Source organism: Clostridium sp. Marseille-P2415, assembly GCF_900155545.1.
Lineage (GTDB): Bacteria > Bacillota > Clostridia > Lachnospirales > Lachnospiraceae > Lacrimispora.
Genome location: NZ_LT732526.1, coordinates 1,127,016 through 1,242,358, shown reverse-complemented (window position 1 = coordinate 1,242,358; position 115,343 = coordinate 1,127,016). Strand labels below are relative to the sequence as shown.

Annotated in this window: 90 protein-coding genes, 5 tRNA genes and 5 pseudogenes (1 of these 100 only partly in view); 86 read left to right on the top strand and 14 right to left on the bottom strand. The window is 44.5% G+C overall.

The genetic code is table 11. From position 1 onward, the window contains the following. The 3 genes in view from BQ9856_RS10710 to BQ9856_RS10700 are tightly spaced (at most 57 nt apart) and all read left to right on the top strand, a layout consistent with a single transcriptional unit that may run on beyond the window. A protein-coding gene (locus BQ9856_RS10710) for an ABC transporter substrate-binding protein (protein WP_077611022.1) crosses the window boundary here: on the top strand, positions 1-467 show its 3' end. Its footprint begins 940 nt before the window's first position; the window shows 467 of its 1,407 coding nt (coding positions 941-1,407); its start codon lies beyond the left edge, outside the window; its stop codon occupies positions 465-467. 57 nt (positions 468-524) lie between these two features. Beyond that, on the top strand, positions 525-1,460 hold the full coding sequence (locus tag BQ9856_RS10705; RefSeq protein WP_077611021.1) for a carbohydrate ABC transporter permease: 936 nt from the start codon (positions 525-527) through the stop codon (positions 1,458-1,460). Then, positions 1,460-2,299, top strand: coding sequence for a carbohydrate ABC transporter permease (locus BQ9856_RS10700; RefSeq protein ID WP_077611020.1), 840 nt, complete (start codon positions 1,460-1,462; stop codon positions 2,297-2,299). Before BQ9856_RS10705 ends, BQ9856_RS10700 begins: the two co-directional genes overlap by 1 nt. A 70-nt stretch (positions 2,300-2,369) precedes the next feature. Here BQ9856_RS10700 and BQ9856_RS10695 read toward each other — a convergent pair whose 3' ends face one another. Next, on the bottom strand, positions 2,370-3,440 hold the full coding sequence (locus BQ9856_RS10695) for a hypothetical protein (protein WP_077611019.1): 1,071 nt from the start codon (positions 3,438-3,440) through the stop codon (positions 2,370-2,372). 120 nt (positions 3,441-3,560) lie between these two features. Beyond that, on the bottom strand, positions 3,561-4,142 hold the full coding sequence (locus BQ9856_RS10690; RefSeq protein ID WP_077611018.1) for a TetR/AcrR family transcriptional regulator: 582 nt from the start codon (positions 4,140-4,142) through the stop codon (positions 3,561-3,563). Between the two features lie 241 nt (positions 4,143-4,383). Here BQ9856_RS10690 and BQ9856_RS10685 point away from each other — a divergent pair, with 241 nt between their 5' ends. The 38 genes and pseudogenes from BQ9856_RS10685 to BQ9856_RS25720 all read left to right on the top strand — a co-directional run. After that, positions 4,384-6,567 (top strand): efflux RND transporter permease subunit, encoded by a 2,184-nt coding sequence (locus BQ9856_RS10685; RefSeq protein ID WP_077611017.1) that lies wholly within the window; start codon positions 4,384-4,386, stop codon positions 6,565-6,567. Continuing rightward, on the top strand, positions 6,554-8,791 hold the full coding sequence (locus tag BQ9856_RS10680; protein ID WP_077613340.1) for a hypothetical protein: 2,238 nt from the start codon (positions 6,554-6,556) through the stop codon (positions 8,789-8,791). The genes BQ9856_RS10685 and BQ9856_RS10680 overlap by 14 nt, the downstream gene beginning before the upstream one ends. A 113-nt stretch (positions 8,792-8,904) precedes the next feature. Next, positions 8,905-9,924: a UDP-glucose 4-epimerase GalE gene (gene galE, locus BQ9856_RS10675; protein WP_077611016.1), complete on the top strand. Its 1,020-nt coding sequence runs from the start codon at positions 8,905-8,907 to the stop codon at positions 9,922-9,924. Between the two features lie 217 nt (positions 9,925-10,141). Next, positions 10,142-11,470 (top strand): putative DNA modification/repair radical SAM protein, encoded by a 1,329-nt coding sequence (locus tag BQ9856_RS10670; protein WP_077611015.1) that lies wholly within the window; start codon positions 10,142-10,144, stop codon positions 11,468-11,470. Then, entirely contained in the window at positions 11,467-12,243 is a 777-nt protein-coding gene (locus BQ9856_RS10665; protein ID WP_077611014.1) for a TIGR03915 family putative DNA repair protein, read from the top strand. The genes BQ9856_RS10670 and BQ9856_RS10665 overlap by 4 nt, the downstream gene beginning before the upstream one ends. Before the next feature lie 199 nt (positions 12,244-12,442). Beyond that, positions 12,443-13,990 carry a YifB family Mg chelatase-like AAA ATPase gene (locus BQ9856_RS10660; protein WP_077611013.1) on the top strand — a complete coding sequence of 516 codons (1,548 nt, stop codon included), beginning with the start codon at positions 12,443-12,445 and terminating at the stop codon, positions 13,988-13,990. Further along, positions 13,977-15,077, top strand: coding sequence for a DNA-processing protein DprA (dprA, locus tag BQ9856_RS10655; RefSeq protein WP_077611012.1), 1,101 nt, complete (start codon positions 13,977-13,979; stop codon positions 15,075-15,077). The genes BQ9856_RS10660 and dprA overlap by 14 nt, the downstream gene beginning before the upstream one ends. 14 nt (positions 15,078-15,091) lie before the next feature. Beyond that, the gene (topA, locus tag BQ9856_RS10650; protein ID WP_077611011.1) at positions 15,092-17,161 is read left to right on the top strand and encodes a type I DNA topoisomerase; all 2,070 of its coding nucleotides are present in this window, start codon (positions 15,092-15,094) and stop codon (positions 17,159-17,161) included. A 133-nt stretch (positions 17,162-17,294) separates the two neighbouring features. Next, a complete protein-coding gene (codY, locus tag BQ9856_RS10645; RefSeq protein ID WP_077611010.1) occupies positions 17,295-18,110 on the top strand; it encodes a GTP-sensing pleiotropic transcriptional regulator CodY in 816 nt (271 codons plus the stop codon). A 245-nt stretch (positions 18,111-18,355) separates the two neighbouring features. Beyond that, complete coding sequence (gene rpsB, locus BQ9856_RS10640; protein WP_159441980.1) at positions 18,356-19,096, top strand: 30S ribosomal protein S2; 741 nt, start codon at positions 18,356-18,358, stop codon at positions 19,094-19,096. A gap of 150 nt (positions 19,097-19,246) precedes the next feature. After that, positions 19,247-20,170 carry a translation elongation factor Ts gene (gene tsf, locus BQ9856_RS10635; RefSeq protein WP_077611008.1) on the top strand — a complete coding sequence of 308 codons (924 nt, stop codon included), beginning with the start codon at positions 19,247-19,249 and terminating at the stop codon, positions 20,168-20,170. A gap of 132 nt (positions 20,171-20,302) precedes the next feature. Next, positions 20,303-21,220, top strand: coding sequence for an ABC transporter permease (locus BQ9856_RS10630; protein WP_077613339.1), 918 nt, complete (start codon positions 20,303-20,305; stop codon positions 21,218-21,220). A gap of 17 nt (positions 21,221-21,237) precedes the next feature. Continuing rightward, positions 21,238-22,278 carry an ABC transporter permease gene (locus BQ9856_RS10625; protein WP_077611007.1) on the top strand — a complete coding sequence of 347 codons (1,041 nt, stop codon included), beginning with the start codon at positions 21,238-21,240 and terminating at the stop codon, positions 22,276-22,278. Positions 22,279-22,293: 15 nt separating this feature from the next. Further along, positions 22,294-23,367 carry an ABC transporter ATP-binding protein gene (locus BQ9856_RS10620; RefSeq protein ID WP_077611006.1) on the top strand — a complete coding sequence of 358 codons (1,074 nt, stop codon included), beginning with the start codon at positions 22,294-22,296 and terminating at the stop codon, positions 23,365-23,367. Continuing rightward, positions 23,364-24,344, top strand: a complete 981-nt coding sequence (locus BQ9856_RS10615) for an ABC transporter ATP-binding protein (protein ID WP_077611005.1) — start codon at positions 23,364-23,366, stop codon at positions 24,342-24,344. The genes BQ9856_RS10620 and BQ9856_RS10615 overlap by 4 nt, the downstream gene beginning before the upstream one ends. 112 nt (positions 24,345-24,456) lie before the next feature. Then, entirely contained in the window at positions 24,457-26,154 is a 1,698-nt protein-coding gene (locus BQ9856_RS10610) for a peptide ABC transporter substrate-binding protein (RefSeq protein ID WP_077611004.1), read from the top strand. Positions 26,155-26,491: 337 nt separating this feature from the next. After that, positions 26,492-28,195, top strand: coding sequence for a peptide ABC transporter substrate-binding protein (locus tag BQ9856_RS10605; RefSeq protein WP_077611003.1), 1,704 nt, complete (start codon positions 26,492-26,494; stop codon positions 28,193-28,195). A 146-nt stretch (positions 28,196-28,341) separates the two neighbouring features. After that, complete coding sequence (gene pyrH, locus BQ9856_RS10600) at positions 28,342-29,043, top strand: UMP kinase (protein ID WP_077611002.1); 702 nt, start codon at positions 28,342-28,344, stop codon at positions 29,041-29,043. A gap of 15 nt (positions 29,044-29,058) precedes the next feature. Beyond that, the gene (gene frr / locus BQ9856_RS10595; RefSeq protein WP_077611001.1) at positions 29,059-29,613 is read left to right on the top strand and encodes a ribosome recycling factor; all 555 of its coding nucleotides are present in this window, start codon (positions 29,059-29,061) and stop codon (positions 29,611-29,613) included. A gap of 65 nt (positions 29,614-29,678) precedes the next feature. After that, positions 29,679-30,401, top strand: coding sequence for an isoprenyl transferase (locus BQ9856_RS10590; RefSeq protein WP_077611000.1), 723 nt, complete (start codon positions 29,679-29,681; stop codon positions 30,399-30,401). Between the two features lie 19 nt (positions 30,402-30,420). After that, on the top strand, positions 30,421-31,221 hold the full coding sequence (locus BQ9856_RS10585) for a phosphatidate cytidylyltransferase (protein ID WP_077610999.1): 801 nt from the start codon (positions 30,421-30,423) through the stop codon (positions 31,219-31,221). A gap of 51 nt (positions 31,222-31,272) precedes the next feature. Beyond that, positions 31,273-32,415 (top strand): 1-deoxy-D-xylulose-5-phosphate reductoisomerase, encoded by a 1,143-nt coding sequence (locus tag BQ9856_RS10580; RefSeq protein ID WP_077613336.1) that lies wholly within the window; start codon positions 31,273-31,275, stop codon positions 32,413-32,415. 1 nt (position 32,416) lies between these two features. Beyond that, positions 32,417-32,764, top strand: a complete 348-nt coding sequence (locus BQ9856_RS10575) for a site-2 protease family protein (RefSeq protein WP_139348681.1) — start codon at positions 32,417-32,419, stop codon at positions 32,762-32,764. Then, positions 32,752-32,820: a hypothetical protein gene (locus BQ9856_RS25725; RefSeq protein ID WP_077613337.1), complete on the top strand. Its 69-nt coding sequence runs from the start codon at positions 32,752-32,754 to the stop codon at positions 32,818-32,820. Before BQ9856_RS10575 ends, BQ9856_RS25725 begins: the two co-directional genes overlap by 13 nt. 19 nt (positions 32,821-32,839) lie before the next feature. Next, positions 32,840-33,640 carry a phosphatidate cytidylyltransferase gene (locus tag BQ9856_RS10565; RefSeq protein ID WP_077610999.1) on the top strand — a complete coding sequence of 267 codons (801 nt, stop codon included), beginning with the start codon at positions 32,840-32,842 and terminating at the stop codon, positions 33,638-33,640. 51 nt (positions 33,641-33,691) lie between these two features. After that, a complete protein-coding gene (locus tag BQ9856_RS10560) occupies positions 33,692-34,834 on the top strand; it encodes a 1-deoxy-D-xylulose-5-phosphate reductoisomerase (RefSeq protein ID WP_077613336.1) in 1,143 nt (380 codons plus the stop codon). A 1-nt stretch (position 34,835) separates the two neighbouring features. After that, positions 34,836-35,894: an RIP metalloprotease RseP gene (gene rseP, locus BQ9856_RS10555; RefSeq protein ID WP_077610998.1), complete on the top strand. Its 1,059-nt coding sequence runs from the start codon at positions 34,836-34,838 to the stop codon at positions 35,892-35,894. A gap of 75 nt (positions 35,895-35,969) precedes the next feature. After that, positions 35,970-37,034, top strand: coding sequence for a flavodoxin-dependent (E)-4-hydroxy-3-methylbut-2-enyl-diphosphate synthase (ispG, locus tag BQ9856_RS10550; RefSeq protein WP_077610997.1), 1,065 nt, complete (start codon positions 35,970-35,972; stop codon positions 37,032-37,034). Positions 37,035-37,045: 11 nt separating this feature from the next. Continuing rightward, positions 37,046-41,605 (top strand): PolC-type DNA polymerase III, encoded by a 4,560-nt coding sequence (locus tag BQ9856_RS10545; RefSeq protein ID WP_077610996.1) that lies wholly within the window; start codon positions 37,046-37,048, stop codon positions 41,603-41,605. A 157-nt stretch (positions 41,606-41,762) separates the two neighbouring features. Beyond that, positions 41,763-41,836 (top strand) — tRNA-Pro (locus BQ9856_RS10540). A 28-nt stretch (positions 41,837-41,864) separates the two neighbouring features. After that, a tRNA-Glu gene (locus tag BQ9856_RS10535) sits at positions 41,865-41,936 on the top strand. Positions 41,937-42,053: 117 nt separating this feature from the next. Continuing rightward, complete coding sequence (locus BQ9856_RS10530; RefSeq protein WP_077610995.1) at positions 42,054-42,599, top strand: flavodoxin domain-containing protein; 546 nt, start codon at positions 42,054-42,056, stop codon at positions 42,597-42,599. A 37-nt stretch (positions 42,600-42,636) separates the two neighbouring features. Further along, positions 42,637-43,530, top strand: a complete 894-nt coding sequence (locus tag BQ9856_RS10525; RefSeq protein ID WP_077610994.1) for a GGDEF domain-containing protein — start codon at positions 42,637-42,639, stop codon at positions 43,528-43,530. Beyond that, positions 43,514-43,732 (top strand): hypothetical protein, encoded by a 219-nt coding sequence (locus BQ9856_RS10520; RefSeq protein ID WP_077610993.1) that lies wholly within the window; start codon positions 43,514-43,516, stop codon positions 43,730-43,732. The genes BQ9856_RS10525 and BQ9856_RS10520 overlap by 17 nt, the downstream gene beginning before the upstream one ends. Before the next feature lie 159 nt (positions 43,733-43,891). Further along, complete coding sequence (locus BQ9856_RS10515; protein WP_077610992.1) at positions 43,892-44,272, top strand: VOC family protein; 381 nt, start codon at positions 43,892-43,894, stop codon at positions 44,270-44,272. A 157-nt stretch (positions 44,273-44,429) separates the two neighbouring features. Further along, positions 44,430-44,759 (top strand): MarR family winged helix-turn-helix transcriptional regulator, encoded by a 330-nt coding sequence (locus tag BQ9856_RS10510; RefSeq protein WP_077610991.1) that lies wholly within the window; start codon positions 44,430-44,432, stop codon positions 44,757-44,759. Positions 44,760-45,121: 362 nt separating this feature from the next. Next, the gene (locus BQ9856_RS10505) at positions 45,122-45,730 is read left to right on the top strand and encodes a peptidoglycan recognition protein family protein (protein ID WP_077610990.1); all 609 of its coding nucleotides are present in this window, start codon (positions 45,122-45,124) and stop codon (positions 45,728-45,730) included. Between the two features lie 36 nt (positions 45,731-45,766). Further along, positions 45,767-45,958: pseudogene (locus BQ9856_RS25720) on the top strand (hypothetical protein); the annotation flags it as partial. Positions 45,959-46,076: 118 nt separating this feature from the next. Here BQ9856_RS25720 and BQ9856_RS10495 read toward each other — a convergent pair. After that, positions 46,077-46,149: transfer RNA gene (locus BQ9856_RS10495), tRNA-Thr, on the bottom strand. Between the two features lie 281 nt (positions 46,150-46,430). On the opposite strand from BQ9856_RS10495, the gene BQ9856_RS10490 reads away from it, so the two are divergent. After that, on the top strand, positions 46,431-46,712 hold the full coding sequence (locus tag BQ9856_RS10490; protein WP_077610989.1) for an acylphosphatase: 282 nt from the start codon (positions 46,431-46,433) through the stop codon (positions 46,710-46,712). 64 nt (positions 46,713-46,776) lie between these two features. Here the strand turns inward: BQ9856_RS10490 and BQ9856_RS10485 are convergent. After that, positions 46,777-46,847 (bottom strand) — tRNA-Gly (locus BQ9856_RS10485). A 156-nt stretch (positions 46,848-47,003) separates the two neighbouring features. Between BQ9856_RS10485 and BQ9856_RS10480 the strand changes: the two genes are divergently transcribed. From BQ9856_RS10480 to BQ9856_RS10460, 5 genes are all read left to right on the top strand, one after another. Next, positions 47,004-48,923, top strand: coding sequence for a DNA gyrase/topoisomerase IV subunit B (locus tag BQ9856_RS10480; RefSeq protein WP_077610988.1), 1,920 nt, complete (start codon positions 47,004-47,006; stop codon positions 48,921-48,923). Positions 48,924-48,934: 11 nt separating this feature from the next. After that, a complete protein-coding gene (locus BQ9856_RS10475) occupies positions 48,935-51,169 on the top strand; it encodes a DNA gyrase/topoisomerase IV subunit A (RefSeq protein ID WP_077610987.1) in 2,235 nt (744 codons plus the stop codon). A gap of 160 nt (positions 51,170-51,329) precedes the next feature. Next, the gene (gene asd / locus BQ9856_RS10470) at positions 51,330-52,418 is read left to right on the top strand and encodes an aspartate-semialdehyde dehydrogenase (protein ID WP_077610986.1); all 1,089 of its coding nucleotides are present in this window, start codon (positions 51,330-51,332) and stop codon (positions 52,416-52,418) included. Positions 52,419-52,488: 70 nt separating this feature from the next. Continuing rightward, positions 52,489-53,550, top strand: coding sequence for an aldose epimerase family protein (locus BQ9856_RS10465; RefSeq protein WP_077610985.1), 1,062 nt, complete (start codon positions 52,489-52,491; stop codon positions 53,548-53,550). Positions 53,551-53,626: 76 nt separating this feature from the next. Further along, a complete protein-coding gene (locus BQ9856_RS10460) occupies positions 53,627-54,508 on the top strand; it encodes a DMT family transporter (protein ID WP_077610984.1) in 882 nt (293 codons plus the stop codon). Between the two features lie 6 nt (positions 54,509-54,514). Here the strand turns inward: BQ9856_RS10460 and BQ9856_RS10455 are convergent, their stop codons facing one another. Then, positions 54,515-55,024, bottom strand: coding sequence for a YbaK/EbsC family protein (locus BQ9856_RS10455; RefSeq protein ID WP_077610983.1), 510 nt, complete (start codon positions 55,022-55,024; stop codon positions 54,515-54,517). A 196-nt stretch (positions 55,025-55,220) separates the two neighbouring features. Between BQ9856_RS10455 and BQ9856_RS10450 the strand changes: the two genes are divergently transcribed. Then, positions 55,221-57,371 (top strand): DNA topoisomerase, encoded by a 2,151-nt coding sequence (locus BQ9856_RS10450; RefSeq protein ID WP_077610982.1) that lies wholly within the window; start codon positions 55,221-55,223, stop codon positions 57,369-57,371. Between the two features lie 12 nt (positions 57,372-57,383). After that, entirely contained in the window at positions 57,384-58,067 is a 684-nt protein-coding gene (locus tag BQ9856_RS10445) for a UDP-N-acetylglucosamine pyrophosphorylase (RefSeq protein ID WP_077610981.1), read from the top strand. A 158-nt stretch (positions 58,068-58,225) separates the two neighbouring features. Here the strand turns inward: BQ9856_RS10445 and upp are convergent, their stop codons facing one another. The 3 genes from upp to BQ9856_RS10430 all read right to left on the bottom strand — a co-directional run bounded on the left by upp (position 58,226) and on the right by BQ9856_RS10430 (position 61,306). Further along, complete coding sequence (gene upp / locus BQ9856_RS10440; protein ID WP_077613334.1) at positions 58,226-58,855, bottom strand: uracil phosphoribosyltransferase; 630 nt, start codon at positions 58,853-58,855, stop codon at positions 58,226-58,228. A 31-nt stretch (positions 58,856-58,886) separates the two neighbouring features. Beyond that, positions 58,887-60,212 carry a uracil-xanthine permease family protein gene (locus tag BQ9856_RS10435; RefSeq protein WP_077610980.1) on the bottom strand — a complete coding sequence of 442 codons (1,326 nt, stop codon included), beginning with the start codon at positions 60,210-60,212 and terminating at the stop codon, positions 58,887-58,889. A 71-nt stretch (positions 60,213-60,283) separates the two neighbouring features. Then, complete coding sequence (locus BQ9856_RS10430) at positions 60,284-61,306, bottom strand: DUF4163 domain-containing protein (RefSeq protein WP_235839185.1); 1,023 nt, start codon at positions 61,304-61,306, stop codon at positions 60,284-60,286. A gap of 277 nt (positions 61,307-61,583) precedes the next feature. Between BQ9856_RS10430 and BQ9856_RS10425 the strand changes: the two genes are divergently transcribed. The 13 genes from BQ9856_RS10425 to BQ9856_RS10365 all read left to right on the top strand — a co-directional run bounded on the left by BQ9856_RS10425 (position 61,584) and on the right by BQ9856_RS10365 (position 74,768). After that, entirely contained in the window at positions 61,584-62,327 is a 744-nt protein-coding gene (locus BQ9856_RS10425) for a LytR/AlgR family response regulator transcription factor (protein ID WP_077610979.1), read from the top strand. 8 nt (positions 62,328-62,335) lie between these two features. Next, the gene (locus BQ9856_RS10420) at positions 62,336-63,640 is read left to right on the top strand and encodes a sensor histidine kinase (RefSeq protein WP_077610978.1); all 1,305 of its coding nucleotides are present in this window, start codon (positions 62,336-62,338) and stop codon (positions 63,638-63,640) included. A 181-nt stretch (positions 63,641-63,821) separates the two neighbouring features. Next, on the top strand, positions 63,822-63,968 hold the full coding sequence (locus tag BQ9856_RS10415) for a cyclic lactone autoinducer peptide (protein ID WP_077610977.1): 147 nt from the start codon (positions 63,822-63,824) through the stop codon (positions 63,966-63,968). 197 nt (positions 63,969-64,165) lie between these two features. Then, positions 64,166-65,350, top strand: a complete 1,185-nt coding sequence (locus BQ9856_RS10410; RefSeq protein WP_077613332.1) for an acetyl-CoA C-acetyltransferase — start codon at positions 64,166-64,168, stop codon at positions 65,348-65,350. 36 nt (positions 65,351-65,386) lie between these two features. Next, positions 65,387-66,127, top strand: coding sequence for an acetoacetate decarboxylase (locus BQ9856_RS10405; RefSeq protein WP_077610976.1), 741 nt, complete (start codon positions 65,387-65,389; stop codon positions 66,125-66,127). Between the two features lie 19 nt (positions 66,128-66,146). Then, positions 66,147-66,803, top strand: coding sequence for a CoA transferase subunit A (locus BQ9856_RS10400; protein WP_077610975.1), 657 nt, complete (start codon positions 66,147-66,149; stop codon positions 66,801-66,803). A gap of 3 nt (positions 66,804-66,806) precedes the next feature. Then, positions 66,807-67,463: a 3-oxoacid CoA-transferase subunit B gene (locus tag BQ9856_RS10395; RefSeq protein WP_077610974.1), complete on the top strand. Its 657-nt coding sequence runs from the start codon at positions 66,807-66,809 to the stop codon at positions 67,461-67,463. 179 nt (positions 67,464-67,642) lie between these two features. Next, positions 67,643-68,239, top strand: coding sequence for an accessory gene regulator ArgB-like protein (locus tag BQ9856_RS10390; protein ID WP_077610973.1), 597 nt, complete (start codon positions 67,643-67,645; stop codon positions 68,237-68,239). A 515-nt stretch (positions 68,240-68,754) separates the two neighbouring features. After that, positions 68,755-69,444, top strand: coding sequence for an ABC transporter permease subunit (locus BQ9856_RS10385; protein WP_442855520.1), 690 nt, complete (start codon positions 68,755-68,757; stop codon positions 69,442-69,444). 13 nt (positions 69,445-69,457) lie between these two features. Continuing rightward, on the top strand, positions 69,458-70,378 hold the full coding sequence (locus BQ9856_RS10380) for a carbohydrate ABC transporter permease (RefSeq protein WP_077610971.1): 921 nt from the start codon (positions 69,458-69,460) through the stop codon (positions 70,376-70,378). A 17-nt stretch (positions 70,379-70,395) separates the two neighbouring features. After that, positions 70,396-72,171 (top strand): ABC transporter substrate-binding protein, encoded by a 1,776-nt coding sequence (locus tag BQ9856_RS10375; RefSeq protein ID WP_077610970.1) that lies wholly within the window; start codon positions 70,396-70,398, stop codon positions 72,169-72,171. Positions 72,172-72,177: 6 nt separating this feature from the next. Beyond that, positions 72,178-73,659 carry an alpha-L-fucosidase gene (locus BQ9856_RS10370; RefSeq protein WP_077610969.1) on the top strand — a complete coding sequence of 494 codons (1,482 nt, stop codon included), beginning with the start codon at positions 72,178-72,180 and terminating at the stop codon, positions 73,657-73,659. Positions 73,660-73,682: 23 nt separating this feature from the next. Further along, positions 73,683-74,768: an alpha/beta hydrolase gene (locus tag BQ9856_RS10365; RefSeq protein ID WP_077610968.1), complete on the top strand. Its 1,086-nt coding sequence runs from the start codon at positions 73,683-73,685 to the stop codon at positions 74,766-74,768. On the opposite strand, the gene BQ9856_RS10360 is transcribed toward BQ9856_RS10365, so the two are convergent. From BQ9856_RS10360 to BQ9856_RS10350, 3 genes are all read right to left on the bottom strand, one after another. Then, positions 74,744-76,303 carry a response regulator gene (locus tag BQ9856_RS10360; protein WP_077610967.1) on the bottom strand — a complete coding sequence of 520 codons (1,560 nt, stop codon included), beginning with the start codon at positions 76,301-76,303 and terminating at the stop codon, positions 74,744-74,746. The two genes, BQ9856_RS10365 and BQ9856_RS10360, sit on opposite strands and share 25 nt — an antisense overlap. Next, on the bottom strand, positions 76,300-78,129 hold the full coding sequence (locus BQ9856_RS10355) for a sensor histidine kinase (protein WP_207663102.1): 1,830 nt from the start codon (positions 78,127-78,129) through the stop codon (positions 76,300-76,302). The genes BQ9856_RS10360 and BQ9856_RS10355 overlap by 4 nt, the downstream gene beginning before the upstream one ends. 255 nt (positions 78,130-78,384) lie before the next feature. Continuing rightward, positions 78,385-78,467 (bottom strand) — tRNA-Leu (locus tag BQ9856_RS10350). Positions 78,468-78,600: 133 nt separating this feature from the next. Here BQ9856_RS10350 and BQ9856_RS10345 point away from each other — a divergent pair. The 10 genes from BQ9856_RS10345 (at position 78,601) to BQ9856_RS10300 (ending at position 87,466) form a co-directional block, all read left to right on the top strand. Beyond that, complete coding sequence (locus BQ9856_RS10345) at positions 78,601-78,948, top strand: anti-sigma factor family protein (protein ID WP_077610965.1); 348 nt, start codon at positions 78,601-78,603, stop codon at positions 78,946-78,948. A gap of 11 nt (positions 78,949-78,959) precedes the next feature. Next, complete coding sequence (gene polA, locus BQ9856_RS10340; protein ID WP_077613331.1) at positions 78,960-81,512, top strand: DNA polymerase I; 2,553 nt, start codon at positions 78,960-78,962, stop codon at positions 81,510-81,512. 15 nt (positions 81,513-81,527) lie between these two features. Further along, entirely contained in the window at positions 81,528-82,109 is a 582-nt protein-coding gene (gene coaE / locus BQ9856_RS10335) for a dephospho-CoA kinase (RefSeq protein ID WP_077610964.1), read from the top strand. A gap of 8 nt (positions 82,110-82,117) precedes the next feature. Next, positions 82,118-82,915: an MBL fold metallo-hydrolase gene (locus BQ9856_RS10330; protein WP_077610963.1), complete on the top strand. Its 798-nt coding sequence runs from the start codon at positions 82,118-82,120 to the stop codon at positions 82,913-82,915. Between the two features lie 15 nt (positions 82,916-82,930). Next, positions 82,931-83,203 (top strand): ACT domain-containing protein, encoded by a 273-nt coding sequence (locus tag BQ9856_RS10325; RefSeq protein WP_077610962.1) that lies wholly within the window; start codon positions 82,931-82,933, stop codon positions 83,201-83,203. A gap of 39 nt (positions 83,204-83,242) precedes the next feature. Beyond that, entirely contained in the window at positions 83,243-84,607 is a 1,365-nt protein-coding gene (locus BQ9856_RS10320; protein WP_077610961.1) for a PFL family protein, read from the top strand. Positions 84,608-84,650: 43 nt separating this feature from the next. Continuing rightward, positions 84,651-85,292, top strand: coding sequence for a histidine phosphatase family protein (locus tag BQ9856_RS10315; RefSeq protein ID WP_077610960.1), 642 nt, complete (start codon positions 84,651-84,653; stop codon positions 85,290-85,292). Further along, a complete protein-coding gene (locus tag BQ9856_RS10310; RefSeq protein ID WP_442855519.1) occupies positions 85,279-86,499 on the top strand; it encodes a class I SAM-dependent methyltransferase in 1,221 nt (406 codons plus the stop codon). Before BQ9856_RS10315 ends, BQ9856_RS10310 begins: the two co-directional genes overlap by 14 nt. A gap of 78 nt (positions 86,500-86,577) precedes the next feature. After that, positions 86,578-86,922, top strand: a complete 345-nt coding sequence (locus BQ9856_RS10305; protein WP_077610959.1) for a phenylpyruvate tautomerase MIF-related protein — start codon at positions 86,578-86,580, stop codon at positions 86,920-86,922. 37 nt (positions 86,923-86,959) lie between these two features. After that, positions 86,960-87,466 carry an NUDIX hydrolase gene (locus BQ9856_RS10300; RefSeq protein ID WP_077610958.1) on the top strand — a complete coding sequence of 169 codons (507 nt, stop codon included), beginning with the start codon at positions 86,960-86,962 and terminating at the stop codon, positions 87,464-87,466. Here BQ9856_RS10300 and BQ9856_RS10295 read toward each other — a convergent pair. Continuing rightward, positions 87,461-88,723, bottom strand: a complete 1,263-nt coding sequence (locus BQ9856_RS10295; RefSeq protein ID WP_077610957.1) for a nucleotidyltransferase — start codon at positions 88,721-88,723, stop codon at positions 87,461-87,463. The genes BQ9856_RS10300 and BQ9856_RS10295 overlap by 6 nt on opposite strands. A 161-nt stretch (positions 88,724-88,884) precedes the next feature. Between BQ9856_RS10295 and BQ9856_RS10290 the strand changes: the two genes are divergently transcribed. The 4 genes from BQ9856_RS10290 (at position 88,885) to rpmF (ending at position 91,495) form a co-directional block, all read left to right on the top strand. After that, positions 88,885-89,454, top strand: coding sequence for a PduL/EutD family phosphate acyltransferase (locus BQ9856_RS10290; protein ID WP_077610956.1), 570 nt, complete (start codon positions 88,885-88,887; stop codon positions 89,452-89,454). Positions 89,455-89,475: 21 nt separating this feature from the next. Next, positions 89,476-90,669 (top strand): acetate/propionate family kinase, encoded by a 1,194-nt coding sequence (locus BQ9856_RS10285; RefSeq protein WP_077610955.1) that lies wholly within the window; start codon positions 89,476-89,478, stop codon positions 90,667-90,669. Positions 90,670-90,782: 113 nt separating this feature from the next. After that, a complete protein-coding gene (locus tag BQ9856_RS10280; protein WP_077610954.1) occupies positions 90,783-91,310 on the top strand; it encodes a YceD family protein in 528 nt (175 codons plus the stop codon). A 2-nt stretch (positions 91,311-91,312) separates the two neighbouring features. Further along, positions 91,313-91,495 carry a 50S ribosomal protein L32 gene (gene rpmF, locus BQ9856_RS10275; RefSeq protein WP_077610953.1) on the top strand — a complete coding sequence of 61 codons (183 nt, stop codon included), beginning with the start codon at positions 91,313-91,315 and terminating at the stop codon, positions 91,493-91,495. A gap of 337 nt (positions 91,496-91,832) precedes the next feature. On the opposite strand, the gene BQ9856_RS10270 is transcribed toward rpmF, so the two are convergent. Together BQ9856_RS10270 and BQ9856_RS10265 are read right to left on the bottom strand one after the other, a co-directional pair. Continuing rightward, the gene (locus BQ9856_RS10270) at positions 91,833-93,896 is read right to left on the bottom strand and encodes a glycosyl hydrolase (protein ID WP_077610952.1); all 2,064 of its coding nucleotides are present in this window, start codon (positions 93,894-93,896) and stop codon (positions 91,833-91,835) included. Between the two features lie 35 nt (positions 93,897-93,931). Continuing rightward, positions 93,932-97,312, bottom strand: a complete 3,381-nt coding sequence (locus BQ9856_RS10265) for a X2-like carbohydrate binding domain-containing protein (protein WP_077610951.1) — start codon at positions 97,310-97,312, stop codon at positions 93,932-93,934. Positions 97,313-97,873: 561 nt separating this feature from the next. Here BQ9856_RS10265 and BQ9856_RS10260 point away from each other — a divergent pair. The 10 genes and pseudogenes from BQ9856_RS10260 to BQ9856_RS10225 form a co-directional block, all read left to right on the top strand. Next, positions 97,874-99,274: pseudogene (locus BQ9856_RS10260) on the top strand (glycoside hydrolase family 5 protein); the annotation flags it as partial. Between the two features lie 51 nt (positions 99,275-99,325). Next, on the top strand, positions 99,326-102,529 hold the full coding sequence (locus tag BQ9856_RS10255) for a glycoside hydrolase family 9 protein (RefSeq protein WP_077610949.1): 3,204 nt from the start codon (positions 99,326-99,328) through the stop codon (positions 102,527-102,529). A 271-nt stretch (positions 102,530-102,800) separates the two neighbouring features. Continuing rightward, positions 102,801-104,465 (top strand): annotated as a pseudogene (locus BQ9856_RS10250) (glycoside hydrolase family 48 protein); the annotation flags it as partial. Continuing rightward, positions 104,440-105,150, top strand: coding sequence for a cellulose binding domain-containing protein (locus BQ9856_RS25565; RefSeq protein ID WP_077610948.1), 711 nt, complete (start codon positions 104,440-104,442; stop codon positions 105,148-105,150). The pseudogene BQ9856_RS10250 and the gene BQ9856_RS25565, both read left to right, overlap by 26 nt. Positions 105,151-105,421: 271 nt before the next feature. Next, positions 105,422-107,671: pseudogene (locus BQ9856_RS25560) on the top strand (glycoside hydrolase family 48 protein); the annotation flags it as partial. Positions 107,672-107,674: 3 nt separating this feature from the next. Further along, positions 107,675-108,442: a cellulose binding domain-containing protein gene (locus BQ9856_RS25715; RefSeq protein ID WP_442855583.1), complete on the top strand. Its 768-nt coding sequence runs from the start codon at positions 107,675-107,677 to the stop codon at positions 108,440-108,442. Between the two features lie 117 nt (positions 108,443-108,559). After that, positions 108,560-110,734: pseudogene (locus tag BQ9856_RS10235) on the top strand (glycoside hydrolase family 9 protein); the annotation flags it as partial. Next, positions 110,726-111,508: a cellulose binding domain-containing protein gene (locus tag BQ9856_RS25710; RefSeq protein WP_442855582.1), complete on the top strand. Its 783-nt coding sequence runs from the start codon at positions 110,726-110,728 to the stop codon at positions 111,506-111,508. The pseudogene BQ9856_RS10235 and the gene BQ9856_RS25710, both read left to right, overlap by 9 nt. 405 nt (positions 111,509-111,913) lie before the next feature. Then, on the top strand, positions 111,914-114,907 hold the full coding sequence (locus BQ9856_RS10230) for a glycoside hydrolase family 48 protein (RefSeq protein ID WP_077610946.1): 2,994 nt from the start codon (positions 111,914-111,916) through the stop codon (positions 114,905-114,907). A 117-nt stretch (positions 114,908-115,024) separates the two neighbouring features. After that, the coding region (locus tag BQ9856_RS10225; RefSeq protein WP_200801287.1) for a glycoside hydrolase family 9 protein at positions 115,025-115,343 on the top strand (319 nt) is incomplete at its 3' end.

The following is a 115,343-nucleotide window of genomic DNA, read 5'->3' as shown; positions in this document are numbered from 1 at the left end:
CGGATGGAGGAAAGCAGGAAGTTGGAAATGGCTGCTACGGCGACTGGGCAGCTACCACCGGACCGGAGTCCTATAACTGGGGAGGCACCTGGCTTTGTGCGGCCAATGGGACCGACAACCCGGATATCGTGGCAGATATCATGAAAACCATTTGCTGTGATGATGCTACCATGAAAAAGATCGTAGAAGAAAAGAATGATTTTGTAAACAACAAGGCCGTTATGGAAGAACTGGCAAAAAGCGATTATAAGTCTGACTTCCTCGGAGGACAGAACCCGTTCCAGATGTACTGTGATGCAGCTGAGAAAATTGATATGAGTAAAATTTCTCCTTATGACCAGGGTCTTAATGAAGAATTCCAGACTGCTATGCGTGATTATTTTAATGGAACCGTTGATAAAGATACGGCAATCAAGAATTTTTACACTGCAATTACCGAAAAATATCCGGAATTAAAAACAGAGTAGTTTTAAGAAGTGCAGTGCGGGATATTCCCGTCCTGCATAGAATCAGGAGGTTCTGCTATGGTAAAAGAAAAAAAGGCAAAGACCAGAAAAAAAGTCAGCTATTCGAAATGGGGATATATTTTTCTGATACCATTTTTTGCCACTTATTTTATATTCTCCTTTATCCCCCTGGTAAATACTTTTTATAACAGCCTGTTCGAAAATTACCGCTCCGGATTGACTCAGATCGGCCCCAATTTTGTAGGGCTGCAAAATTATGTATCCATTTTTCAGAGTGATCTGCTCAAATATATGGGCAATACCATGATTTTGTGGATCATCGGTTTTATACCGCAGATCATTATTTCTCTGATTCTGGCAGTCTGGTTTGCTGATTTCAGGTTACGGTTAAAAGGAAGCAGCTTCTTTAAGACTGTCATTTACCTGCCCAATGTCATCATGGCGGCATCTTTTGCCATGCTGTTTTTTGCTCTGTTTTCGGATGACGGGCCTATGAATAACCTTCTGATCAAAATGGGGATAGCGAATGGTCCTATCCGCTTTCTGGCCACAGTCTGGGGGACCAGGGGCTTAATCGGGCTGATGAATTTTATGATGTGGTTCGGAAATACTACGATTCTTTTGATGGCGGCAATTCTTGGAGTGGATGCTTCCCTGTTTGAAGCGGCCTCCATTGATGGAGCAACGTCTTTGCAGACTTTTACGAAGATAACCATGCCGACCATTAAGCCTATTTTTATTTATGTGCTGATAACTTCCTTAATTGGAGGGCTGCAGATGTTTGATGTGCCTCAGGTGCTGACCAATGCAAAAGGAAGCCCGGACAGAACCAGTACCACATTGATTATGTTCTTAAATAACCACCTGTACAGCAAAAATTATGGCATGGCAGGTGCGTTATCCGTAATACTGTTTATCATTACAGCCATACTCAGCCTGATCGTATTCTATGTGCTGACCGGTGCCGGTAAAAAGAAAGGGGGACTTAAGTAATGGGCAAGATGATGAACTTAAAAAAGGCTGTTGCTTATGTGGTATTGTCACTTTTGACGTTTTTGTGTCTCTTCTTCTTTTATTGTCTGATCATAAATGCCACCAGGTCTCATCCGGAAATTTCAAAGGGATTCTCTTTTATACCGGGCAGTTCCTTTGGCTCAAATTTATACAATGTACTACATAATAAAAATCTTCCGGTCATTTATGGAATTACCAACAGCATTCTGATCGCAGGCAGCTCCGCGGCGCTGGCAGTATATGTTTCAGCGCTGACGGCATACGCCATTCATGCGTATGAATTCCGGCTGCGTAAAGCTGTGTATCTGTTTATTATTCTGATTATGATGATACCGACTCAGGTGACGACTCTTGGCTTTTTAAGACTGATCAACACATTGGGGCTGATGGACAGTTTTGTTCCGCTTATCCTTCCATCCATGGCGGCACCGGTGGTGTTTTATTTCATGATTTCTTATTTTGAGAGCAATCTCCCTCTGGAAATTGTGGAATCTGCCAGAATTGACGGATCCAATGAATTTTATACCTTTAATTTCATTGTAATTCCCATCGTAAAGCCGGCACTGGCCGTACAGGGTATTTTCTCATTTGTAGCTTCCTGGAATAATTATTTTGTTCCATCACTGGTTTTGAAATCCAATACAAAAAAGACCCTGCCGATCTTGATTGCCCAGCTTCGAAGCGCGGATTTCCTGAAGTTTGATTTAGGTCAGGTCTACATGCTCATAATGATCGCCATCGTTCCGGTAGCTGTCATATATTTATGCCTGTCAAAATTCATTATTGGCGGTGTTACGGCTGGCAGCGTGAAAGGGTAAGAATAAGACTTAAAAAGAAAAAGACGGAGCCAGGCCACATGTGGCTGCTCCGTCTTTTTCTTTTCCGCAGTTATTTAAGCGGAGTGATTTCTCTTGTTGCTTCGTTATATTGAAAGGCAACGTTGCTGGTGTTGTAGTCAAATAAATAGGTGGCAACGTAACTCAGAGTGTCATCCGGCAGACGTTTGTAAGTTCTGACCGTATAGTAATCTTTTCCGTCAATTTTTGAAATTCCCGGGGCTGCAATGAATTCGTAAGAATCAGCAGCCTCCGGCAGGCCCAGCTTTTCCTGTCCCTGGGCACGGACGGTTTCTTCTGCCTTTTCAATTGTATTGGTTGCCTTTGGTACTTTTTCGTAATCTTCAATTTCCTTTTTCTGCTGGTTCCAGATATCTTTAAAATATGTGTTCCATGACTGCTTTTCCTTACAGGCAGTTACGGTATAGCTTCCTGTCTCGGATTCAAGGGTGATGGAGAGGTAAGAGTCGGAATCCTTTGACGGTCCGGCAAACTGGTAAAACTCAGTACTTTCTTCCTGCGATTCCTCAGCAGAAGACTCTGTTGTCTGCTTTTTACCGGTCACATCAATGAAGTTCTTTTCCTCCTCTAAGTAACTCCGGTAGCTTTTTAAATCAGCGGATACATCGTCAACGTTAAGATACTTATATGTTTCCCCCTGACCGTTTGACTCAGCCGTAGTTTCGCCGGATTCCTTTGCTGCCTGTGTCTGACTGCCTTGGCTGTCTTCTGATCCATGCTCTTCGCTTTCTGTACTTTCTGTCTGAGCGGTTTTCGGAACGGTCACTTTTTCAAAGTTACGTTCTCCCACAACTTCCGTTACAGAAGAAATCCCTTCCTCTTTTGAAAAGTAATAGGCCGGTGCTTCCGCCGCTTTTTCGTCGGTACGGACTTTTTTGGGTAAGGTAAGCAGAATAATGGCTGCAGCGGCTCCTACGATCACGACCATCAGGGCTGCTACCAGCAGTACAAGCGCCTTTTTGTTCTTGGAAAAGGGGTTTTTCCCCTTGACTTTTGGTGCTTTTATTGGTTTCGCTTTTTTCTGTTTGGTTTTTGCGGGTTTCCCCTTTTTGAGTTTTGTATCGGGGATTTTCGCTTTTTCTGTTTTTGTAAGTTTTGGCATAATGATCATCCTTATGTATTTATTGATGCAGGATCCAAATCAGCTGCTGCCCAACATCACTAACTATATATCGGTTGATTTTTGTCGAAAAATAAGAACTTGGAAAAAATCGTCTTAGTTTCATACGGAAAGAAGTTTTTTTGCGGTTCCCATGATCACCTTGTCAATGAATTCGGCCAATTCTTCTTTGGGCTGCTGCATGCCCGTATCAAGCCATTGCTTTAAGACACCTGTCAGACCATAGGTGATGAATTCCAGAAAATATTTCAGGGTAACTTCGCTTGCATCGGGACATTGTTCGTTAATAATTTCCGTACCGTTTATCAAAACAAGAGTATGAAAGCGGTTTACGAAATCATTGGATGCGCTGTTTTCAAAAAGGATTTTACATATCTTTTTATTCTCTTCGATATAATGAATGATGGGAATGACAACGGGGAGCAGAGAGTCCTTTTTGAAAGCATACCGGCAGTTATTGACCATGTCCTGGAAATCATTTAAGACTTCGGTTTCCATTTCCTGCAAAAGGCTGTAGGTATCTGCATAATGCAGATAAAAAGTGCCCCGGTTTAAATCAGCCAGTTCCGTTATGTCTTTCACAGAAATATTTTTGAAGTCTTTTTTCTCCATGAGTTCAAGAAGGCTTTCTTTTAACAATTTCCTGGTTTTTCGGATACGGCGATCCTGTTTTTGCATTTCCATATCATTCCTCCAAATGTGTTTATGCGTTTTCTTTCTGTTCTTGGGTGCTGAAATCCTTTTGAAAATGAACACTTTATTAAGAACTGTTGAGTATTATACTGAAAAAAATCCTGTGATTGTTAGTAGAACGATCAGGGAATATTGATTATTGAAAGTTATTTACACGAGTATTATAATGTACACATGTTGAAAAGTCAATATTGTATCTATTAGTGGAATAATGACGGATCATGGAGGAGATATGAAAAAGGATAGGAGTTTATTTAACAAAATCGTACATTTTATTGTGTTTAAGGGAAAATCGATTGAGACTGTTTTCTTTCTTGGGACCTTTATCTGTGCAGTCTGCTTTCCTTTTGTAAAGGTCAATTACGATTTAAGCGAGTATCTGCCGCAGTTTGCCCAGACCAAACAGGCTCTTGATGTGATGGAGGATGAGTTCGGATATCCTGGGATGGCCCGGATCATGATAAGGGATGTCAGCCTTCAGGAAGCAAAAAAAATAAGGGGCCAGATTTCCGATTTAAAAGGTGTGGACCTGGTGATAGGACCGGATCTGACTACAGATGTCTATATGGGTTCCTCCTTTATAAACCAGGGAATTACCGATATGATGTCTTTGGACGCATTTTCCATGGATGACTATTATCATGATGGCTATGCATTGCTGGATATTATTTTTGAGGGCGGCGACAACGATCCCATGACCCGGAAAGCGGTGGAGGGTATTTATGGCATTGTGGGAAAAGACAGAGGAGCTTTTGCAGGCAGTGCCGTATCCAGCAAGGAACGCGAAGAGTCCATTACAAAAGAAATTACCATGGCAATCGGTATGGCGCTGGTTATCATCTGGCTGATTCTAACCCTCACCACAACGTCCTGGATGGAACCTTTTTTGTTCATTTTTGTTATGGTTGTGGCGATCATTTTGAATATGGGGTCAAACCTGATGTTCGGTACAATTTCCTTTTTTACGTTTTCCACGGCTGCCATTTTGCAGCTGGCGGTATCCATGGATTATTCTATTTTCCTTTTACATACCTTTACAGCAATTAAAAATACGGGCATTGAAATTCATGAAGCTATGGAGCTTGCAGTGAAGGAATCCTGCAGTTCCATTCTTGCCAGCGGAGCCACGACCATTGTCGGATTTATTGTAATTGCCTTCATGCGTTTTACCATCGGCAAGGATGTGGGGTTCGTGCTGACAAAAGGGATCATCTGCAGTTTGGCCACAGTACTGTTCCTCATGCCCACCTTGATCCTGCATTTTAATGACAAGATCGAAAAAACCGCTCATAAACCGTTCATTCCCTCTTTCGACCGGTTTGCAAAATGGATGAACCGCATACGGAAGCCGGTTTTTGTTATTGCAATCTTTCTGGCTGTCCCATGCTACTTCGGGCAGAATATGAATGTTTTTTATTACGGTGATGATGCCATCGGAGCCGGACCGGGAACGAGGGTTTACGAGGATACCAGGGCCATTAACGACGAGTTCGGAAAATCCAACATGATTATAGGAATTGTTCCGAACGGTGACCTGGTGAAGGAACGGGAGCTGACGGATGCTCTGGAAGATCTGGATTTTATAAATTATGCCATATCCATGTCAGGTACGCTTCCCAGGGGGATACCGGAAAGCTTTCTTCCGGAAAAAGTCAGTGACCAGCTTCGCAGCGAGCGGTACGCCAGGCTATTAATTTCCATGAATACGGTGCAGGAGAGCCAGTATGCATTTGATTGCAGCCAGAGGCTGGAACGTACGGTGAGGGAATTTTATCCGGAAAATGCTTATGTGATCGGTATGACTCCCACGACCATCGATATCCGTGACATATTAACCGATGACTACAATAAGGTCTCAATGCTGTCCCTGGCAGGAGTCGCGCTGGTGGTATTTGCAACCTTTCAGTCCGTTTTGGTTCCGATTCTTGTCATCATTCCGATCGAGGTCGCAATTTATTTGAATATGACGCTTCCTTATGTAATGGGAGACAGCATGGTATACATCGGCTACATCATAGTTAGCTGTCTGCAGCTGGGAGCTACCATTGATTATTCCATTCTGATGACAAATAATTACCTGGGATTCCGGAAGAACATGAACAATACGGATTCCGCCGCGGCTGCCATATCCAAGAGCACACTTTCCATACTGACATCAGGAGGAATCCTGACGGTCGTTGGTTATCTTTTGTATTTTACGTCGTCCATACAGGCCATTTCCCAGGTGGGGCGCCTGGTGGGAAGAGGTGCGGTTCTCAGCATGGTGCTGGTACTCTCCCTTCTTCCGGCTCTGTTAAGCACCTTTGACAAACAGATCCAAAAGCAGCAGCTTCGGGCAGCGAAAAGGAAGGAAAAACGGCGTTTTAAATTTGCAGGAATTAAGAGGAAAGGAAATGATGATCATGAAGAAGAGTAAAAGAATCTTAAGCATGGGCATGGCGGCAATTTTCTCCCTTCAGTCCGTGCTGCCGGCTGTGGCATCGCCGGATATCCCTCAGTGCGATGAGACCCTTTATGTGACCATGGATCCCTATGGGGGGATAAAGGAAAGCAGCATTGTCAAGAATTACCGGCTGAATGGCAACAGTAAGGTAGTGGATTACGGTACCTATGATAAGGTCATAAACCTGACGGATCATTCCACCCCTCTCATAGGAGCGGATGGTTCCATCACCTTTACGCCGGAAGAGGCTGGAAGCCAGTTTTATTTTGAAGGGCAGACCGAGGTAGAAAAGGCACGGCTTCCCTGGGATATCAAAGTCGGATACCGCTTAAACGGGGTGGACAGAAAGGCTGAGGAACTGGCCGGAGAAAAGGGGCTTATAGAGGTCAATGTGGATCTGACTCCAAACAAGGGACTTTCGGATTACTACCGGAATAACATGACCCTGATGGCCAGCACAGTTGTGGATATGGATAAAAACTTAAGCCTGGAGGCAGAAGGAGCCCAGGTTCAGACGGTCGGCAATTTAAACACGGTGGTTTTCTTTGCTCTTCCCGGGGAAGAAGGCCATTATTCCATCCGTATCGGCACGGAGGATTTCAAGTTTTCCGGCTTGGTATTTGCGATGGTTCCGTTAACGGTGAGTCAGCTTGATAAGGTTGCGGATTTAAGGGATGCCAAGGAAACAGTTGAGGATTCGGCGGATTCCATCAGCGACAGCCTGGATGTGGTTTTGGACACCATGGGAAATATGCAGAAAAGCATCGACGATACAGCAAACGGTCTCAGAGGACTGGACCGTACCAGACAGATATTTGCCGATTCCAAGGGAAAGGTGTATCAGAATGCCGATGAGGCTCTGGCAGCGCTTGATGATTTATCCCAGACCTTAAAGCCATTTTATAATCACACACAGAATGCAAAGAACGCCTTAAATGATATCAGAGCCCAGACAAATCATATGGTGGCGATTCTTGATGATCTGTCACCGGATCTGGGCGATTTGCAGGACAATGTCAGGGATTTGAGAGATGAAGTGGAAGAACTGCGTAAAATGACGCGCGGCTCCCAGGCGGATTTGAAGTCGCAGGCATTTTTCGCACAGGTGAAAAAGATAGAAGTGCGTTTAAGCACCTTGACGGCCCAGCAGCAGAAGCTGGCAAAAGAGCTGGCGGAACTTGGGCAGGCCCTTCCCCAGCTGGCGGCATTGGCCGGCACTCTGGAGACATCGGCAGCGGGATTTGCGGATGAAGAGGACTTAGAGGAATTGATACAGGAACTAAAAGGTGAGGGACTGGCGGACGAGGATGAGATATCGTCCTACTTATTTAATGAAAAGGACTACTCTGTAACGGAAATTGAGGCTCTTACCGGCTATCTGGCCTCTTCCCTGGGAACCGGTCAGACTGCCACGCCGGGCGCAGCTTCCAAGGCCATGCTGGAGGCCGCGGGCCCTCTGGCCCAGCTTCTTCCGCAGATTGTTAACAGCGGTGCGGGCCTGACTGGAGACCTGGGAGATATGCTGGGAATGACAGAAATGCTTTTAACGGATATATACTCAGAAAAGGGCTACATAAACGGTGCTGTTGACGGAGCCCTGGGCGCAGCCAGTGCTGTGGGTAATATCTGTGATACTGCAGATGACTTAATAGGCTCTGTGGATGAGCTGAATGGCATTTTAAACCGCCACCATGATGATTTGATTGCCACTTTGAATGATGTGGGAAAGATGACGGACAGCGCCTCCAGAAGCGTGGATTCCATGAATGTATTCTTCCGTTCTCTGGAGAACCAGATGAAGACAGTAGGAGATTCCTTAAACGGCAGCACGGAAAAAACCTTAAACGGCCTGGCAGGTGCGTTGGACGAAGCAGGGAACGGCTTAAACCAGACGGATATATTGAGAAACGCCAAGGATACCATTAAGGGCACGATTGATGATAAATGGGATGAGTACACGATAGAAGATACCACCATCTTAAACGTTGATTTAGAAGCTTCCCCGGTATCCATGACATCGGAAAAGAATCCATCTCCCCGGAGCATCCAGATGATTCTGCGAACTGAGGAAATTAAGGATAAGGCGGAAGAGGCATCAGCCAAAGTGGATGAGGATTTCCATCCGGATGGAAATGTTTTTCACCGCATTGGAAATATTTTACGGAAAATATGTAAGTCCATTACCTCCATTTTTTAAAAAACAGGGGTTTCCGACTAAAAAAACTAATGTTTTTTTAAGAATTCTGCATTGTTATTTTCCTTATCTCTGCTTATAATAGTCTTAAGTCATCTTAGAAGGAGGATAATATAATGTCGATTTTGGTTACTGGAGGCGCCGGATATATTGGCAGCCATACCTGTGTGGAACTTTTAAATGCAGGTTATGATGTAGTGGTCGTTGATAATCTATGCAATTCCTGCAGGGAATCCATGGAAAGAGTGATGGAAATCACGGGGAAGAGGCTGACTTTTTATGAGGCAGATTTATTGGACCGGAATGTGATAGACCAGATTTTTGATGAGGAAATTATTGATGCGGTGATTCACTTTGCAGGCCTGAAAGCGGTCGGAGAGTCAGTCGGTAAGCCTTTGGAATATTATCATAACAATATTACGGGAACTCTGGTGCTTTGTGATGTAATGAGAGACCACGGGGTGAAGAGCATTGTATTCAGTTCTTCTGCCACAGTATACGGAGATCCGGCATTTATTCCGATTACGGAGGAGTGTCCCAAGGGTGAGATTACTAATCCTTACGGGCGGACCAAGGGGATGCTGGAACAGATTTTAACTGATTTACATACGGCTGATCCGGAGTGGAAGGTAATGCTATTGCGTTATTTCAATCCCATCGGAGCTCATAAATCCGGCCGTATCGGTGAGAATCCAAAGGGAATTCCCAATAATCTGCTGCCTTACATCACCCAGGTGGCAGTAGGAAAGCTGGAGTGTCTGGGCGTATTCGGCAGCGATTATGATACACCGGATGGCACCTGTGTACGTGATTATATCCATGTAGTGGATTTGGCAGACGGTCATGTAAAGGCTTTAAAGAAAATGGCTGATAATGAGGGCGGCGTCTGGATTTACAACCTCGGTACGGGTACCGGCTACAGCGTTTTAGATGTGATCCATGCGTTTGAAGAGGCCAATGGTTTGAAGATTCCTTATGTGATGAAGGATAGAAGGCCGGGGGATATTCCGCAGTGTTATGCGGATCCTTTAAAAGCGAAGCAGGAGCTTGGCTGGAAAGCAGAACGGAATTTAAAAGACATGTGCCATGATTCCTGGAATTGGCAGAAAAACAATCCGGAAGGATACGTGGAATAAAAAAATTAAGGCCTTAAAGCGGGCTTTAAGTTCCATATACAGAATGGAGTAACCAAAAAGGACGGCGGGTTCTATTGCTGCCGTCTTTTTCGGTTACTCTTTTTTGCTTTAAAGACAAGGGAGTGCGGGGACGAGACGAACATATATTCAAAAATGCTTGAAAAAGTGACTGAAATGTGCTACGATAGAGAAAAGAACGTATGTTCGAGGTGAGAAAATGTTGATTCAGGATGAATTAAGCGTTCAGAAGAAGCTTGAGATATTATCGGATGCTGCAAAATACGATGTTGCCTGTACCTCCAGCGGGGTAGACCGCAAAGGAAAGGCCGGAACTCTTGGGAATACGGCGGCGGCCGGGATCTGCCACAGCTTTTCTGCAGACGGCAGGTGCATTTCCCTGTTGAAGATATTATTTACCAACCAGTGTATCTATGACTGCAAATATTGCATTAACCGTTGTTCCAACGATGTGGTGAGAACCGCTTTTACGCCGGATGAGGTATGCCAGCTGACCATTCAGTTTTACCGCCGCAATTACATTGAAGGACTGTTTTTAAGCTCCGGAGTTCTTTACAGTGCCGATTTTACCATGGATTTAATATACCAGACTCTTAAAAAACTGCGGGAGGAATATCATTTTCACGGATATATTCACGTAAAGGCCATACCCGGTGCTGATCCGGTTTTGATAGAAAAAACCGGTTTTCTAACAGACCGTATGAGCATCAATCTGGAGCTTCCTACGGCAGAGGGCCTTAAGAAGCTGGCTCCGGGAAAGAGCAGGAGCAAGATCCTTATGCCAATGAAGCAGATACAGAAGGGAATTGCCGTGAATCGGTATGAGCTGATGGAATATCGGAAAGCTCCGGCTTTTGTGCCGGCGGGGCAGAGCACTCAGATGATTGTGGGTGCGACTCCGGAAAATGATTTCCAGATGATGATGGTGGCAGAAGCACTTTATCAGAATTATGACTTAAAAAGGGTCTTTTACTCTGCCTTTGTTCCGGTCAATCGGGACAGCAGCCTGCCATCCCTTCCCGGAGGCCCGCCTCTTTTGCGGGAACACAGGCTTTACCAGGCAGATTGGCTTATGCGTTTTTATGGATTTCAGGCGGGGGAACTGCTTTCCGAAGAACGTCCCAACTTTAATGTATTGCTGGACCCAAAGTGCGACTGGGCTTTACGCCATTTGGAATTATTTCCGGTGGAAGTGAATCGGGCGGATTACTACACCCTTTTGAGAGTTCCCGGAATGGGAGTGAAGTCCGCGAAGCGCATTATAGCGGCCAGAAGGAACGCCCCCCTGGATTTTGACGCTTTAAAAAAGATCGGTGTGGTACTGAAACGGGCCCTATATTTTATTACCTGTTCCGGCCGTATGATGTATCCGGTTAAGATTGAGGAAGATTATATTTCCAGCCATCTGATTGGTGATGAACAGAAAAAGATATGGGATATCGGGTCAACAGGAACTTTCCGGCAGCTTTCCCTGTTTGATGACATGAATTTACCCGCTTTATCAGGGCCGGGAGGAATGCAGAGATGACTGTCTATTTGTGTGAAAACAGCGTGGAAGGAATCCTTAGCGGCGTATATGCCGCATGGACAGGCAGAAAGGGCCATTCCAATGTAAAACTGAGACTTATGGGGGATGAAGATACCATGGAGTTATTCTGCCAATACATCGATGTTCCTGTTGATGCCCGGAATGCAGATAAGGTGGCAGAGGCAATCAGGAAGAAAATCTCGGAGGATGCCTATATCGCTGTTTATAAGGCGGCTTTGAGTAAAGAGGCGGACCGTGCGGATAAGATTTACCGTTTCCTGATTTATGGTTTCCATATAGGAGCAGGTGTTGTCAATATGCTTCAGGTACAAGAGGTATATGATATTTTTCAGATGTGCCGCCATATAGACAATGAGACCCATCTGCTTACCGGTTTTGTGCGTTTTGTGGAGATGGAGGGAGATCTTTTGGTGAGCAGGATCGGGCCAAAGAATGATGTGCTTGTTCTTCTGGCTCCACATTTTGCGGACCGGCTGTCAGGGGAAAATTGGGTTTTATATGATGAAAACAGGAAAAAAGCAGCTCTTCATCCGGCTTTGCGGCCGTGGTTTTTGGCGGATTTCATTTCGGAAGAATGGGAAGAACGGCTTAAGAAGGCATCGTTAGAGGACGAATATGAGGAGCTTTATAAGTGCTTCAGAAGAAGTATTTCCATAAAGGAACGGACAAATCCGGTCTGTCAGCGTAACCACATGCCACTCCGTTACCGGTCTTACATGCCGGAATTTTCTAATGGCTTAAAAGATAACTGATTCCCGGGTTATGGTGCGGTTAGGTAATCATTCACGATGATCAGCGGAAAAAAGTCAGTGGAGAGAAAAAACTTGCTTTTTTCCGCTTTATCAGTTATCCTAAAGTCAGGTTCCGGATTAGGAACATTCCAGATGCGTTTCTGCATTATTTTTCCAACGGCATTCATTCAGAAACTGAATATTGAAAGGAGAAGCAGCTTTGTACAGTAAAGTTCATAGTGTGGGTATTACAGGAGTGGAAGGGGTTCCGATCCTGGTTGAGGCGGATGTAAGTGATGGGCTCCCCGGTTTTTCCATGGTAGGTTATCTGTCTTCTGAGGTGAAAGAGGCTCAGGACCGGGTGAGGACAGCACTTAAAAACTCCGGTTTTCGACTCCCTGCAAGAAAGGTCACCATTAATTTGTCGCCTGCTGACATCCGTAAAGAAGGAACCGCCTTTGATCTGCCTATCGCTATCGCGATTCTGGCGGCTTCCGGTATGGTAGAACCCTCTGTTTTGCTAAATTGTGTCATTTCCGGGGAATTGGGCTTGGATGGGCAAATCAAGCCGGTACGGGGAGCGCTCTCGATTACTGCGGCTGCAAAAAAAGACGGAAAGCACAGATGTTTTCTTCCCGGAGAAAACGTTAGAGAGGGTTTGATAATAGAAGGAATGGAAATTATCGGGGTAGAAAGCTTGAAGGATTTAACGGATCAGCTTCATTCCCCCAAAAAACAAAAAACAGTCTGCAGCAGTCTGAACAGGTTCACGGGGCAGTCAGAGAACTATGACGTTGATTATTCAGAGGTTGGAGGACAGCTTTTCTTAAGACGGGCCACGGAGGTGGCTGTAGCCGGCATGCACAATATTCTCTACATCGGTCCTGCCGGAACTGGAAAGACCATGATCGCCAAACGAATCCCAACCATTATGCCTTCCCTATCCGTGGATGAGACCATCGGGATATCAAAGATTTACAGCGTATGCGGCCTGCTTTCCCAGGATACGCCCATGATGGCAAGACGGCCCTTCCGCAGTCCCCACCATACGATCAGCCCCCAGGCTTTAGCCGGCGGAGGAAGAATACCAAAACCAGGTGAAATCTCCCTGGCATCCGGAGGCGTTCTGTTTCTGGATGAATTACCCGAATTTCAAAAAAATACCTTAGAGATCCTGAGGCAGCCTCTTGAAGAGGGGAAAATAACCATATCCAGAATGTTTGGAGCGTATGAATTTCCCGCGGATTTCATGTTGGCGGCTGCTATGAATCCCTGTCCCTGCGGCTTTTATCCGGACCGGACCAGATGCAGATGTTCTGAGCAGCAGGTACGTAAATATTTAAGCAGGATTTCAAAGCCGCTGCTGGACCGGATTGATATTTGTGCGGAATCGGGAGCTATTACATATGAAGAATTGCAGGAGGGAAGAGGCGGAGAATCATCCGCTTCCATACGGAAACGGGTGGAAGCGGCAAGAAGGATTCAAAAGGAGCGGTTTGAGGGACGCGGAATTTATTTTAACAGCGCCATGAATAAGTCCCAGATCGAGCAATTCTGCATCCTGGGGAAAAGAGAAAGAGATTTTTTGAAAAAGATTTATGACAGGCTGGGACTTAGCGCAAGAGGTTATGAGAAGATACTTAAGGTATCCAGGACCATCGCGGATTTAGAGCAATCTGACAAGATTACAAAAAATCATCTGTCGGAAGCGGCAGGCTTGCGAAGCATGGAAGGAAAATATTGGGGAGGAATTTATGGACAATCATGAAGAACTGGAGTACTTGTACTGGCTCTGCCATGTTCCGGTCCTGGGAGCAGTGAAAATTAAGAAACTTTATGACCACATGGGCAGCTATAAAAGAATATATAATATAGAAGGAAAAGAATTAGCGCAGTCAGGATTTTTCAATCAGGCGGAAGCTTCTTTTTTTGATGAATACAAACAAAGGTTTCATACTTACAGAAAAGAACTGGAAGGCATGCAAAACAAAGGAATCCGCTTTGTTACGCCGCATGATGAGGAATATCCGAAGCGCCTTCTTGCAATTCATGGATTTCCCATGTGGATTTTTTTAAAGGGAAAGCTGCCTGAGGATGAAAGACCGGCAGCAGCCGTGATTGGAGCCAGGAACTGTACCAACTACGGAAAACAGATGGCTGCATATCTGGCCAGAGAACTTTCGGGAGCAGGAGTCCAGATCATCAGCGGACTGGCCTGCGGGATAGACGGAGCAGGACATCAGGGAGCACTGGAAGCCGGTGGCGACACTTATGGAGTATTAGGGTGCGGAATCAATATCTGTTATCCAAGGGAAAATTATGGATTATATGAACGGATGACCGGGCAGGGCGGGATACTCACGGAGTTTATGCCGGGGGAAGCCCCCAGGCCCTGCAATTTTCCAATGAGAAACCGGATTATCAGTGGGCTCTCCGATGTGATTCTGGTGATCGAAGCCCGGGAAAAAAGCGGATCCCTGATTACTGCAAATCTGGGGCTGGAACAGGGAAAAGAAATATTTGCCCTTCCCGGAAGGGTGACAGATCCCTTAAGTGCAGGCTGCAACCGGCTTATCAGCGATGGTGCCGGAGTTTTGCTGAGCCCGGATGCAGTGCTGGAATATTTCGAATTAAGGAACGGTAAAATATTAAGAGTTCATGAAAAAAGTGAGAACGGGCTTGCCAAAAAAGAAAAAATGGTGTATAGTTGCCTAGATTTGCAACCGAAGAATCTGGAAGAGATTATAGCTTTAAGCGGATTGTCTGTAAACGATTGTATGAGTGCCCTTCTGGAATTAGAGTTGAATGGCCGCATTGTACAGACATCCCATCAATATTATGGTAAGAAACTATAGGCGAGGAGTTTGGTATGGCGAACTGTTTAGTAATTGTGGAGTCACCGGCAAAGGTAAAGACGATTAAGAAGTTCCTTGGGGCGAATTATGAAGTGGATGCCTCCAACGGACATGTGAGGGATCTTCCTAAGAGTCAGATGGGAATTGATGTAGAGCATGATTTTGATCCCAAATATATAACGATCAGAGGAAAAGGTGATATACTGGCCAAGCTGAGGAAAGAAGTGAAAAAGGTCGATAAGGTCTACTTGGCAACTGACCCTGACCGTGAAGGAGAAGCAATTTCCTGGCATCTGATGAAAGCTTTGAAGCTGGATGAACTGAACGAAAAGCAGGTGTATCGCATCAGTTTTAATGAAATCACGAAGAACGCTGTGAAAGCCTCTTTAAAAACCCCAAGGGCGATCGATATGAATCTGGTGGATGCCCAACAGGCCAGAAGGGTTTTGGACCGTATGGTTGGTTATATGATAAGCCCTTTGCTTTGGGCAAAAGTAAAGAGAGGCTTGAGTGCCGGCCGTGTCCAGTCTGTGGCACTTCGGCTGATTTGTGACCGGGAAGAGGAAATCAATGCTTTTATTCCGGAAGAATACTGGAATCTGGAAGCGGTCCTGAAACAGCAGGGAGGCAAAAAACCTCTTACAGCGAAATTTTATGGAGACAAAAACAGCAGAATTGCCATTCATAACAAAGAGGAGCTGGACCGGATCCTGGAAGGTCTGGAAAATCAGGCCTATGTGGTGGACGAAGTCAAGAAGGGAGAGAGGATCAAGAAATCTCCGATCCCGTTTACGACCAGTACCCTTCAGCAGGAGGCTTCCAAGGTGCTTAACTTTTCCACCCAGAAGACCATGCGGCTGGCGCAGCAGCTTTACGAAGGTGTTGAGGTTACAGGACATGGGACCGTGGGTCTCATCACTTATCTGCGTACAGACTCCACCAGAGTTGCGGAAGAGGCGGATACTGCAGCCAGAGATTATATAGAAAAGCAGTACGGAAGCCAGTATGTAGCCCAGGGCGAGCAGACAAAGAAGAGCAATGTGAAAATTCAGGATGCCCACGAGGCAATCCGTCCTACGGATATTTCCCTCACGCCGGTTGTGGTAAAGGAGTCCCTGCAGCGCGATTTATTCCGGCTTTACCAGTTGATCTGGAAACGCTTTGCAGCCAGCAGAATGCAGCCAGCTGTTTACGAAACCACTTCCGTTAAGGTTGGGGCCGGAGATTATTCCTTTACACTTTCTGCTTCCAAATTGTCCTTTGATGGCTTTATGTCCGTTTATGTGCAGGAAGATGAAAAAGAAGAGGCAAATGTTTTGCTGGGAAATCTGGAAAAAGGAACTGTTCTTCAGCTGGATAAACTGGAGAACAGTCAGCATTTTACTCAGCCGCCGGCTCATTTTACAGAGGCTTCTCTGGTGAAAGCCATGGAAGAACAGGGCATTGGACGCCCAAGTACTTATGCGCCTACCATTACTACCATCATAGCCAGAAGGTATGTGGCAAAAGAAAGTAAAAATCTTTATGTGACGGAACTGGGCGAAGTCGTCAACAGCATGATGAAGCAAAGCTTTCCCAGTATTGTAGATATCACGTTCACTGCGAATCTGGAATACCTTCTTGATAAGGTGGGGGATGGATCGGTTCAGTGGAAAACTGTTGTGAAAAATTTCTATCCGGATTTAAAAGAAGCAGTGGATAAAGCGCTTGTGGAACTGGAAACCGTGACCATTGCAGATGAGGTGACGGATGAAATCTGTGAGGTATGCGGCCGTAACATGGTCATTAAGTATGGTCCTCACGGTAAATTCCTGGCATGTCCTGGATTTCCGGAATGTAAGAATACAAAACCTTATTTGGAAAAGGTTGGCGTTCCCTGTCCGAAATGCGGAAAAGAAGTTGTGATCAAAAAAACCAAAAAGGGCAGAGTTTATTATGGCTGCGAAGCGAATCCGGAGTGTGATTTTATGTCCTGGCAAAAGCCTTCCACACAAAAATGTCCTAAATGCGGATATTATATGGTTGAAAAGGGAAATAAATTACTGTGTTCGAATGAGCAGTGTGGTTACAGTACTGACAAATAGGAAAATAGAATAATTATTAAGAAAATCGAAAATCTTCAAAAAACTATTGTTATTTGAAAATAATAATGTTAGTATTTAATTATTAGAGGAGTATTTTGGATTTTCACATAAATTCTTAAGGAGGTTTTCGGCTATGAGCGTACAGTTGTTGGACAAAACTAGAAAAATTAACAAATTATTGCATAACAACAATTCGCATAAGGTTGTATTTAACGATATCTGTGAAGTGCTGACCGAGATCCTGAATTCGAATATTCTTGTGATCAGCAAGAAGGGGAAGGTGCTGGGCGTTGGCCTTACACCGGACATAGATGAGATTCAGGAGCTGATCGCGGACCAGGTCGGCGGTTATGTTGATAAAATGCTGAACGAGCGTTTGCTCAGCATTTTATCAACAAAAGAGAACGTCAATCTGGAAACGCTGGGTTTCACTGGGAACAATATCAGAAAATACCAGGCAATTATTACCCCGATCGACATTGCAGGAGAACGGCTCGGGACCCTGTTCATTTACAAATCGGATTCCCAGTACGATATCGACGATATCATTTTAAGCGAATACGGGACCACAGTAGTAGGACTTGAAATGATGCGTTCTGTCAATGAAGAGAATGCAGAGGAGACCAGAAAAGTGCAGATTGTAAAATCTGCCATCAGCACTCTGTCCTTTTCTGAACTGGAGGCCATCACCCACATTTTTGAGGAATTGGATGGCAATGAAGGTATTTTAGTGGCAAGCAAAATTGCCGACCGTGTAGGCATTACCCGTTCCGTTATCGTCAATGCACTTCGGAAATTTGAAAGTGCAGGAGTGATTGAATCCAGATCTTCCGGCATGAAAGGAACCTATATTAAGGTTTTAAATGATGTGGTTTTTGATGAATTGAAGACCATAAAGGCTGGAAATGGTAAGAATATTCAGGAACGCCGGGATATAAAAGATATGTAGATTCCGTATGGAACGCAGAGGAGCAGACAGGGAGAGACTGCTCCTTTTTTAGTGAAAATGCGGCAGGACGCTTTTGTTTTGGACAGAAAGATATAAAAAATTACTTGCATCGCACAGAAAGATATGCTATACTAGCTAAGCTTAATAAAAAAACACGTCTGCGGATTCCAGAGGAAGGTGCCGGATACCGGTCTCCCCGGAAGCATGAGAAGCGGATGGAAGAAAAACCAATTGGAGGAAGTAACATGAGCGTAATTTCAATGAAGCAGCTTTTGGAAGCTGGCGTGCACTTCGGTCACCAGACAAGAAGATGGAACCCTAAGATGGCTCCGTACATTTACACAGAGAGAAACGGCATCTACATCATCGACTTACAGAAGTCTGTTGTAAAGGTAGATGAGGCTTACAAGGCAGTTTCCGACATCGCTGCGGAAGGCGGCAAGATCCTTTTTGTAGGTACAAAAAAGCAGGCTCAGGATGCCATCAAGTCCGAAGCAGAGCGCTGCGGTATGTATTATGTTAATGAAAGATGGCTTGGAGGTATGCTTACAAACTTTAAGACCATCCAGTCCAGAGTCGCAAGATTAAAAGAGATCGAGACCATGTCTCAGGACGGAACATTTGATGTTCTTCCTAAAAAGGAAGTCATTGCTCTCAGAAAAGAATGGGAGAAGCTGGAGAAGAACTTAGGCGGAATCAAAGAGATGAAGAAGGTTCCGGATGCAATTTTTGTTGTAGATCCTAAGAAAGAAAGAATCTGCGTTCAGGAAGCTCACACACTGGGAATTCCGTTGATTGGTATCGCTGATACGAACTGTGATCCGGAAGAACTTGATTTTGTGATTCCAGGTAATGATGATGCGATAAGAGCCGTTAAGTTAATCGTATCCAAGATGGCAGACGCAGTAATCGAGGCAAACCAGGGCGAGGCAGTAGCTGAGGAAGCAGAAGCAGCTCAGGAAACAGAAGAGACTGTAGAAGCTTAATTATTCAGGCGATTGAATGCTTCGACCTGCTTTGAGGAGTGGGTTGAAGCATTTTTTTACGCGGGCAACGGGAAAAATGAGATTCCGGTATATAGGACAAGCTTTGAGTATGTCAATGACGAAATGAATCAATAGATGGAGGGAAAACGAATGGCAGCAGTTACAGCTGGAATGGTAAAAGAATTAAGAGAGATGACCGGTGCAGGTATGATGGACTGCAAGAAGGCTCTTGCAGAAACCGATGGTGATATGGACAAGGCAGTAGAGTTCTTAAGGGAGAAAGGACTTGCTGCAGCTTCTAAGAAGGCAGGAAGAATCGCAGCAGAGGGTATCGTTACTGCTGTTGTAAGTGCAGACGGAAAATCCGGAGCAATCGTAGAAGTAAACAGCGAGACAGATTTCGTTGCAAAGAACGCTCAGTTCCAGGGCTATGTTGCTGATGTTGCAGCTCAGGCACTTGCATCCGATGCGAAGGATATGGAGGCTTTCCTTGCAGAGCCATGGGCAAAGGAAAGTTCTTTAACGGTAGCTCAGGTATTATCCAGCCAGATCGCAGTGATCGGTGAGAACATGAACATCAGAAGATTTGAGAAAATCGTTACCGATGGTGTGGTGGTTGATTATATCCACGGCGGCGGAAGAATCGGTGTTTTAATTGAAGCCGGCGCTGAAGTTGTGAACGATGCTGTAAAAGAAGCGTTAAAGAATGTTGCCATGCAGATCGCTGCTTTAACACCAAAGTATGTAAAGAGAGATGAAATCCCGCAGGAATTCATTGATCATGAGATGGAAATCTTAAAGGTTCAGGCTAAGAATGAGAACCCGGACAAGCCGGACAACATTCTTGAGAAAATGATTGTCGGACGCTTAAACAAAGAGTTAAAAGAATTCTGTCTTGTGGATCAGGCTTATGTAAAAGATGGCGATTTAACGGTTGGCAAATATTTAGAGCAGGTTTCCAAAGAAGTTGGCGGTAAGGTAGATGTGAAGAAGTTTGTCCGCTTTGAGACTGGTGAAGGTCTTGAGAAGAAGGAAGAGAACTTTGCAGAAGAAGTTGCAAAACAGATGCAGTAATCTTGTAACAGGATTCTGAGGGGGGAATCCCATGGGTATCCATGGGATTTTTCTATTCAGACAGTGTCCGTTTACCATTGACAAATGTTTCCATATTGGACGGACACCACTAGACCAAAGGAGTTGATGAAAGTGGCTAAATATATTATAAAGCGTATCGCTATGGCGATTATAACCATCTTTGCTGTTGCAACGATTACTTTCTTTGTCATGAATATGGTGCCGGGCGGCCCCTTCATGTCGGAGAAGGCCGTCAGTCCACAGGCCCAGGCGGCCCTGAATGAAAAGTATGGACTGGATAAGCCGCTGGGCGAACAGTATTCAACCTATATGAAGGATTTGCTTCATGGAAATTTGGGATTAAGCGTAAAACAACGTGGCCGGACCGTAAACATGATCATTGCGGCCAAATTCCCGGTATCAGCCAAAATCGGCGGGATTGCGATTTTGATGGCTGTTATAGTAGGTGTTCCTTTGGGCAGTATTGCAGCGTTTAAGCGGGGAACCATTGTTGATAATATCATTATCATATTCAGTACATGCGGGATCGCGGTGCCGAGCTTTGTGGTATGCACGATTCTAATGTATGTTTTAAGTTTAAAGCTGGGACTTCTGCCTACTTATGGACTGGCATCCTGGAAAAATTATATCATGCCTGTGATTGCGCTGGCATTATATCCATCCTCCTATATTGCCCGTCTGATGCGTTCCTCCATGCTGGATGTTATGGGACAGGATTATATGAGAACTGCCCGTGCCAAGGGGCTTTCCCAGATGGTCAGCATCTTTAAGCATGCACTGCGCAATGCCATTCTTCCGGTTGTTACATATTTAGGACCGCTTTTGGCCTATACCGTAACAGGAAGCTTTATAGTTGAGAAGATATTTACAATTCCGGGGTTGGGCTCGGAGTTCATCGGTTCGATTACAGGACGTGATTATCCTCTTATTATGGGTACAACGATTTTCCTTGCTACTTTAATGGTTATCATGAATGTGGTGGTTGACGTAGCCTATAAATTCATCGACCCACGTATTAATCTGAAGTAAGAGAAAGGAGAAAGAGGATGCCAAAGAATAAATTATCATTGCAGCTTAATGTGGAAGACTTTCTCCCGGCAAGTGATGCAGAAAAAGAAAGCCTTACAGTCATGCGGAAGAGCGTCGGATTTTGGAAGGATGGGATCAGGCGTCTTAAGAAGAACAAGATTGCTATGGTCAGCCTTGTTGTAATCCTTGTTGTATTTGTCTTGTCATTTATTGTTCCTCAGTTTTATCCATACCGGTACGAGCAGCAGATCCGGGGAAGTGAAAACCTTGCTCCGATGCAGTATTCTGAAAAAGAATTGAAGGCCATAGAAGCAGGAGAGAGCGTATATCCTCATATTCTGGGAACGGATAATCTTGGCCGTGATTATGCGGTCCGCGTCATGATGGGAAGCCGTGTATCCCTGACAGTAGGTCTGGTAGCTTCCTGTATTATCCTGCTGATCGGATCGCTTTATGGTTCCATAGCAGGTTTCTTCGGCGGCTGGGTCGACATGATCATGATGCGCATTGTCGATATGATTTATACGGTACCGGATATCCTGATCATTGTTTTGCTGTCGGTCGCTTTTGACCAGCCTTTAAAGGCCCTGGCTCAAAGGCCTGGCTTTCAGTGGATCCAGGTTATCGGTGTGAACCTGATCAGTATTTTTGTTGTGTTCGCTCTGCTTTACTGGGTAGGTATGGCGCGTATTGTTCGAAGCCAGATTTTAATTTTAAAGGAGCAGGAATATGTAACGGCAGCCAGAGCCCTTGGCGCTTCCAGCGGACATATTATTAAGAAGCACCTTCTCACCAATTGTATCGGTACTCTGATCGTTACGACTACGCTGCAGATTCCGTCCTCCATTTTTACAGAGAGCTTTTTAAGCTTCCTGGGCCTTGGCGTTGCTGCGCCCATGCCTTCTTTGGGAAGCCTTGCAAGCGCTGCCTTAAATGGTCTGCAGAGTTATCCCCACCGTTTGTTTGCCCCGGCTCTTGCGATTTCGGTCATTATTTTAAGCTTCAACCTGCTGGGGGATGGTCTTCGTGACGCATTTGACCCGAAACTGAAAGATTAAAGGAGGAGAGATTTGATGAGTGAATATTTGGTTAATATTGAGAATGAACGTCTTTCTTTCTTTACACCGGCAGGGGAAGTTAAGGCTTTGAATAACGTATCCCTTCATCTTCGGGAAGGTGAGGTTTTGGGTATCGTCGGTGAATCAGGATCCGGTAAGTCTGTTACTGCGTACAGCCTTATGGGCCTTACGGCTTATCCGGGCCGTTTGATCGGCGGTTCCCTTCAGTTTAACGGACATCAGGTTGAGCAGATGACGGAAAAGGATATGAGGAAGATCCGCGGTAACGAGATTTCTATTATATTTCAGGATCCAATGACAAGTCTGAATCCGGTTTATACCATAGGAAACCAGATTTGTGAAGTGATCATGCTTCATACGAACAAAAATAAACATCAGGCGAAGGAGAGAGCAAAAGAGCTTCTTACTCTGGTTGGAATCAATGAGCCGGAGAAACGTTTAAAACAGTATCCTCATGAACTGTCCGGAGGTATGCGTCAGCGTGTCATGATCGCCATTGCCCTCGCTTGTGAACCCAAGCTTCTGATTGCGGATGAGCCTACAACGGCTCTGGATGTTACCATTCAGGCACAGATTCTGGAACTGATGATGGATTTAAAAGAGAAGCTTGGCATGGCAATCATTATGATCACCCATGACCTGGGTGTTGTTGCCAACATGTGCGACCGCATTGCAGTTATGTATGCTGGAAAAGTTGTCGAATATGGCGATACGGATGATATTTTCTACAGTCCGAGTCATGAATATACCAAGGGTCTGATCCGAAGCATTCCAAAGCTTACGGAAAAAGAGCACAGCAAGCTGGTTCCGATTGAAGGAAGCCCTGTTGATATGCTGAATCCGCCTAAAGGCTGCCCTTTTGCGCCCAGATGCAGGGCCTGCATGAAGATTTGTCTGCGCGAAATGCCGCCATACACCGATATATCCGATATTCATTACAGTGCCTGCTGGCTGCTGCAGAAACAGGAATTTGAACGCAGCGCAGCGTCCGGCGTTCATGTGCAGGCAGCGGAAGCGGATTGCGAATGTCCGCTTGATAAAGGACAGGCACAGAAGGGAGATGCATGATGGAAAATAAAAATCTTGTAGAAGTGAAGAATTTACAGCAGTATTTCCCTGTTGCCGGTGGTAAGCTGTTTGAGAAAAAGGTTGTAAAGGCGGTTGATAACGTGTCTTTCGGAATCAGGAAGGGAGAGACTCTGGGCCTGGTAGGAGAATCCGGCTGCGGAAAGACGACCACAGGCCGTACTCTGCTCCGCCTTTATGAGCCTACTTCCGGAAAGATTTTCTTTGACGGAGAAGATATTACCAAAGCAAATATGCTTCCTTACCGCCAGAAAATGCAGATTGTATTTCAGGATCCGTATGCAAGCCTGGACCCAAGAATGACTGTAGGAGACATTGTGGGCGAGGCGATTGATATCCATCATCTGGCTTCCGGTAAAAAGGACCGTCAGGAAAGGATCATTTCCGTGCTGTCTACCGTGGGACTTAACTCAGAGCATGCGAACCGTTATCCTCATGAATTTTCCGGGGGACAGCGTCAGCGTGTAGGTATTGCTCGGGCTTTGGCTGTGAATCCGCAATTTATTGTTTGTGATGAGCCGGTATCCGCTCTGGATGTTTCCATTCAGGCACAGGTTGTCAATATGTTTGAACAGCTTCAGGAAGAACTGGGCCTTACCTATTTATTTATCGCCCATGATCTTTCGATTGTAAAGCATATTTCCAACCGGATCGGTGTTATGTACCTGGGGAAACTGGTAGAACTTGCGGACAGCTATGAACTGACCTTCCACAGCGTTCATCCGTACACGAAGAGTCTGATTTCCGCGATCCCGATTGCAGATCCGGAGACCAGCCGTAAATCGAAGAGAATTGTCCTGGAGGGAGATGTTCCGAGCCCGGTAAATCCGCCATCCGGTTGCCGTTTCCGTACACGCTGCCCCTATGCGGATGAGCTTTGCGCGGAGCAGGAACCGGAATGGAAAGAGGTGTCTTCCGGTCACTATGCGGCATGCCATCACCTGGACAAGGTGAACTAAATTACCATTGCTATTTCACTGCTTTTATGTTATGCTAAAAAATAAATTGGCGCAGTAGCTGTTTAAAGTGTTATTGTGTTGATAGAAAATAATTTTTATAGGAGGAATATATATGAAAAAAATGTCACTTGTATTGGCTGCTGTCATGGCGACCGGCATGATTCTTTCCGCTTGCGGCGGCAATAAATCAGCCAACCCGTCAGCAGGTGCCGGTGCGACTTCCGCTGCAGCAAACGGGGAAACAGCTGCTCCGGGGGAAGGAACTTCAAACGGGCTTGATCTTGCGGTTCGAATTGGTCCGGATACGGAGACAATTGATCCTGCTTTAAATACCGCAGTTGACGGTGCTAATATGGTTCTTCATGCGTATGAAACTTTGATGATTGTGGATTCAGAAAATAAAATCGCACCTGGTCAGGCAGAGTCTTATGACGTATCGGAGGACGGACTTACCTATACCTTCCACCTTCGTGACGGCTTAAAGTGGAGCGACGGATCCCCATTAACCGCTGATGATTTTGTATATTCATGGAAGAGGCTGGCAGATCCTAATACGGCTGCTCCTTATGCAGCGGACATGCTGGGCTATGTGAAGGGCTATGAAGAAGCTGCAGCCGGAAACTTAGATGCTCTTGGTGTTTCCGCTCCTGATGACAAGACCTTTGTAGTAGAGTTATCTGTTCCATGTGTATATTTTGCAAAGCTGATTACACATGCGACTATGGTTCCGGTACAGAAGGGTACGATTGAAGCAAATGGTGATCAGTGGACCTTGAAACCTGAGACTTATATTTCTAACGGTCCGTTAAAAATGGTAGAATGGGTACCGGGTTCTCACATTACATTTACAAAGAATGAAAACTACTGGAATGCGGATAAAGTGACTTTAAATACTTTGAAATTTGTTTTGATGGAAGATCCCAATGCAGCGTACAATGCATATCAGGCCGGTGAAGTTTCTATGATTAAAGAGCCGCCGACAGAAGAAATTCCAAATCTCAAGGGAAAAGAAGATTTCCATGTTGAGCCTATTATGAGCACTTACTATGTAGACTTCCAGAATGAGAAAGAACCGTTTAATAATCCGGATGTTCGGAAAGCATTAAGTCTTGCAATTGACCGTGATTATGTTGCCAATACTGTTATGCAGGGAACTTATTCACCGGCAACAAACTTTGTCGGACCTGGTATTTCTGATGCGGAAGAAGGATCCTCCTTCGAAGAAGTGACACGTAAGAACAACGGCGGTGACTTTTTTGATATAGCCAATCATGATGCTGATGTTGCAAAAGCAAAAGAACTTCTTGCAAAAGCCGGTTATCCGGATGGCCAGGGATTCCCAACCATCGAATACATGATTAATGATGCGGGCTATCACAAGCCGGTAGCTGAATATCTGCAGAGCTGCTGGAAAGAAACACTTGGAATTAACATGGACATTAAGATTGTTGAGTGGGCGACCTTCACACCTACCCGCCGTGCCGGAGATTATCAGCTTGCACGTGATGGCTGGGTATATGATTATGATGACCCTTCTAATATGCTGAATTTAATGATATCCACCAGCGGTAACAACAATGCTAAGTATAATAATCCTGAGCTGGACAAGCTGCTCAAAGAAGCAAACTCAACAGCTGATGTTGCTGATCATTATGCAAAACTGCATGAAGCAGAAAATATGATTCTTGAGGATGCTGCTATTGCTCCGCTTGCCTATTACAATGACTTCTGGTTACAGGATCCGAAGTTAAAGGGAACATGGCACTCTCCATATGGATACTGGTTCTTCCAGTACGCTACTATGGATTAATAAGGGAACAAGGAGATGCTGCAAAACGAACGTGAGTTCATTTACAGTATCTCCTTTTTTATACTCTGTAATATATTTTTTATAACGCCAATAATCCGGCTGGAATATCTCAAAAGATAATCTGGCTGGATTTTTCGTTTAAAAGAAGAGAAACATTACACCTGACATGAAAACGCGATGATTCATACTGCATACAGCATTCCCCTCATTTTAAATAATATCCATAAAAGGATAATATTTTGTTGTTAATTCTTTCATATTCTGATATATTAAAAGGTAGATTAGTAAAGTAACTGATTGAAGTTTTGTTGTATCTATGAAAAGAGGAGGAATATCTATGAAAAAGGTGTCACTTGTATTGACTGCTGTTATGGCTTCCGGTATGATTCTTTCCGCTTGTGGCAGTAACAATGCTACAGGTACTAAGGCAGCCGCTGATTCAACGGCCGATGCGGCAGTTAGCGGAGAAACTGCTGCACCGGCAAAAGGAACTTCTGCAGGACTGGATCTGGCCGTACAAATTGGCCCGGATCCGGAGACAATTGACCCGTCATTAAACAGCACTGCTGATGCCGGAAATATGATCATGGAAGCATTTGAAACATTGTTAATCGTTGATTCAGAAAATAAGATTGTAGGGGGCCAGGCTGAATCCTATGATGTATCTGAAGATGGCTGCACCTATACGTTTCATCTTCGTGAGGGTTTAAAATGGAGCGATGGGACACCGTTAACTGCTCATGATTTCGCCTATGCATGGAAGAGACTTGCTGATCCGGATACGGCTGCTCCCTATGCGGTAGATATGCTTGGCAATGTAAAGGGATATCAAGAGGCTTCAGAAGGAAACATTGATGCCCTTGGCGTTTCTGCACCGGATGATAAAACCTTTGTAGTTGAGTTATCGGCTCCATGCGTATATTTCCCTAAGCTGGCTACCCATACTTCCATGGTTCCTGTAAAAAAGGAAGTGATTGAAGCAAATGGCGAACAGTGGACTTTAAAGCCTGAAACCTATGTGAGCAATGGCCCTTTTAAGATGATTGAATGGGTACCGGGTTCTCATATTACATTTGCTAAAAATGAAAACTACTGGAATGCAGATAAGGTTACCGTCAATACTCTGAAGTTTGTTTTAATGGAAGATTCTAACGCAGCTTACAGTGCTTATCAGGCGGGTGAGATTTCCTTGTGTAAGGATGTTCCTACCGCAGAGATTCCAAGGCTGAGAGATCAAGAGGATTTCCATCTTGATCCAAAACAGGCTACCGCCTATATCAGTTTCCAACTAGAGAAGGAGCCGTTTAATAACCCGGATGTACGGAAAGCATTGAGCCTTGCAATTGACCGGGACTATGTTGCAGAAACTGTCATGGACGGAATTGCTTCTCCTGCAACCAACTTTGTCGGGCCTGGCATTTCTGATGCAAAAGATGGTTCATACTTTGAAGATGTGACACGTGTAAACAATGGCGGTGATTTCTTTGATGTTAAGAACCACGATGCTGATGTTGAAAAAGCAAAAGAACTTCTCGCAAAAGCAGGTTATCCGGATGGAAAAGGATTCCCAACCATCGAATATATGACCAATGAAGCCGGTTATAACAAACCTATTGCAGAGTATTTGCAGAGCTGCTGGAAGGAAACACTGGGGGTAAATTTGGATATTAAGATCGTAGAATGGTCCACCTTTTCAGCGACCCGCCGTGCCGGAGATTATCAGATCGCACGCAACAGTTGGGGATTTGACTACGATGATCCATCGAATCTGCTGAACCTTTTAAAATCTACCAGCGGTAACAACGATGGTAAATACAATAATCCGGAATATGACAAGTTGTTGGATGAGGCCAACCTGACAGCAGATATAAACGTACATTATGAAAAGCTGCATGAGGCGGAGAATATGCTTTTAGAGGATGCTGCAATGGCACCCCTTGTATATAGCAATGAATACTATTTGCAGGATACAAAGTTAAAGGGAATATGGTATAGCCCGCGGGGATACTGGTACTTCCAGTTTGCAACTATGGAACAGTAATAATAGAATATTTTATAAAAATACCCGGGAAATTATTATCCTGGGTATTTTTAACCCTGCAGTTGTCTGCAAACTTCCTCTTTCCAACCATCCAAAAGTATGCTATAATCGGTTAAGACAATACAAAAGTACAGGAGAGTAAGGTTATGAATCCAAGACGTGTATTATTAAAACTCAGCGGCGAGGCTCTTGCCGGTTCCAATAAGACAGGCTTTGAGGAAGCTACTGTTAAAGAGGTTGCACGGCAGGTTAAGATATCCGTTCAGGCAGGTGTTCAGTTGGGAATCGTCATTGGCGGAGGAAACTTCTGGAGAGGCAGGACCAGCAATGCAATTGACCGTCCCAAGGCGGATCAGATCGGCATGCTTGCCACTGTTATGAACTGCATCTATGTTTCGGAAATTTTCCGTAATGCGGGGATGGATACCAGGATACTGACTCCGTTCGAGTGCGGTTCCATGACAGAGCTTTTTTCCAAGGACAGGGCAAATCAATATTTTGCAGAAGGCAAGGTCGTTTTTTTTGCCGGAGGTACGGGTCATCCTTATTTTTCAACCGATACGGGAATTGCACTGCGTGCCATTGAGATGGATGCGGACTGTATTTTACTGGCAAAAGCCATTGACGGTGTGTATGACAGCGACCCGAAGATTAATCCGGATGCTGTAAAGTACGATAAGATTTCCATTCAGGAAGTGATCGACAAACAGCTTGGTGTCATTGATTTGACCGCTTCCATCATGTGTATGGAAAATAAGATGCCGCTTGCGGTATTCAGTTTGAATGAAAAAGATGGTATTGCCAATGCAATGCAGGGAAAAATAAACGGTACCATAGTGACCGCGTAAAATCAGGAGGACGATATGCAGGAGAGTTTACAGGTTTACGAAGACAAGATGAACAAGACATTAAAAACACTGGAGAACGAGTATATGACCATCCGCGCAGGACGTGCCAACCCGCATGTACTGGATAAAATCAGGGTGGATTATTATGGAACCCCGACTCCGATCCAGCAGGTGGGCAATGTTTCCATTCCAGAGGCCCGTATGATTGTGATCCAGCCATGGGAGAAAAGTCTGTTAAAGGCCATTGAAAAGGCGATTCTTGGCTCTGAACTGGGAATCAACCCGACAAATGACGGCAATGTGATCCGTCTCGTTTTCCCGGAACTTACCGAGGAGCGCAGAAAAGAGCTGGTAAAGGATGTTAAGAAAAAAGGAGAGGCTGCTAAGGTGGCCATCCGCAACATTCGCAGGGATGCCAATGACTCCTTCAAAAAACAGTTAAAGGCAGAGGAAATTTCTGAGGATGAGCAGGCAGAGGCTGAGGATAAGATTCAGAAATTAACAGACAAGATGATCGCTCAGGTAGAAAAAGCGATTGAAGAAAAGTCAAAGGATCTTCTTACTGTGTAAAAATCTTGAATAGGGGGCAGGCGTTTTGCCTGTCCTGTTTTGTGTTTTTAAAGGAGCCGTATTATATGGAAAAAAGTACTGAAAATCTGATAATCCCGGAGCATGTGGCCATTATACTGGATGGCAATGGAAGATGGGCAAAAAAACGAGGACTTCCCCGGAGCATGGGCCATAAAGAAGGCTGTGTGACCGTGGAAAAAACGGTGAAGGACGCGGCAGATCTTGGAATTAAGTATCTGACTGTTTATGGCTTTTCTACGGAAAACTGGAAGCGTACCATAGAAGAGGTGGGAGCATTAATGCAGTTGTTCCGCGTTTATTTGGTGAGACTTTTGAAGGTTGCCAATGCCAATAATGTGCGCGTGAAGATGATCGGGGAGCGGGAACGTTTTGACCAGGATATTATAGAAGGAATCAGTAAACTGGTGGAGCAGACAAAAAGCAATACCGGCATGACCTTTGTGATTGCAATAAATTACGGCAGCCGCGATGAAATTGTACGCGCCACGAGAAAGATCATGAAGGATGTGATAGACAAAAAGATTATACCGGAACATATGACGGAGGAAGTTTTTGCTTCTTATCTGGATACGGAAGGAATTCCGGATCCGGACCTTTTAATCCGCACCAGCGGAGAACTGCGCCTTTCCAACTATCTGTTATGGCAGCTGGCTTATACAGAACTCTATGTTACGGACTGCTATTGGCCTGATTTTAATATGGATGAATTGAAAAAGGCTATTGCGGCGTACAATAGCAGGGAACGAAGATTTGGGGGAGTGAAGTGATCCGGAGGGAGGAAGCGCGATGTTCACAACCAGACTTATAAGCGGAATCATTCTTATTTTGATTGCTCTTGTTACGGTGGGAAGCGGCGGAATCCTGCTTTTTGCCACAACCGTTTCCATATCCATGGTTGGTTTGTTTGAGTTGTACCGTGTGATGAAGATACAGAAAAAAGCGTTGGGGTTTATGGGGTATTTAACGGTTTTGGCATATTACGGCCTGCTGTGGTTCCGCGGAGAGCAGTTCATGCTGCTTTTGTCCATTGCATTTTTGATGATCCTCATGAGCATTTATGTATTCACCTTCCCGAAATACCGGATGGATGAGGTGACAGCAGCATTTTTTGGAGTATTCTATGTAGCGGTCATGCTGTCTTATCTGTATCAGGTCCGTTCCATGGCAGATGGAAAATATCTGGTATGGCTGGTGTTTTTAAGCTCCTGGGGCTGTGATACCTGCGCTTACTGTGTCGGGATGATAATTGGGAGACATAGGCTGGCTCCTGTGCTGAGCCCCAAAAAGTCCATAGAAGGAGCGATTGGCGGAGTGGCAGGAGCGGCCTTGCTTGGACTTCTCTATGGAACCGTTTTCGGTACGTCCATGACGGATATCCGTGATCCACAGACAGCCTGTGCATTAGCCTGTGCCATTGCGGCGGTGATTTCTCAGGTTGGAGATTTAGCTGCATCTGCCATTAAACGCGATCATCAGATAAAGGATTATGGGAAACTGATTCCGGGACATGGCGGAATTCTGGACCGGTTTGACAGCATGCTCTTTACGGCACCGGCCATTTATTTTGCGGTGACATTTTTGCGTTAAAGGATATCCATGTCTGGAATTTTGGAAAAGAAAAGGAGTTATCAGCATAAGATGAAGAAAATAGCAATCCTGGGTTCAACGGGATCCATCGGAACGCAGACCCTGGAGGTGGTTGAAACTCAGAAGGATATTGAGGTTACCGCCCTGGCGGCAGGCAGCAATATCCGCCTGCTGGAGGCACAGATCAGGCAGTTCCATCCTAAGGTGGCATGTGTGTGGAGGGAAGATAAGGCGAAAGAACTGGCGGTCTCTGTTCAGGATTTACCAGTACATATCGTATCCGGAATGGAAGGGCTTATTGAGGCAGCTACGGAAATCTCTGCAGAAATCGTGGTAACGGCTCTTGTAGGTATGATCGGGATACAGCCTACGATTGCAGCCATGGAAGCAGGGAAAGACATTGCCCTGGCAAATAAGGAAACTCTTGTCACGGCCGGACATATTATCATGCCTCTGGCAAAGGAAAGAGGAGTAAAGATTCTTCCTGTGGACAGTGAACATAGCGCCATTTTCCAATGCCTGAACGGGGAAAATAAAAATAAAATCCATAAAATACTTTTAACAGCCTCCGGCGGTCCTTTCCGCGGAAAAACAAGAAGCGAGCTGGAGTCTGTACAAGTGGAGGAAGCTTTGAACCATCCAAACTGGTCTATGGGGAAGAAAATAACCATTGATTCCTCCACCATGGTCAACAAGGGTCTCGAAGTTATGGAAGCGAAATGGCTCTTTGGCGTAGAGATGGATCAGGTTAAAGTGGTGGTTCAGCCAAAGAGCGTCATTCATTCCATGGTGGAATTTGAAGACGGTGCGGTGATGGCCCAACTGGGAACGCCGGATATGAAGCTTCCGATCCAGTATGCGCTGTATTATCCGGAACGAAGATTTCTTCCGGGAGAACGGCTTGACTTCTGGACCATTGGACATATTAACTTTGAGAAACCGGATATGGTTAATTTTCCGGGGCTTCTTCTGGCTTATCGTGCAGGAAAGACCGGAGGAACGCTTCCTACGGTTTTCAATGCTGCCAATGAGCGGGCAGTTGCCAAATTTTTAAACAGAGAAATTTCATATCTTGCCATTACAGATATGATAGAGGGGGCTATGAACGGGCATACTGTAAAGGAGAATCCGACGGTAGAGGAGATTCTTGAAGCAGAGGCTGCAGCTTACGAATATATAGAAAGCAGGTGGTAGATTGTCCAGTATTATCTTAGCAGTTCTGGTATTTGGACTGATTGTTTTAATTCATGAATTGGGACATTTTTTATTTGCAAAAATGAATGGGATTGCGGTGGTGGAGTTTTCCATCGGCATGGGGCCGAGGCTGTTTCGCTTTAAAAAGGGTGAAACAACCTATTCCATTAAGGTGCTGCCCTTAGGCGGTTCCTGTATGATGCTGGGAGAAGATGAAGAGAATCCGGATGAACGGGCGTTCCAGAATAAATCCATTCCGGCCCGAATGTCGGTGATAGCGGCAGGTCCCATATTTANGAACTCTATGTTACGGACTGCTATTGGCCTGATTTTAATATGGATGAATTGAAAAAGGCTATTGCGGCGTACAATAGCAGGGAACGAAGATTTGGGGGAGTGAAGTGATCCGGAGGGAGGAAGCGCGATGTTCACAACCAGACTTATAAGCGGAATCATTCTTATTTTGATTGCTCTTGTTACGGTGGGAAGCGGCGGAATCCTGCTTTTTGCCACAACCGTTTCCATATCCATGGTTGGTTTGTTTGAGTTGTACCGTGTGATGAAGATACAGAAAAAAGCGTTGGGGTTTATGGGGTATTTAACGGTTTTGGCATATTACGGCCTGCTGTGGTTCCGCGGAGAGCAGTTCATGCTGCTTTTGTCCATTGCATTTTTGATGATCCTCATGAGCATTTATGTATTCACCTTCCCGAAATACCGGATGGATGAGGTGACAGCAGCATTTTTTGGAGTATTCTATGTAGCGGTCATGCTGTCTTATCTGTATCAGGTCCGTTCCATGGCAGATGGAAAATATCTGGTATGGCTGGTGTTTTTAAGCTCCTGGGGCTGTGATACCTGCGCTTACTGTGTCGGGATGATAATTGGGAGACATAGGCTGGCTCCTGTGCTGAGCCCCAAAAAGTCCATAGAAGGAGCGATTGGCGGAGTGGCAGGAGCGGCCTTGCTTGGACTTCTCTATGGAACCGTTTTCGGTACGTCCATGACGGATATCCGTGATCCACAGACAGCCTGTGCATTAGCCTGTGCCATTGCGGCGGTGATTTCTCAGGTTGGAGATTTAGCTGCATCTGCCATTAAACGCGATCATCAGATAAAGGATTATGGGAAACTGATTCCGGGACATGGCGGAATTCTGGACCGGTTTGACAGCATGCTCTTTACGGCACCGGCCATTTATTTTGCGGTGACATTTTTGCGTTAAAGGATATCCATGTCTGGAATTTTGGAAAAGAAAAGGAGTTATCAGCATAAGATGAAGAAAATAGCAATCCTGGGTTCAACGGGATCCATCGGAACGCAGACCCTGGAGGTGGTTGAAACTCAGAAGGATATTGAGGTTACCGCCCTGGCGGCAGGCAGCAATATCCGCCTGCTGGAGGCACAGATCAGGCAGTTCCATCCTAAGGTGGCATGTGTGTGGAGGGAAGATAAGGCGAAAGAACTGGCGGTCTCTGTTCAGGATTTACCAGTACATATCGTATCCGGAATGGAAGGGCTTATTGAGGCAGCTACGGAAATCTCTGCAGAAATCGTGGTAACGGCTCTTGTAGGTATGATCGGGATACAGCCTACGATTGCAGCCATGGAAGCAGGGAAAGACATTGCCCTGGCAAATAAGGAAACTCTTGTCACGGCCGGACATATTATCATGCCTCTGGCAAAGGAAAGAGGAGTAAAGATTCTTCCTGTGGACAGTGAACATAGCGCCATTTTCCAATGCCTGAACGGGGAAAATAAAAATAAAATCCATAAAATACTTTTAACAGCCTCCGGCGGTCCTTTCCGCGGAAAAACAAGAAGCGAGCTGGAGTCTGTACAAGTGGAGGAAGCTTTGAACCATCCAAACTGGTCTATGGGGAAGAAAATAACCATTGATTCCTCCACCATGGTCAACAAGGGTCTCGAAGTTATGGAAGCGAAATGGCTCTTTGGCGTAGAGATGGATCAGGTTAAAGTGGTGGTTCAGCCAAAGAGCGTCATTCATTCCATGGTGGAATTTGAAGACGGTGCGGTGATGGCCCAACTGGGAACGCCGGATATGAAGCTTCCGATCCAGTATGCGCTGTATTATCCGGAACGAAGATTTCTTCCGGGAGAACGGCTTGACTTCTGGACCATTGGACATATTAACTTTGAGAAACCGGATATGGTTAATTTTCCGGGGCTTCTTCTGGCTTATCGTGCAGGAAAGACCGGAGGAACGCTTCCTACGGTTTTCAATGCTGCCAATGAGCGGGCAGTTGCCAAATTTTTAAACAGAGAAATTTCATATCTTGCCATTACAGATATGATAGAGGGGGCTATGAACGGGCATACTGTAAAGGAGAATCCGACGGTAGAGGAGATTCTTGAAGCAGAGGCTGCAGCTTACGAATATATAGAAAGCAGGTGGTAGATTGTCCAGTATTATCTTAGCAGTTCTGGTATTTGGACTGATTGTTTTAATTCATGAATTGGGACATTTTTTATTTGCAAAAATGAATGGGATTGCGGTGGTGGAGTTTTCCATCGGCATGGGGCCGAGGCTGTTTCGCTTTAAAAAGGGTGAAACAACCTATTCCATTAAGGTGCTGCCCTTAGGCGGTTCCTGTATGATGCTGGGAGAAGATGAAGAGAATCCGGATGAACGGGCGTTCCAGAATAAATCCATTCCGGCCCGAATGTCGGTGATAGCGGCAGGTCCCATATTTAATTTTATTCTGGCCTTTTTCCTTGCCATGATCCTGGTAGGGATGAGCGGCTATGATACTACGTATATAAAGGAAGTAACGGAAAACTCACCTGCCTATGAGGCCGGTATCCGTCCTGGAGACAAACTCTTAAAAATTAATGGAGAGAACGTATCCATGTATCGGGAATATATTCTTTATAAACTCTTAAGGCCAGAAGAAAAGATGAGTCTGGTGGAGTTTTCCAGAGTTAATCCGGATACGGGGATCCGTGAGATCCAGTCGGCATCCGTCACTCCTCAATATTCGGAGGAAAGTAGAAAGTATTTAATCGGTATTACCATAGCGCCGCAGAATATGCGGGTTACGTCCTTTGGAGAACTGATGAAGTACGGATATATGGAAATGAAATACGATGTCAAGCTGACGGTTAAAAGCCTTGGAATGCTCTTTACCGGAAAGGCAAGCGTAAATGATTTAAGCGGTCCGGTAGGAATTGTAGTCATGATAGATGATTCGGTAAAGGCCGGGCTGACGGTCAGCGTTATGGCGGCGCTTATGAATGTGATCAGCATGTGCATTCTATTGAGTGCAAACTTAGGCGTTATGAATCTGCTTCCCATTCCCGCGCTTGATGGAGGCCGGCTTTTGTTTCTGATTATTGAAGCGATCAGGGGCAAGCGCATGGACCCGGAGAAGGAGGGTCTGGTGAACATGATCAGTATGGCGGCTCTCATGGCCCTTATGATTTTTGTGGTATTTAACGATATCAGCAGGTTTACGTAAGCAAGCCGTAATTTACGCGGGCAATGAGCCAAACGAACATGCAGGCAGTTTGGAAAAACAGAACGCGCGTACAGAATGGAGGAATCTATGAACAGAGAGCATACAAGAGCAGTTCGTATCGGGGACCGGATCATCGGCGGAGGAAATCCGGTCCTGATCCAGTCCATGTGCAATACGAAGACACAGGATGTAGAGGCTACTGTAAACCAGATCAAGACTTTGACAAAGGCTGGCTGTGATATTATCCGGGTTGCCGTTCCGGACATGGAAGCGGCAGGAGCCTTGAAAAAGATCAAAGAGCAGATCGCCATTCCTTTGGTGGCTGATATTCACTTTGACTATCGGCTTGCCATAGCTGCCATCCAGTCCGGAGCGGATAAGATCCGCATCAATCCGGGGAACATAGGGTCTTCCGACCGTGTCCGTGCGGTTGTGGAGAAGGCCAGGGAACATGACATTCCTATCCGGGTTGGGGTAAACAGCGGTTCTCTTGAAAAGAACCTCATCGAAAAATATGGAGGGGTCACTGCAGAGGGAATTGTAGAAAGCGCTCTGGATAAAGTCCGGATGATTGAAGAACTGGGATATGAAAATCTTGTCATCAGCATTAAATCCTCGGATGTACTCATGTGCATCAGGGCTCATGAACTGATTGCCAGGCAGTCAGATTATCCGCTTCATGTCGGGATTACGGAGGCAGGTACCCTTTCTTCCGGAACGATTAAGTCTTCGGTAGGATTGGGAATCATTCTCCATGAAGGGATCGGGGATACCATCCGTGTCTCCTTGACCGGAGATCCGTTGGAAGAAGTGAAGGCCGCGAGGCTCATTTTAAAGACGCTGGGCTTAAGAAAGGGCGGCGTGGAGGTGGTTTCCTGCCCGACCTGCGGCAGGACCAGAATTGACCTTATTTCCCTGGCAAACCAGGTGGAAGAAATGGTTTCACGCTTTGACCACCTGGACATTAAGGTAGCGGTGATGGGCTGTGTGGTTAACGGTCCGGGTGAAGCCAGAGAGGCGGATTTAGGAATCGCCGGAGGAATCGGAGAAGGCCTTCTTATTAAAAAAGGTGAAGTTATACGTAAGGTTCCGGAGGACCAGCTGCTTCATGCTCTGCAGGAAGAACTCATGAAGATGTAACAGGTGATAGAATGGCGAAAAAATTTTTGGAGGTTTTTCCAAACTTACATATCACAGACGAATTGCGGGAGCTTTTAAATCTGGTGGAAGTGGAGAAGGTTGCTTCCAACAGGGATAGAAGCTCTATTCGCGTTTATATTATCAGCCCCAGACTGATTCATAAGCAAAATATTTACGGTCTGGAAAAGGGGATTAAGGATCAGCTTTTTCCATCCAAACAGCTTACGGTAAAAGTCATTGAACGGTACCGTTTATCCGGGCAGTATACCCCGCAGAAGCTATTAAAGGCATACCGGGAAAGCCTGTTAATGGAACTGAAGAATTACAGCATCATTGAATACAATATGTTCCGCAAAGCGGAATACCAGTTCCCGGAACCGGACCTTCTTAAAATGAAAGTAGAGGATACCATCGTTACCCATGAAAAGGCAGGGGAGCTGAAACGGGTTCTGGAGAAGATTTTCCATGAACGGTGCGGCCTGCCGGTAGAGGTCCAGTATGAGTATGTTCCGCCTAAGGAAAATGTCCTGGCAAAGCAGAAGGAGCTTCAAATGCAGCGGGAGGTGGAAGAAATCGTAAGGCGGACCGCATTCGGTGCAATGAGCCACGGCGGATCAAATGAGAAAAATGCCGGAAACGATGGAGACTACGCTCTTCCTTCCATGGCTGACGGCGCCTCCCCGGAGGCTCTGGCTGCAAGATATATAGCTGATGCGCCTTTTGTTCCGGATTCTCAGGCTCCTGCTCCTGCCCTTCGAATGGGAGGAAAAAAGGAAGGCGGCAAAACCGGGGATTCTGATTCCGGGAAAAAGGAATGGAAGGACTTTAAAAAAGGCGGCGGTTTTCATGCGCGGCGCTCGGATAACCCGGATGTATTATACGGCCGGGATTTTGATGGGGAAACCATTGAAATAGAAAAAATTGACGGTGAAATTGGTGAAGTGGTAATCCGCGGTAAGATTTTAACCGTAGACAGCAGAGAGCTAAGAAGCGGAAAGACCATCATTATTTTTGACGTGACGGACTTTACGGATACCATTACAGTAAAAATGTTTGCCAGAGAGGAACAGCTTGACGATTTAAAAGCCGCGGTCGTGCAGGGGACTTTTATACGGATCAAGGGTGTTACCACCATAGATAAGTTCGATGGGGAGCTCACCCTGGGATCAATCGTCGGCATTAAGAAATCAGAGGATTTTACCGGGAAAAGAACCGACAACAGCCTGGAAAAGAGGGTGGAACTTCACTGCCATACGAAAATGAGTGATATGGATGGCGTTTCTGAGGTTAAGGACATTGTGAAGCGCGCAAAGAAATGGGGAATGCCGGCCATTGCCATAACGGATCACGGGTGTGTTCAGGCATTTCCGGATGCAAACCATGCTTTGGACAAGGATGATACCTTTAAGCTGATTTACGGAGTCGAGGGATATCTGGTGGATGATTTAAAGCAGCTTGTGGAGAATTCCAAAAACCAGGGATTATCCGATACCTATGTGGTATTTGATATTGAAACCACCGGATTTAGTTCTTCCAGAAACAGAATCATTGAAATCGGAGCGGTAAAGGTTCAGAACGGAGTTATTACAGATAAGTTCAGCACCTTTGTGAATCCGGATGTGCCGATTCCCTTTGAAATCGAGCAGCTTACCGGCATCAATGACAACATGGTTCTTCCTTATCCAAAGATCAATGAGATACTTCCCCAGTTTCTGGAGTTTTGCGGCGATGCCGTACTGGTAGCACACAATGCATCGTTTGACGTGGGATTTATTGCATATAATGCTGCACAGCTTGGTCTGGCCTTTGCCCCCACTGTTATTGATACCGTGGCCCTGGCAAGGCATCTCCTTCCCAGCCTGAACCGGTATAAGCTGGATACGGTGGCAAAGGCTCTTAAGATTTCCCTTGAAAATCACCACAGGGCCGTTGACGATGCCGGCTGTACGGCCGAAATATTTGTGGCTTTTGTGAAAATGCTCCGGGAGCGGGGAGTGGAAACCCTTGATGAGCTTAACGGTTTAAGCACCATGTCCGCAGACATGATCAAGAAGCTTCCTACCTATCATGTGATTATCCTGGCTGCCAATGATGTGGGAAGAGTGAACCTCTATCGTCTGATCTCGTATTCCCATATTGATTTTTATGCCAGAAGGCCCAGAATTCCCAAAAGCGTGCTGGAACAGAACCGGGAAGGCCTGATTATAGGCTCTGCCTGTGAAGCGGGAGAATTGTATCAGGCTCTGCTCCGTGGCGTTTCCGATGCGGAGATTGCAAAGTTAGTGCATTTTTATGATTATCTGGAAATTCAGCCTCTGGGCAACAATGCATTTATGCTGAGAGACGAAAAGAGTGTGGTAAAGACGGAACAGGATCTTGTGGAGATCAATAAGAAAATCGTGTCCCTGGGAGAGCAGTTTGGAAAACCGGTCTGCGCTACCTGCGATGTTCATTTTCTGGACCCGGAGGATGAAGTATACCGGAGAATCATCATGGCAGGTCAGGGCTTTAAGGATTCCGATGACCAGGCTCCGCTATATCTGCGTACCACAGAGGAGATGTTAAAGGAATTTGAGTATCTGGGGCCTAATAAGGCAGAAGAGGTTGTCATAAAAAACACCAGAAAAATTGCTGACATGTGCGAAAGAATCTCTCCGGTACGGCCGGACAAGTGCCCTCCTGTCATAGAGAATTCCGATGAAGATTTAAGGAAAATATGCTATGACAGGGCTCACGCCATCTATGGAGAAGAGCTTCCGGCCATTGTTACGGAGCGGTTGGAAAGAGAGCTTAACTCGATCATTTCCAACGGGTTTGCGGTTATGTACATCATTGCCCAGAAGCTGGTGTGGAAATCCAATGAGGACGGTTATCTGGTAGGCTCCCGTGGTTCTGTCGGATCCTCGTTTGTTGCCTACATGTCCGGGATTACGGAGGTAAACTCTCTAAGCCCGCATTATTACTGTAAGGCATGCCATTATTACGATTTTGACTCGGAAGAAGTGAAAAAGTTCTCCGGAATGGCGGGCTGTGACATGCCGGATAAGGTCTGCCCGGTATGCGGTCATCCGTTGGAGAAAGACGGGTTTGATATTCCGTTTGAGACTTTCCTGGGATTTAAGGGAGACAAGGAGCCGGATATTGACTTAAACTTTTCCGGTGAGTACCAGAGCAAGGCCCATGATTATACAGAGGTCATATTCGGCAAAGGACAGACCTTCCGGGCAGGAACCATCGGTACGCTGGCAGATAAGACTGCCTTCGGCTATGTAAAAAATTATTACGAAGAGCATGGGGTGAGAAAACGAAATTGTGAGATCAACCGGATCGTGCAGGGCTGTGTAGGGGTCCGGAGAACTACCGGGCAGCATCCCGGCGGAATTATCGTACTTCCTCATGGAGAAGAGATCTATTCCTTTACCCCGGTCCAGCGTCCGGCTAACGATATGACCACCATGACGGTAACGACCCATTTTGATTACCATTCCATTGACCACAACTTATTAAAGCTTGATATTCTGGGACACGATGATCCGACCATGATCCGTATGCTTCAGGATCTGATTGGATTTGACCCGGTTAAGGATATTCCACTGGACAGCAAAGAGGTCATGTCCCTGTTCCAGGATACTTCGGCGCTTGGGATCATGCCGGAGGATATCGGAGGATGCAAATTAGGCGCTCTCGGTGTTCCGGAATTCGGTACGGATTTCGCCATGCAGATGTTAATTGATACGCAGCCCAAGTACTTTTCCGACCTGGTGCGGATCGCCGGTCTTGCCCATGGAACGGATGTATGGCTGGGGAATGCCCAAACCCTGATCCAGGAAGGAAAGGCCACCATTCAGACCGCGATCTGCACCCGTGATGACATCATGATCTATTTGATATCAATGGGGATCGAAGAAGGACTTTCGTTTTCCATCATGGAGAGTGTCCGTAAGGGAAAAGGATTAAAACCGGAGTGGGAAGAGGAGATGTCTGCTCACGGTGTGCCGGACTGGTATATCTGGTCCTGCAAAAAAATCAAGTACATGTTCCCGAAAGCCCATGCGGCAGCCTATGTTATGATGGCCTGGCGTATTGCTTATTGTAAGGTATTTTATCCCCTGGCTTACTATGCCGCGTTTTTCAGCATTCGTGCAAGCGGCTTCAGCTATGAGCTGATGTGCCAGGGAAGGGATAAGCTGGAACATTATCTGGCAGATTATAAGAAAAGGATCGATACCCTTTCCAAGAAGGAGCAGGATACTCTCCGCGATATGAGAATCGTACAGGAGATGTATGCCAGAGGATACGATTTTATGCCCATAGATATTTACCGGGCAAAGGCAAGGCATTTCCAGATCATAGACGGAAAGCTGATGCCGTCTTTAAGCAGCATTGACGGCCTGGGTGAAAAGGCGGCTGATGCCATTGTGGATGCGGTGAAAGACGGGAAATTCCTGTCCAGGGAAGATTTCAGAAACCGTACCAAGGTCAGCAAGACCGTTTGCGATTTGATGGGGGATTTAAACCTGCTTGGAGAACTGCCGGAATCCAATCAGCTGTCGCTTTTTGATTTGGGTTAGGAAAGGAAAAAGCTGTGAAGCCCATGGTTTTGCAGCTTTTTTCAGCCGAAGAGTAACAGAATTTTACTGTAATTTTTCCAGTATTTAATAAAAATAAAAAAATTTTGAAAATAAGGTTGACATACGTCTGGATTTATATTATACTACCTAACGTAATCGAGGCGTGGCTCAGTTTGGTAGAGCGCTGCGTTCGGGACGCAGAGGTCGCAAGTTCGAATCTTGTCGCCTCGATTCTCTATGAAATAACATATTGGTATATGGCCTATTGGTCAAGCGGTCAAGACGCCGCCCTCTCACGGCGGAAACCCGAGTTCGATTCTCGGATAGGTCATAATGAAAACCTTCAGGTTATACCTGAGGGTTTTTGTGTTAAGGGAAGCAGTTTTAGAATGCAGATTCTAAGACTTTTTTGTATATTCATGTAAAAAATAATGGGAGGAAGTCCGGAATGAATAAAATTGCCGTTGTGTTTCAGTCAAGATATGGGGCAACCAGGAGATATGCAGAGTGGATCTCGGAAGAATTATCATGTGATCTGTTTGAACGCAAAGCCATAAAAATAGATGATCTGGAACCATATGACACAATTATTTACGGCGGCGGTTTATACGCCGGCGGTGTTAGCGGAATTGATATATTAACAAAAAATTTCCGGAAGCTTAGGGACAAAAACCTGATACTTTTTACATGCGGATTGGCAGACCCGAAAGACGCCGCAAATGTGGAGCATATAAAGCAGAGCCTGAATAAGGTGCTTTCCTCAAGCATGCAGGAAAAAATAAAAATATTCCATTTACGCGGTGCAATGGATTATTCCATGCTTAGTCTGCCTCATAAGGCAATGATGGCCATGGTTCATAAGATGACAGCAAAAAAGGATATGAACTCTCTGACGGATGAGGATAGGGAAATGCTTGCGACCTATGGAAAAATGGTTGATTTTACGGACAGGGAAACGATATTACCAATGATTCATTATATAAAGGAATTATAAGTTTTTATTAAATCAGGGTTCTAATTGTGGGGTGAAAATGAATAACATTTCGCTGGATGAGATAAAAGACAAATTGGATTTTTTTAATAAAATGTATGATGCAGTACGGTTAATTGATCCGCTGCATAAAAGGGTGCTCGAATATCGGGGTTCCTCTCTGGAAGGAACAAAAGATGTTTGTTATGATTATTGGGGAAACAGCAGGATCTGTGAAAACTGTATTTCCATCAGATCCTATCAGGAAGACAGAAGTTTTGTAAAAATGGAGAAAAGCGAAGATACAGTTCTTCTTGTCACAGCAATTCCCATTGGGAATTCAAGCCGTCCGGCTGTGCTTGAATTACTAAAAAATGCTACCGACACAATGCTCATTGGTTCCGGCGACTATAATAAGGGGGAAATGCTGTCCCGCTTTGTTCAGGAACTCAATGATATAATTGTGAAAGACCCCCTTACTTCCCTTTATAACCGGCGTTTTATAGCGGAACGCTTGCCTGCTGATATTATTGAAGCTACATTAATGCATATGCCGTTATCGGTTTGCTTCTTTGATATGGACAACTTTAAATCAATCAATGACCTTTATGGGCATGAATCAGGGGATCTGGCAATTAAGGCTGTCGGTGAAGCTATCTCCCGAAATATTCGCTTTGAGAATGCCTGGGCAGCCAGGTATGGCGGAGACGAGTTTCTTCTATACTTAAAAAATACAGAGGAAGATCAGGCACGTGTAATCGCAGAACGTATACAAAGGGATGTTGAGAATATATCGGCCGATCAACTTATGAAAGCTTCCCATCTTTCTATTTCTTTCGGCATTGAAACCATGAAGGATATTCCAATGACTGCTGAGGAACTTATCCGTCGTGCGGACGAGAAAATGTATCAGGCAAAAAATGCAAAAAGTTCGCAGTATGAACCGGAACGTTAAATGGCTTGTGGGAATGGCGTGTGGCTGTGCGGTCCGAATTCCATCGGGCGATGAATCGGAACATATTGTTCAGAGTTTAGAACTGCCCAATGAGTATATGTTTCCTTGTTATCTGGCAATCGGTTACCCGGAAGATAATACGATGCTGCCTGAGCAGGTAAACTGCAATATTGAAGAAAAGATTCATCTGAATGCATGGTAAAATAAGCCTGCATTTGATTTTGTAAATAATACGGAGTGTAAATGTAGATTCGATATCAGCGTACATAATTTTCTCCTTACCTAAATCATTATTTAGCGGAAACGTGACATACTGTTGTCCTGATAAATGTAATATGTTAGAAAAAAACAGGAGGTATTTATGGACGTAAAATTTAAGACGGTAATTTTGGAATGCAGCGACATACCGCAATTACAATCTTTTTATACTGGTCTTTTACACTGGCCGGTGGTATTTGCAGAAGAGACTTTTGTTAGGATTCAATCAAATCAAGGGGAAGTGGGAATAGCTTTTCAATATGATGAAGATTATATTCCTCCAATATGGCCTTCGCAACCGGGACAGCAGCAGATGATGGCACATTTGGATTTTGCAGTGGCCGATAAGGACGAACTAAAAGAAGCAACGGAAAATGCCATTGAATTAGGTGCTAAAATTACTGATGAGCAATATGGTAGGGAAGAATGGGTTACTATGATTGATCCTGCTGGTCATCCGTTTTGTTTTGTAATATGGGATTAAAATGATAAAGCATTGTTTATATGAGCATAATGACAGTTCCGGCAGTTATCAAATAATGTGAGGTACCGAATGAAGTAAAGTGCGCTCATTCTTTAAGAATTCAGGCAAAATATCAAGATCTCCTTCGGAAATACCAAAATGGTCGAAAAATGCCTGGATGGCTGTAATTACCCTGCTTAAGGGAACTGGTCAACTCACGCCATCTGAACTGGCAGAGGTTCTCAAGGTCACGCCGGGGAACATTACCGGTTTACTGGCCGGGCTGGAACGTTCAGGACTCATTCGTCGTGAGGAACATCCGACCGATAGACGCAAAGCAGCCATTACGCTCGCCCCCGCCACGCTGGACTTTGCAGACCAGATCTATTCTCAGTGTTTTGCCCACATTGAGGAACTGCTTTCCTGGTTCACGCAGGAAGAACTGGATCAACTTCAAACGTTGCTTGGTAAACTGTACCAACGATTCGAGGAGGGCTCTTCTCCTTGAAAATTTTTACCCAAATGCTAAGGCGCCATAATAAAAACTTTTCACTTTCCACACCGGTTATATGAGGAGGCTGAATGAAATAACCGAAACAAATTCGCAAATGAGCCAGATCACGGGACATTCTAATGTTAAAGAAAGCCTATAATTTCGTTCTGGGGGCGCTACAGTACCTTAGGTTGATTGGCATGTACCTTTGCCCTGACAAGCGAAAACGTGGTAGATAATAGTTAAATTAAGTTTATTGTATATGTTTACTGCTAACAAAGTGTTATTGATTATGAGATCATATACACAATCATCATTTAAAATATGTAAGGCACAAAGTGTAAATACTATGAAATTTAACCGTACGGAGGTATAAAATGGAAAAATTAGAATCTAGTAAGGAACAGTTACGGATCATTGCGGTGGAAGAGCATTATTTGACACCAGCATTTCTTCAAGGTATCGGGAAAGAATATGCGATGGTGGCAAATCCTGCAAACGGGCACCCGATGGCTGGTCAGTTTTCAAAAATCGTTGAGATGTCGGGCGATCTCGGGGAAAAACGGATAGCCAACATGGACGACACAGGCGTAGACGTGCAGGTATTATCAATGACTTCCCTCGGCGCTGAGGGACTTCAAGGTGCCGAAGTCATACAGTTGATTCCGGAAGATGAAATCTCATGGTGCACCAATAGTGCAAACAGCTATACCATATCCATTGAAGCCTGCCACCCAAAGGCAGACGGCAAATTTACAGATGAGACGTATAAGTCCTATGTTGAGCTTTGTGTAGACCTTTGTAAGCGTTGGGGGCTTGACCCGGAACATGGAGGATTAATCCGCCATTATGACGTAACTAAAAAAGTATGTCCCAAATGGTTTGTAGATCATGCTGATGCATGGGATCAGTTTAAAAAGGAGGTAGCTATAAAAATAAAACAAGAATATGAAATTGGCTGGAATCATGATTCAAATAGTTGGTAGTATGCTTTTAGCAGTACAGCTTATCATAAATCATGCTGGCAGATTATTAACGGCCATAGATACTATTTTAATCCAGATGGATATGCGGTCACCAACTGGCAAGTGTTACCACATTGGGAAACTGGAGAACTCTGTGATTTCTATTTTGAACCTAGGGCAGGGCATCCGTTGGAATGTGCATTATACAAATCAGATAATGATGGAGCACAAGGGCCAGGAGCATTTTAAGTGGGAAAATTAAGATAGTGGGAAAACAGTGGGATTGAGAAAAAAACAAGCTTTTATGAAAGATAAAAATTATATATAAAAAAAGAAAAAACCTTGAATAATCAAGGCTTTTTTGATCAGCTCCCGGGGGGACTCGAACCCCCGACCCACGCATTACGAATGCGTTGCGCTACCAACTGCGCTACGGAAGCAATTCATGTTTTTTCAGCATTACGGCCGAACCTTTGATAGTATAACAGCTAAGCAGTAAAAAATCAACCCTTTCATGAAAAAAAACTAAAATTACGTAATGATTGCAAAAATTGCCATAAAAAGCTATAATGAATGAAGCATTCTAGGGGTAAAATTAAAAAATATGCCGATTGATGTAGTAAAGCTTGACACTATGTTCTTTCAGAAGAGCAGAGACATAAAAAGGGAAAGAATTGTTATATCCCATATCATTAATATGGCCGGGGAGTAGGAGGTACGAATGGAGAGATCGGAAGAAATCCGAAAACATATTTATGTAAGCGGCCGGGTCCAGGGAGTTGGATTCCGCTTCCGGACCCAGTATCTTGCCCGGGGGTTTGGACTTACCGGCTGGGTGAGAAATTTGGACGATGGCCGGGTGGAGATGGAGCTGCAGGGGCCGGAAGAGGCGATGAACCTCCTGTTCGAACATTTAAGACAGGACCGTTTCATTGTGATTGACGATTTCCAGGCAGAGCTTATTCCGACTGTAGAAGAAAGTGGGTTCCGGGTGAGATCATAGCCGGGAAAAATTTAAAAAGCGGATTGTCGTATGCAGGACAATCCGCTTTTGAGAAAATAGATAAAGCAGATAACGGGAATCGAACCCGCCTCCTCAGCTTGGGAAGCTGATATTCTACCAATGAACTATATCTGCTTAATGTTATTTGACACGTGTTATATTATAGCACAGGATATTAGAAAAATTCAATAGCTTTTTATAAAATTTGGCAAAAAAAATGTTAGCAACTTGCCAAAAATGGAAAAAGCATTGTATAATGGAAAATGACAATACTAGATGTGGAGGAGTAACATGGCGAAAACACAGTATAATGCGGACAGTATTACCGTATTGGAAGGCCTTGAGGCGGTACGAAAACGTCCGGGCATGTATATAGGCAGTGTTGGGACAAAGGGACTGAATCATTTGATTTATGAAATTGTAGATAATGCGGTGGACGAGCATTTGGCTGGCTGCTGCAATCAGATATGGGTCACCCTGGAATCGGATGGATCCTGTACCGTAAAGGATGCCGGGCGCGGAATTCCGGTGGAGATGCATAAAAAGGGCGTATCTGCAGAGCGTGTGGTTTTGTCTACGCTTCATGCAGGCGGTAAATTTGATAATGATGCCTACAAAACCAGCGGCGGTCTTCATGGAGTTGGTTCCTCGGTCGTGAATGCTCTGTCGGCCCATATGAAAATCAAAATACATAAGAACGGTCTGATTCATTATGATGCGTACGAGCGGGGCATACCAACGGTAGAACTGGTGGATGGCCTGCTTCCTACGTCAGGAAAAACAAAGGAGACCGGAACAGAGATCAACTTCCTTCCTGACTGTGAGATTTTTGAGAAAATCCGTTTTAAAGCGGAATGGCTGAAAAGCCGCCTTCATGAAACTGCATATTTGAATCCGGAGCTTCGGATCACCTATATAAATAAACGGCAGGGGGAAGAAGAAACCGTCGTTTATCATGAGCCGGATGGGATCACAGCCTATGTAAGGGAATTAAACGCCGGTAAGGAAGCGGTTCACGATCCCGTCTACATTAAAGGCATTGTAGACAAGGTGGAAGTGGAAGTGGCTCTTCAGTTTGTGGATACCTTTGAGGAGAATATATTGGGATTCTGCAACAATATTTTTACCCAGGAAGGGGGAACCCACCTGGCCGGGTTTAAGACCCGTTTCACTCAGATGATCAACAGTTATGCAAGAGAGCTGGGGATCTTAAAAGAAAAGGATACCAACTTTACCGGTGCGGATACGAGAAACGGGCTGACAGCCGTTGTGGCAGTAAAACACCCGGATCCTATTTTTGAAGGACAGACCAAGACCAAGCTTGCCAGTGCCGATGCAACGAAGGCGGTATTTACCGTAACAGGTGATGAGCTGCAGCGGTATTTTGACCGAAATTTGGAAGTATTGAAGGCGGTGATCGGCTGCGCAGAAAAGTCTGCCAAAATCCGTAAGGCAGAAGAGAAGGCTAAGACCAATATGCTTTCCAAATCCAGGTTTTCTTTTGACAGCAACGGAAAATTGGCGAACTGCGAAAGCCGTGATTCTGAAAAATGTGAGATTTTTATCGTAGAAGGAGACTCCGCCGGGGGGTCTGCCAAAACTGCCCGCAACAGGCAGTACCAGGCCATTCTGCCCATCCGTGGAAAGATATTGAATGTGGAGAAGGCTTCTATGGACAAGGTTCTGGCCAATGCGGAAATCAAGACCATGATCAACGCCTTTGGCTGCGGCTTTTCCGAAGGGTATGGCAATGATTTTGACATTACGAAGCTGCGTTATGATAAAATCATTCTCATGACGGATGCCGATGTGGACGGAAGCCATATCGATACCCTTCTTCTCACCTTTTTATACCGTTTTATGCCGGAACTGATCTATGACGGCCACGTATTTATTGCCATGCCGCCTTTGTTCAAGGTAATTCCCAAGCGCGGGGAGGAACAGTATCTCTATGATGAAAAGGAACTGGAGCGGTACCGCAGGACCCATACCGGAGATTTCACCCTGCAGCGTTATAAGGGACTTGGTGAAATGGATGCCGAACAGCTCTGGGAGACCACCCTCGATCCCGAGCGGCGGGTACTAAAGCAGGTGGAGATCGAGGATGCCCGCATGGCTTCGGAAATAACGGAAATGCTCATGGGCAGCGACGTGCTTCCCAGAAGACAGTTTATCTATGAGCATGCGGATGAAGCTGAGATTGACGCGTAAGGAGAGGAAACATGGCAGAAAAAATCATTAAAACTGAGTTTTCCGAGGAGATGCAGAAGAGCTACATGAATTATTCCATGAGCGTTATCACTGCCAGAGCGATCCCGGATGCAAGAGACGGTTTAAAGCCGGTGCAGCGGCGTGTATTATATGACATGAGTGAGCTTCATTTAAACCACGATAAGCCCCACCGGAAATCGGCGCGTATCGTGGGTGATACCATGGGTAAATACCATCCCCATGGCGACAGCTCCATTTATGAAACTCTGGTTGTTATGTCCCAGATATTTAAAAAGGGAATGCCTCTTGTTAACGGTCATGGAAACTTTGGTTCCATCGAGGGGGATGGGGCGGCAGCCATGCGTTATACGGAAGCAAGACTGGAAAAATTCGCAGAGGAAGTCTATTTAAGGGACTTGGATAAAACGGTCGATTTTATCCCCAATTATGACGAGACGGAAAAAGAGCCGGAAGTCCTGCCTGTGCGGGTGCCGAACCTGTTGATCAACGGGGCGGAAGGCATTGCAGTCGGCATGAGCACCAGCATTCCGGCACATAACCTGGGTGAGGTGATTGAAGCAGTCCAGGCATATATTGACGATCCGGATATTTCCATCCCGGAACTGATGGAGTATCTGCCGGGTCCGGATTTTCCCACAGGCGGTATCATAGCCAATAAAAGTGACCTGCCGGCAATCTATGAAACCGGCGCGGGTAAAATCAAGCTCCGCGGCAGAATGGAAGTTGAGCTTGGAAAACGGAAGGCAGATAAGGATAAGCTGGTGATCACCGAGATCCCATATACCATGATCGGAGCAGGCATTAATAAGTTCCTGGTGGATGTGGCTGATCTGGTGGAAAGCAAGAAGCTTACGGATGTAGTGGATATTTCCAACCAGTCCAATAAGGATGGGATCCGGATTGTTCTGGAGCTGCGTAAGGATGCAGATGTGGAAAAGATCCGCAATATTCTTTATAAGAAAACAAAACTGGAAGATACCTACGGAGTCAACATGCTGGCAATTGCCGACGGACGCCCGGAGACCCTGAATTTAAAGGGAATCCTTAAAAATTACCTGGACTTCCAGTATAAAAATGCAACCAGGAAATATCAGGCCCTTCTGGAAAAAGAGCTGGAAAAGAAAGAAATCAAGGAAGGCCTCATCAAAGCCTGCGACATCATTGATTTGATCATCGCGGTACTTAGGGGGTCCAAAAACTTAAAAGACGCCAAAAACTGCCTGATGACCGGGGATATTACTAACATTAAATTCCGGGTCAGGGGATTTGAGGAGGATGCTAAAAAGCTGCACTTTACAGAGAAGCAGGCCAGTGCTATCCTGGAGATGCGTCTTTATAAGCTGATCGGCCTGGAAATTCTCCAGCTGGAAAAGGAGTTTAAGGAAACGTTGGCAAAGATCGCCCAGTACGAGAAAATCCTCTCCAGCCGTAAAAACATGGATGCGGTTATTAAAAAGGACCTGGCTGACATCAAGGCCGAATATGCAACCCCAAGGAGGACCTTGATCGAGGATGGAAAGGAAGCCGTTTATGATGAGGCGGCTGTTGCCGTTTCCGAGGTCACCTTTATCATGGACCGTTTCGGCTACTGCAAGGTGCTTGATAAGGCTTCCTATGATAGAAATAAAGAAACCATTGAAACAGAGAATCCTTATGTGGTAAACTGTTTGAATACGGATAAAATATGCATCTTTACCAATACAGGAAACTTACACCAGGTAAAAGTTCTGGATATTCCAAGCGGCAGGCTGCGGGATAAAGGGACGCCCATTGATAATCTCAGCAAGTTTGACGGGACCAGGGAAGAGATCGTATACTTGTGCCATTCGGAAGGCCTCAAAGGACGTAAATTCCTGTTCGCCACAAAGCAGGCTCTTGTGAAGCTGGTGCCGGGAGAAGAATTTGAAACCAATAACAGAACCGTGGCAGCCACAAAGCTGCAGGATGAGGATTCGGTCATCAGTGTTCAGATGGTAAACGGGCAGACCGATGTGGTGCTGCAGACATCGGCAGGCGTATTCTTACGCTTTCAGACAGAAGAAATTTCGGAGATGAAAAAGAATGCCAGAGGCGTCCGCGGCATAAAACTGGCCCAGGGGGAAGAGCTGGAGGCAGTACACCTTTTGGGGGAGGATCCGGTGATCCGTTATAAGGAAAAAGAAGTTCACTTAAACCGGCTGAAAATTGGAAAACGTGATGGAAAAGGCAGCAAGGTTCGTCTTTAGTGCTTTACTACAACATACATTTTAGCAAAATGTCCTTGTAACACGTACAAATGTATTTTTCTCACGAATAAATATTGATTTTTTTTTCACTTTGTTATAGGATAGTTAGGAATTTAGCGTATGATAGTATTACAAAATGAAAAGAAATGAGGAGAGAGCGATGGAAAAGAAGTTGAGAGTTGGCGTTTTAGGAGCGACCGGCATGGTAGGGCAGAGATTCATTTCCCTGCTGGAGAACCATCCATGGTATGAGGTAGTGATCGTGGCAGCAAGCCCCCGTTCTGCAGGAAAAACTTATGAGGAGGCAGTTGGAGGCCGCTGGAAAATGACCACACCAATGCCGGAGGCGGTAAAACGGCTGACTGTTATGAATGTAAATGAAGTGGATGAGGTCGCTGCCGGCGTTGATTTTGTTTTCAGCGCTGTGGACATGACAAAAGAGGAAATCAAAGCGATTGAGGAAGCCTATGCTAAGACCGGAACACCGGTCGTGTCCAATAACAGTGCTCATAGATGGACACCTGATGTTCCTATGGTGGTGCCGGAGATTAATCCGGAGCATTTTGAGATCATTAAGGACCAGAGAAAGCGCCTGGGAACAGAGCGCGGATTTATTGCGGTGAAGCCTAACTGTTCCATTCAGAGCTATGCTCCCGTGCTGACCGCCTGGAAGGAATTTGAACCATATGAAGTGGTAGCTACGACTTATCAGGCGATTTCCGGAGCCGGCAAGACCTTTACGGACTGGCCTGAGATGGAAGGCAACATCATTCCGTATATAGGGGGAGAAGAAGAAAAGAGCGAGCAGGAACCGCTTCGTCTCTGGGGTAAGATTGAAAACGGAGAAATCGTTAAAACAAATGAACCGGTCATTACATGCCAGTGCATCCGCGTTCCTGTATTAAATGGCCATACGGCAGCTGTATTTGTTAAATTCCGTAAAAAACCGACCAAGGAGGAATTAATTGACCGCCTGGTAAGCTTTAAGGGTCTTCCCCAGGAATTGAGCCTTCCCAGCGCTCCGAAGCAGTTCATTCAGTATCTGGAGGAGGATAATCGTCCTCAGGTATCTCTTGATGTGGATTTTGAAAAAGGCATGGGAATTTCAGTAGGGCGCCTTAGAGAAGATACGGTTTATGATTATAAATTTGTGGGCTTGTCCCACAACACGGTCCGTGGCGCGGCCGGCGGTGCAGTTCTCTCAGCAGAACTTTTGACTGCCCAGGGATATATCAAAGCTAAAGAATGAACGGGTAATAAAGCTCCCTCTCCTTGTTAAAGGGGGAGCTTTCAGTAAAAAGGTAAATGGAGGAAGCAAAATGGCATACAAGAAAGAACTTTGGGGAAACATGCCCGATGGCAGAGAAGTGTATCTGTATACACTGGTTAATGAGAACGGAGCATCCGCTTCTTTTACCAATTTAGGCGCAGTGTGGGTCACCATGAATGTGCCGGACAGGGAGGGAAAACAGACGGATGTGGTATTGGGATATGACTGTGCATCAAAATATCTTATAAACCCGCCTCACTTTGGCGCTCCCATTGGACGGAGTGCCAACCGCATTGCAGGTGCGAAATTCTCCCTGAATGGAAAAGAATACAGGCTGGAAGCCAATAATGGCCCAAATAACCTGCACAGCGGACCGGATCTTTACCATAGCCGTCTTTGGGACAGCCAGGCAGAAGAGGACGGTCTGGGGACCAGTGTCAGTTTCTCTCTCTTTTCACCGGATGGAGATCAGGGATTCCCGGGAAATGCAAACATTACCGTGACCTATACCCTGACGCCGGATAACAGCCTGAAGCTTTCCTACCACATGATCTGTGATGCAGATACCGTGGCGAACTTTACCAATCACAGCTATTTTAATCTGGATGGCCAGGATGGCGGCTGTGCCATGAAGCAAAGGGTATGGATTGACGCAGATTATTTTACAAGAGCGGATGAAGGTTCGATTCCTACGGGAGAGCTCACTTCTGTTAAAGGAACCCCCATGGATTTCACAGCCATGAAGCCCATTGACCAGGATATTGATGAAGAGTATGAGGCACTGATTTTTGGAGGAGGATATGACCATAACTGGGTACTCAACCATCAGTCGGGAGAAGTCGCCCTGTGTGCCGCGGCCGAATCGGATAAGACAGGGATCCGGATGGAGGTTTACACAGACCTACCGGGAATGCAGTTTTATACTGCAAACTTCCTGAAAAATGATACGGCAGGCAAGGGAGGAACGGTTTATGAAAAACGCTGCTGCTATTGCTTTGAAACCCAGTATTATCCGAATTCAGTGAACATGCCTGAATTTCCGTCTCCTGTCTTAAAGGCCGGAGAAGAATATAAGACAACAACGATTTATAAGTTTTCCAATGTGAAATAAGGGAAAAGGGATAAAATCAGGGACGCAGGGATACTGCGCCCCTGCTCCTATGTGAAAGGACATCGTGAGTGTACATATGAATAAACCGGACGGAAAAGGAATCAAGGCATTGTCCGCACTTGGACTGGTCGTGACGACTGTTATATGGGGCAGCGCCTTTGTTGTGATGAAGAATTCGGTAGCTGTGATTTCCCCTGCTTATCTGCTGGCCCTGCGATTTACCATTGCTTCCATTGCAATGGTGGCCGTATTCTGGAGACGGGTCAGGGGTATACATCAGTCGGATTTGATATGCGGCGGGCTTTTGGGTGTGTTTTTATTTATCAGCTATTTTTTCCAGACCTATGGACTGAAATATACCACAGCCAGCAAGAATGCGTTTATCACTACGTTATACGTGATTCTGGTACCGTTTCTTCATTGGTTTTTTAATAAGAAAAAACCCTCCGTGAATAATATGGCAGCTGCGTTGATTGCAGTTTTCGGGCTTGCTCTTATATCCTTAGAGGGGGATCTGTCAGTAAATATCGGTGATTTGCTGACCCTTATATGCGGTTTTTTCTTTGCGTTCCATATCGTTTTCATAGACCGATATACAGCAGACCATGATCCGGTCAGCCTGACTGTGATCCAGATGGCTGTGGCTGCATTGTTAAGCTGGGCTGTGGCTTTGCCGTTGGAAGGCATTTTGGATTTTGGTGTGATGGATCAATCTATATTAGCGGGTTTATTATACTTAGGGATATTCAGTACCATGCTCTGTTACCTCTTTCAGAACGTAGGTCAGAAGCATTTAAGTCCCAATACGTCTTCTATCATTTTGTCTTTTGAATCTGTATTCGGCCTGCTGTTCTCCGTTCTGTTTCTGGGAGAACCGGTGACTCCGAAACTGATTGCAGGCTGCATTCTGATGTTTGCTTCCGTCATTCTTTCAGAATATAAGAGGAAGACCGGTTAAACATAATCATTTGGCGAGAAGGGGCCTGTCGTTATGAAAGGACTCTGCAGTCTTACAGACATCGATCCATTCTACGGCTTGGGAAAGCATCATAAGTTCCTGGCAGGTCAGCTCAATAGCAGAGTTTGAGCTTCCGGCAGCGGGGAAAACAGTTTGAAATCTTTGCAGGGAAATGTCTAAAAAGGTTGCAGCGTGTTCCGGATTGGCGAATGGGCATACTCCCCCGATTTCATGTCCGGTAAGCACCGATACTTCATTGGCACCCAGCATCTTTGCCTTGAACCCAAACTTCTTTTTAAATTTTGCATTATCGATTTTTGTATCGCCTGCCGTAACCACCAGAATGCAGCCATTTGCTCCATTTCCATGAAAGGAAAGGGTTTTCGCAATGCGGGCAGGTTCCACATCAAGTGCTTTTGCAGCCAATTCTACCGTTGCGCTGGATACCGGGAATTCCCGGACCTGGCCGTCCCTTCCGAAGTTTTTTAGATATTCTTTTACCTTTTGTACAGACATCCGTTCAACACTCCTTTGCATACATGTAATAAAACTGTAAATAAATTGTTTACCATTGTACCATTGATATTCCATTTTTTCAATGTTATAATGGATTTTAGCGGGTCTTTTGGCGTGGGGTGTCAGAAAGAATTGCTATTCATGAGTTTTAATGATATAATAGTACGGTTACTATCACGAAGCAGTAGGGAGATATATGTCGAAATCGTTATACATTGCAGAAAAACCAAGCGTGGCCCAGGAATTTGCCAATGCCCTGAAGGCAGGCGGAAGGCGAAGGGATGGATACATAGAAGCGGATCAGGTGATCATAACCTGGTGTGTCGGTCATCTGGTCACCATGAGTTATCCGGAAATGTACGACCCTAAATACAAGCGGTGGAGCCTTTCCACCCTTCCGTTTCTTCCGAAAGAGTTTAAGTATGAAGTGATTCCCAGCGCGGAAAAGCAATTTAAGACCGTAAGCGGTTTGTTAAACCGTCCTGATGTGGATACCATCTATGTCTGCACGGACTCCGGGCGGGAAGGAGAGTACATATACCGCCTGGTTGCACAAATGGCAGGGGTTCAGGGCAAATGCCAGAAGCGGGTATGGATCGATTCCCAGACAGAAGAAGAGATATTAAGAGGAATCCGTGAGGCCAAAGATGAATCCGAATACGATAATCTTTCGGCATCCGCCTATTTAAGGGCCAAAGAAGATTATCTGATGGGTATTAATTTTTCCCGTTTGCTTACACTTAGATATGGACAGCACATTTCCAATTACTTAAAGAGCGGGAAGAATACGGTAATATCCGTAGGCCGTGTCATGACCTGTGTCATGGGTATGGTGGTACGGAGAGAACGGGAGATCCGGGAGTTTGTGAAAACTCCTTTTTTCCGGGTGATTGGTACCTTTTCCGGACAGGATACAGAGTGCACCCCGCAGTCGGATATGGATTTTGATGCGGAGTGGAGGAGTGCGGCCGGTTCCCGGTATTTTGAATCCCCGTTCCTTTATAAGGAGAATGGTTTCAAAGAGAGGAAACATGCGGAGGAGCTTATTGATATTCTTTCTGCCATGGATCCTATGGAGGGAACCGTAGTTTCCATAGAAAAGAAAAAGGAAACAAAGAATCCCCCCTTGCTTTACAATCTGGCTGAACTTCAGAATGATTGTTCCAGGATGTTTAAGATCAGTCCTGATGAGACCTTAAAGCTGGTTCAGGAGCTTTATGAAAAGAAGATGGTCACCTACCCCAGAACCGATGCCAGAGTCCTTTCCACAGCGGTGGCGAAAGAAATTCATAAGAACATCGGAGGGCTTAAGGGCTTTGAGCCTGTGGCGGCAGCGGCAGCCGAGGCCATGGAGATGGGCACCTACCGGACCATTGAGAAGACAAGATATGTGAATGACAAGCAGATCACCGACCACTATGCCATCATACCGACCGGCCAGGGGCTGGGAGCATTAAGAGGCCTGTCTGGGCTTACGGCTAAGGTTTATGAGGTTATAACCAGAAGGTTTTTGAGTATTTTTTATCCCCCGGCTGTTTATCAGAAATATGCCCTGGAACTTGCGGCTGACACAGCGTGCCCCGCTTCCGAGACCGTCCCGTCTCATCAGGTGCCGGGAAAAGAGCATTTTTATGCCAATTTCCGGGTTATGCTGGAAGAGGGATATTTAAAGGTTGCTGATGTGTCGGGCGGAAAGAAGAAGCAGGAGGAAAAAAACAGTGAAACGCCATCAGAGGATGGGGCGCCGGACAGCGCATCCCGCCTCACCGGACATGAGAATGATTCGGAAGCACCTCAGAATAACATGGATAATCCTGCATTCATCGCCATGCTTGGCACTTTAAAAAAAGGTATGCGGATTCCGCTTAAGAAATTGGCCATTAAAGAAGGCGAGACCTCTCCGCCTAAGCGGTATACCTCAGGTTCCATGATTTTGGCTATGGAGAATGCCGGACAGCTCATTGAGGATGAAGAGCTGCGGGCCCAGATTAAGGGCAGCGGCATCGGAACCAGTGCCACGCGGGCTGAGATCTTAAAAAAGCTGTTCCACATTGGATACCTTTCGTTAAATACGAAGACCCAGGTAATCATTCCAACACTTTTGGGAGAGATGATTTTTGATGTGGTCAATACATCCATCAAACAGCTTCTGAATCCGGAACTGACAGCGAGCTGGGAAAAAGGGCTGACTTATGTAGCAGAGGGAAGCATAACCCCGGAAGAATATATGCAGAAATTGGAATATTTTGTTGCCGGACGCACTGCAGGTGTGTTAAGGCTGAATAATCACTACGACCTGCGTAGCGTATTTGATGCCGCGGCAGCTAATTATAAAAAACAAAAATAGGAGATTGATTGCATGAAAAAAGAAGATATGACAAACCAGGATTTATTTGATACCAACCATACCATAGCGAAATTATTATTTGAACAGACCACCTATCCGTGGGAGATTCTTCCTAAAATCAGCGAGTTCATTGTTTCCCTGGGAGAACGCCTTCCCAAAGATGAGTATGTTCATGTGGGAAAAGCGGTATGGATCCATAAATCCGTTAATCTTCCGCCAACAGCCTGTATGGGTGAGAATGTCATCATTTGTAAGGGTGCCCAGATCCGCCATTGCGCATTTATCAGAGGCAATGCGATCATTGGAGAATTTGCTGTAGTAGGAAACTCCTCAGAAATTAAAAATTCCATTCTTTTTGACGGAGTCCAGGTTCCGCATTATAACTATGTAGGAGATTCCATCTTAGGCTATAAATCCCATATGGGTGCTTCTTCTCTGGCTTCCAACGTAAAATCAGACAAATCTCTGATTACGGTTCATGCAGAAGACGGGAATATTGAGACCGGTCTGAAAAAATTTGGTGCCATTGTGGGAGATTTTGCAGAAATCGGCTGCGGTGCCGTATTGAATCCGGGAACAGTAATTGGCCCAAAATCCAGCATTTATCCTCTTTCCAGTGTCAGAGGCTGTGTGGAGGCCAACTCGATCTATAAGAACCAGGGTGAAATCATTGAGAAAAGCGTGACTGAGGAATAAAGGAGAGGCTGTTGCATAATAAAACTGTAATAGCAGCTTGCAAAATGAAATAGTATTTACGGCATAAAAAATGAGCTTTGAAAATGGTTTAAAACCAGTCAAGGCTCATTTTTTGTATATTATTTTTCAGAGTGACTATTTTGCAACAGCCCCTTTTTTCATTTGGTTCCGAAAATCCGATCCCCAGCATCTCCCAGGCCCGGGCAGATGTAGGCATTTTCATTTAACTGGCGGTCCAGATGTCCCACATAGATCTGAATGTCCGGATGAGTCTCGTGAAGTCTCTTTAAGCCTTCCGGAGCAGCAATGATGGACATGAATTTGATGTGTTTCCCGCCATACTGTTTAATGAAGTCAACCGCTGCAACCGCAGAACCGCCAGTTGCCAGCATGGGATCTGTCACAACAATGGTTCTCTGCTCGATGGGGCTGGGCAGCTTACAGTAATATTCATGAGGCTCATGCGTTACTTCATCCCGGTACAGTCCGATGTGGCCGACCTTTGCAGAGGGGACCAAAGCCAGAATACCGTTTACCATGCCAAGACCTGCACGAAGTATTGGAACAACGGCCATTTTTTTGCCGGCAATCATAGGAGTCATACAGGTCTCAATTGGAGTTTCCACCTCCACATCCTGTAAGGGCAGATCCCTTAAAGCTTCGAATCCCATGAGCATCGCAATTTCTTCGATGAGTGCACGGAACTCGTTGGTTCCGGTCTTCTTATCCCGCAAGATAGAAATCTTATGCTGAATGAGTGGGTGGGTAAAAATGGTTACATTGTCCATTGAAAAATCCATAGTATTATTAATCCTTTCTTTAATCTCTTGCTGTATCAGGTGTTTCAGGTAAAATGAGGTTCATAAAGACGCCGATCACAACCGCGATGAAAAGACCTGAAATGTTTAGTGTAATAGAACCAACTTCGATATTAAGCCCTCCAAGCTGAGCAAACCCAAGGCCAAATACCAGAATAAGTCCAACGATGGTCAAATTCCTGCTATGTGTGAAATCCAGATTGGATTCTGCCAGGGAACGGATACCGACCGCAGCGATCATACCAAATAGCATGATTTCAACTCCGCCCTTAACCGGACCGGGAATGGTCTGGAGAATGGCTCCCATTTTACCGAACAGGCCCAGGAGAATGGCGAATGCTGCCGTTACCCGTAAAAGTTTTGGGTTGTAATTCTTTGTGGTTGCAAGAACGCCGGTGTTTTCAGAATAAGTAGTGTTTGCAGGACCGCCGATCATACCGGCCAGCAGGGTTGCCAGACCATCTCCCATAAGAGTTCGGTGAAGTCCCGGATCCTTTAAAAAGTCTTTCCCGACAACGGTACCATTGGTCGTTATATCTCCAATGTGCTCCATAAAGGTAACGCAGGCGATGGGAGCAATGGAGAGGATTGCTCCAAGGCTGAATTTCGGCACTGACATGAACGTTACTCCGTTTAAATCTTTGGTTATAAACGGAATATTGATCCATGATGCGGAGGCGATAGCAGAATAATCCATGTGAAAAATACCTGCTGCCCCTAAAATTATGCACAGCAAATAACCTGCTGCAATTCCGATAAGGATCGGAACCAGCTTGAAAAAACCGTGAGCAAAGATGGAGCAGAGAATTACTACAAACAGGGTAAAGATGGCTATTCCTAAGTTTAACGCAATGGCTGGAGTTATTCCATCGGCAAGGCTTAAGTTACCGGTGGCATCATTGATTGCGGTACTTGCAAGATTAATACCGATGACCACAATGACAGGGCCTGTAACGACCGGAGGAAATATCTTTTTAATTTTGTCCGCGCCGATGCTATAGGCGATCAGAGCGAAAACAAGATAGACCAGACCGGCAAAAATAATTCCACCCTGTACGAAAGGTACGTTCTCCGGGATCACGGTTCCTTCCGGCCGGATGACTGCGGTGACGGCGGCCAGAAAAGCGAAGGAGGAACCGAGAAACACGGGGACCTTAAATTTAGTACAGCAGTGGAATATTAAGGTGCCAACGCCTGCAGAAAATAGTGCGAGCGATGGATTGAGACCTGTCAGTAAGGGTACCAGCACGGTAGCGCCGAACATAGCGAACAAATGCTGGATGCTGAGCAGATAATCTCGGGTTGACAGTTTTGCGTTGTTACTCATTTTTCTACCCCATTTCTTTTTATTTTCCGTCCTATTTTATCAAAGAAAGGGGTAAATGGCAACTATTTTTCCTATTTTGTCTCCGGAGTATATTTTACCAGTACAAAATCGCCCAAAGCGTGAGGCACGGGGATGGAAACAATAATAGTGCCCCCGTCCTCGTAACTAAAGGATTCCGGGAAAACAGAAGTGCCATTCTTGGATTTTGTCCGGACCGGGAAATCGGCCTGCTGGAACATTTTGGCATATGCTTCCGGACCGGTATCCGACCGCATGGCCATGAATGCTTCAGTAAGCTCAGGGGAAGCATCATAAAGTTTACAGTCCTCAGACAGAATGTATCCGGCCAGTGCAGAAGGATCCACATAATCCGTCAGCCTGATGTCTTTTGCCTGAGACATATCAACGGTATTGGTAACAAAGATATTGGTGGGATAAGCTGCCCCATCTGCGGAAAACAATCCGGTATAGACCACGGTTGTCCGTTTCCGGTCAGCGGAAATCACTTTAGACTCAATGGTAAGGCTGCCCTTTTGAGCATTACCCAAATAAGCCTTTTGAATCTCAAGTGCGTTGCTCTTTAACAGGTTATTGATCTTCTCCTCGAGCGCCTGATCCCCTAAATTGGAAATGGCCGGGTATTGAATGGAAACATTGCCCTCCTGATAGGTGTGTATGGCAGCGGTTACGCCGGAAGCTGCGGTATCCGCACCGGTCCTATCCTGTTTATCCTGGTCTTCTGAAACCTGGATTTTGACAGGCTCGGTGCTTTCGGTGGCAGCCGGCATGGATTCCTGAGCTGCTGTGGTGTGGGTGCTTGACAAATCGATTTTGACATAATTCTTATGCCCGCATCCGCTTAAAGCCAGAACACAGCCCATGGAAAAGACGAAAATAAGTGTGTTGCGTTTCGTAGGATCACCCTCCTTTTTCTTTTGTAAAATTTTATTAATAGTATACCATAAATACGGAAGATTTGCATGGATATTTTTTGAACTGCCGATATCTCCATTCTGATTTTCCTGTAACAGAGAACAGCAAAAAATGACTGGTAAAATCGGAACAAAAAGCAATAAAGTAGTTTTTTTAAACATCAGCGGGAGGCATCCATTTACTTAAAAAATAACAATGTTTTGATTGTATTGTCTTCATTATAAACAGGTATTTTTATGATGCTGTTAACATATATAATAACGGTAGCTTTCATGTGGTATCCCTTCATTTTCTGCTGGTATGGACGACGGAAATAGAAAGCCTCTATCAAATTTATGCGGATTGCGTGTATGAAAATTTGAGGAAATTTAGGTTGATTTATAAAAACGGCAGCCTTAAAATAAAAGTGTCATAATAATTATCTTGAGGAGGACATAGATGCTTAATATTGCTATTTGTGATAATAACAAAAAAGATTCTGCAAGAATTGAAACTATTGTTAAGAACTATATGAATACCAAATTTATTCCATTTCGAATATATATCTTTAAGTCAGGAGAAGAATTACTGGAATTTCATGATAAACTTGATTTAATATTTCTTGATATCGCCATGGAAGGCATAAATGGTATTCAAACAGGTAAAAGACTGCGTGAAATAAACAGAAATTCCAAAATAGTATATACGACCAATTATAAGCAATATTGTATACAGGCAGTGAATAATGTTCATGCATTTGCTTATTTAGATAAGCCTGTTACAAAAAGCAAGGCAGAGCAGCAGCTTGATGAAGTGATTCGATACATAAAAGAAGAAAATGAGAAAATAGAAATCGTAAAATTTGAGACCATAGAAATAACAAAGGAAGGGAAAATAGAAAATAAAATTAAGAGCTTTGAAGTAAAAGATATTTATTATTTTGAATATTTTAATAGAAAAATAAAAATAAAATTGGAAAATGAAGAATATTTCTTTGTTGATAAAATGAAGTATTTGGCAGCAAAGATGAAAGAACACAATTTTGAAACCTGCCATCAATGTTTTCTGGTAAACTTAATGCATGTTAAAAAAATAAAAGGTTATGAGGTTTTTCTTGATAATAATGAAAAGCTTCCGGTTTCACAAAAAAAATCAGCTGATTTCAGAAAAAAATTAAATAAATTTATACAAAGCAGTATATAGGAGAAAAAATGGAAGATTATATTTTTTTTATATTCGGTACCGTTATTTCATGTCTGATTAACAGTCTCATATTATTTCAATTTATAGAAGAAAAAAATGAAAGAATATATGCGAATCGATGGCTGTATTTCCTGGTAAAAACAGGACTATACCTGGTTATTGTCTGCATTAATGTGATACAGCAGCCTGTCATTAATTTTGCAAGCTGGATTATACTGTTTGGCATTGTAAATTATGCATTGTATGAGAATACGAATATTAAAAATATTTACCGGGTTTTAGAAGTTCCGGTATTGATTTCGATACTGACAGTATGTGAAACAGTCGGCGTATTTACACTGGAATTTATTTTATGGAAATTAGGGATACATAATATTCAGGCGATTATGATGGAGAGCATGGAGATAACGTTTTCTAAATTATTTGTGCTGATTTTTTATTATTTAGTCATTTCAAAGCTGTGGCGGGATGACTTAACGCTTACGAAACCACAATTTCTGGTTGAAGTAATTATAATTTTGTTCAGCATTGCCGATTTAGCTGTCATTATCTCTGTTATTTCCAAGATCACGAGTAATACGGAATTTATCCTCTTACTGATCAATATGGCATTTATGTTATTTGCGGATTTATATTTCCTGTACTTTGCCAGGTTTGCGGAAAAGTATAATCAGCTGAAGGTAAAATTAAGGCTTTTAGAGCAGCAGTCATTGCTGCAATATGAATACTATGCGGAGCAGGAAGAAAAGTATAATGAATCCGTCAAAATTCTGCATGATGTTAACAAACATATAAAAATGATCGAAAATATGTATCAGGCAAAAGAGGAAGAAATTGCAATAACATATACGCAGGAAATAAGTGAGATGCTGCTGCCGCTGGCTTTGGAAGAATATACAAATAATCCGATTTTAAATGTTTTATTGAATGATAAAAAGAAAATTGCCAACTTTCATAACATCCGGTTTGGCCTGGAAGTAGGGAGTGTTGACCTCAGCTTTATGGAACCGATTGAAGTAACTACCGTATTCGGAAATTTGCTGGATAACGCGATAGAAGCGTGTGATATGGTTTCCCAAAATAAATATATTGAAATGAAACTGGACAGATATAATGATTTTATCGTTGTAAATATCAGCAATAGTTCCATGCCAATTGAAAAATGGAATCATGACAAACCGGTATCAAGGAAAGGCAAAAACCATGGAATTGGTTTGCTGAACGTGGAAAACATTATTAAGAAGTACAATGGCTGTATGGTCTTAGAGGAAGAAGCCATGAAATTCAGCTGTAAGATCATCTTTAATCAATAATTTAAAATTAAAACCACCATTTTTATCCCGGGAGCCTGCAAAGCAGGCTCCTTTTTTCTGTAAGATATACAAAAAAACTGTAAGTTATTCGTGTAGTATTGAAAATGAAACAAAAGAGTGAGAAAATGCGGCTGTAAACAAGAAATATCAAAAAAATAATAACAAGAAAGGAAAAACCATTATGAAAAAAGAATTAAAAACGTTATCATTGGAACTGGTATCAAAAGCAATTTTAAAGTCAGCTGTAAAAGAAGCAAATTCCTCCTGTTTCTTTATTGGCTACCAGCCTAAATTACCTAAAGATGTATTGAAATTAAGAAAATTCTAAGTACGAAAGAACATAATTTTAAACTTGTTCACAAATATGTAGAAGCGTTTCAAATTGGCAATCATGAGCAATTTGATTATGCTGCCTGATTTTTCCATTCAGGTTTACATAGATGTAGCTAACAATCATCAGCTGTCAACTCAATCAATGATTGTCCTGGCAGCTGATGCAAAATCCAAATGAAAGGAATGAATGAAATGAAAAAGGTAGCTTTGATTAGTCCCTTAAGAACAGCTGTCGGTTCCTTTAACGGAACCCTGTCCACTGTAAGTGCCCCTGAAATGGCATCAACAGTCATGAAAGCTTGTCTTAAGCAAAGTAATTTGGAAAGTTCTTTTATTGATAAGATTTATTTGGGAAATGTCCTTCAGGCAGGCATAGGCCAGAACCCCGCCAGACAGGCTGCATCAAAGGCAGGAATACCGTTTGATATACCTGCATCAACAATAAACACTGTCTGCGGATCAGGACTTCATACGGTTGCTTTAGCCTATGATTCAATTCTGGCAGAACAGGATAACGTAATTTTAGCCGGAGGCATGGAAAGCATGTCAAATGCCCCTTATCTTTTAAGGAACGCAAGAAACGGCTACCGGCTTGGCAATGGTGAAATAATTGACAGCTTGGTCACTGATGGTCTTACGTGTGCTTTAAAAAATTATCATATGGGTATTACTGCAGAAAATGTTGCTGATAAATATGGAATTTCAAGGCCTATGCAGGATGAATTTGCATATGAAAGTCATAGGAAGGCAGCAGAAGCAAAAAACAGGAAGGCTTTTGACAGTCAGATTGTTCCTGTAACGGTTAAAAAGAAAAAGGAAGAAATTATTTTTTCTGATGACGAGCATGTCAGAGCGGATACTACAAAGGAAAAATTATCCGGTTTGAGGACGGTATTTAAAACAGACGGTACAGTTACTGCCGGAAACGCTTCGCCTATAAGCGATGGTGCGGCGGCTATGTTAGTAGCTTCTGAAGATAAATGCAAAGAGTATGATTTAAAGCCGTCAGCTTACATAAAGGGTTATTCTCTTGTTGGTGTTGATCCGGCCTATATGGGGATCGGCCCGGTAAAAGCGGTGAAATCGCTTCTTAAGAAACTGGATTTATCCATAGATAAAATTGATCTTTTTGAATTAAATGAAGCTTTCGCCTCACAAGCCCTGGCAGTAACCAGGGAACTTGGGGTTGATATGGGAAAGGTGAATGTCAATGGCGGAGCAATTGCTATCGGACATCCTGTAGGTGCAAGCGGAGCCAGGATACTGGTAACATTGGTGAATGAGATGATACGGAGAAACTCACATTACGGTATAGCAGCTTTATGCATCGGAGGCGGGATGGGAATCGCAATGCTGGTAGAAAATGCAGTGGATTAAGAACTTAAATAATTTTACATAGAAAGGAGCATGTATATGAATCAAGAAGAGATTCTTTCCCTGTATTCCATGCCTGCGGCCAGTCCAAGCTATGGCCGTCCGCCCTGCCGTTTTATCAATAGAGAATTTTTTACGATATGCTATGAATCCGATCCGGCTTTGATCAGACAAGCTGTCCCGGAGCCCCTGAAACCGGATGGAAGCAATACTGTTTTATATGAATGGATTAAAATGCCCGATTCGTCCGGGTTTGGAAGCTATGAAGAAAGCGGTATCGTGATTCCCTGCACTTTTGATGGGGAACCCTGCAATTTTACTGCCCAGATGTATTTAAATAACGGTCCCGCCATTCTTGGCGGACGTGAAATCTGGGGATTTCCTAAAAAATGGGGACATCCCAGTCTGGAGGTAAAAGAAACTGAAACATTAACCGGTACTCTGCACTATAATGATATTCTGGTGGCCATGGGTACGATGCCTTTCAAATACAACGTTCTTGATGATAAGGCAGTTGCCGGAGCCATAGCCAGGACCCAGGTTAATTTAAAATTAATTCCTGATGTTGACGGCAGCCTGAAAATTGCACAGTTAACAGCCTATAATCTGGAGGACATTGTAGTAAAGGGCGCCTGGTCCGGACCTGCCAGATTGAGCCTGATCCCTCATGTCAATGCTCCTGTAGCGGATTTACCCGTAAAAGCCTGCATCGGAGGGAAGCATTATATTGCGGATTTAACATTACCGTATGCAAGAGTATTGCATGATTATCTGAATTAAAGGAAAGGAGGCTTATGGCATGAACAGTAAATTAATGACGGCTGAGGAAGCAGTCAGCAAGGTAAAAGACGGAGACATGCTTATGGTCGGCGGTTTTCTGGCCGGAGGGCATCCGGAAAATCTGGTATCAGCTCTCGTAAAAACAAATTCTGCCGGCAACCTGGCCATTGTTTCCAATGATACAGGTACACCGGAGTTATCCATTTATCAATTGGTGAAAAGCGGAAGAGTAAAACAGATCTTTGCTTCCTATATTGGCTCCAATCCGGAAACGGGAAGGCTCCTTATGACCGGAGAAGCTAAGGTACAGCTTTTTCCTCAGGGCACTCTTGCGGAAAAAATTCGTGCAGGCGGCGCCGGCCTTGGCGGTGTTATAACGCCGGTAGGCATCGGTACCGTTGTCGAAGAGGGAAAGAGAAAGATCGATATTGACGGGAAGGATTATTTGCTTGAACTGCCGCTAAAAGCAAATGTAGCTTTTATTAAGGCACAAAAGGCCGATGAAGCAGGAAATCTCATCATCAACGGATCTTCCCGTAACTTTAATATTGTTATGGCAACAGCTGCAGACTATGTAGTAGCAGAGGTGGAAGAATACGTACATACAGGGGAAATCGATCCCAATCATGTAAACGTTCCCGGAATTTTTGTAAATGCGATAGTAAAGGTGGGATGATGTATGAATAATAGAGAATTTATTGCAAAAAGGATTGCAAAGGAGCTGAAAGACGGTGATGTTGTAAATCTTGGAATTGGATTGCCTACAATGGTTGCAAACTACGTGCCGGATCATGTTCAGATTACGCTGCAGGCTGAAAATGGAATTCTTGGCGTAGGTCCGAAGCCGGCGCAGGAAGAGGAAAGCCTGGATTGCATTGATGCAGGAGGAAATTACGTTTCCACAATGAAGGGAGCCAGTTTTTTTGACAGTTCATTTTCATTTTGCATCATCCGCGGAGGACACGTGGATATTACCGTTTTGGGTGCCCTTGAAGTTGACGAGGAAGGCAACGTGGCAAACTGGATGATTCCGGGCAAAAAGGTACCGGGCATGGGGGGAGCCATGGATTTGGTTGTCGGAGCCAAGAAGGTGATTTTAGCCATGGAGCATGTGAGCAAAGACGGTTCCCCTAAAATACTGAAAAAGTGCAGGCTGCCGCTGACGGCCATAAATGTGGCCAAAACCATTGTAACCAATATGGCTGTCATCGATGTTGTCCCGGACAAGGGGCTGGTGCTGAAGGAAATTGCACCCGGCCTGTCGGCCGAAGACGTTCAAAATGCAACAGAGGCCAAGCTTACGGTATCACCGGATTTAAAGATGATCGAAGTATAGGAGCAAACCATGAAAGCCGGTAGTTTCGGAAAATGGCCCCGGCAGGCGCTGTTTTGTAAGTGCATCTGCCGCGGCCTGAAATTACCGGATTCATTTTATGGATCAGTCGTTAATATAAATAATGAAAAGAATATTGCATCGAAAATCATATCAAAAATGCGAGGAGTAAAAAAATCCAAATGATCAGAATGATAAGCTGGAAAGAGCATATGATAGAGAAGCTTGTACTTTATAATATTATCCCGGAAGAGGAGACAGAAATATATACATTTGGTATGGAGTGCCTGGTTTTAAAACTGATTCATTGCATATCATATTTTGGAATTGCTGCCTGTTTGGGGATGCTGCCTGAGCTGATCGTCATAGGGTGTGTGCTGATACCGCTAAGACGAAGTGCCGGGGGCTATCATGCAAAGACAAGAACCGGGTGCTATCTGTTTTCCTGCTTTTATGTTTTTATTATTCTTTTCGTGTCGAAAGCCGTAATCAACCAATACATGTGGTGGGGAGCACTGGCTTTATCGGATGGAGTCATTTTTTTCATGAGTCCCGTAGACAATGATAATAAAAAATTGGATGAGAAGGAAACCCTGTATTACAGAAAAAAATCAAGGCACATTCTTATTCTGGTGAATATAGGCTGCGTATTACTGACGGTCTTTCATTTTTATAAGACAGGAAGCCTGTTAGGTTACGGAATTTACGCTGCGGCATTTTTACTGCTGCTTCAAAAGATAACTGCAAAAATTAATAAGGCAACCGTTAATTACTGTTGAAATGAAATGACGAGGCTTGGAATATCCTCGTTATTTTTTTATTTTACAGGAAAGTTTTCCGAGCTCCCCTGTAAAATAAAAAGACTACCAGAAAAAAGAGCACTAACATCCATGAAAAATTAGAGATTTTATAAAAAGAATATAGAATATCTAATTTCATCTGGAAAAAAATCATAATTTTCCGGTATTTATTGCCAGATATAAATGGTAGTATAAATCGAAAGAAAGAGCAATTGCAGCAAAGAAGGTTCCTTAAAGTGAAAAATATAAAAGCTGTTATACCGCGGTCATCTTCTAAGAAAAAAAATGACTGGCGTGGTTTTGGCTATTTTCTCTGGATTTTACCCTTTTTAATTTTGATTTTTTTATTCTCCTATTTTCCTTTACATGGCTGGATTTATTCATTCTTTGACTATAAACCGCCAAGGAGCTTATCACAATGTGAATTTGTGGGGCTTCAATGGTTTCAGATGCTCTTTACGAATAAAACTCAGGTTGCTCAGCTTTTTTTAGTAATGAAGAACACATTTGCCATGAGTCTGCTGGGGATTCTTACATCCTTTTTACCGGTGGGATTTGCTGTTTTTTTAAATGAAATGAAGTGCAAATGGTTTAAAACTTTCGTACAGACATTTACCACGCTTCCCAATTTTATCAGTTGGGTTCTTATTTATTCAGTCGCATTCAGTCTTTTTTCTTCCAGCGGTATGGTCAATAACATTTTGAAAAATTGGGGAATTATTTCAGAGCCGGTTAAATTTCTGGACAGTGATTCCCATACCTATTTATGGATGATGATGTGGAATATCTGGAAAAATCTGGGATGGGGCTCCATTGTTTATCTGGCCTCGATCGCCGGTATCGATCAGGAGCAGTATGAAGCGGCCAGCATTGACGGAGCGAATCGTTTTCAGCTTATGAGGAATATTACATTGCCTTCCCTTTTGCCCACCTTTTTTATTATGTTAATGTTAAGTGTTGCTAATTTTTTAAATAATGGGATAGACCAGTACTATGTATTTCAAAATTCCTTTAATAAGGAGCATATCCAGGTGCTGGACCTATATGTATATAATATTGGTATGACAGGCAGCAGCTATTCTTTGGCAACAGCGATCAGCATGTTAAAGAGTATTGTAAGCGTGGCATTACTTACCATCGTAAATATTGTATCGAAACAGGTTCGTGGAGAGTCTATCATTTAGGAAGGTGTATGGGATGAAAAATTTAAAACATAAAAGAAAAAGACAAAATGGCAGCGATGTGGTCTTTCATTTTATTAATTATCTTCTGTTTGGAGTTTTTACAATTGTATGTATTTATCCTTTTTTTTACCTGGTTATTAATACGATCAGTGCAAATGATTTAAGTGCCGGCGGAAAGATCAATTTGATACCAAGAGGAATCCATCTGGAAAACTACAAAAAACTGATCGAGTTAAAAGGCCTTGGTACTGCCGCATTGGTTTCGTTTGCAAAGATGATAATCGGCACGGCATTAACTGTAATTGGTTCTGCTTTTCTGGGCTTTATGTTCACGCAGGAAAGAATGTGGAAAAGAAAGTTCTGGTACCGTTTTGTAGTAATCACCATGTACTTTAATGCGGGATTAATTCCGCTATTCATCACAATGAAAAACCTGTATTTGACTAATACCTTCTGGGTTTATGTAATACCGACAATTGTACAGCCTTTTTATATAATTCTCGTAAAAACCTATGTAGAATCTTTGCCCAAGGCATTGCAGGAAGCGGCGGAAATTGACGGTGCAGGAATTTTTAAGGTTTTCTATAAAATTGTTTTGCCTGCCTGTACTCCGATTTTAGCGACTGTCGCTATTTTTTCAGCAGTTAACCAGTGGAACAGCTATCAGGATACCTTAATTTATATTACTGACCAGAAACTGTATTCCCTTCAATATCTGCTTTATACCTATATTAATCAGGCAAACTCGTTGGCGTCCATGGTAAAAAACAGTCAGGGAGCAGCACTTGGTTCCTCTGTCGTTGCAACGCAGCAGACGGGAACTTCAATCCGTATGACGGTATCTGTTATTGTAGTACTGCCGATTTTATTCATTTATCCGATGTTCCAAAGATTTTTTGTCAAGGGAATTATGATCGGATCCGTAAAAGGCTGATAAATGGAGGAGAGAATATGAAGAAAAAGATTATGAGCGCACTTTTATGTATGACATTGCTTATGTCTGTTTTAATGGGGTGCGGCAAAACAAAGCAGGGCACGACAACTGCATTAAGTGATTCCGGCAACCGTAAATATAAGGATTTTATTACGGTGGATGTATTTGATGAGCTGGCGAACTATCAGGGGATTCAAAGCGGATGGTTTGCAAAGATAGTAAAGGATAAATTCAATATGGAATTAAACATCATTGCAAGAAATGTTGCGGGCGGCGGGGAAACTCTTTACCAGACCCGCTCCGCAGCCGGTGATTTAGGAGAATTGATCATTCTTGATAATTCCAATGGAAAATTAAACGATTTGGTAACTTCCGGGCTTGTGATGGATTGCACCGATCTGATGAAGAATAAAGATATTATGAAAAATTATGGTTCTGCCATAGAAAAATTGAATGAGGATCTTAGTCAGGAAGGTATCTGGGCTTTTCCTAATTCCATATCAGACCAGGCGGCTACAGAGCCGAGTGAAGGCTTAGAGCCCACATTCGGACCATATATCCGATGGGATTATTATGGAGAACTGGGATATCCGGAAATGGCTGCCTTAGATGATTTTCTGGATGTATTGGAGGATATGCAAAAGCTTGCCAGAGAGAAGGAAGGAAATGATAAAATTTATGCCATCTCATTATTTAAAGATTGGGATGATAATATGATGAATAATGCCAAACAGTTTTGCTGTATGTATGGATATGATGAAGTCGGTTTTGTTCTGGCAAAAGCAGATGGTTCAGATTATTCCAGCATTATTGATTCGGATTCCATTTACACAAATGTATTAAAATTCTTATATAAAGCAAATCAAAGGGGATTAGTAGACCCGGATTCTACAACACAAAATTATGATACCCTGCAAAATAAATATACCAAGGGCGAAGTCCTATATTGTCCATGGCCATGGTTGGCGCAAAATAAGTTTAATACGCAGGAAAATAAAGCAGCAGGAAAAGGATATATGCTGGCAACCATTGACGATATGAATATATTTTCCTATGGCAATTGCCCGGAGGGAGATTCCAAAAGGGTCATTGCGATTGGAAGCAATGCGAAAGATCCGGAAAGACTGGCAGACTTTATTGACTGGCTGTACTCGCCGGAAGGCATCGAATTAAATGCTCAGGCAAACGGGGCAGCAGGTATTCAGGGCTTAACCTGGGAAAAGGGAGAAGATGGCAAAGCAGCATTAACGGAATACGGAAAATCGGCACTTCCTTCTAATGAAGTAGATGTGCCGGAAGAATACGGCGGAGGAAATTGGAAGGATGGAGTTTCTGCATTAAATTTCAAACCGGTAAATTTAGGAGATATTGACCCTGGTATTGGAGAGCCGTATGATTGGCAGGTATGGGAAACAACGATTGCAAATAATGTTACTCCTCTGAGTGAAGACTGGAGTGCTCATAATAACGCAGACACTGCGATGAATTATTTACGGAAAAATAACCTGATTATTGTGGCGCCGGGCTCCAGCTATGCAACACCGGAAGAAGATTCCAATATCACTACCATACGCGGGCAATGTAAAGCAACGATTGTTGAGAACTCATGGAAAATGATATTTGCGAAAGATGATGATGAATTTACCTCCCTGTTAAATACGATGCAGACAACTGCAAATGGACTTGGATATGATGAAGTATTGAAAGTAGACAAAAAGAGTGCCAGAGATCAGAATGATGCAAGAGTGGCATCTGCTGAGGCGTATCCTTCACAGAACCAGCGAAAGGAATAAGAAAGAATGGATCAGGAAAGAGAACAGGCGTATAAAAAAGAAATACAGCGGGTTATTGAACGGGGACCATTCCATGCAGACTGGAGTTCTCTTACAGGCATGCGCCCTCCCGGCTGGTTTGCCAAAGCAAAATTTGGAATATTCATCCATTGGGGGCTTTATAGTGTGCCGGCTCATGCCAATGAATGGTATCCCAGAAACATGTATATACAGGGGAAAGAAGAGTGGGAATATCACAGAAAAACCTATGGAGAGCAAAAAAAGTTTGGTTATAAAGATTTTATTCCCATGTTTACAGCAAAGGAATTTCATCCGGCCGAATGGGCGGAACTGTTTCGGGAGGCGGGGGCAAATTATGTTTTTCCGGTAGCGGAGCATCATGACGGATTTCAGATGTATAAAAGTGAAATCTCTAAATTCAATGCCTTTGATATGGGACCTGGGAGAGATTTGCTTGGTGAATTAAAGAAGGCGGTAGAAGATAAGGGGATGGTTTTTTGTACCTCTTCCCATCGGGCAGAGCATTGGTTTTTTATGGGGCATGGAAAGGAATTTGACAGTGATATCAAAGAACCATTAAAAAAAGACGATTTTTACTGGCCTGCTATGCCGGAGCCGGATAATCAGGACCTGCAGTGTGAACCTTATCCTACGGAAGAGTACCTTGAGGATTGGCTGCTCCGTACCTGTGAGATCATTGACCGTTATAAGCCTGCACTTTTGTATTTCGATTGGTGGATTCAGCATGAAGCTTTTAAAGAACCGTTGAAAAAATTGGCGGCATATTATTATAACAGGGGAAAAGAATGGGGAAAAGAGGTGGCCATTTGCTATAAGCATGATGCAATGATGTTTGGAAGCGGGATCGTGGAGGTTGAAAGAGGAAAGATGTCAGAAGCAAAGCCTTATTTGTGGCAGACCGATACCGCAATAGCCAACAATTCATGGTGTTATACCGATACATTAGAGTATAAGACCAGCCGCCAGATTATCCGGAGCTTTGTGGATATTATAAGCAAAAACGGCAATATGCTTTTAAATGTAGGACCAAAGTCAGATGGCTCCATCCCAGAGAAGGATCAAACGATTTTAAGAGAAATCGGAGCATGGATGCACCGGAATGCTGAGGCGGTTTATGGAAGCAGGCCATGGAGAAAATCAGGAGAAGGGAATACGAAAGAGGAGGAAGGCCAGTTTACGGACCAAAAAGAAGCGGCCTATACGAAGGAGGATATCCGCTTTACAGCAGCGGGAGACAGCATCTATGCTTTTGTTATGAATTACCCTGAGGATGGAAACGTAACCATACGTTCCCTGGCAGATTCAAAGGACCAGAATGTGCCGGAATTTCATGGATTGATAAAAGAAGTAAGTGTATTAGGATTTGAAGAAAAACCGTTTTACAAAAAAGACAGGGAAGGCCTGCATATTGTAACATATTCGGTGAAAAGCGACTTGCCTGTGGTTATTAAGGTACAGATTAATTGACAGTTATACCAGGGGGAATTGAAATGAGATTTACAAAATATAATTCATTAAATGATATTTTAAGTTATCCTGATATGCAGAAATATTTAAAAATATTTTATTCAGAATACCTTTTGGATCTGTATCCAAAAGAAATGGTAATGGAGCCTTTGGCCTTGTCAGAACATTTCGGAAAGACACCCTGGGAAGAACCCTTTCCTATTGTGGCAGACCAGCTTTTGGATGCAGCCAATGTGATTTTGGATTTTACGGAGAACCGCACAAGGGCATGTATTCCTCTGTGGAAATCAGAACAAGGCCAATGGACATTGGAAGATGAGGAAAAAGGGGATAAAAATCAGGTATTCTTACTGGTGCCGGTGCAGACAGATAAAAAAAAGAAACCGGCAGTGATTATTTGTCCTGGGGGCGGATATGAAGAGGTGTGTTTCAGCGGAGAGGGGAATCCCATATTAAATTATATGGAAGCGCAAGGATACCGGGCTTTTATTCTTCGATACCGCGTTGCCCCTGACCGGTATCCGAAGCCCCAGATGGATCTGGCGTTAGCCATACAGTACTTACGCGGGAATGCAGAGCAGTACGCCATTGACCCCAATGATATTATGGTACTAGGAGCCTCTGCCGGAGGTCATCTTTGCGCGTCGGAAGCGGCTCTTCATGAAAAAATAGCAGAACTGGTGGAAGAAGAGATAGCAAAGGAAGACCCTGACCGGTCAAAGAAGTATGAAAAGATAAGGGCAAGGCCGGATAAGGTTTGTCTTTGCTATCCTGTAATCAGTTTTTGTAAAGAACCCCATGAAGGCAGCTTTCGGGCATTGACCGGCGCCAATGAGAGTCTGCGAATGAGCCTTTCCGTAGAAAATTTGATTTCTTCCTCTTTTCCGAAGACCTTTGTATGGGCTTGTGAGGATGATGATTGTGTACCCGTAAGCAATGCAAAGCTTATGAGTGAAACATTAAAGGAAAAAGGTGTGGAATGCAAGCTTTGTATTTATCCGGGGGGCGGACATGGATGCGGCCTGGCTTTTTCTAAAGAGGCATGGAGCTGGAGCAGAGAAATGATTATCTGGATGAAAGGAACTTATTCTTCTTTTGAAGAAGATTGAGTAATCGATTTCCGGTATTCGGCAGGACTGATTCCTACATATTTTTTGAATTTTTTGTGGAAATAGTCTACATTCTTATAGCCCACCTTCTCTGCAATGGCATAGACCTTTAAATTTTTTTGTTCCAGCAGCTTTTTAGATTCCCTGATTCGAATTTGATCCACATAAGTATTAAAGTTCATTCCTAATTTTTTGCTGAAAATTTTTCCAAGATAAGAGCTGGTGTAGCCAAATAAAGGAGCGATGGATTCCAGTTTCATGTTTTCGTGGTAATTGTTTTGTATGTAATAAAGAATTTCGTCCATTACATTTTCACCTGAGGAATATCCGACACTATGCATCCACAAATCAAATTGCTCTGCTAAAAATGAAATAATTTCATATAGATAGTATTTTCTGTCAAGTAAGTCGATCACGGAAGCATTTGCTATAAAAGGGATATCTGCATTCCGGTATACCTGCATAATTTTTTGTTTAACCAAAATATAAATATCGATGAGTACATGCTTGATTGCAGGAATTTCTGATTTTGTATGATTCAATTCCATGGTAAGCTGTTTTAAAAGGGCTGTAATTAAAGTCTGATTATTGGACTGGATGTAATTCGAAAATTGAACTGCATAGTCCTGTGCCATATTCCCGGGAATTTCAGTTAAAAGATCCTCTTCTGAAATCAATTCTTCATAACCGATGATGTGCTGGTTTTCCCGGCAGAAAAAGCGCCGTTTGGTTAATTTACATACATCTTCATAAGAATAATGGATGTCCCGTATTCGCGCTGTCTTTTGTCCGTATGCAAGAAAAACAGAATCAAGGGGAGAGCCTTTTTGAGGCCCGGCCTGATAATGATTCCGCATATTCGTAAATTTTGATATGGCATGATCCCCTTTTAATAAAATAATCTTTTGCTGCTTCAGTTCAATAATATCAAATGAATGATTATCCTGGTTCGTTACCCGGATCAAATCGGCAAAGTTCCATATGGAGTGGAAATATTCCTGATTATAATTTTCATAGGCTGCTACCTGATATACATTTGCATTCAAATGCAGATCATCTGAATCCAAAGAGTGATAATCGCAGGTGTTTAAAAGAATATCCTTCAGTATTTCCTGTCTGGCCTTTGAACGGTATTGTTCATAAGAAGATTGTTTTTTTGTTTCTTTTAAAATAAGGTCTGCAATGGAATGAACGGCTTTTGCCAGTTCATCTTCATCAATTGGTTTTGTCAGATAAAAATTCACACCGTAGCGCATAGCTGTCTGCGCCAGTTTAAAATCAGAAATGCCGCTTAGTAATATGAATTTACCGGTAAAGCCATGAGAGACAGCCTTTTGTATCACTTCGATTCCCGTCATCTTTGGCATTCGAATGTCCAATAAAACCAGATCAGGATTTAATGCCAGGATTTTGTCCAGAGTTTCGGTACCGTCCATTGCCGTATCACATATGGTAAATCCAAACTGATTCCAATCGATGATATATTTTAAACCGTTTAATACAATTCTTTCATCATCAGCGATTAATACATTCATAGATCTTCCTCCGATAAATTATATAATGGAATTTTGAGTGTGACCAGTGTTCCGTAATTTTCTTTGCTCTTAACAGTTAGCCCATATTCCGGTCCGTAAAACAGTTTAATGCGGCTGTTGATGTTATACAGGCCGATTCCATGTTCCCTGTCTATTGGCGGGGCGCTTAAACCGGCAATTACCTTGCGGAGCGTTTCGTGTGACATTCCTGCCCCGTTATCATAAATATCCGAAATCAGTAAGTCTTCCGGAGATTTTCTGATACGAATAATAATGTGTCCCTTCTTTCCGGTTGTTTCAATGCCATGGGATATGGAATTTTCTACAATAGGCTGTAACAACAGCGGCAGAATCTGATAACTGGCCGGGTTAATGGTATCATCAATGTTCAGGGTATAATACAGCCTGGATTCAAATCGAAGGAGCTGTATGGATAAATAGGTGGTAATATAATCAATTTCCTTATCCAATGTGGTGGAACTTGTTTTCGTATTATCCAAAACATAGCGCATAGATTTGCCCAAGAGCTTGATGGCGGTGGCCACCTCTCTATTACCGTCAGAAAATGCCTTCATTCGAATCGTTTCCAAAGTATTATAAAGAAAGTGGGGATTGATCTGATTCACCAACAGCTTTAATTCCATCTGCTGCTGCTGGTTTGAGAAATTCTGCTCCTTAATCTGTGCTGCATAGATCTCGCCTTCTGCTGTCTTTATTTTTTTTACCATAGTCTTTAAGTCGGAAAATGCAGCAGATAATTCATCATCCCCCAAAACAGAATCTACAATCTCATAATTGTTATTGCTGACCTTATGCATGGCCAAGCGCAAAGTTTGGATTCTGGCGCTGAAGTACCCGGTAAATAAAACAAAAATCAATCCCGGTATCAGTAGGGCAAACAGTAAAATCAGCAGGAACGACAGTTGTGTCCGGTGTATGTAGGGCATTGCGTTCCGATTGGCAGAAAGGATATATATCCTGTCATCGGTACGGTAGGGTTTTAAACTCATCACAGAAGCGATGGCAGAAGAACCTTCTACCATAAATTTTCCTGTCCGGCTGTAATAGGAGGCGTTATAGTCTAAGTCTGCAGGAAACCGATTTCCCTCATAATGCCGCAGTGTACTGTAAAAAACGGGATCTTCATTTACGGAAATATAAACATGAGAACTGCCGTCCTTGATCAGGCTTCTAAGATGATCATTGGATATGGTCATGACCAATATGGCATAGGAACCCGTTTGGGGCAGAGGAATATGGCAGTAATAGGCGAGCTCCCAATAGGAATTGCCAATTTGATTTTTTTGAAGGCTGCTTTTCCAGAAGTTCCCTGAATTGGAAACAGCTTTGAGATACCATTCCTGAGAGCGGACTTCTTCATCAATAGGAAAGAAAAATTGCTTATCTGAGAAAGAGCGCAGCATATCGGGCCGGGTATAGAGACGAATGCCGGAAAGGCAGGCATTGGCAGCAAGAAGCTGTTTAAAACGGGTGTATTGGCTGCATGCGGCCAGGACCTCTTCATCTGCTTTATAGTCCGTAGTGAGTAACTGGTTTAAATCCTTGTCATCTGCCAGTGATTCATAAATATCGTAAAGAGGTAAAGTAGTGGTCAATAGAATGGAACGCACCCGTATGGCGTCTGATTCAGCCAAATACTTGTAGCTTTGTACCATCTGTTTGTTTGAGAAGAAATATATCAGGCCGCCAACGAAAAAGACGGGAATCATGATGGCGCAGATAAAAATAGTAATCAGCTGCCGTCTGACATTTTGTTTTGTAAAAAAATTTATATAAACTTTCCCCAAAGTCATAATTAATTCCACCCCTCCTTTATAATTATAATGCGCATCAGGTAAATTATATCATTTGTTCTTTCCAATAAATAAAGTATTTTATGCGATCATGTCACTTACTTGACCTGTAACAATGCATTAACGGTAACCTGGAAAGAAAGCTTAATTACGAAATAAATGGGTGGGGTTCTTGAAGAAGCATAGAAGTATGCAAAAAAGAATGAAATCCATATCTGTATAACAGAAAACAGCTCTAAACAAATAGTTCAGAGCTGCTTTTTCAAATGCCGATGGCCGGACTCGAACCGGCACGGATGTTGTCCGCTGCATTTTGAGTGCAGTGCGTCTGCCAATTCCGCCACATCGGCTTTTGTCTGCAACGTTCATTATTCTAACACAGGATTTTCCATTTGGCAAGTGTTTTTTGCGATTATTAAATTGAAAATAGGTGAAATATATTGTATGATAGAAAAAAGATATCGTTAAGGAGGTGTCTGGACTATGACATGTAAGGAAGCGGAAAGTCTGGTCATGCCATACATCAAGGATGAACTGACGGATGAAGAACTCCAGGAATTTCTGGAACACATGGAAGCCTGCCCGGATTGCCGGGAGGAACTGGAAATTTATTTTACTGTGGATGTAGGCATCAGGCAGCTGGACTCCGAAACGGGTAATTATAATATCAAGGGAGCTCTGGAGGCTGCGGTGGAGCAATCCGGACAAAGACTTCAGGCGGTAAGGCTTATTAAAATTGCCAGGTATGCAGTGTCCACCTTAAGCGTAATGGCACTGATTATTACTATCCTGCTGCAATGCCGGATATGGCTGCAGTGGGGGTTACTATGATGGGAGAGTATATGAACAGAAAAAAAACAGTATTAATAGATGGAAGCAGCATGTTAAAGGGAGCATTTTACGGACTTCCTGCCAATGGTGCTTACGGAATCCGGAATCTGATTATTCAGGCCCTTAAGATGGGGGAGGCGGACTATCTGGCCGTGGCTCTTAATTCTGAGAGGGAAAGCTTCTGGAAGGAACATAACAGGCTGGTACTGCAAGAGCTTTCAAAACAGGTGGGGGTCATGGAGGAGATGCTGGCTTCCATGGATATTCCGGTTCTTATTGCAGAAGGATATGGTTCTGCCGATGTCCTTGCATCATTGGCAAAACAATGCCGGGAGGACGAAGCGGAAGTTGTAATTCTTACAGAAGATAAAAGGCTTTTACAGGCGGTGGGAGAACATGTGACCGTCCGGATTCCGGCTGTTGTGGAAGAGGCATTTCAGTTTACGTCCTATTCTGCAGAAAGCATCCGGGAGGAATTCGGCCTGGAGCCCAGGGACTTAAAAGAAGTTCTTTCTCTGTCCGGGAGCGGGGGGATTGGTGAAAAAACTGCCTGCCGCCTGATCAGGCAGTACCAGAGCATTGAAAACCTCTATAATCATATCAATGAGGTGGAGCCTCCGCACATCAGAGAGGCTCTTTCTGTCCGCCGGGAGGAGGAGATGCCGGAGGAAAAGCCTGTTGCTCTTAAAGAAGACTGTGATATCCATCTGGATTACGTAAAATCCGCAGTGGAAGGCCGTCTTGCAAAGGCTTCTGATATGGATGCGGTACCATTGGTTTCCGGGGAAGCGAAAGAGGAAGAGGAATCTTCCTTAGAGGCAGGCTTCCGTACAGTTAGTGATTTTTTGGAAGCTGAAGCCATATTCTCCAAATGCGGGGAAGGCTGCAGCCTGGGGCTCCAGCTTGTGATTGAGGATAAGTCTGTATCGGCTTTGTCTCTTTGCGTGAGCGAAACGGAATGCTATTGTTTCATTCCACAGGGATTTTTAACTCCGGATTATTTGGCCGGAAAGGCGGAGGAAATCTGCAAAAGGGCAGGACAGGTGACAGTCCTTCATTTAAAGAACCAGCTGGCTTATTTAAAGACCTCACCGGAAAGCCCGGTATTCGATGCAGGGGTCGCCGGGTATTTGCTAAACCCGATGAAGGATTCTTATGAATACAATGATCTGGCGGAAGATTATCTTAAGTTGTCCGTTCCCTCCAAAACAGATCTGATCGGAAAAAGTTCTTTTAAGCATGCGCTGGCGGAAAACAGGGATAAAGCCGCTTCCTGCATCTGCTATATGTCCTATGTTGCATGGAAATGCGGGGACAGGCTTCGGGAAGAATTAAAAAAGACTGAAATGGATCAATTATTTTATGGGATCGAGATGCCATTGATCTACAGTCTGCATTATATGGAAGAAACGGGAATCCGGGTGGAACGGGAACGGCTAAAGGAATATGGAGATCGTTTAAAGGTCCGGATTACTGAAGTGGAACAGAAAATATATAAGGAAACAGGGGAAACGTTTAATATCAACTCCCCCAAACAGCTGGGTGAGGTGCTCTTTGACCATTTGAAGCTTCCCGGGGGGAAAAAAACAAAGACCGGTTATTCTACGGCCGCGGATGTGCTGGAGAAGCTGGCACCGGATTATCCTGTTGTAGAGCTGATCCTGGATTACAGACAGCTTACGAAGCTGAATTCCACCTATGCCGATGGGCTGGCAGCCTATATTGGTCCCGATGAACGGATTCATGGAACCTTTAACCAGACAATAACTGCCACCGGAAGGATCAGCAGTACAGAACCAAATCTGCAGAATATTCCGGTCCGCATGGAACTGGGCCGGGAGATCCGGAAGGTTTTTGTGCCCAAAGAGGGCTGTATGTTCGTTGATGCGGATTATTCCCAGATCGAACTCCGGGTACTTGCCCATATGTCAGGGGACCAGCGGCTCATAAACGCTTACAGGCAGGCAGAGGACATCCACGCCATTACCGCCTCAGAAGTATTCCATGTACCTCTTGATCAAGTGACGCCGCTCCAGAGAAGAAATGCAAAGGCGGTAAATTTCGGCATTGTATATGGCATCAGTTCCTTTGGTTTAAGTGAGGGCTTAAGCATCACCAGAAAAGAGGCTGCGGAATACATCAATAAATACTTTGAGACGTATCCGGGAGTGAAGGCATTTTTAGACGGGCTGGTGGCCAGGGCAAAGGAACAGGGCTATGCGGTCAGCATGTTTGGCAGACGCCGTCCTGTTCCGGAGCTTAAGTCTTCAAACTTCATGCAGCGTTCTTTTGGTGAACGGGTCGCCATGAATTCCCCGATCCAGGGAACCGCGGCGGATATTATGAAGATCGCCATGATCCGGGTGGACCGGGCCTTGAGAAATCAGGGGCTGAAATCCAGAATCGTTCTTCAGGTTCACGATGAACTTCTGATTGAAGCGTACCGTGACGAGCTGGACCAGGTTAAGAAACTGCTGGTGGAAGAGATGAAGCATGCGGCGGACTTAGAAGTATCCCTGGAGGTGGAGGCCAATGTGGGCGGCTCCTGGTTTGATGCAAAATAAGGGAATGGAGACAGTATGAGAGTAATTGGACTGACCGGAGGTGTCGGGGCCGGAAAAAGCCTGGTTCTTCATATCTTGGAAGAAGAATATGGCGCAGAAGTAATTAAGGCGGATGATGTAGCCCACGAGCTGATGGAACCCGGAAGAGATGGGTATCTTGCGGTCATAAAAGCTTTGGGAGACAGCATCTTAAAACCCGATGGAACCATTGACCGCCAGCTTCTGTCGGGACGCATCTTTCAGGATGAGAATACCAGGAAAACAGTGAACGGAATGATCCATCCGATGGTATGGAAAACAATACGGGATAAAATTTCTGCTTCCCAAGCCGGGCTTATTGTGGTAGAATTTGCAATTATGGGTGAGAAGGCGGATAGCAGCTATGATGAAATGTGGTATGTTCGTGCATCAGAGCAGAACCGGATCCGCCGTTTGGCAGAAAACAGGGGATATACAAGAGAACGTTCAGAACGCATGATAGCGAGCCAGGCCTCAGAATCAGAGTTTTTAGCCCGATGTGACAGGGTGATTGAAAATAACGGTTCTATAGAAGAGGTAAAGGGACAGCTGGCGGAAATATTGAAAAGCAGGGGATAAGAAGAAATATGAGACTGGTAAGTATTGCAAGCGGGAGCAGCGGAAACTGCATTTATGTGGGCTCCGATACCACCCATATCCTGGTAGATGCCGGGATCAGCAACAAACGGATCGAGCAGGGGCTGAATGAAATCGGAGTGAAGGGGAGTGAATTAACCGGGATCGTTATCACTCACGAGCACTCCGACCATACAAAAGGGCTGGGAGTCCTGGCCAGGAGGTATGGTGTTCCTATTTATGGAACCAGGGAAACACTGGAAGAGGTATCGAAGCAGAAATCCCTCGGAGAATATCCAAAGGAACTGTTTTGTGCCATCAGGCCGGATGTGGATTTTTCCGTGGGAGATCTGGAAGTAAAACCGTTTTCCATTGATCACGATGCGGCAAACCCGGTGGCTTACCGGATCCAGCATGGCTGCAAATCTGTTGCAGTCGCCACTGATATGGGGCATTATGACCAGTATATTATTGAACATCTTCAGGGCCTTGATGCAGTGCTTTTAGAGTCCAATCATGATGTGAATATGCTGCAGGCAGGACCATATCCCTATTATCTGAAACGCCGGATACTGGGAGACCACGGTCATCTTTCCAATGAGAATGCGGGACGTCTTTTATGCTGTATTCTCCACGAAAATTTAAAGAAGATTCTGCTGGGGCATTTAAGCAAGGAAAATAATTACGAAGAACTTGCTTATGAGACCGTAAAGCTTGAGATCACTGAGGGAGATAATCCATTTAAGGCATCAGATTTTTCCATAGCGGTTGCAAAAAGGGATCAGATGTCGGAAATTATCACGATATAAAAGAGGAGAGGCATTATGAACAAAACGATTATTACAGTAGTTGGAAAAGATACCGTAGGGATCATCGCAAAGATTTGCACTTACCTGGCAGACAACCGGGTGAACATATTGGATATTTCCCAGACCATTGTGCAGGGATTTTTTAATATGATGATGATTGTGGACATCGATGATGCAGCAAAGCCTTTCGGGGAACTGGCCGATGAACTGGAGCAGATCGGTGATGAGATCGGCGTTAAGGTAAAATGCCAGCGTGAGGAAATTTTCACCAAAATGCACCGGATCTAGTGACGACAGCAAGGCTAAAGAAAAGGATGGGTTCCCGATATGTTGAATATGTTTGAAGTGAACGAAACAAATAAGATGATTGAACAGGAACTGCTGGACGTACGCACCATTACCATGGGTATCAGCCTCCTGGACTGCTGTGACAGTGATTTAAAAGCAGTGAATGAAAAAATCTACCATAAGATCACAACCGTTGCCAAAAATCTGGTAGCGGTTGGAAAAGAAATTGAAAAAGATTTTGGCATTCCCATTGTAAATAAGAGGATTTCCGTTACTCCCATCGCTTTGGTCGGCGGTGCGGCCTGTAAAAAGCCGGAAGATTTCGTAACCATTGCAGAAACTCTTGACCGTGCGGCCAAGGAAGTGGGCGTGAATTTTATCGGCGGTTACTCTGCTTTGGTAAGCAAGGGCATGACCGCTGCGGATAAAAATCTGATCCGTTCCATCCCGGAAGCGCTTGCCTGTACAGACCGGGTATGCAGTTCCGTCAATGTCGGTTCCACCAAAACCGGTATCAACATGGATGCAGTGGCCCTTATGGGTGAAATTGTCTTAGAGACTGCAAAGGCTACAAAGGACAGGGATTCCCTTGGCTGTGCAAAGCTGGTGGTATTCTGCAATGCGCCGGATGATAACCCTTTTATGGCCGGTGCTTTCCACGGTGTTACGGAAGCCGATGTTATCATTAACGTAGGAGTCAGCGGTCCGGGAGTTGTAAAGACTGCCATTGAGGCCGCCCGCGGAAAAGATTTTGAAGTCCTCTGTGAAACCATTAAGAAAACAGCGTTTAAGATTACCCGCGTGGGACAGCTGGTTGCCCAGGAGGCATCAAAGCGGTTAGATGTTCCATTCGGAATCATAGACTTATCCCTGGCACCCACGCCGGCCATTGGTGACAGTGTGGCCGAGATTCTGGAAGAAATCGGTCTGGAGCGGGTAGGGGCTCCGGGCACGACTGCAGCCCTTGCCATGTTAAATGACCAGGTGAAAAAGGGCGGAGTCATGGCCTCCTCCTATGTGGGCGGTTTAAGCGGCGCATTTATACCGGTAAGCGAAGACCAGGGAATGATCGATGCAGTAGCCATGGGCGCCCTTAATTTAGAAAAGCTGGAGGCCATGACCTGTGTTTGCTCCGTTGGACTTGATATGATTGCCATTCCGGGAGATACGCCGGCTACAACGATTGCAGGCATTATTGCGGACGAATCGGCGATCGGTATGGTGAACCAGAAGACAACTGCTGTCCGCATCATCCCGGTTATCGGAAAATCTGTTGGAGAAACCGTGGAATTCGGAGGACTTCTGGGTTATGCCCCTGTTATGCCGGTCAACCGGTACTCCTGTGAGAAATTTGTGACCAGAGGCGGACGGATTCCGGCACCGATTCACAGCTTTAAGAATTAAAATGCCGGCATATGGTAAAAATGAACTGCGGAGGATACAAAGGATGAATATTTATCTGATCCGCCATGGACGGCAGAGCAGCAGGCTATGCAATGTAGATGTGGGCTTATCCGAAGAAGGCCGCCGTCAATCGGCTCTGGTTGGCGGGCGGCTGGCCTTTATGAATATTGATGCTGTTTACTCCAGTCACCTGATCCGGGCTGTGGAGACCGCACGGGAGGCAAATGGCTGCTGGAATGCAAAGCATATCATAAAAAAGGAGCTGAAAGAGATTTCCTTTGGGGATATGGAGGGCATGACAGATGAGGATATTGCAGGGAAGTTCGCTGATTTCAAGAAGGAACAGGAAAGAATGGTTAAGGACCTGCCCTATCCCGGAGGAGAATGTGCTGCGGATGTCATAAAGCGGGCCATGCCTGTCTTTGAAGAAATAGCCGGAAGCGGCTGTAAAAATGTAGCTGTGGTGACCCATGGCGGGGTCATCCGCGCGATCACTGCAGCATTTCTTCATATGGAGCCAAAAGATTACCGCCTTCTTGGGAATTCACTTGAGAACTGCAGCATTACGGAAGTGCGATGGAATGAAAAAACAATGCGTTTTTCCGTGGAACGCTTTAATGACTATGCACATCTGGAACCTTATCCGGAGCTTTTGCGGGCGAGCTGGACAGATGCAGAAAACTGAAAGCAGAAAGGAATTGTTTGGTTCAATGGAACAAAAGGAAAGGGAAAATTTAATTCAGATTACAGGAGAATTTCTGGATGAAAATCTTCTTCGGATCGTAATCAGCAATCCGGCCGATAAGCAGGGCGTTTCCAAAGTAAAGGTGCGCCCGCTTTTGCTGCGGGGAGATTTGATTTTCCAGGCGGAAGAACTGGTGGGAAACCAGGCCTTCCACAGGAATTTTTCCGCCGGGGAATGTGCCCTCTATATAGCAGATCTGCTGGATGGAAGGCTGCACCAGCTGGAACTGGAATCCCGGAAGGGCCAGATAAGGATTCTGATGAGCAAAAAGGGTGTCCCCAGCATCAAGGTGAAACGGCAGCAGCCAAAGATTGCAGCAGTTCCTCCTGCTGCCGGCCATAACAGACAGAAACGTTATATCTTAAAAGAAGGCAGGCCGGTCCCTTTTCTGGTGGATCTTGGAGTTATGACCGGGGATGGGAACATTGTAAAATCGCGGTATGATAAGTTCCGGCAGATCAACCGCTTTCTGGAATTTATAGAGGATATTCTTCCCAGACTTGATAAGAACAGAGAAAATGTGATCATTGATTTTGGCTGCGGGAAATCCTATCTGACTTTTGCCATGTATTATTATCTTCATGAGCTGAAGGGTTATTCGATCCGGGTCATCGGTCTGGATTTAAAGCAGACGGTAATCGATAACTGCAACCGCCTAAAAGAGCAGTATGGATATGATAAATTGAATTTTTATCATGGAGATATTGCTTCCTATGAGGGAGTGGATCATGTAGATATGGTTGTAACTCTTCATGCCTGTGATACTGCTACGGATTATGCCCTGGCTAAGGCGGTCCGGTGGGGGGCTGCCGTCATTTTGTCGGTTCCCTGCTGCCAGCATGAGCTGAACAAGCAGATAGAAAATGATCTTATGGCTCCTGTATTACAATACGGACTGATTAAGGAGCGGATGGCCGCCCTTTATACCGATGCCATCAGGGCTGAAATTCTGGAAAACCAGGGATACCGTACCCAGATTCTTGAATTCATCGATATGGAGCACACGCCTAAGAATATTTTGATTCGGGCAGTCAAGCAGGGCGGAAAGAAGGATAACCGCAGGGAGATCGGAGAAATTCTGGATTTCTTTCATGGGAAACAGACACTTGCCACACTTCTGCTGGAAAAAGATGATCCTGCAGGATAAACCTTCCCATATAAAGAAGATGGTAATTTTTAAGCATATGTGTTATGATAAAGAAAATATTTTAAGGAGGAGATTGTCATGCCTTTTATCAACTCTAAAGTAAATGTTGCGTTATCAGAAGAAGAAAAAGAAATGTTAAAAATAAAACTTGGGACTGCCATCAGCCTGATCCCCGGAAAGTCAGAAAGCTGGCTGATGGTTGGCTTTGAAGATAATTATTCTCTGTATTTCAAAGGGAAGAATAATACGAAAATGGCTTTTGTAGAGGTGAAAATTTTTGGGCATGCCTCAGACCGGGATTATGACCGGCTGACTGCTGAAATCTGCAAGATCTATAAAGAGGTTCTCGGAATCGCTCAGGATAAAATCTATGTAAAATATGAAGAAGTGGATCACTGGGGCTGGAATGGAAGCAACTTTTAACCATATTGTCTGACATATATGGCAGGAGGATCGGCTTATGGAGCTTTGGGATATTTATGATGAAAACCGAGTGGCCACCGGAAGAAAGCATGTACGCGGAGTCCCGCTTGGTGCGGGGGAATATCACCTTATTGCCGATGTATGGACTGTAAATGAGAGGCAGGAGGTGCTGTTAACCAGACGGCATCCGGATAAACCCTATGGGCTTATGTGGGAATGTACCGGAGGTTCGGTTCTTGCGGGAGAAACAAGCGTGGATGGAGCTTGCAGGGAGCTTGCGGAAGAGGTAGGAATCCGGGCGGAAAAAGATGAACTCCTCCTGATTCATTCCATTCGTCAGAAAGAGCGGTTTGTAGACACTTATATTACCAGACAGAAGATTTCCATAAAAGATATCATTCTTCAGCCGGATGAGGTAGTGGATGCAAAGCTTGTCACATTTGATGGGCTTCTTGAAATGTGGGAACAGGGAATCGTAGTTCCCAAATCCCGCTTCCTTCTATATAAAGACAGGATCAGGGAATTCACCCAGCCGTCGTCATAGGATGACGACGGAATGGGTGAATTCATTTTTCATTTTAATCTGATATTTATCCTGTACAATGGTCTGATAAATGTGGGAACAGTAAAAATCCTGCCGGAGCATGGACCAGGATGCTCCCTTAAGGATAAATTCTGCATCGGCTGTTTTTGTTATAAGAGGGATGCTCCCTCTCTTTTTTATTTGTCCCATAAGTTCCGCCGAGGCTTTCCGGAAGCCTAAAACCCGGGCATAAGGGGCGTAACCGGCTTTCCGGCCTGACATGATTTTATCGGAAGTGATTCCCAAAGTGATATGAAGCAGAGCTCTGCTGATTCGTGTATAAGTATACTGCCGGGTCTTTAAGCTGTTAATCTTTTCCTCAAAGGGAAGGAAATCCGGCAGCTGCTTAAGGAGCCTGGCGGCAAGTTCCTCTGAAACATCGGCATATCTCTGATAGGGAATTTCTTCATAGGAAAGGCGAAGCAGTGATGTGTTTAAAAAGGTGCTGAAATCGTCAGGAAACACAGGGTATCCCTGTTCCATCATCTGCCGAACGGGATCCGGGACCTGGGTCAGGGGAGAATCTGCAAGCTTCCGGGCTTCCGGGTTTTCCTTCAGAGCCTTTCGGATACCGGTAGCAGAGCTGTAAGTGCCTGGTGTCAGGATTGTATCGTGATAGCCGCTTCCTTTCCGGGATATGGTGACAGGAGTCATAGCGCTTTTTTGTCTGTAAATTGCCTTTAAATATTCAATGCCAAGGATGTTGTTTGGAGATGCCAGGACAGAGGCATCTTCTTCTTTTAATATGCCGCAGGCAATCAGCGCATGATTTCTTGCCTCCGGAAAGGTAGCGCCTTTTTTCAACTCCTTACGTAACTGCTCCGTATAAACAGGGGGTTCCATGGCTAAAATAGAAGCAATACCGGAAAGTTTTTCCACCTCTCCGCATTCACTCCCAAAGCAGACGGATCCCGTTACTCCCAGACCGTCTAAAAGGGCGATTCCGCAGGCAGCAAAATCCTCTGCACTGCTGGTTGCGAAGACAGAAGGAAGTTCTAATACAAGGTCGGCTCCGCATGACAAAGCCATAGCTGTCCTGGTATATTTATCATAGACCGCAGGGGCTCCTCTTTGTACAAAATCCCCGCTCATGGCAACGATGCAGTAGTCGGCCTGTGCCAGTTCCTTTGCTTTCCTGATATGATAGGCATGTCCATTGTGGAATGGATTGTATTCAGCTATGATGCCGACGGCATTTGATTTTTTGTTTTTCGCCATAAAAAATATCCTTTTTTCTCTTTTTATACTCTATTATGCTATTGTTCCGCAAAAAATGCAAATTATTTTGTCACAAGACTTGAAAATTTTAACGAATGCTCATAGAATAGAGTGAGAATCAATAAAAACATTGATGAACAAGAACAGGAGAATAGATAAGTATGAATTTTATCGTTGAAACATCGGCTCGTCATGTACATTTATCTCAGAAACATCTTGAGATTTTATTTGGAGAGGGTTATGAACTAACAAATAAAAAAAATTTATCCCAGCCCGGTCAGTTTGCCTGTGAAGAAAGAGTAACCGTTGTAGGTTCCAAGAGCGAATTAAAGGGAGTTTCCATTTTGGGACCGGTTCGGAAAGCAACTCAGGTAGAGCTTTCCCTGACTGATGCCCGTTCCGTTGGAATTGCTGCACCGGTCAGAGAATCCGGTGATATCGCCGGCAGCGGTGCGTGCAAGATCATAGGACCGGCTGGTGAAATTGAAATTTCAGAGGGTGTGATTGCTGCAAAGCGCCATATCCATGCGACTCCTGCTGATGCAGAAAAGCTTGGCGTCACGAACGGGGAAATCGTTTCTGTTAAAGTCGATACAGACGGCAGAAGCCTTGTATTCGGAGATGTAGTGGTACGTGTAAGCGACACCTATGCTTTGGCTATGCACATTGATACAGATGAATCAAACGCAGCAGGCTGCGGAAGAGAACAATACGGAGAAATCGTAAAATAATCGAAGGAGAATAAATCTTATATGAAAATTTTAGTTATCAACTGCGGAAGCTCTTCCTTAAAATATCAGCTGATCGATATGGAAAATGAGGGAGTTTTAGCAAAGGGTTTATGTGAAAGAATTGGTATTAATGGTTCCAAGCTGACTCATAAGGCAGAGGGAAAAGGCGAAAAGGTAGTAGAAAAGGATATGCCGAATCACACAGTTGCTATCAAGTTGGTTATGGATGCATTGGTTGAGCCTGAATACGGCGTGCTCAAGGATACCAGTGAAATCTCCGCAGTAGGTCACCGAGTTCTCCACGCCGGAACGATTTACAGCGATTCCATCGTAGTGAATGAAGATGTGAAAAAGGTTATCCGCGACTGCTTCGATTTAGGGCCTCTTCATAATCCGGCAAACTTAATGGGCATTGAGGCATGTGAGGATGCAATGCCAGGAGTACCGAATGTTGCCGTATTTGATACCGCTTTCGGTATGGGTATGCCCGAAAAAGCAGCATTATATGCGATTCCGCCTGAATATTATGAGAAATACAGCATCCGCCGTTACGGCTTCCATGGAACAAGCCACAGCTATGTATCCAAAGAAGCTTTGAAGTTCTGCGGACTGGATCCGAATAAGGGGAAAGTTATCGTATGCCATTTAGGCAATGGAGCCAGCATTTCTGCTTCCATCGGCGGAAAATGTGTAGATACCAGCATGGGGCTTACTCCATTGGAAGGCCTTATAATGGGAACCAGAAGCGGTGATATTGATCCGGCTGTGGTTCAGACTATCTGTAATAAGGAAGGCAAGGATGTAAATGAAGTATTAGACATTTTAAATAAGAAGTCTGGTATTCTCGGTATGTCCGGCGGCATTTCCAGCGATTTCCGTGATGTACAGAAGGCTCAGGCAGAAGGAAACCATCAGGCAGATATTGCAATTCAGGCATTTATTTACCGGGTTGCAAAATACATTGGCGCTTATACCGCAGCAATGAACGGTGTTGATGCCATCGCCTTTACTGCAGGTGTCGGTGAGAATGATAAGCCGATCAGAGGTGCAATTTGTGAATACTTAGGTTACCTTGGGGTTTCCATCGATGCAGAAGCCAACAGTCTGAGAGGAAAGCGTGTCATGATTTCTTCACCGGAGTCCGGAGTTAAGGTATGCGTCATTCCTACCGATGAAGAGCTTGCCATTGCAAGAGAGACAAAAGCTCTGGTATAATCTGAGACACAATGACACATGATAATTGTATGTAAAATGAAATATGGAAATATTTTGTTGACAAATAGTGTGCCCCTATGTATAATAACATAGGTGCGTATTAGGAGACTAATATGCTTATTAATTTAACCGAGTTGTTTACCCTGGAGGGGAAAGAGAAAACTTATACACCCGATATAGAGATGAAAGTCTACCACGGGCCGAACGGTGATTATGAAGTGGCGGATGCCGAACCAGTCGTGCTGCGGATTATGAATCTGGGAGACAAAAAGCTGGAAGTGGAAGGGAAAGCAAAGCTTGCTCTGATCATTCCATGTGACCGCTGCCTTGATCCGGTGCGTATTGATTTGGGATTTGATATCATCCGGACGATTGATTTAAGCGAAACGGAAGAAGGGCGTATCAATGATCTCGAAGAACAACCATATGTTAACGGTTATAATCTGGATGTAGACCAGTTGGTTTGTGATGAACTCATACTGAACCTGCCTATGAAGGTTCTCTGCAGTGAAGACTGCAAGGGGATTTGTAATAGATGTGGAACAAATCTCAATCATGAGACTTGTGACTGCGATATTAGGTCTGCAGACCCTAGAATGGCAGTCATCCAGGATATTTTTAAACAGTTTAAGGAGGTGTAACCATGTCTATCTGTCCAAAGAACAAATCTTCTAAGGCAAGAAGAGATAAACGTAGAGCAAACTGGAAGATGAGCGCTCCAAACTTAGTGAAATGCAGCAAGTGCGGCGCACTTATGATGCCTCACAGAGTATGCAAGGCTTGCGGTTCTTATAACAAGAAAGAAATTGTGAAGGTTGAAGACTAATTTTTTGCTTGCAGACTGAAATAAAATATTTTAGATAACTTGTAAAACAAAGGTTTTATCTATCTGATAATTATTTTAAGTCGTGGCACTTTCGATAATAACACATATCGATTTAAAATGGTCACTGAAAAGCTGTTATCTATTGATGAGATAACAGCTTTTTTCATGTGTGGACCATCGATTTTTAAAGAAAAGCCTTAACTAAAAGACTCTCATTCATGACAATAGAAAGTACACGAAGTGTACTTTCTATTGTTGTATCTGTTTATGTGTTTAGATTAAGACTGAATATCTGCCATGAATTGATAACAGCTTCCGAAGACAGCCCCGTGATGCGTTACGGCTCCGTACCAAGAATGAGTTGTCCGTCATAGTAAATGGTAATGTTACCGTCTTTTTGATAGGAGTAATCATCTGATTGGTCATATAAGCTCCAATCCGTTTTTGCCGTTCTTGTATCGATGTTCAGGGTTGCACCCTTCATAAATTTATCGGTCGTATTGAACTTAATCTCTAAGTATCTGCCGGCCCCGGCTTCTTCTTTATCAAATGATACATACTCTCCCGTAACCTGTCCGGTATAGGGAACATACCAGGGATCCTTGTCGGCCCGAAGCGCCGCATTGTCACAGTAGAAGCTCTCCGGTGCAATTCCCTCCTTTGTATAATAATAACGCAGCACCAGCTTTGATAAATCAAGATCTTCTCCGCCGGCATTGTAAATCTGGAAGGAATTGGTAATCGTGTTGGTGGAGGCCTGGCCATTACCGGTATTACTCAGTTTAAGCGTAACATCCACGGGGTCATTAGGTTCATCAGGTTCATCTGGATCCGGGGTCGGCGTATCGCCCGGATCACTGTCTGTAAATTCAGGAAGTTCATCCAACGTGATCACGGAGTCGCTGTTATAGATCTTATTTACCATGGTACTTTCCGTATAGGTATTTCCTACCTTTCCCGTGGAATCTATGATATAGTCCCCATACCAGACTGCAAAATACAGCCAATGGGTATTATCCCGCTCCATCAGGTCCGGATCCATCATGACTCCGTTTTCGCTTAAGGCCGTCATCTTGGTACCGCCGGAATAATTGACGGTTTTCATAAATTGATCCGGAAGAGCGCTATAGGAATGCTTTTCGGCATAAATATCGGTTCCTGCTATGTCACAGTATTCATCTCCCGGATACCAGTCCTGATCCTGGCCGTTCCATACCCAGATCAGATTGTTTAACTTATGGTAATAGGTCTGGCGTTCAAACATTAATTTATAAAGCCATTGATATGCATCCGCACCTGCAGCACCCCACCAGAACCATCCGCCGCTGGCTTCATGGAGCGGTCTCCAAAGCACTGTCACGTCTTCCTTCTGCAACTGATCCAGATACCCGGATATCACATCAATATCACGAACGATCAGATAGCATTCCTCAGAAATTGTTCCCGCCTGGTATAAGGCTTTGATTTCTTCTAAGGACTTTTGGCTGATATCCAGATCCGTCACTGCCTTTGACAAGTCGAAAGTAGTATCCTTTGTATAGAAGGATGCGCCTCCCTTCGGTGCATGCCAATGCCATTGGAACGTGGTAAGTCCGCCCATTTTGTCCCATTCCTTCGCAATATTTACTTCCTCAGAGGACTGATAATCACTGGCAGGGTCACAGAAGATGAAATCCAGCATGCGAATTGCCGGGTATTTTCCGGTTAAGTCGTGAATTGCTTCAATCTCCGTACTTTTATTCAGTGTACAGGACTGGCCGGACAGAGTTTTTTGTCCATAGATACTTTTTAAGTATTTCATGATGTCCACAGTCCTTTTGTTCGCATTGGGATTCACCAGATCGGATGTCGCGGAGGAATATACGGAATCATCGACACCGGAACCTTCCTCAATTGTAATAGAGTCCAGATCAAACCAGCCCCAATATTCCCCTATGGAGATTGTAGCTGTTCCCGCCTCCAGCCAGACGCTCTCGATCTTCGTATCGTGCCAGGCTCCGTCACCGTCGCTGTAAATAATTCCAGCCTGCTTGCCGTTGATAGTAAGATAATTTTCTTTGTAGCTGTCCGAAGCCGTCCGCACAGTAAAGGTATAGTGTCCTGATTTGGGAATCTCTGCCTTGAAGGACCAGGAATTACCGTCTTTTTGTGTAAAACCGGTGGCATAGCCGGTTCCGCTGTACCCCGCCCTTGTGGCGGCCATTTTAACATCCCCTGACATTACAGCGTCTTCAGCCTCAAAATGATATTGATAATTTTCCGTCTCATTTTCCGCGTCAGCATCAACAGGATTTTGCATCAATGTCCCATTTGCTTGCCCTGCTGCAGCTACGCTTACCGGCGTTAACGCAGTGGACAGTGTTAATGCAAAGACAGTTGCTCTTCGTAGGAATTTTTTCATAAATAATTTACCCCCTTATGGATAATGGTTCTATATTATTGAGGTTCTATACCAAATATAAGAGTATCATTTTGGTAGGCTGTAATTTTATCCCAGACTTCATAAGAAGCGGCTGGGGTGTAGGAATAATCATTTATCATTATATAGTTGGACCAGTCGGATTTTGAAACCCTGGTATGCAATTCAATACTCTGTCCCGGGGCAAGTGACCCGGCTTCGCTTAAGAAGCCGATTTCTAAATAAGTATCTGCTGTCTCTAGGGCAGGATCCAGGGCATGAAAGCTTCCGGCTATGTTCTGGCTTCCGGCATGTGACCAATCACAGAAGAAATTCTGCGGCTGGGAACTGTCTGCCGTATAATAATAACGGAGCTTTAAATCTGATAGCGGAATAGCGGAATCTCCTGTATTGGTCAGGCGGTATTTGCCGGCAATGGTATTCGTTTGTGCGGCAGTGGGACCGATAAATTCCACTTTTAAATTCCCTTCTTCGATCACAGTGCTGTTTTTAATGAGGATCGTCATTACAGGATCTGTTCCGGCACTGAAATCAAAGGTCAGGGAAGCGGTTCCAATGCTTTGCTGTGACAGGTATTCCTTTTTGATTACAATGGTTTGATCCGTGACGGAATAGTCCGTTCCCTCAGTCAGTGTGTAACTGCCGTTTTTGATTGCTAAAAGGGAATTTCCATTGGGTTTCATGCTCACACGGATGTCCTTGCTGTTATCTGAATTTTTATCAAATTCAGCAGTATCAGGTGTTATTACGGAATTTTGAGTACCTGTAGTATCCGTTACCGTAATCGTGAGTGTCCGGCTTGCTCCGGCACTGAAATTAAAGTCCAGGGCTAAGGATCCTGCGGGCTGCCGGGAAAGATAATCCTTTTTTATGGTAACCGTGGCATCATTTATCGTATAATCGGTATCCTTGTTTAATGTAACCCCATTTTGGGTAATGGAATGAAACGTATTGCCGTTCAGTTCCAGTGAAACTGCAATGTCTTCCTGCTGTTTCGTATTTTTATCAAAGGATGCCGTAACAGGGGCAATGGAAGAGCTGTCTGGCAAATCTTCCTTTATGTCCGCATAAAGGATTCCCCTGCCGTTGGTAGCAAGATAAACACGTCCGTATATCCTTGGATCTCCTGTAATACAGGCATTGGTCATACCATACTGATGGTCATTATCATTAATCCGGATCCAATTCGCTCCCCCGTCATCGGAACGGAAGATTCCACGGATTCCGTCTATGAATGCGGAAGTATAGAGCGCCATATAGGTCTGTCCCGGTGCGGCTTTCCCAAAGCCTATGGTAGAGGCTTCCTCAACCCCTGTTATTTTTACAAAACTTTCACCGGAATTTGTGGTATGGAATAAACCGCTTTTCCCTGAAGCACCGGCAAGCCATACGTCACCTTCCACACCTGGCATTGCTTTTATCATAGCGGAATCAGGAAGTCCGGTTGTAACTTTAGCTGTAAAAGTAGCCCCTTTATCTGTACTTACATAAAACTTACCGTTGTAAAATCCGTAAAATTTATCTGAATTCACTCTGTCTGAAGCTACCATGGCACCGGCAGGGATTCCGCTGCTCTGACTAAAGGAGGAACCCGTATTGGTAGAATAATATACCGGTTTTCCTTTTGGCGCCCAGACAATGCTGTTGCCGTCCGCAGACATTGCGACATTACCGCCTTCTGTGGTATCCGAATCGCCGGACTGCCAGGGATTGTTAAGGGAAAACCAGTTATTCCCGGTATCGTAGGAGAGCCCGATTCTTGATCCGCTGCCGGTATCGACTTTCCCCACACGTACAAAGCGGGTAGGACTTAGCTCTGCATAATCAATGGAAGTGTTGGCAAGGAAGGGGGTCAGCATCATCATGGAAGGCACTTTATCCAGATCATTATGTACAAAGCCTCCCAGATCGTACATGCCGCTGATCAAATGGGCCGTACCGGTGGCGGGGCTCACGAGCGTCTGAGCCGCTGTCTGTTCGATTCCTTTTGCAACAACGGATAATTTAACGGTACCGCCCGTATCGATATCCGTAAGGTTATTTGTACCGTAAACCGTAGCACCTGTGCCATACATCATTCTGTCAGAATTAAATGGGTCGATGGATATATTTCCAATCATCCAGCCGAGCTTAACAACCGGTTCCGGCGGATTTTCATATTTTCCGAAGGTCAGCCACGGGGATTCTGATATATCCAGGGAATAGCGAAGGGTTCTGCTGGGATATCCGTTCCAGTCCCAAAAGCGTACCCAGGTATTCCCTCCGTCCGTGCTTCTGAAAAAGTTGGCATCAGGCCACCAGGAATTCAGCGTGGATACGATTAAGGTATCCGGATTGTTTGCATCCACCGCCAATCCGCCGAAACCAAAATAGTTATCGCCGCTTGAGGTAGGGATTGGAGTGATGTCTGTCCAGACCTCCGATTTTGTATCATATTTCCATATTTCCCCTTTATGTCCGTCATAGGGACCTGTGCCGTCGCTATAGGGAATATATAAAATTCCGTTGGAGGCAAGAACACCGTGATGGGGAAATAGTCCTGTGGTTTTTGCCGGATTTTTTTCGGGATCCGGAACTACGATATTATGGGGCTGGCCTTCTACCGCTGACCAGGTGGCACCGCCATCCAGGGTCCTGTATACCATATCTTCCCCTTTTTTATTGGCAACGCCGATATAGACAGTCTGGCAGGGGGTTCCCTTTGTACTGGATGAAGGATCCGGTGTAACCCATACAACTCCGGTAAGTGTATTGTCATAGGTGGTGGAATCATCTTCAATAGGTGCATAATTCCCAACATGGGTAAGGCTGCTTACCTGATTCCAGGTCTCTCCGTAATCTACGCTTTTCCATAGTCCTTTTCCGCTGCGGGCGCCAAAATAAAGGACATTATTGCTGTTTGGATCGACGATCAGCCTTTCGCCCATAGAGCGGCCTAACATATTTGCCCCGTTTTTAAAAGGCAGCTCTGTTTGTTCCCAGGTTTCTCCGTAATCCTCGGAACGCAGGATATACCCATTATCACTTGTCCAGTCATTTGTGTAGGTGCCGGCCGCAATATACACCCGGTTGGTTTCCACAGGATCGACCGCAAGACTTTCACAGCCCAGATTGTTCCAGTCATCCCAGCCAATCCAATCCGTTAAGGGGTCCCAGGACTGGTTGGCCGTATCATAACGGTAAGCGCCGCCCATGTCCGTACGGGCATAGATCAGATCTTTCTCCCCCGGATTGAATATAATGTTATCTACATAGCCTCCGCCGTTAATCTTAACATTTTTCCATTCGTATGCCTGGGTCTGAACCGCTGCATTTATTGTTGCAGGATATTGGAATAAACCTATACAGGAAAATATTAACAACGGAGTTATTGCTTTTTTAATCCCCTTATTTTTCATATGTAATTCTCCTAATATAATTTTTTGACTATTTTAACGAACGCTGCATAATCGAATGCTTACCAATGGAATCACCCCCTTGATAAAGTAAGCAAAGAATTAAGTGATATTTTGCTTGTTGAATAGCCGTCATAAACATTTGAGAAAGGTACCATCCTTCTTTAGAATCTTAATGGATAGTATAGCTGCTAGCACTTTCAGCATATATCCCATTCCGATAAATTTCAACCCAAGTGCCAAAATTATACACGTTAAGTGCAAAAATTTGCAATTACTTCATCACAGTATGCAACAGACAGAAAAGAATTGTCGACATATGTAATAATCAGAATAAAATATCGAAACAAGACATGTTAAAACTTATCTGTCTTCTTTTTGAGAATAAAGTGCAAATTTTGGCGCTTAATATGTATAATTTTGGCACTTGGGTTGAAAATTGTCAGAACGGAGTATATGCTGAAAAAGCTAGCAAATATACATTGAGGATTCTATAAAGGGAAGGTACCAGACATCAGATGCTATGAGGGAGAAATTAATTATTAAAAAAAGGAGATGAGTAGAATGAAGCGGATGAAAAGGATTATTTCATTTTTTGTTATTTCTGCAAGCATTGCCGCACCATTATGTTTTAATAACGGACAAGCGGCGATGGCTGCTGATACGAATCATGATGACTGGCTGCATTGTGAAGGCAACAGGATTTATGACAGGAATAATCATGAGGTCTGGCTGACCGGAGCGAACTGGTTTGGTTTTAATTGCAGTGAAAATGTATTGCATGGTGCATGGTATGATATTCATGATATGTTAACAGAGATCGCAGACAGGGGCATCGGATTTTTGAGAATCCCGGTTTCCACGGAATTATTGTATAGCTGGATGACCGGAAATCCGAATGAGGTATCAAGTGTAACAGCTGTTAACAATCCGCCGTATTATGTATGCAATCCTGATTTTTATGACGCAGAAACCAACAGCACGAAAAACAGCATGGAAATATTCGATATCATCATGGGATATTGCAAAGAACTGGGGATTAAGGTAATGGTGGATGTACATAGTCCGGATGCCAACAATTCAGGGCATAATTATGAATTATGGTATGGGCTGGATACAAAAACGGCCGGCGGGATCACCACAGATAAGTGGGTGGATACTTTGGCATGGCTGGCTGATAAGTACAAAAATGACGATACCATCCTGGCAATTGATTTAAAAAATGAGCCCCATGGAAAAAGAGGCTATACGGATACCGCACCTGCCAATATGGCAAAATGGGACAATACAACCGACGAAAATAACTGGAAATATGCGGCCGAAAAATGTTCGAAAGCAATACTTGAAGCAAATCCCAACCTGTTGATCATGATTGAAGGCGTGGAACAGTATCCGAAAACAGAAAAGGGCTATACCTATGATACACCGGATATCTGGGGGGCGTCCGCTGACTCGTCTCCGTGGTATGGTGCATGGTGGGGCGGTAATTTAAGAGGAGTAAAGGATTATCCAATCGATTTAGGTTCCCAAAACAGCCAAATCGTATATTCACCCCATGATTATGGTCCCAGTGTTTATAATCAGACCTGGTTTGATAAAGATTTCACGACCCAGACCCTGTTAGATGATTATTGGTACGATACATGGGCCTATATTGGCGATCAGAAAATCGCACCGCTTTTTATTGGTGAATGGGGAGGATATATGGACGGAGGAAAGAACCAGAAATGGATGACCCTGTTAAGAGATTATATTGTGGATAACCGCATCAATCATACTTTCTGGTGTATCAATCCAAATTCCGGCGATACCGGGGGCTTATTGGGATATGATTGGAGCACCTGGGATGAAGAAAAATATGCATTGTTAAAACCTGCGTTATGGCAGTCGGACGGTAAATTTATAGGGCTCGACCACCAGATATCTCTCGGTGCGAACGGGATCACTCTGGGAGAATATTACGGGAATGAATAATACTTTTGAAAGTTTCCGGGAGCAGGAGAAAAGGAGGATTCTATGAGAATAAAAATGTTCAGAAAGAGTATGGTAAGTCTGCTTGCTTTATCCCTGGTCATGAATATGGGAGCTGTAACAACGGCACAAGCGGATACGGTTTTAACAGACGAAATATCGGCTGAGGGAACTTACAATTATGCAAAAGCGTTTCAATTATCCATGTATTTCTATGACGCGAATAAATGTGGCCCGGGTGTGAATGACGGCGCACTTTCCTGGCGCGGCGACTGCCACCTGGAAGACCAGCATATTCCTTTGACGCCAGTGGATTCGGACGGAAAAGGAACGAATTTATCGGCTGATTTCATTGCAGAGAATAAGGAGGCACTGGATCCGGACGGAGATGGATGCGTTGATTTAAAAGGAGGCTTCCACGATGCAGGGGATCACGTGAAATTTGGCCTGCCCCAAAGCTACTCCGGTTCCACTTTAGGCTGGGGCTATTATGAATTCAGGGATTCCTATGTGAAAATCGGGGCACAGGAACATATTGAAGATATATTGAGGTGGTTTAATGATTATTTTATCCGGTGTACCTTCCGGGATGAGTCTGGCAAAGTAGTTGCTTTTGCATATCAGGTGGGAGACGGAACAACGGATCATACCTATTGGGGATCCCCGGAATTGCAGACAACCGCAAGACCTGCATGGTTTGCCACTTCAGAAACGCCGGCGAGCGATCAATGTGCCGGTGCGGCGGCTTCCCTGGCGGTTAATTATTTAAACTTTAAAGATTCGGACCCCGATTATGCGGATACCTGTCTGGATACGGCAAAGGCATTATATGAATTTGCAAAGGCGAACAGAGGCCTGGGATTTTCCGGCGGCTTCTATAATTCCAGTTACGATGAGGATGAGATGTCCTGGGCTGCCGTATGGTTAAATATTGCAACCGGAGATGCTTCCTACATCAATGATATCGTATCAGTTGATTCTAACGGGAAATATACCGGTTATATGCAGCGAATCATCAGTACTACAGACAGCACCTGGCAGAATATATGGGTGCATTCCTGGGATACAGTCTGGGGAGGAGTATTTGCGAAACTCGCTCCGATTACCAATGATCCTGAGCACTGGTATTTTTTCAGATGGAATCTTGAGTACTGGTCCGGAGCGGCCCATGAAGAACCCAATGATACGAATTTCTTAGCTGCTACTCCGGGCGGATTCCGTGTACTTAATACCTGGGGTTCAGCAAGATATAATGCGGCAGCGCAGCTCTGTGCCCTGGTATATAATAAATATAAGCCGAATCAGGAATTTGTAGAATGGTGTAAGGGACAGATGGATTATCTCCTGGGAGACAACCCGATGAACCGGTGTTATGAAGTGGGTTATGCGGATAATTCGGCAAAGAATCCTCACCACAGGGCAGCCCATGGCTCTCTTACCAATAGCATGCTGGATCCGGCAACAGAGAAGCATGTACTGTGGGGGGCATTGGTCGGCGGTCCTGACACAGAAGATAAGCATGTCGATGAGGTTACCGATTATGTCTATAATGAAGTGGCAATTGATTACAACGCCGGATTTGTGGGAGCTCTGGCAGCGCTTTATTCCATCTATGGGGAAGGGCAGGAACCGGACCCGGCCGTACCTGTATATCAGACAGATGAAACACCGTATTATGTTGAAGCAAAGATTGAGCAGGAAAATTCTGAGAGAACGCAGCTGACCATAAAGATCACGAATGATACCAGCTGCCCGCCGGTGAGAACCGACAAGTTAAAGGCAAGATATTTCTTTGATATCTCAGAAATGATTGCGAAAGGCCAATCCATCAGTGATTTAAGTGTCCCGGTTTTTTATGACCAGGCTCTCACACAGGATGGGACAGGTGTTAAATTAAGCGGACCGTATGCATGGGACGAAGAAAAAGGGATTTACTATGTGGACCTGGACTGGACCGGTATCTCCTTCCATGGAAGCAGAGAAATTCAAATCGGTTTAGTGCCCGCACAGGATAGCTCTTATAAAGTGAATTGGGATCCTTCCAATGATTGGAGCAGACAGGAATTGACCAAAGATTTTGGATTGGCGGGTTATATTCCTCTCTATCTGGGTGATGAGTTAGTTTATGGACAGGAACCCGGCGTAAGTGAGAAAGTGGAAGTACATATTACTGCGCCTGCAGACGGAACGGTAATCGATTACACGAAAGATCAGACCCCGGTTGAGGTAACTGCCACGGCAGAGTCCAATACAGGTGAAATAGCAAAAGTTGAGTTTTATGCGGACGATGTTAAAATTGGAGAAGATGATGCCGCACCTTACACATGCAGCTATGCTCCGACGGATACAACCGGTAATACTTTCAGCAGGGAAATCGCATTAACAGCGAAAGCGGTGTCAACAACGGGAGCCAGCGGATCAAGCAGCAAGGCGGCGTTAACCATCCTGTTTATGAAGGCAGAGGATGCCGTAGTAGCGATCACAGAACCCCTTGAGGGAAAATTATTGGATACGACGGCCGGAGATACTTCCCTGAATGTTACGGCAGAAAGTACCGGAGTAAGCAGCGATATTGCTAAGATCGAAATATTTGCAGACGGCGATAAGATAGGAGAGGCAGACGGGGATATCTGCAATGCGGTATATACGGCGCCGGCAGATAAAACAGATCTGCCGGACGGAATTATGGAGGTGACGCTGACTGCCCGGGCGACCTTGGCGAATGGTGATGTAAAGCAGGGCCTTCCGGTCAAAATAAAAGTCAAGCTGCCGGCAGCCAGTACCGGAGCCGGGGATTTGGCTCTTGTGATGGAAGGAAGCGGGAATGCAGCCGGGAATACGATCGCGAAGAAGTTTACCCTTAGTAATACGGGGGATAAAAGCGTTGATTTAAGTACGGTTAAAATCCGTTATTACTATACAAAAGAAGCGGATGTAAAACAGGTATTCTATTGTGATGATGCAGGGATGTCTTTTAATGCCGCACCATGGTATGAGACAGTTACTGGCAGTATTACCGGGAAATTTGTAAGCCTTGATCCTGCAGTAGAAAACGCCGATACTTATTTGGAGATTTCCCTGGCCGGTCTTAAGAATTCCCTGGCGCCGGGACAAACATTGGTGTGCCAGTTCCGGATTGCGAATGCGGACTGGTCTGATTATAACCAGGAAAATGACTATTCCAATGGAAACGAAGACGGGGTCATAATAATCTCAAATGGTACCGTTGTAAGCGGGAAGTTACCGTAATGGAGATATTCCGGCGACAGCAAATTTTGGTACCTAACGTGTATAATTTTGGCACTTGGGTTGAAATTTGTAAAAACGGAGTATATGCTAAAACAGCTAGCAAATTTACGATTCATGAAGAGTAATAAAGAGAAAGGTACATAAGTGGATAACAAGCTTGACACTGCCAAATTAAGAGGGAGGTTGTAATATGATGCGCAAAGAGTTATTAAAATACAGTAATTTTAAAAACTGGCAAAAAGGAATAGAAGTTATTGGTATCATAGGCAGGATGAAGAAAGCCTCAAGAATTACCATTACAGCAATGCTTATACTTGGGATGCTATCAACATCATTTATGCCTGTAATGTCAGCAGAAGCTTCCGAAAAACCTGCAGCAGCTTCAGAAGAGAGTACAGACCCCTATCAGAAAAGATTCATGGAACTATGGGAGGAACTTCATGATCCTGAAAACGGATATTTCAGTCCGCAGGGAATCCCTTATCATTCCATAGAAACTCTGATGGTGGAAGCACCGGATTACGGTCATGTGACCACCAGTGAAGCGATGAGTTATTATATGTGGCTTGAGGCTATGTATGGCAAGTTTACCGGTGATTTCTCCGGATTTGAAGAAGCCTGGGATATTGCGGAAACTTATATGATTCCAACGGAAAAAGACCAGCCGAACAGCAGCATGTCTCAGTACAATGCCAGCAAACCGGCAACCTATGCACCTGAATGGGAACTGCCGAGTCTTTATCCGGCACAATTGGATTTCGGTGCAGCGACAGGAACAGATCCGATCCACAATGAATTGGTGTCCGCCTACGGCACTTCTACTATGTACGGAATGCATTGGCTGCTGGATGTAGATAACTGGTACGGTTTTGGCAGCCGGGGAGATGGCGTGTCTACCCCATCCTATATCAATACATTCCAGAGAGGAAGGGAGGAATCTACCTGGGAAACAATACCACAGCCATGTTGGGATGACATGAAATCCGGCGGTAATAACGGATACCTTGATCTGTTTACCGGAGACAGTAATTATGCAGAACAATTTAAGTATACCGATGCGCCGGATGCGGATGCACGTGCGGTACAGGCTACATACTGGGCAGACCAGTGGGCCGATGAATATGGGGTGGACCTTGGAACCTATACTGGGAAAGCCGGCAAAATGGGTGACTATTTAAGGTATTCCATGTTTGATAAATATTTCCATAAAATTGGCTCGCCATCTACTGTCGGTACAGGTTATGACGCGGCTCATTATCTGCTTTCCTGGTATTATGCATGGGGCGGCGGCACAAACGCAAACTGGGCCTGGAAAATCGGCTGCAGCCACAGCCATTTTGGTTACCAGAACCCTATGGCAGCCTGGGTATTATCACAAGATGACGAATTTAAACCGCTTTCCCGGAATGGTGCAAGTGATTGGGGAAAGAGCCTGGACAGGCAGTTGGAATTCTATCAGTGGCTGCAGTCTTCAGAAGGCGCGATTGCGGGAGGTGTCAGCAATTCCAATAACGGCCGTTATGAAAGCTGGCCGTCAGGTACCGCAACCTTTTATGGTATGGGGTATCAGGAAAACCCTGTATACGCTGATCCGGGAAGCAATACCTGGTTTGGTTTCCAGGCATGGTCGATGCAGCGTGTAGCAGAATATTATTATAAAACAAAGGATTCCAGGGCAAAAGACATACTGGATAAATGGGTGAGCTGGGTTAAGACAGTTGTCAAGCTGAATGATGACGGAACGTTTGCAATCCCTGACGATATAGACTGGTCAGGCCAGCCTGATACCTGGACAGGTACCTATACAGGCAATCCGGACCTTCATGTAACGATAAGCAGCTATGGCACTGACCTTGGTATAACTGGCTCTCTTGCCAACACCCTGCTGTATTACAGTAAAGCTTCCGGTGATGATGAATCCAGAGTGCTTGCCAAGNAGCGATATTGCTAAGATCGAAATATTTGCAGACGGCGATAAGATAGGAGAGGCAGACGGGGATATCTGCAATGCGGTATATACGGCGCCGGCAGATAAAACAGATCTGCCGGACGGAATTATGGAGGTGACGCTGACTGCCCGGGCGACCTTGGCGAATGGTGATGTAAAGCAGGGCCTTCCGGTCAAAATAAAAGTCAAGCTGCCGGCAGCCAGTACCGGAGCCGGGGATTTGGCTCTTGTGATGGAAGGAAGCGGGAATGCAGCCGGGAATACGATCGCGAAGAAGTTTACCCTTAGTAATACGGGGGATAAAAGCGTTGATTTAAGTACGGTTAAAATCCGTTATTACTATACAAAAGAAGCGGATGTAAAACAGGTATTCTATTGTGATGATGCAGGGATGTCTTTTAATGCCGCACCATGGTATGAGACAGTTACTGGCAGTATTACCGGGAAATTTGTAAGCCTTGATCCTGCAGTAGAAAACGCCGATACTTATTTGGAGATTTCCCTGGCCGGTCTTAAGAATTCCCTGGCGCCGGGACAAACATTGGTGTGCCAGTTCCGGATTGCGAATGCGGACTGGTCTGATTATAACCAGGAAAATGACTATTCCAATGGAAACGAAGACGGGGTCATAATAATCTCAAATGGTACCGTTGTAAGCGGGAAGTTACCGTAATGGAGATATTCCGGCGACAGCAAATTTTGGTACCTAACGTGTATAATTTTGGCACTTGGGTTGAAATTTGTAAAAACGGAGTATATGCTAAAACAGCTAGCAAATTTACGATTCATGAAGAGTAATAAAGAGAAAGGTACATAAGTGGATAACAAGCTTGACACTGCCAAATTAAGAGGGAGGTTGTAATATGATGCGCAAAGAGTTATTAAAATACAGTAATTTTAAAAACTGGCAAAAAGGAATAGAAGTTATTGGTATCATAGGCAGGATGAAGAAAGCCTCAAGAATTACCATTACAGCAATGCTTATACTTGGGATGCTATCAACATCATTTATGCCTGTAATGTCAGCAGAAGCTTCCGAAAAACCTGCAGCAGCTTCAGAAGAGAGTACAGACCCCTATCAGAAAAGATTCATGGAACTATGGGAGGAACTTCATGATCCTGAAAACGGATATTTCAGTCCGCAGGGAATCCCTTATCATTCCATAGAAACTCTGATGGTGGAAGCACCGGATTACGGTCATGTGACCACCAGTGAAGCGATGAGTTATTATATGTGGCTTGAGGCTATGTATGGCAAGTTTACCGGTGATTTCTCCGGATTTGAAGAAGCCTGGGATATTGCGGAAACTTATATGATTCCAACGGAAAAAGACCAGCCGAACAGCAGCATGTCTCAGTACAATGCCAGCAAACCGGCAACCTATGCACCTGAATGGGAACTGCCGAGTCTTTATCCGGCACAATTGGATTTCGGTGCAGCGACAGGAACAGATCCGATCCACAATGAATTGGTGTCCGCCTACGGCACTTCTACTATGTACGGAATGCATTGGCTGCTGGATGTAGATAACTGGTACGGTTTTGGCAGCCGGGGAGATGGCGTGTCTACCCCATCCTATATCAATACATTCCAGAGAGGAAGGGAGGAATCTACCTGGGAAACAATACCACAGCCATGTTGGGATGACATGAAATCCGGCGGTAATAACGGATACCTTGATCTGTTTACCGGAGACAGTAATTATGCAGAACAATTTAAGTATACCGATGCGCCGGATGCGGATGCACGTGCGGTACAGGCTACATACTGGGCAGACCAGTGGGCCGATGAATATGGGGTGGACCTTGGAACCTATACTGGGAAAGCCGGCAAAATGGGTGACTATTTAAGGTATTCCATGTTTGATAAATATTTCCATAAAATTGGCTCGCCATCTACTGTCGGTACAGGTTATGACGCGGCTCATTATCTGCTTTCCTGGTATTATGCATGGGGCGGCGGCACAAACGCAAACTGGGCCTGGAAAATCGGCTGCAGCCACAGCCATTTTGGTTACCAGAACCCTATGGCAGCCTGGGTATTATCACAAGATGACGAATTTAAACCGCTTTCCCGGAATGGTGCAAGTGATTGGGGAAAGAGCCTGGACAGGCAGTTGGAATTCTATCAGTGGCTGCAGTCTTCAGAAGGCGCGATTGCGGGAGGTGTCAGCAATTCCAATAACGGCCGTTATGAAAGCTGGCCGTCAGGTACCGCAACCTTTTATGGTATGGGGTATCAGGAAAACCCTGTATACGCTGATCCGGGAAGCAATACCTGGTTTGGTTTCCAGGCATGGTCGATGCAGCGTGTAGCAGAATATTATTATAAAACAAAGGATTCCAGGGCAAAAGACATACTGGATAAATGGGTGAGCTGGGTTAAGACAGTTGTCAAGCTGAATGATGACGGAACGTTTGCAATCCCTGACGATATAGACTGGTCAGGCCAGCCTGATACCTGGACAGGTACCTATACAGGCAATCCGGACCTTCATGTAACGATAAGCAGCTATGGCACTGACCTTGGTATAACTGGCTCTCTTGCCAACACCCTGCTGTATTACAGTAAAGCTTCCGGTGATGATGAATCCAGAGTGCTTGCCAAGGAATTATTAGACCGTATGTGGAACTTATACAGAGATGACAAAGGCCTTTCCGCTCCGGAAAAGAGAGATGACTACAAACGTTTCTTTGAACAGGAGGTCTATGTACCGGCTGGCTGGACAGGTACCATGCCAAACGGAGATCCGATTAAAGAGGGAATCAAATTTTTTGATATCCGTTCTAAATATAAAGATGATCCTGATTTCCAGAAGGTTCAGGACGCTTATAATAACGGAACCGCTCCGGAATTTAATTACCACCGCTTCTGGGCAGAGTGTGATATTGCTTTAGCTAACGGTGTATACTCCATGCTGTTTGGAGAAGGCGGAGAACCGGTAAGCAGCTCTGCGATCGATCTGACATCGGCAGCCTTTGACAGAAAGGATGATAAACAGAAGGATATCACTGTAACCCTTTCCCCTAACGGAAATACCTTTACAGGAATAAAAGAGGGAAGTAAAAATTTAACGGAAGGCGTGGATTATACCTTAACCGGTAATACGGTCGTATTGTCGAAAGCTTATCTGGCAAAAAAAGAAACAGGGGAATTAAAGCTTACCTTCGATTTCAGCAAGGGGGTTGACCCTGTCCTGACGGTAACCATCAGCGATACCACACCAAGCGGTTCTGTCACTCCTGCCGCCGCCGCATTTGATAAAAATCCGGAGAAACAGACAGATGTTACGGCTGAATTAAAAACGGCGGGACATACTCTTACAGGGATCAAGCTTGGCGGTAAAACTTTGACAAAAGGCGTGGATTATACCTTGGACGGCGATAGCGTGACATTGTTAAAGGATTCTCTTTCTGCATTGAATACGGGAACTTACAATGTGGTATTTGATTTAAGTGCCGGTATTGACCCGGTACTTGTCCTGACTGTATCAGATACTTCCATTGCAGCAGGGGATATCAAAGTACAGATGTTCAATGGGAATACGTCAGCTCAGATTAATGGAATCATGCCGAGATTCAAGATTTACAACACCGGGGATACCAGTATTTCTCTTTCCGATTTGAAGCTTAGATACTATTACACGGTAGATGGAGAAAAAGATCAAAACTTCTGGTGTGACTGGTCTACGATCGGCAGCAATAATGTAACCGGCACCTTTGTAAAAATGCCGAAAGCGAAGACAGGAGCAGATCATTACCTGGAAATCGGATTTACGGCTGGAGCCGGTGAACTGAAAGCAGGCCAGTCCATTGAAGTTCAGGCAAGATTTTCAAAAACTGATTGGAGCAATTACACACAGACCGAGGATTATTCCTATTCAGATTCGGGCAGCAGTTATGCAGACTGGACAAAAATTACAGGATATATTTCTGACAGCCTGAAATGGGGAGTGGAACCGTAAGGTGTAACCTGAAAACGCAAAAGTATAGTATCTGTCCCAAATCCAAAAATATCGGGTTTGGGACAGAATTATCAATGAGGACTGGGGAAAGGGTATTATAGATAAGGAGGTTTGAATATGCGTAAAATAACGAGCGTCCTGCTTGCAGTATGTCTGTTTACGGCCGGATTTTATTCCCGGCCGGCGAAGGCAGAGACAAATTATAATTACGGAGAAGCATTGCAAAAAGCAATTATGTTTTATGAGTTCCAACGTTCCGGGGCTCTGCCTGACGATATCCGGAACAACTGGAGAGGAGATTCCGGGCTTTCGGATGGTTCAGACGCAGGGCTTGATTTAACCGGCGGCTGGTATGATGCAGGAGACCATGTAAAGTTTAATCTCCCGATGGCTTATTCGACTGCCATGCTGGCATGGAGCGTGTATGAGTCAGAGGATGCCTTGAAGGAAAGCGGACAGTTAGAGTATTTGTTAAAGGATATCAAATGGGTAACGGATTACCTTATAAAATGCCACCCTTCCGCAAATGTTTTTTATTATCAGGTAGGGAATGGCGGTACGGATCATTCCTGGTGGGGGCCGGCAGAAGTGATGCAGATGGAACGGCCATCGTATAAAGTGGATTTAAACAGTCCCGGTTCCGCTGTGTCTGCAGAAGCAGCGGCTGCTCTGGCAGCAGCAGGTGTCATTTTTGCTGATCGTGATCCTGACTATGCCGCAACCTGCATTCAGCATGCGAAAGAGCTCTTTTCATTTGCGGACACAACAAAGAGTGACAGCGGTTATACCGCAGCAAACGGTTTTTACTCCTTAAGCAGCGGTTTTTATGATGAACTGTCATGGGCCGGCGTATGGCTGTATCTGGCCACAAAGGATTCCGCTTATTTAGACAAAGCAGAATCCTATGTACCTAACTGGGGTACAGAACCTCAATCCTCCACCATTTCCTATAAATGGGCCCAATGTTGGGATGATGTACACTACGGCGCTGCCCTTCTTCTTGCAAAAATAACCGGAAAAGAAGTATACAAAACCAGTACGGAAATGCATCTGGATTACTGGACTACCGGATATAACGGCAGCCGTATTTCCTATACGCCAAAAGGTCTTGCCTGGCTGGATTCCTGGGGGGCTTTAAGATATTCTACCACCACAGCCTTCTTAGCCAGTGTTTATGCAGACTGGTCGAGCTGCAGTGCGGAAAAGGCGGAAACCTACAGTGCATTTGCAAAACAGCAGGCAGATTATGCTCTTGGAAGCAGTGGCCGCAGTTTTGTGGTTGGTTTTGGAAAAGATTCTCCGAAAAGACCTCATCACAGGACAGCACACAGTTCCTGGGCGGACAGCATGACCATGCCCGCATACCACAGACATACCATTTATGGGGCTTTGGTAGGAGGACCGGGCAGGGATGACAGTTATACGGATGATGTAAATAACTATACCAATAATGAGGTTGCCTGTGACTATAATGCAGGTTTTGTCGGAGTGCTTGCAAAAATGTATGGAAATTACGGCGGAGACCCCATTCCTAAGTTTACTGCCATGGAAGAGGTGACTAACGACGAATTCTATGCAGAAGCAGGAATTAACGCCTCAGGCAGTAATTTTATAGAAATCAAGGCATTGTTAAATAATTGTTCCGGCTGGCCTGCAAGAATGGGAGACCAGTTATCTTTTAAATACTTTGTAGATATAACAGAAGCTGTAAATGCAGGCTATACGGCAAAGGATTTAAAAATAACTACCAATTATAATCAGGGAGCAGACGTATCCCAGCTTTTACCTTGGGATGAGGCAAATAATATTTACTATGTGAACGTTGATTTTACCGGAACCAAGATATATCCGGGAGGACAGTCGGCATACAAAAAAGAAATCCAGTTCCGCATCACCGGACCGCAGAATACTGCGTTCTGGGATAATTCAAATGATTATTCTTATACCGGATTAAACGGTGTAACCTCCGGAAATGTTGTTAAGACAACCTATATTCCGGTATATGACGCAGGGGTAAAGGTATTCGGAGATGAGCCTGGAAGTTCCCAAAGCAGTTCTTCCATCAGTCCGGTAACCGCAGCTTTTGACAAATACGATCCAAAAGATGTGTCAGTGGCAGTTAATTATAATGGAAATACGCTTAACAATATAAAAAACGGTACTGCTTCACTGGTGAAAGGAACCGATTATACCGTTGACGGAGATACTGTAACGATTGCTTCTTCCTATCTGTCAGGATTTGTGGCAGGAACAGCGAAGCTGACTTTTGATTTTAATGCAGGAATTGACAGGACACTGGCAATCACAGTAGGGGATTCTACGCCAAGCGCTTCTATTTCCAAAACTGAGGCCCAATTTGATAAGCATCCGGATAAGCAGGAAGATATTGCCGTAACGTTAGAATTAAACGGATATACTTTAACAGCTATCCGAAATGGCAGTGCGAAACTGGCGGAAGGAACCGATTATGTAATATCCGGTAATACGGTGACCATTTTAAGTTCCTACTTAGCCGGCCAATCTGTTGGAAAATCAGGATTGACCTTTGATTTCAGCGGAGGCAATGATCCTGTGTTTACGGTCACCATAATTGACAGTTCTGCTGCAGTAACAGGAGATATCAAGGTCCAGGCGTATAATGCGAATACTTCCGAAACCATCAATGGCATTGCACCAAGGATCAAGCTGTATAATACGGGAACTGAAAGCATCAACCTCTCTGATGTGAAATTAAGATATTATTACACGATTGACGGGGAAAAAGAACAGAATTTCTGGTGTGACTGGTCCTCCGCAGGGACAGCCAATGTAACCGGTACCTTTGTGAAAATGGAAGAGGGTAAGACCGGTGCCGATCATTATCTGGAAATTGGTTTTAAGGATGGGGCAGGTACTCTCTCTGCCGGGGAATCCGTGGAAGTGCAGGCCAGATTTTCTAAGTCAGACTGGACTAACTACATTCAGACAGATGATTATTCCTATCAGGGAACAGGGAGCAATTTTACCGACTGGGATAAAGTAACCGGTTATCTGGCTGGAAGCCTGCAGTGGGGGACAGAACCATAATATCTTGCGTTTGGCTGGTATCCCGCGTAAATAAGTAAAAGGGGTAAACGGCAGTCATTATCAAGGATAATAAATAGAGAAGGTCGATTCGGGTTTTGCCTGAATCGGCTTTTTCTATATGGTTTAAGATTTGTCAGCAGGTTTTCTTTATTGCGGCAATTTGCCCATTGACAGAAGCTCAAATGTCACCGTTGTAAGTGGGATTTTACCATAATAGAAATTTCTTGCATATATTAAAACATAAAGATGGAAGAGGAGGCGATTCCATTGGTGTGTATAAAAATTTAATAATCTGTTTCAAGTGAACTAAGGATTTTTATACCAAAGCAAGGAATGGATTATTACAATGTAGTATTTTAAGAACCTGGTTAATAAAACAGTAAAGTGAGGGAGGTTGTAAATACGATGCGCAAAGAATTATTAAAATGCAGTTATTTTAAAGACTGTAAAAAAGGAAGGAAAGCTGCTTCCCAAATACCTGCAGGAGCTTCCAAAGAGAGTACAGACACCTATCAGGAAAGATTCATGGAACTATGGAAGGAAATCCATGATCCTGAAAACGGATATTTCAGTTCCCAGGGAATCCCTTATCATTCCATAGAAACTCTGATGGTAGAAGCGCCGGATTACGGTCATGTTACTACCAGTGAAGCCTTGAGCTATTATATGTGGCTTGAAGCCATGTATGGTAAATTTACCGGTGATTTCTCCGGATTTAAAAAAGCCTGGGACATTACGGAAACTTATATGATTCCAACGGAACAAGACCAGCCGAACAGCAGCATGGCTCAGTATAGTGCCGGCAAACCGGCAACCTACGCACCTGAATGGGAGCTGCCGAGTCTTTATCCTGCGCAATTGGATTTTGGCGCAGCGGTAGGGGCAGATCCAATCCATAATGAATTGGTGTCCGCCTACGGAACTTCTACTATTTACGGAATGCATTGGCTGCTGGATGTAGATAACTGGTACGGTTTTGGCAAACGGGGGGATGGCGTGTCTACCCCGTCCTATATCAATACATTCCAGAGAGGAAGACAGGAATCTACCTGGGAAACAATCCCACAGCCCTGTTGGGAGGACATGAAATTCGGCGGCAGAAACGGATACCTTGATCTGTTTACCGGAGACAGTAATTATGCAAAACAGTTTAAGTATACCAATGCGCCGGATGCGGATGCTCGTGCAGTACAGGCAACTTACTGGGCAGACCAGTGGGCCGGTGAATATAATATAGACCTTGACACTTATGATGGGAAAGCAATTAAAATGGGTGACTATTTAAGATATGCCATGTTTGATAAATATTTCCGCAAAATTGGCTCATCCTCTACTGCCGGTAAGGGTTATGATGCTGCTCATTATCTGCTTTCCTGGTATTATGCATGGGGCGGAGGTGTAAACGCTAACTGGGCCTGGAAAATCAGCTGCAGCCACAGCCATTTTGGTTACCAGAACCCTATGGCAGCCTGGATATTATCACAAGACGACGAATTCAAACCGCTTTCCCAGAATGGTGCAAAAGATTGGGGAAAGAGCCTGGACAGGCAGTTGGAATTCTATCAGTGGCTGCAGTCTGCAGAAGGTGCGATCGCAGGCGGTGTCAGCAATTCCAATAACGGCCGTTATGAAAGCTGGCCGTCAGGAACCGCAACTTTTTATGGCATGGGTTATCAGGAACATCCTGTATATGCTGATCCGGGAAGCAATAGATGGTTTGGTTTCCAGGCATGGTCGATGCAGCGTGTAGCGGAATATTATTATAAAACAAAGGATTCCAGGGCAAAAGATATACTGGACAAATGGGTGAGCTGGGTTAAAACAGTAGTAAAACTGAATGATGACGGAACGTTTGCAATCCCTGACAATTTAGCCTGGTCAGGCCAGCCTGATACATGGACAGGAACCTATACCGGCAATCCGAATCTGCATGTAAAGGTGAGCAGCTATGGGACTGACCTTGGTATAACAGGCTCTCTTGCCAACACCTTGCTGTACTACAGTAAAGCTTCCGGTGATGATGAAGCCAGAGTACTTGCCAAAGAATTATTAGACCGTATGTGGAACTTATACAGAGATGACAAAGGCCTTTCCGCTCCGGAAAAGAGAGATGACTACAAACGTTTCTTTGAACAGGAGGTCTATGTACCGGCTGGCTGGACAGGTACCATGCCAAACGGAGACCCGATTAAAGAGGGAATCAAATTTTTTGATATCCGTTCTAAATATAAAGATGATCCTGATTTCCAGAAGGTTCAGGACGCTTATAATAACGGAACCGCTCCGGAATTTAATTACCACCGCTTCTGGGCAGAGTGTGATATTGCTTTAGCTAACGGTGTATACTCCATGCTGTTTGGAGAAGGCGGAGAACCGGTAAGCAGCTCTGCGATCGATCTGACATCGGCAGCCTTTGACAGAAAGGATGATAAACAGAAGGATATCACTGTAACCCTTTCCCCTAACGGAAATACCTTTACAGGAATAAAAGAGGGAAGTAAAAATTTAACGGAAGGCGTGGATTATACCTTAACCGGTAATACGGTCGTATTGTCGAAAGCTTATCTGGCAAAAAAAGAAACAGGGGAATTAAAGCTTACCTTCGATTTCAGCAAGGGGGTTGACCCTGTCCTGACGGTAACCATCAGCGATACCACACCAAGCGGTTCTGTCACTCCTGCCGCCGCCGCATTTGATAAAAATCCGGAGAAACAGACAGATGTTACGGCTGAATTAAAAACGGCGGGACATACTCTTACAGGGATCAAGCTTGGCGGTAAAACTTTGACAAAAGGCGTGGATTATACCTTGGACGGCGATAGCGTGACATTGTTAAAGGATTCTCTTTCTGCATTGAATACGGGAACTTACAATGTGGTATTTGATTTAAGTGCCGGTATTGACCCGGTACTTGTCCTGACTGTATCAGATACTTCCATTGCAGCAGGGGATATCAAAGTACAGATGTTCAATGGGAATACGTCAGCTCAGATTAATGGAATCATGCCGAGATTCAAGATTTACAACACCGGGGATACCAGTATTTCTCTTTCCGATTTGAAGCTTAGATACTATTACACGGTAGATGGAGAAAAAGATCAAAACTTCTGGTGTGACTGGTCTACGATCGGCAGCAATAATGTAACCGGCACCTTTGTAAAAATGCCGAAAGCGAAGACAGGAGCAGATCATTACCTGGAAATCGGATTTACGGCTGGAGCCGGTGAACTGAAAGCAGGCCAGTCCATTGAAGTTCAGGCAAGATTTTCAAAAACTGATTGGAGCAATTACACACAGACCGAGGATTATTCCTATTCAGATTCGGGCAGCAGTTATGCAGACTGGACAAAAATTACAGGATATATTTCTGACAGCCTGAAATGGGGAGTGGAACCGTAAGGTGTAACCTGAAAACGCAAAAGTATAGTATCTGTCCCAAATCCAAAAATATCGGGTTTGGGACAGAATTATCAATGAGGACTGGGGAAAGGGTATTATAGATAAGGAGGTTTGAATATGCGTAAAATAACGAGCGTCCTGCTTGCAGTATGTCTGTTTACGGCCGGATTTTATTCCCGGCCGGCGAAGGCAGAGACAAATTATAATTACGGAGAAGCATTGCAAAAAGCAATTATGTTTTATGAGTTCCAACGTTCCGGGGCTCTGCCTGACGATATCCGGAACAACTGGAGAGGAGATTCCGGGCTTTCGGATGGTTCAGACGCAGGGCTTGATTTAACCGGCGGCTGGTATGATGCAGGAGACCATGTAAAGTTTAATCTCCCGATGGCTTATTCGACTGCCATGCTGGCATGGAGCGTGTATGAGTCAGAGG

Bases quoted from the DNA above. Each gene is read 5' to 3' on its own strand.
- BQ9856_RS10400 (WP_077610975.1), top strand. From the start codon at position 66,147: ATGAACAGTAAATTAATGACGGCTGAGGAAGCAGTCAGCAAGGTAAAA.
- BQ9856_RS10395 (WP_077610974.1), top strand. From the start codon at position 66,807: ATGAATAATAGAGAATTTATTGCAAAAAGGATTGCAAAGGAGCTGAAA.
- ispG (WP_077610997.1), top strand. From the start codon at position 35,970: ATGGAGGAATCTATGAACAGAGAGCATACAAGAGCAGTTCGTATCGGG.
- BQ9856_RS10515 (WP_077610992.1), top strand. From the start codon at position 43,892: ATGGACGTAAAATTTAAGACGGTAATTTTGGAATGCAGCGACATACCG.
- BQ9856_RS10390 (WP_077610973.1), top strand. From the start codon at position 67,643: ATGATCAGAATGATAAGCTGGAAAGAGCATATGATAGAGAAGCTTGTA.
- BQ9856_RS10475 (WP_077610987.1), top strand. From the start codon at position 48,935: ATGGCAGAAAAAATCATTAAAACTGAGTTTTCCGAGGAGATGCAGAAG.
- BQ9856_RS10270 (WP_077610952.1), bottom strand. From the start codon at position 93,896: ATGAAAAAATTCCTACGAAGAGCAACTGTCTTTGCATTAACACTGTCC.
- BQ9856_RS10425 (WP_077610979.1), top strand. From the start codon at position 61,584: ATGCTTAATATTGCTATTTGTGATAATAACAAAAAAGATTCTGCAAGA.
- BQ9856_RS10315 (WP_077610960.1), top strand. From the start codon at position 84,651: ATGAATATTTATCTGATCCGCCATGGACGGCAGAGCAGCAGGCTATGC.
- BQ9856_RS10455 (WP_077610983.1), bottom strand. From the start codon at position 55,024: ATGTCTGTACAAAAGGTAAAAGAATATCTAAAAAACTTCGGAAGGGAC.
- BQ9856_RS10565 (WP_077610999.1), top strand. From the start codon at position 32,840: ATGTTCACAACCAGACTTATAAGCGGAATCATTCTTATTTTGATTGCT.
- BQ9856_RS10285 (WP_077610955.1), top strand. From the start codon at position 89,476: ATGAAAATTTTAGTTATCAACTGCGGAAGCTCTTCCTTAAAATATCAG.
- BQ9856_RS10305 (WP_077610959.1), top strand. From the start codon at position 86,578: ATGCCTTTTATCAACTCTAAAGTAAATGTTGCGTTATCAGAAGAAGAA.
- BQ9856_RS10420 (WP_077610978.1), top strand. From the start codon at position 62,336: ATGGAAGATTATATTTTTTTTATATTCGGTACCGTTATTTCATGTCTG.
- BQ9856_RS10320 (WP_077610961.1), top strand. From the start codon at position 83,243: ATGTTGAATATGTTTGAAGTGAACGAAACAAATAAGATGATTGAACAG.
- BQ9856_RS10230 (WP_077610946.1), top strand. From the start codon at position 111,914: ATGCGCAAAGAATTATTAAAATGCAGTTATTTTAAAGACTGTAAAAAA.
- BQ9856_RS10365 (WP_077610968.1), top strand. From the start codon at position 73,683: ATGAGATTTACAAAATATAATTCATTAAATGATATTTTAAGTTATCCT.
- upp (WP_077613334.1), bottom strand. From the start codon at position 58,855: ATGGACAATGTAACCATTTTTACCCACCCACTCATTCAGCATAAGATT.
- BQ9856_RS10695 (WP_077611019.1), bottom strand. From the start codon at position 3,440: ATGCCAAAACTTACAAAAACAGAAAAAGCGAAAATCCCCGATACAAAA.
- BQ9856_RS10405 (WP_077610976.1), top strand. From the start codon at position 65,387: ATGAATCAAGAAGAGATTCTTTCCCTGTATTCCATGCCTGCGGCCAGT.
- BQ9856_RS10430 (WP_235839185.1), bottom strand. From the start codon at position 61,306: ATGTTTAAAAAAACTACTTTATTGCTTTTTGTTCCGATTTTACCAGTC.
- BQ9856_RS10300 (WP_077610958.1), top strand. From the start codon at position 86,960: ATGGAGCTTTGGGATATTTATGATGAAAACCGAGTGGCCACCGGAAGA.
- BQ9856_RS10460 (WP_077610984.1), top strand. From the start codon at position 53,627: ATGAATAAACCGGACGGAAAAGGAATCAAGGCATTGTCCGCACTTGGA.
- tsf (WP_077611008.1), top strand. From the start codon at position 19,247: ATGGCAGCAGTTACAGCTGGAATGGTAAAAGAATTAAGAGAGATGACC.
- BQ9856_RS10380 (WP_077610971.1), top strand. From the start codon at position 69,458: ATGAAAAATTTAAAACATAAAAGAAAAAGACAAAATGGCAGCGATGTG.
- asd (WP_077610986.1), top strand. From the start codon at position 51,330: ATGGAAAAGAAGTTGAGAGTTGGCGTTTTAGGAGCGACCGGCATGGTA.
- BQ9856_RS10385 (WP_442855520.1), top strand. From the start codon at position 68,755: ATGAAGAACACATTTGCCATGAGTCTGCTGGGGATTCTTACATCCTTT.
- BQ9856_RS10330 (WP_077610963.1), top strand. From the start codon at position 82,118: ATGAGACTGGTAAGTATTGCAAGCGGGAGCAGCGGAAACTGCATTTAT.
- BQ9856_RS10610 (WP_077611004.1), top strand. From the start codon at position 24,457: ATGAAAAAAATGTCACTTGTATTGGCTGCTGTCATGGCGACCGGCATG.
- BQ9856_RS10310 (WP_442855519.1), top strand. From the start codon at position 85,279: ATGCAGAAAACTGAAAGCAGAAAGGAATTGTTTGGTTCAATGGAACAA.
- BQ9856_RS10410 (WP_077613332.1), top strand. From the start codon at position 64,166: ATGAAAAAGGTAGCTTTGATTAGTCCCTTAAGAACAGCTGTCGGTTCC.
- BQ9856_RS10530 (WP_077610995.1), top strand. From the start codon at position 42,054: ATGAATAAAATTGCCGTTGTGTTTCAGTCAAGATATGGGGCAACCAGG.
- BQ9856_RS10620 (WP_077611006.1), top strand. From the start codon at position 22,294: ATGAGTGAATATTTGGTTAATATTGAGAATGAACGTCTTTCTTTCTTT.
- BQ9856_RS10280 (WP_077610954.1), top strand. From the start codon at position 90,783: ATGCTTATTAATTTAACCGAGTTGTTTACCCTGGAGGGGAAAGAGAAA.
- frr (WP_077611001.1), top strand. From the start codon at position 29,059: ATGCAGGAGAGTTTACAGGTTTACGAAGACAAGATGAACAAGACATTA.
- pyrH (WP_077611002.1), top strand. From the start codon at position 28,342: ATGAATCCAAGACGTGTATTATTAAAACTCAGCGGCGAGGCTCTTGCC.
- BQ9856_RS10505 (WP_077610990.1), top strand. From the start codon at position 45,122: ATGGAAAAATTAGAATCTAGTAAGGAACAGTTACGGATCATTGCGGTG.
- topA (WP_077611011.1), top strand. From the start codon at position 15,092: ATGGCGAACTGTTTAGTAATTGTGGAGTCACCGGCAAAGGTAAAGACG.
- BQ9856_RS10680 (WP_077613340.1), top strand. From the start codon at position 6,554: ATGAAGAAGAGTAAAAGAATCTTAAGCATGGGCATGGCGGCAATTTTC.
- BQ9856_RS10445 (WP_077610981.1), top strand. From the start codon at position 57,384: ATGAAAAAAGAAGATATGACAAACCAGGATTTATTTGATACCAACCAT.
- BQ9856_RS10415 (WP_077610977.1), top strand. From the start codon at position 63,822: ATGAAAAAAGAATTAAAAACGTTATCATTGGAACTGGTATCAAAAGCA.
- BQ9856_RS10325 (WP_077610962.1), top strand. From the start codon at position 82,931: ATGAACAAAACGATTATTACAGTAGTTGGAAAAGATACCGTAGGGATC.
- BQ9856_RS10510 (WP_077610991.1), top strand. From the start codon at position 44,430: ATGGCTGTAATTACCCTGCTTAAGGGAACTGGTCAACTCACGCCATCT.
- BQ9856_RS10435 (WP_077610980.1), bottom strand. From the start codon at position 60,212: ATGAGTAACAACGCAAAACTGTCAACCCGAGATTATCTGCTCAGCATC.
- BQ9856_RS10450 (WP_077610982.1), top strand. From the start codon at position 55,221: ATGTCGAAATCGTTATACATTGCAGAAAAACCAAGCGTGGCCCAGGAA.
- coaE (WP_077610964.1), top strand. From the start codon at position 81,528: ATGAGAGTAATTGGACTGACCGGAGGTGTCGGGGCCGGAAAAAGCCTG.
- BQ9856_RS10690 (WP_077611018.1), bottom strand. From the start codon at position 4,142: ATGGAAATGCAAAAACAGGATCGCCGTATCCGAAAAACCAGGAAATTG.
- BQ9856_RS10580 (WP_077613336.1), top strand. From the start codon at position 31,273: ATGAAGAAAATAGCAATCCTGGGTTCAACGGGATCCATCGGAACGCAG.
- codY (WP_077611010.1), top strand. From the start codon at position 17,295: ATGAGCGTACAGTTGTTGGACAAAACTAGAAAAATTAACAAATTATTG.
- BQ9856_RS10585 (WP_077610999.1), top strand. From the start codon at position 30,421: ATGTTCACAACCAGACTTATAAGCGGAATCATTCTTATTTTGATTGCT.
- BQ9856_RS10545 (WP_077610996.1), top strand. From the start codon at position 37,046: ATGGCGAAAAAATTTTTGGAGGTTTTTCCAAACTTACATATCACAGAC.
- BQ9856_RS10370 (WP_077610969.1), top strand. From the start codon at position 72,178: ATGGATCAGGAAAGAGAACAGGCGTATAAAAAAGAAATACAGCGGGTT.
- BQ9856_RS10290 (WP_077610956.1), top strand. From the start codon at position 88,885: ATGAATTTTATCGTTGAAACATCGGCTCGTCATGTACATTTATCTCAG.
- BQ9856_RS10670 (WP_077611015.1), top strand. From the start codon at position 10,142: ATGTTGATTCAGGATGAATTAAGCGTTCAGAAGAAGCTTGAGATATTA.
- BQ9856_RS10345 (WP_077610965.1), top strand. From the start codon at position 78,601: ATGACATGTAAGGAAGCGGAAAGTCTGGTCATGCCATACATCAAGGAT.
- BQ9856_RS10625 (WP_077611007.1), top strand. From the start codon at position 21,238: ATGCCAAAGAATAAATTATCATTGCAGCTTAATGTGGAAGACTTTCTC.
- BQ9856_RS10605 (WP_077611003.1), top strand. From the start codon at position 26,492: ATGAAAAAGGTGTCACTTGTATTGACTGCTGTTATGGCTTCCGGTATG.
- BQ9856_RS10525 (WP_077610994.1), top strand. From the start codon at position 42,637: ATGAATAACATTTCGCTGGATGAGATAAAAGACAAATTGGATTTTTTT.
- dprA (WP_077611012.1), top strand. From the start codon at position 13,977: ATGGACAATCATGAAGAACTGGAGTACTTGTACTGGCTCTGCCATGTT.
- BQ9856_RS10465 (WP_077610985.1), top strand. From the start codon at position 52,489: ATGGCATACAAGAAAGAACTTTGGGGAAACATGCCCGATGGCAGAGAA.
- BQ9856_RS10700 (WP_077611020.1), top strand. From the start codon at position 1,460: ATGGGCAAGATGATGAACTTAAAAAAGGCTGTTGCTTATGTGGTATTG.
- BQ9856_RS10295 (WP_077610957.1), bottom strand. From the start codon at position 88,723: ATGGCGAAAAACAAAAAATCAAATGCCGTCGGCATCATAGCTGAATAC.
- BQ9856_RS10705 (WP_077611021.1), top strand. From the start codon at position 525: ATGGTAAAAGAAAAAAAGGCAAAGACCAGAAAAAAAGTCAGCTATTCG.
- BQ9856_RS10520 (WP_077610993.1), top strand. From the start codon at position 43,514: ATGAACCGGAACGTTAAATGGCTTGTGGGAATGGCGTGTGGCTGTGCG.
- rpmF (WP_077610953.1), top strand. From the start codon at position 91,313: ATGTCTATCTGTCCAAAGAACAAATCTTCTAAGGCAAGAAGAGATAAA.
- BQ9856_RS10685 (WP_077611017.1), top strand. From the start codon at position 4,384: ATGAAAAAGGATAGGAGTTTATTTAACAAAATCGTACATTTTATTGTG.
- BQ9856_RS10590 (WP_077611000.1), top strand. From the start codon at position 29,679: ATGGAAAAAAGTACTGAAAATCTGATAATCCCGGAGCATGTGGCCATT.
- BQ9856_RS10665 (WP_077611014.1), top strand. From the start codon at position 11,467: ATGACTGTCTATTTGTGTGAAAACAGCGTGGAAGGAATCCTTAGCGGC.
- BQ9856_RS10480 (WP_077610988.1), top strand. From the start codon at position 47,004: ATGGCGAAAACACAGTATAATGCGGACAGTATTACCGTATTGGAAGGC.
- BQ9856_RS10490 (WP_077610989.1), top strand. From the start codon at position 46,431: ATGGAGAGATCGGAAGAAATCCGAAAACATATTTATGTAAGCGGCCGG.
- BQ9856_RS10375 (WP_077610970.1), top strand. From the start codon at position 70,396: ATGAAGAAAAAGATTATGAGCGCACTTTTATGTATGACATTGCTTATG.
- BQ9856_RS10255 (WP_077610949.1), top strand. From the start codon at position 99,326: ATGAGAATAAAAATGTTCAGAAAGAGTATGGTAAGTCTGCTTGCTTTA.
- rpsB (WP_159441980.1), top strand. From the start codon at position 18,356: ATGAGCGTAATTTCAATGAAGCAGCTTTTGGAAGCTGGCGTGCACTTC.
- BQ9856_RS10265 (WP_077610951.1), bottom strand. From the start codon at position 97,312: ATGAAAAATAAGGGGATTAAAAAAGCAATAACTCCGTTGTTAATATTT.
- BQ9856_RS10360 (WP_077610967.1), bottom strand. From the start codon at position 76,303: ATGAATGTATTAATCGCTGATGATGAAAGAATTGTATTAAACGGTTTA.
- polA (WP_077613331.1), top strand. From the start codon at position 78,960: ATGAACAGAAAAAAAACAGTATTAATAGATGGAAGCAGCATGTTAAAG.
- BQ9856_RS10560 (WP_077613336.1), top strand. From the start codon at position 33,692: ATGAAGAAAATAGCAATCCTGGGTTCAACGGGATCCATCGGAACGCAG.
- BQ9856_RS10615 (WP_077611005.1), top strand. From the start codon at position 23,364: ATGATGGAAAATAAAAATCTTGTAGAAGTGAAGAATTTACAGCAGTAT.
- galE (WP_077611016.1), top strand. From the start codon at position 8,905: ATGTCGATTTTGGTTACTGGAGGCGCCGGATATATTGGCAGCCATACC.